Below are 86,323 nucleotides of genomic sequence, written 5' to 3' on the forward strand. Positions count from 1 at the left end.
CGGGCGATCAGTTCATCGCGGTGGAAGGGCTTCGTCAGATAGTCGTCTGCTCCAAAGCCGAACCCTTTGATCTTGTCTTCCGGAGCGTCGGCGCCCGTCAGGATCAGAATGGGTGTGTCCACCTGTTTGCGACGCAGCTGCCGCAGAACCTCATGGCCACTGATATCCGGCAACCCGAGATCAAGCAGGATGATGTCGTAATCATAGAGACGAGCAAGATCGATACCCTCCTCTCCGAGGCTGGTGCAGTAGACATTCAGGTTCGCATGCCCGAGCAGCATCTCGATGCTCTTCGAGGTCGCCAGGTCATCTTCTACCAACAGAACGCGCATCTCAGGCTCCAGTCATCTTTAGACATATCCGAAGCTAATCCGTAAGCATGAATGCGAAGTTAACATCCGCTAACCTGACTTAACGGAATTTACCTTTTTACGCGAGTCCGGCGTAGATGACCCACCTTTAGGGCAGCAGCTCCGTTCTCTGTCAGCCGGTCGATCCAGCTATTCAGTTCTTCTTCGGACAGGTGATAACGCTCCATAGCCTCCTCGCGTTTCAGTAGACCGTGTTCGATCGCACGCACGACGATGGCCTTGCGGCGGGCCACCCAGCGCACACAATCCGCATCCGGCAGATCCGAACGCCGCAACCACGATCCGTCGTCGAGAAGGCAGGCCGTTTGCTTAATTGGTTTATGATCAGACATGTTTTTCCCCTTGTCCCCGGAACGAAGGGTAAACACCATGCTTCTTAAAGTCGGGTAAAGCCGGATCTTGAGAGATGGGGGAATTTGCCTATATAGGCTCCTTCAGGCCGCATCGGAGGCACAGAATGGCACTGGATGCTAACCCCCTAAACTCTCTTGGCTTTGCCAAGCCTCCGTCGGAGACCCGCGTACTGGTTGCCATGTCCGGTGGTGTGGACAGTTCTGTCGTGGCGGCAGAGCTCGCGCGCGAAGGCTATGATGTGATTGGGATCACTTTGCAGCTTTACGATCACGGCGCGGCGCTGGCAAAGAAGGGCGCGTGCTGCGCGGGGCGTGACATTCACGACGCCCGTCGCGTGGCCGAGGAACTTGGCTTTCCCCATTACGTCCTCGACTACGAGAACACCTTTCGGGAAGCTGTGATTGAGGAATTTGCCGACAGCTATCTGGCTGGGGCGACGCCCGTGCCCTGTATTCGCTGCAACGAACGTGTGAAATTCCGCGATCTTCTGGCGACCGCCAAGGATCTCGACGCCGATTGCATGGCCACAGGTCACTATATCCGTCGTGAAATGGGCCTGAGCGGAGCAGAGCTTCACAGGGCTGTCGATCCGAACCGGGACCAGAGCTATTTTCTGTTCTCGACCACGCCAGATCAGCTCGACTATCTTCGGTTTCCTCTCGGCGGTCTCGCGACGAAGGCCGAGACCCGCGCGCTTGCTGCGAAACACGGGCTGGCGGTCGCCGATAAACCTGACAGCCAAGATATCTGCTTCGTACCCGATGGAAATTACGCGGCCGTGATCGAGAAGCTCCGCCCCGGTGCCGCCGATCCAGGTGAAATCGTCGACGTAGACGGCAACGTCTTGGGGACCCATCGCGGGGTGATACACTATACTGTGGGGCAAAGACGCGGTTTGGGGATCGGGGGTCTCGCGGATCCGCTCTATGTGGTGCGCCTTGACGTCGATCAGCGGCGTGTTGTCGTCGGGCCGAAAGAGATGCTCTCGACCCGGATCGTGCCTGTGCGGGAGGTAAACTGGCTGGGGGACACGCCGTTTACCTCGCAGGCCGAGTGGCATCTGGGCGCCAAGGTGCGCTCAACCCGCCCCCCCCGTGATGCGATCATCCGCCCAATCTCGGAAACCGAGGCAGAGGTAGAGCTGATCGTGGCCGAGGAAGGCGTCTCCCCCGGTCAGGCCTGTGTTTTCTATGACATGGAGGGCAGCCGGGTCTTTGGCGGCGGTTGGATCCATAAGGGCTGACATCCCGGCGGGTTAACTGACCTTCATTCCATCAAGGATCGCCCGCGCGGCGCGCAGTCCCGGCGGTTCACCGCCTTTGCCCAGTGCCTCCATGGTCTGAGTCAAAGCCGCAGTCTGACCGTTGGGCGTGTCCAGCAAATCGCCGACCGCGTTTGCAATGGATTTCGCACGGCAGGCGGGGCCGAGAAATTCTGGCACGATCTTCTCTCCGACGATCAGGTTCACCAACGTGACCGTATCCACACGCACCATGCGCGACAGGATCTGCCAGCTTAGCCACGACATGGTGTAGGCGATCACCATGGGCGTCCGAGCCGCAGCCAGCTCCAGCGAGACCGTCCCCGAGGCGGCGAGCGCCGCGTCGGCGGCGGCAAAGGCAGCTTGCTTCTCGCTTATGTCAGACGGAGTGAGTACTGACGTGGCTTGAGGCCAGTCAGCAGTCGCCTCTGCCAACTGATCTGCCCTTCCCGGCGCGGCGATCACCAAGGGGCGCAACTCCGGGTGCGTATCACAGATGTCCCGCAATGCCGCGCCAAAGATCGGAGCGAGCCGCGCGACTTCGGACTGACGCGAGCCTGGCAACACCAGCAGCACCGGAGCGTCACCCAGACCATGGTCTGACCGGAACGCAGCAATGCGCGCGGGCGACACCTCGCTCTGCGTCGCAATCGGATGCCCCACGAAATCGCAGCGCAATCCGGCCGCCTCCATGTAAGGCGGCTCGAACGGCAGAAGCGCCAGCACCTGATCCACATGGCGCGCCATCTTCTGCGCCCTGCCCGCGCGCCAGGCCCAAACCGAAGGCGCGACGTAATGCACCGTGCGAATCATCCGCACTGCGCGCACCCGCTTTGCCACCCGAAGACAGAAATCCGGGCTGTCGATGGTCAACAGGATGTCCGGTTTTTCTGCCAGCACCGCGTCCACAGTCTCGACCATCCGCCGCCGCAAGGCCGGGTAGCGCGGCAGCACCTCAGCCAGCCCCATAACGCTCAGCTCATCCATCGGAAACAAACTGCTGAACCCGCGCGCCGTCATCTCCGCGCCACCCACACCGACAAAACAGACGTCGGGGACCAACTGCCGCAGCCCGTCCATGACCGCCGCCCCGAGCAAGTCCCCCGAGGCTTCTCCCGCAATCACAAAGACCTTCACGCCCGCACCGCGAGGAACAGGCCCAGCCGGTCTGCCTCCGCAATCGTGGCCTCCCGGTCGAGGATCATGACGCCCCCAGCGGCCACTGCGACACCCCTCAGCCCGGCCTCCGCGGCCTGCCATATCGTATCGGGCCCGATAGCGGGCATATCAATTCGACGCTCCTGCCGGGGCTTTGGCGCTTTTACCAGGACGCCGCCATCCGGCAGAGACGCCGCAAGCGGACCACCAGCACGGGCAGCTGCGAGACTGGCCAACATCCACTCCGTCCCCGGCATGGCCTCCATAGCAAGCACCTGGCCCGACGCGACGACGCAGCCTTGCCCAATATCCGCCGGACCGGTCACGGTCAGCACTTCCTCGGCGCGTCCTATGTCCGTCATCGCCCGGTCATCCGGCTCAACTCGCCCCAAAACACCTGCCTCTGGTAACAGTTCGGGCAACAGATCGGTTGCTCCGACCACGACGAACCCAGCCTCTTCGACCATCTCGATCAATGTCCGCAACGCGCCATCGTCGCCCTGCCTGAGCGCCGCCATCAGCCGGGGTACCAGTTGCTGAGTAGCTTCGTCGATCAAGGCCGGATCAACCCCGGGCCGGGTCAGACCGCCCGCAAAGCAAAGCCGCTTGATCTCACGCGTCTTCAACTCCGCGAGAAAGCTTCCCAATGTCTCAAGCCTAAATGTTAGAGATAGAGGCAGATCACCCGGCGTGGCTCCCTCAGGGACCGCGACCAGAACACCCGGTTCCGCGGCGGCAATCAGCTCTGGCAGGCGCCCCGCCCCGGCGATCAGGCACAGATCACTCATGGCGTCAGGAAACCGCGATCGCTGTCCCCAAGAATGAATTCAACGATCTGATCCACATAGGCACTGTCGCTGTCTTCCCCGACGCGTTTTGCGCGCTCTTTGAACGAACCTTCATCTTGACGCAAAACTTGCAAAGCAACACGCAAGGCATTGATATCTTTTCGATCAACTCCGCGCCGCTTCAGCCCAACCAGGTTCAGCCCATCCAGATGTCCGCGCGGACCCTGCACCAGAGCGTATGGCAGAACATCCGCTGTCACCATGGTCAGGCCCCCGATAATCGCACCCTCGCCGATCCGCACCCATTGGTGAGCGCCCGACAGGCCGCCCAGGATCGCATCGTCTCCCACATGGCAATGCCCTGCCAGGGCCGAGTTGTTCACCATGATCACCCGGTTCCCAACCATACAGTCATGGGCCACGTGAGCACCGGCCATAATCAAGCAGTCGTCGCCGACCTTTGTCAGACTGCCGCCGCCTTCGGTGCCTGTATTCAGGGTCGCATGTTCCCGGATGCGACAGCGCGCGCCAATCTCCAACGACGTTTTTTCGCCGCCAAATTTCAGATCCTGAGGAATTTCGCCGATGACGGCAAAGGGGAAGATCACTGTCTCATCGCCAACGGAGGTCTGGCCGGTCACGACCACGTGGCTGCGGATATCCACCCGTTCGCCAAGCACAACCTCCGGGCCGATAATAGAGAACGGGCCGACGGACGTTCCCGCCCCAATTGTAGCACCGGGGTCGACCACCGCTTGTGGATGGATGCGGGCTTCGGGGTGGATGCCGCTCATTTCGGCAGGTCCAGCATGGCGGTGAACTCGGCTTCGCAGGCCAATTCACCGTCCACCTCGCCGCGCCCGGCGAATTTCCAGACCTTGCCGCCACCCCGCTTGGTGGACACATGAAGTTTGAGGACGTCACCCGGTACGACTTTCCGGCGGAACTTGGCGCCGTCGATGCCCATGAAATAGACCTTCGCCCCTTTGTCGACGAGGTCGAGGCCGACCCCGGCCATTACGGCGGCCGTTTGAGCCATCGCCTCGACAATCGTCACACCGGGCATGATCGGCAGTCCGGGGAAGTGTCCCTGAAAGTGAGGCTCATTGAATGTTACGTTCTTGATGCCGGTGGCGGAGTTGGTCCCGTCGATATCCTCAACCCTATCGATGAGCAGAAACGGGTAGCGATGGGGGATCAGCCGCTGGATCAGATGGATATCGGCGGATTTAAGATCAGACATGAGGCCTCCGGGCAATGATTTACCTCCCGGATTACCCCCCACGGTCCTATCAGGCAAGGCACGGTCAGTCCGGGGCGTCATCCGGGTCAGCCGACCCATCCGGCGCAACCTCAGTCTCCGTTCCAAGGGCCAGATCAATTCTGCTGATCGCCCGGTCGGTGATATCAACCCGGGGAACGGCGGCCAGAACCACACGCCGATCCAAGAGAATTTGCGCTCCGACCTCCTGCAACAGCGCGATCAGGGTCGGCCCCGCCCGACGGAAAAACACCTGCCGCGCCTCTTCTTCGCGCTCAGCAAGTGCCCGGGCCTTCGCATCCTGCTCACTGCGCAGCTGCGTCACCTTTTGATCGAACCGTGCGGCACGAGCCCGGAATTCGACCTGACTGAGAGAAGGCCTCAGATCGGTCAATTCGCTCTCCTCCGCGGTCAGAGCCTGCTCGATCCGCCGGTTTTCGAGAGCCAGGGTCCGGCCCTGCGCCTCCAGTTCTGACAGAAGACTGCGCCCGAACTGACTGTCCTGGAATAACTTTTCCTGATCGACAACGACTACGGATGTCTCAACCGAAGTCCCGAAATTCTGCGCGGCAGCAGCGCCGACCAGAGCAAACAGCCCCAGTAGCGCCGCGCCCAGAAGATCAGAACTGCGTCGAAACCGTGACATCGAAATTACGCGTTTTATCGTAATCCTCGGATTTCAGATCCGTGGTCCAGTTAAACCGCAGCGGGCCGAAGGGGCTATCCCAGAACAGTGCGACACCTGCGCTGGCGCGCAGGTTGAAGTCATCATCGACCTCCATCCCGTTCCAACCGTCTGTGTCGTCCAGATCCCAGACCGATCCGGCATCAAGAAAGACACCACCGGTGATCCCATATTCCTCTGGAATAAAAATCGGGAACTGCGCTTCGAGGCGCGCTACAGCGTAGTAATTCCCGCCCAAAGCGTCTTCCTGCGGGGCGTTCAGGTCACGGGGACCCAGACCCAGCGGTTCAAATCCACGGATTTGCCTGCTGTTGAGGAAGAAGCGGTCCGTCACCTTCGACGTGTCGCCGCTGAGCGTGTGGATAGCACCAGCCTCAATTGTCGCGGTCAGCGTCACTTCTTCATCCCAGACCTGTCGCTGATAGGCCGCCAACGCGTTGGTTTCGATGAAAGAAATATCGCCCCCAAGACCCGCGAAATCCTGACTGAAGCGGAAGACAATGCCGCTCGTTGGATCGAGTCCGCTACGTCGATTGTCGAAGCTGTAGGTATAACCCACGCTGGAGACGATCTGGTCGCCCTCCTCGCGCTGAATGATCGGCGACGAGTCGTCCGGCACATCCTCCAGTTCGTTCCGTTCGATCCGGTACCGCAGAGCCAGACGGCCATTGCGGCTGATCGGGAAACTCACCGAGGGGCTGAACCCGACTTCCTTCGTGTTATAGGCCGCATTATCGAAATCGGTCTTGCGGTAGTACAGCTCAACCTGCCCGGTCAAATCGCGTCCGAACAGAGCGGGCTCCCCGAAGGTAAAGCTCGCCGAGTCCGTGCTGGTGCCGGTGGCAACGTTAAACGACAAAAATTGACCGCGCCCGAGGAAGTTCCGCTCGCTGAGGCCAATATTCAGACCAAGACCATTGTCAGTGGCGTAGGCGGCGCCAAGGGAGAGACTACCCGTGGGCTGTTCTTCCACATCCACATCGATGATGACCTGATCGGGAGTCGAGCCCTCGCGCGAATCGACATTGGCTTCGGCGAAATATCCAAGCGCCCGGATACGTTCTGCTGCAGACCGGATCTCTCGCGGATTGAATGGGTCGCCCTCTACCGTGGTAAACTCGCGACGGATCACCCGGTCAAGAGTGTTCGTATTGCCTTCAATATCGATCCGCTCGACGAAAATCCGAGGTCCGCGCTCCAGCCGGAAATTCACGTTTAGCTGAAGATTGCGCGGATCGCGGGTAACTTGTGGCGTCGCACGGACAAAGCTCAAACCGTTCTGGGTCGCCAGACGCTCCATCCGGTCGATCGCGTTGTCGATGGCGGCAGGCGAATAATACCGTCCCGGCTCAATCCGCGACACTGCGAGATAGTCCTCGGCATTCAGCCCGGGAATATCGCTGGACGCGGTGATCCGGCCAAAGCTCCAGCGATTGCCTTCCTGAATGTTGTACTGGACGAAAAAAGCATTCCGCTCGCGGGAGAACTGGTTGCTGACGCTGCGAATACGAAAATCGATGAAGCCGCGGGACTGATAGAAATCAGTCAGCAAGCGTCGGTCGAATTGCTCACGTTCCGCCACAAACGTGTCGCTGCCAATGAACTGACGCAACAGGCCGGCTTGCTTCGTGGCCAGCGCGCGGCGCAGGCGGCGATCCGAGTAGCTGCGGTTGCCAACAAAAGACAAACGCTCGATCTCGACCACACGACCCTCGGCGACTTCGAAGACCACATCGACCTGATCGTTGCCACGCCGGATCAGCCGGGGCGTGACGGCGGCGGCGAGGTTGCCGCGCTGCTCGTAGGCACCCGCCAGCGCGGCGGCATCTTCTTCGACCTGATCGGGATTGAATACGCGGTTCGGTACCGATCCCAGAAGCGGTGTCAGATCCTCATCATCTACGCGCGTGTTCCCCTCGATGGAGATCCGGCGAACGATAGGCCATTCCTTCACCGTCACGACGAGCGTGCTTCCGCGCGGCTCAATCTCTACCTCTTCAAAGAGGCCGGACGCGACCAGACGCTGATAGGCTTCATTCAGCTGACCGGCAGTGACCGCCCCACGCGGCAACGCCAGAAAGGCCGAGACCGTACTGACATCCACACGGCGATTACCGCGCACATCGATGGTGGACACCTGATAAGCCTGCGCCTCAGCTGCGCTTGGGGTCAGAGATACCAGTCCTGTGGGCAGCGGCAACGCCGCAAGGGTACAGAGAAGGGTCGCGCGAACGGCGTTCTGCCGGCGGTGCACCTTTTGAAACGTCATGAAACCGTCCCGTCGAGTAATTTCTCTTCTGTGACTATCGGGGACCTACGGGCTTGTCAAAACGTCCCTCAGCGTCAGGGGCAGAAGAGATCGTTTGTCAGCGCAAAAGCCATTAAGCTCAGCAGTAGCGCCAGACCACCGACCATCAACGCGTTCAACGCCCGCTCCGACGGTGCCCGGCCCGTAATTGCTTCGTAGGCGTAAAATACCAGATGGCCGCCATCGAGAATTGGGATCGGGAAGAGGTTCATCAAACCGATGGCCGTGGACAGCACCGCGATGAACCAGACGAAGCTCAACAAACCTGCGCTGGCGGCGGCACCGGAGGTCTCGGCAATTCCCACCGGCCCTTGCAGGTTGCAGGACGAGATCGCCCCGATGGCCATATGGTACAGACCCGACAGGCTCGATTTCACAATGAAGATCGTCTGATCGACGCCATAACCCAGCGCCGCGAGAGGTCCGGGCGTACTACGCTCCAGCTCAAAGATCGCGCCCGCAGTCACACCGATGAGCCAGCGCGTTTCAAAGCCGCCATCAGCGGTGGGCAGATCCATCCGCTTGGGCGTCAGGGTCACGTCGAACTCTTCACCGCCCTGCTCCGCGCCGGGTCGCCAGACCGAAAAACGCATTGGGCTGCCATCGGAGTTGCCGACGAGGTCCCTCAGCGTTTCGAACGCCACAACCGGCTCGCCATCTACGGCGCGGATCACATCACCCTCGACGAGCCCCGCCTCAGCCGCGGCAGATTTTGGCGTCACGCCGCCCACGATGGCAGGCAGCGGAAACGGGCCCTCGACTATCCGCCGGTCACCGAACCGCCGGATCTCGTAATCGATCCGCTCCTCGACCGGCACCTCTGTCAGCACCGCGCCTAACTCGTCGGCGCCGGTCACCTCCAGGCCCGCAATCGCGATCAGTTCATCGCCCTGCTGAAGTACCGCCTCCGCTCCCGGCAAAGACAATTGACGTTCGATTGTAACCGGATCGCTGGTGACGCCGCGTACGGAAAGCACGATGGCGAAGACGAGGATCGACAGGATAAAGTTGAAAACTGGTCCAGCAGCGACGGTAGCGGTCCGGGCCCATAGCGGAGCACCGGACATGGTCTCGCGCCGCTCCGCCGCAGATTGTGGAGCCGGATCACTGCCAACGCTTGCCGCATTCGCGTCGCCCCGGAACTTCACATAGCCGCCGACCGGGAAGGCCGCGATCTGCCAGCGGGTGCCACGTTTATCGACGCGCGAGGCCAGCACCGGCCCCATGCCGATCGAGAAAACATCAGCCTGAATCCCTGACCATCGGCCGACGATGTAGTGGCCGTATTCGTGGATCGCGACAATAATGCTGAGGGCTGCGATGAACGCGCCGATGGTAAAGATCAACGATCCGAAATCGGGCAGAAAATCGGGCATGAAAGCTCCTCAGGTGGTAATTTTTGGGACCAGCTCATCGGCCAGCGCCCTCGCCGTGCGGTCCGCGCTCATCACGTCATCTAAGCGCATCTCGCCAGATCCAAAGCCCTCTGCACTCACTTTTTCGAGCACCGCTTCGACGAGCTCCGACATCTGCAGGAAACCGATCCGGCCCGCGATGAAATGGTCAAGCGCCCGTTCCTTGGCCGCGTTGAACGTCGCCCCGGCAAGACCTCCCGCCGCCATTACGTCCCGCGCCAGCCGGAGAGCCGGATAGCGGGTCTCGTCGGGCGCAATGAAGTTCATCTGGCCGATCTTCGCGAAATCCAGTCGCTCCACCGGAAGAGCCTGTCGATCCGGCCAATTCAGGGCATACCCGATGGCATGACGCATATCATGCGGGCCCACATGGGCCATGATGCCCCCATCGACGAATCCCACCATCGCATGGATCAGGCTCTCGGGGTGGACCAGCGCTTCGATCCGCTTTGGCTCGATACCGAAAAACTCATGTGTCTCAATGAGTTCAAGCGCCTTGTTGAACATCGACGCCGAATCGATGGTGATCCGCTGGCCCATGTCCCAGTTCGGATGCGTGGCGGCTTCGGCAGGGGTCGCGCGGGCGAGCTTGTCGAGCGGCCAATCCCTGAAAGCCCCACCGCTGGCGGTAATAATCACCCGCTCCACGCGCGACATGTCCTCACCGTTGAGGGCCTGAAAGACCGCCGAGTGCTCGCTATCCACCGGCAAGACGCGGGCTCCGGCATTCCGAGCGGTCCGCATCAGAAGTTCGCCGGCGCAGACGAGGCTCTCCTTGTTGGCGAGCGCGAGCGTGGCTCCCTGCTCCAGCGCCACCAGACCCGGCTCAAGCCCCGCAGAACCCACAATGCCGGACATCACCCAATCCGCTGGCCGGGTCCCGGCTTCGAGCAGAGCGGTGCGCCCGGCGGCGGCTTCGACGCCCGACCCGGCCAGCGCATCGCGCAGGTCCGTCAGGCAGTCTTCATGAGCGGTAACTGCGACTTCGGCGCCCAGCCTTCGCGCTTGTTCGGCCAAGAGCGCGACATTGCGCCCGCCGGTCAGAGCCACAACTTGGTAGGCGTCACGGTCCCGGGAAATGAGGTCAATGGTCGAGCAGCCGATGGAGCCGGTTGCCCCATAAATCGTCACGCGGCGCATAAAATCTTATCCTGCAACGGGAAAAGGAAATCCAATGAGCGGCGTGATGAGGAGCAGCAGTACCGAGGCCCCCAGCATACCGTCAAACCGGTCAAAAAGCCCCCCGTGACCGGGCAGTAACGCAGAGCTGTCCTTGACGCCCGCGCGACGCTTGACCGCAGATTCCGCCACGTCCCCGACTTGCCCTGCCATCGACAAAACAATGGAAATCGGGACCAGTTCGGACGTCACTCCGAGGATGGCCGCGAAAACGCCACCGACCACAGCTGCACCGATCCAGCCCGCGATGGTCCCGGACCATGTCTTGTTCGGTGACACGCGGGTCCACATTTTCGGTCCGCCGATCAGACGGCCGAACACATAGCCGAACACATCCGTCACGATGACGACGAGGGCCAGCCAGAGCATCCATGTGATCCCGTCATCAAGCCGGAGGAAGATCAGTCCGAGACCGGCGAGCTGGATCAGCGTCGCGTAGAGCGCGTAGGTCAGGCGATGCTCATTGATTGTGGCAACGCCGTAAAAGACGGGAACGGCCAGCAACAACAGGGCGTACCCCGTGGGAAGGACCGACTCAGCAGCGAGCGCGAGACCGACCACGATACCCAGACGCATGGCCGGCGCTTCGGGATCGAGCATGCGCACCAGTTCCCAGGTGATCACGGCGCAGATGCCGACGGTCATCGCCGTAAAGAGCCACCCTCCGACCCAGACGCAGATCAGCGCCACGACGGCCATCGCCGCTCCGACGCCGAGGCGTTCGCCTAAATCACCCCAGCGACCGGCGCTGCTCATGCGGGGACCGCACCGTAGCGGCGTTCCCGGGAGCCAAAGCGCGACAGGACCTCCGCGAATTTTTCAACAGTGAAGTCGGGCCAAAGAGTGTTGACGAATTCATATTCGGCATAAGCCGATTGCCAGAGTAGGAAATTCGAGATCCGGGCCTCGCCACTGGTGCGGATCACCAGATCGGGATCGGGCAGGAAGTGGGTGTCGAGGAAACGCGCGAGGGTCGTCTCATCGACCTCTGACGGTGCGAGACGCCCTGCGGCGACTTCGGCGGCCATCCGCTTCGTTGCGCGCCCAATCTCATCCCGCCCACCATAGTTCAGGGCGACCGTCACGTGCACGCGGTCGTTATGGGATGTAAGAAGCTCCAGCTCATCCATCAGCTTCACCAGCTTCGGATCGAGACGCACGCGGTCGCCGATGAACCGGACCCGCGCGCCCTCGGCCAGCAGATCACGGGCCTCGGCCTGAATGTAGCGACGGAACAGCTTCATCAGCCCCGCGACCTCGGTCTGGGTGCGGCGCCAGTTTTCTGTCGAGAACGCAAAGATCGTCAGATATTTGACGCCAAGATCCGGACATGCGCGCACGATCTCCTTGACCCGTCGGGCGCCGGCGTGATGGCCGAAGAGACGGGGCTTGCCGCGCGATTTTGCCCAACGCCCGTTACCGTCCATGATGCATGCCACATGCCGCGGCGATGCATTCTCCGTTTCCTGCCCCATGGCCGTCATCCCTTCGTTCCCGTCATGCCGCGCAAATCACCCACGCTGAGCCGCAGCGCGACCCCTCAAACCTGCATGATTTCCGCTTGCTTATGCTCAAGCGCGTCATCAACCGACTTGATATGGGCGTCGGTCATCTCCTGAATCTCGGTCTGCCACAGCTTCTGATCGTCCTCGCCCATGCCAGCCGATTTCGCCTTTTTCAACTGGTCCATCCCGTCACGACGGACGTTGCGTATCGCAACACGGGCGCTTTCTGCATAGGAGCCGGCCACTTTGGCAAGTTCCCGCCGACGCTCCTCATTCAGTTCGGGGATCGGCAGGCGGATCGTCGTGCCATCGATCACCGGGTTGATGCCCAGACCAGATTCGCGGATCGCTTTCTCGGCCTTCCCAACGAGGCTTTTGTCCCAGATGCTGATCGTCACCATCCGCGGCTCGGGAACGTTTACTGTCCCCACCTGATTGATCGGCGTCATCGCTCCATAGGCATCGACCATAATCGGCTCCACCATCGTCGCCGAAGCCCGACCGGTGCGCAGAGAGGCAAATTCCTGCCGCAGCGCCTGCAAGGCCCCATCCATCCGCCGCTGCAGGTCGTCGGTGTCGATATCGATATCGTCTGACATATCTGTTCTTCCGTAACAGGGTTGGTCTTAACAAAGGGTATGCCGCAATCACAGTGAGAAGGCCAGAAGCCCCCTCATCCTTCCACCACTGTAAAGGTTCCCTCGCCCTGCAAAATCCCGCGAAAGCCGCCGGGTTCATCGAGACTGAACACCACAATGGGCAGATGATTGTCGCGCGCCAGGGCGATGGCGGAGGCATCCATCACGTTCAGGTGCTGCTGGAGCACATCATCATAGGTCACCCGGTCGAACCGCTTGGCGTCATCATGCTTGGCCGGGTCCTTGTCATAGACCCCGTCCACACCGTTCTTGCCCATAAAGATGGCCTCACATGCCATCTCGGACGCGCGCAGTGTTGCGGCGGTGTCGGTGGTGAAATAGGGATTTCCGGTGCCTGCGGCAAAAATACAGACCCGCTTTTTCTCCAAGTGGCGCACAGCACGGCGGCGAATGTAGGGTTCACAGATTTCGTTCATCGTGATCGCCGAGATCACCCGGGTGTGAATCCCCAGCGATTCCAGTGAGCCCTGCATGGCCAGCGCATTCATCACCGTGCCCAGCATCCCCATGTAGTCAGCCGTGGTTCGGTCAACACCGCCCTGTGCAGACCCTTGCAGGCCACGGAAAATATTGCCGCCGCCGATCACCATGCAGATCTCGACGCCCATATCGTGGACAGACTTCACTTCACGGGCAATGCGCTCGACCGTGGGCGGGTGCAGGCCAAAGCCCTGATCCCCCATCAAAGCCTCACCGGAAATTTTCAGCATCACCCGGTCGTAACGACGGTCGGTCTCTGTGTCGGTCATGGTCGCGCCCCGCTTTGCATCCGTTGCCTGTTTGTCGCAAAAGCGTCGCCGGGACAACTGCCGGATGGGGCCTCTCGCCAGATGAATACAGCCGACCTGATCAGAAGGAGCGCTGACAGCCGTCCAGTGCTGATCGCAGGGCCCACGGCCAGTGGCAAATCGGCCCTGGCTCTGGAGATCGCCGAAACTCATGGCGGTGTGATTGTTAATGCCGACGCCTTGCAAGTTTACGACGGGTGGCGCGTTCTTACGGCGCGGCCGCCTGACGAAGATCTCGTCCGTGCACCTCATCACCTCTACGGACATGTGTCCCGCATCACGCCCTACTCAGTCGGCCACTGGCTGCGCGACATCGCACCACTTCTCAATGGCACCCGCCCGATTATTGTCGGCGGCACCGGGCTTTATCTCACGGCACTCACCGAGGGTCTGGCGGAGATTCCCCCGACGCCGCCGGACGTTCGTGCCGAAGCGGATCACCTCGACCGCGAGATGATGCTGGCCGTTCTCGACCCCCGAACCCGCTCCCGGATCGATATTCTCAACCGCATGCGGGTTCAGCGCGCCTGGGAGGTTCAGACGGCGACCGGGCGCGGTCTCGCGGACTGGCAAGATGAAACCCCGGCCCCGCTCCTGCCCCTGAGCGACGCGCTGGCAGTGGTGATCGATGCGCCGCCTGAGCGGCTTAATCGAAGGATCGAACGACGCTTCGATCTGATGCTGGAACACGGAGCGCTTGAAGAGGTCCGATCCAATCTGGCGGATTTCGATCCGACCCGCCCCGGTGACCGGGCCATCGGCGCGCCCGAGTTGGTTGCTTATCTGCGCGGCGAAATGACCCTTACTGAGGCACGCGAACGGAGCGTCATTGCGACGCGCCAATATGCCAAGCGCCAACGAACCTGGTTCCGGTCGCGGATGAGGGACTGGCGGACTCTCTCGATTTAATCGCTATACAAGTAACTTATCGAATGTTCTTGACGCGAACTGTAGAGAGTATCGAGCGGTCATTTGGGAGACGGGCGGGTGACCATCGTACGCAATTTGTGTCGGTTTCTGACTAAATTATGGTCGCTTTTGAGCCGTCAACCTATGCAATCGGGTTGACCCGCCCCCCCAATTCATGTGCAACCTATGCCCAAATCCGCCGTGTAAGCGCTTGATCAGGTTCGACCTGTCCGCATGCAAACGGTAAAGAACACAGGGAGAGCCACGATGAGCTTCGTTAAGACCCGGATCCACCCGGCCGCTGAAATGCACGCGCAGGAACATCTCGACGGTCAGATCGACCGCAGGGAATTTTTGACCCGCGCCACGGCGCTGGGGGTTGGCGCAGCGGCGGCCTATGGGCTGATCGGGGCCACTGCGCCCGGCAAGGCAATGGCGCAGGAGGCTCAGCAGGGTGGGACGCTGCGTATCCAGATGGAACTGCCCGCGCTCAAGGACCCGCGGGTCGCTGACTGGTCCGAGATCGCCAACCAGACCCGGGGTTGGCTCGAATATCTCGTCGAATATCAGCGTGATGGCTCTCTCCGCCCGATGCTGCTCGAAGGCTGGGAGGTCAATGACGACGCGACCGTCTACACCCTGAAAGTCCGGCAAGGCGTGACGTGGAACAATGGTGACGCGTTCACCGCGCAGGACGTGCTCCACAACATCACCCGCTGGTGCGATCAGGAAGTTGAGGGCAACTCCATGGCCGGGCGCCTGAAGACGCTGGTCGATCCGGAGACGAAGCAACTCCTCGATGGCGCCGTCAAGGTGATGGACGATCACACGCTGGAAATCACCCTGCCCCGACCGGACATCACGCTGATCGCCAGCTTTGCCGATTATCCGGCGGCGGTGGTCCATCAGAGCTACGACAATGGCGACCCGGCAGCGAACCCCATCGGCACCGGCCCCTATCTGCCGGTCGAGGTCTCGCCCAACGTCCGCACCGTGATCGAGCGGAATGCGGACCACGAGTGGTGGGGCACCGAGGTCTATGGCGGCCCCTATCTCGACCGGATTGAGTTTACCGATTACGGCACCGACCCCGCCGCGTGGCTGGCCGCGATCGAATCCGAAGAAGTCGATATGCTCTATGAAAGCGTCGGTGAGTTCATTGAGATCATGGACAGCCTCGGCCTTGAAAAGAGCGATGCCGTTACCGCCAACACACTGGTGATCCGGCCCAACCAGGTGGCCGAGGTGAACGGCATGAAGCCCTATGCCGACGCCCGGGTCCGCCGCGCGCTGGCGATGGCCTGTGACAATTCGGTTCTGCTGGAGCTTGGCTATGCCGGTCTCGGTGAAGTGGCCGAAAACCATCATGTCTGCCCGATCCATCCCGAATATGCCAAGATCGACGCGCCGGTTTACGACCCGGAGGGTGCGATGGCTCTGCTCGAAGAGGCCGGCATGGCCGATTACGAGCATGAGCTGATTTGCCTCGACTCCGGTTTCCAGCGCGACACCTCGGACGCCGTTGCCGCCCAGTTGCGGGACGCGGGCATCAACGTAAAGCGCACGATCCTGCCCGGCTCAACTTTCTGGAACGACTGGGCGAAATTCCCCTTCAGCGCCACCGAATGGAACATGCGTCCGCTCGGTGTGCAGGTGCTGGCGCTCGCCTATCGCTCGGGCGAGGCGTGGAACGAATCCGGCTTTGCCAATGAGCAATTCGACAGCCTGCTCGAAGAGGCCATGGCTATCGCCGATGCAGGCCAACGATCTGAGATCATGGCGAAGATCGAAAAGCTCATGCAGGACGAAGGCGTCATCATCCAGCCTTATTGGCGGAGCATCTATCGCCACTACCTGGCCAAGGTTATCGGCGCCGAAGCGCATCCGACCTTCGAGATCCACGTCTACAAGCTCGGCCTCTCTGCCTGAGCCGCGACCTGCCGGGCCGGAGTGACACCGGCCCGGACCTCAAAGCCGAAAGGACCTTATCTTGGCTGGCTTTATCCTGCGGCGCTTCGGGATCATGATCCTGACGGCGCTTTGCCTGACCTTCGTGGTCTTCTTCCTCACCAATCTCGCGCCCAATCTCGAAAAGCTGGCCAAGACCCAGGGCAATGCCCGCATGACTGATGCCGAGGTGACCTCCTGGCTCGCGAACCGGGGCTATGACCAGAATATCTTTGTGAAATACGGAGAATGGCTGGGCGTGGTGCCCGGCTATGTGATCGAGCAGCCGGACGGGACCTATCGAGGGCGGTGCTTCGATCAGGCAGAGGCCATCCCTGACGATGCGCCCCGGTTCTGTGGCGTCGTGCAGGGGGACTGGGGCTATTCCTCGGTGTTTCGCGACGAGGTACTCGGGATCATCGGCCTGCGTCTGGGTCTGACCGGCAAGCTCATGTTCTGGGTCATGATGGTCATGGTCCCGAGTGCGCTGATTCTCGGTGTGCTGGCCGGAATGCGCGAAGGCAGCCGTCTTGACCGGGGGCTGTCCTCGATCTCGATTGTGACGACCGCTACGCCGGAATATGTCTCGGGCGTTATCCTGATCACCGTCTTTGCGTCCTCCGCCGTCGGGCTGAAATGGTTCAAGGGCACCGCAACCTCGGCCATGGAGAACGCAACCTTCGAGAATTTCTTTCTGCCGGTCATCACCATCGCGCTCTACGGCATGGGCTACATCGCACGGATGACGCGCGCCTCCATGGCGGAGGTCATGCAGCAGCAATATATCCGCACTGCGATCCTCAAGGGCGTTCCCTTCCGCCAAGTGGTCCTGAAACACGCGCTCCGCAATGCGTTGATCGCGCCGTTTACGGTGATCATGCTGCAATTCCCGTGGCTCCTGAATGGTGTCGTGATCGTTGAAACCTTGTTCAATTACAAAGGCTTCGGCTGGACGTTGGTGCAGGCGGCCTCGAATAACGACATCGAACTGCTGCTCGGCGTCTCCGTCGTGTCGGTCTTTGTGGTGCTGATCACCCAGCTCATTTCCGACATCGGTTATGTCTATCTGAACCCAAGGATCCGCGTGTCATGAGCCATCCTGTGACCAAGGGAGAAGCCGCATGGAGCCGCTGAGCTGGACCGGCGCGCTCGCGCCCCTCATTACCCCGCTCTGGATCGCCGCCGGGGCCCTGGTCGCGCTCGCGATCCTGCGATTTGTAGTGAGCCTCTTGATCGTTCCGGCGCAAAGCGTGGCGTTGCCCGACGGCACCCTGACGGCCGGGAGCGGTCCGCTGGAGCTGATCGACCGGGCGGTCCGCTGGGCGCTAGGGTCCGTCCTGGCTCTGCTGGCTTTGTTCCTGATCGGCGGGGTGATCCTGGACCTGTCGGCGGGGATCATTGGCGGGATGGCGCGGCGGCTCCTGCCGGTCTGGATCGCCCTCGTGGCTACGCTGGCCCTGTCCTACACCTTTCGCCGGCGGCTGGGCCTCTATGGCAAGCTCTTCGATTCCACCATCGGCACGGTTGGTTTTGCGCTGGTGATGTTCTGGGTCTTTGCCGCTTTTTTCGGCGCCATGGATCTGATCGCGACCTTCGATCCTCTGGCCCAGTCCGGCGCCATGAAAAATGAGCCCCCCGGCACGCCCTTCGACAAGATGATCGGCGACGTGGATGAGGGCGCCTATCCTGTCTACCTGCTGGGTGGCGACAATTTGGGGCGGGACGTGTTCAGCCGCATGGTTTCTGGCGCATGGGTGGTGGTGCAGATCGCCCCGCTGGCGACTGCTTTTGCCTTCATGGTGGGCATCACGCTTGGCCTGCCCGCCGCCTATTTCGGCGGAAAATTCGACACGATCCTGACCTTCCTCGCGAACCTGATCCTCGCCTTCCCGGTCATCCTGCTGTTCTATCTGCTGGTAACACCGGAGATCATTGAGACAGGCATACCGACCTATATGTCTGCAGTGATCTTCCTGTTTCCGATCCTGTTCCTGACGATCCTCCTGAACGCCCGCTACCACACGCGACCCGCGCTAAGGACAGGGCTGCTGGTGGCGGTGATCCTCGGGCTTGGCTGGATCTATCTGTCGCTGATCTCAGAACCCTTCGGCGTTTTGCCGGTGCTGCCCGAAGCGCTCGACCTGTTCGATATTCCAGGCGGTATCCTGACGGTCTTTGTCTCGGTGGTCTTCGTCAACGCGCCCACGGTGTTCCGGATCGTCCGGGGTCTGGCGCTGGACATAAAGACCCGGGACTATGTGGCCGCTGCCCAAACGCGGGGCGAAGGGCCATGGTACATCATGCTTTGGGAGATCCTGCCCAACGCCCGCGGCCCGCTGATCGTCGATTTCTGCCTGCGGGTGGGATATACGACGATCCTGTTGGGAACGCTGGGCTTTTTCGGGCTGGGGCTGCCACCTGAAAGCCCGGACTGGGGATCGACGATCAATGACGGACGACGACTGTTGGCGATTTATCCCCATCCGGCGCTGGCTCCGGCGATCGCCCTGCTGACACTGGTTCTGGGGCTGAACCTGCTGGCGGACGGGCTGCGGGAAGAGTCGCTCAGGGATTGAGAGTGGAATTAGGGGCGCTGCCCCCGCTGTCCTGACGGACAGCTCCCCCGGGGTATTTCGGAACACGAAGAGGTTGGAGCGGAAATGGAGAGCGAGATGGGCGAAGCGCCGATACTGGAGATCGAAGGGCTTTCGATCTCGTTCTTTACCCGCCTGCGGGAAATTCCGGCGGTGATGGACTTTTCCTGCACCGTGCAGCCCGGTGAGGCCATGGGTCTCGTCGGCGAGTCGGGTTGCGGCAAGAGCACCGTGGCGCTGGCTGTGATGCGGTATCTCGGCGGCAACGGGCGGATCACCGCCGGGACGGTGAAGTATCGCGGGCGTGACATGGCCGAGATGTCAGAGGCCGAACTCCGACAGATCCGGGGACGTGATATCGCCATGATCTATCAGGAACCGATGGCCTCCCTGAACCCGGCGATGAAGGTCGGGCGGCAGCTTATGGAGGTGCCGATCCTGCACGATGGCGCGACGAAGGCCGAGGCCCGCGCGCGGGCTCTGGAGGTGGTGCGGGATGTGAAGCTGCCCGACCCTGAGCGCATTCTGGAGGCCTATCCGCATCAGCTTTCGGGCGGGCAGCAGCAGCGGATTGTCATCGCCATGGCGCTAATGGCGAACCCGTCGCTGCTGATCCTTGATGAGCCGACCACGGCGCTGGATGTGACCGTCGAGGCGGCGGTGGTCGAACTGGTTAAGGACCTGCGGGTGAAATACGGGACCTCGATCCTGTTTATCAGCCACAATCTAGGTCTGGTGCTTGAGACCTGCGACCGTCTTTGCGTGATGTATTCGGGCGAAGCCGTGGAGACAGGTGAGATTGGCGAGGTGTTCGACCGGATGCGCCATCCCTATACGCAGGCGCTGTTCCGCTCGATTCCGCTGCCGGGCGCAGACAAACACGCAAAACCGCTGGTGGCGATCCCCGGGAACTTTCCCCTACCCCATGAGCGGCCGCCCGGCTGCAATTTCGGGCCGCGCTGCGACTATTTCGTGGCCGGGCGCTGCGATGCGGGCAAGATGACCATGACGGATCTTCCGGGCGCGGGGCGGCATCAGACCCGCTGTCTTCGCCACGGGGAGATCGACTGGGAGCGCCAGGAGATCGGGGCGGTCGAGACGGAAAGCGCTGAACCCGGTAAGGTCGTGCTCAAGATGGACGATCTGCGCAAGTATTATGAGGTCTCCTCGTCGTCGCTCCTGAAGGGGGGCGAGACGCGGGTAGTGAAAGCTAATGAAAGCCTCAGTTTCGAGGCGCGGGAGAGTGAAACACTGGCCATCGTCGGCGAATCCGGCTGCGGGAAAAGCACCTTTGCCAAGGTGCTGATGGGGCTGGAAACCGCGACCAATGGCGAGATCCTGCTCGACGGACAGGCCATTGGCGACACGCCGATTGAGGCGCGGGACACGCAGACCGTGGCCGACGTGCAGATGGTGTTCCAGAACCCGTTCGACACGCTGAACCCATCCATGACGGTTGGGCGGCAAATCATCCGGGCGCTGGAAATCTTCGGCATTGGCGACAGTGAGGCTGAGCGCGAGGCGCGGATGCTGGAATTGCTCGACCTCGTGAAGCTGCCCCGCGAATTTGCCGGTCGGATGCCCCGGCAACTCTCGGGCGGGCAGAAACAGCGTGTGGGGATCGCGCGCGCCTTTGCCGGGGATGCGCGGATCGTGGTGGCCGATGAGCCGGTTTCGGCGCTTGATGTGAGCGTGCAGGCGGCAGTGGCCGATTTGTTGATGGAGATTCAGCGCGACAAGAAGACGACGCTCCTGTTCATCAGCCACGACCTGTCGATTGTACGGTATCTCTCGGACCGGGTGATGGTCATGTATCTGGGCCATGTGGTGGAAATTGGTGACACGGCGGAGGTCTTCTCGCCGCCCTACCATCCCTATACCGAGGCGCTGCTTTCGGCTGTGCCCATCGCCGACACACGAGTCGAGAAAAAACATATCGTGCTGGAGGGGGACGTACCCTCGGCCATGTCACCGCCACCGGGCTGCCCGTTCCAGACGCGCTGCCGCTGGAAGTCCGACGTGCCGGGGAGCCTGTGCGAAACAGAGGTACCAGAGATGCAGAGCTTCGGCCCCGACGGGGCGCACCAGATCAAGTGTCATCTCACCCGGGAGATCCTTGAGCGGATGGAACCGGTGATCAGCCTCGCAGAGGCAGATTGAGGTTAGAAAAAGGCCCCTGACTGGGGCCTTTGCAGGGTTGCTTTACTGACCGAGGATTGCGGCCACATAGGCTGTGGTCTCGCGATAGGGTGGCACCCCCCCATATTTCTGAACCGCACCGGGACCGGCATTATACGCCGCCAAAGCCAGCCGCCAATCGCGGAACTTTTTGTACTGTTGCGCCAGATATTTGGCTCCGCCTTCGAGGTTTTGCTTCGGATCGTGGGGATTGACGCCGAGGCGGCGGGCGGTTTCGGGCATGAGCTGCGCCAGTCCAATGGCACCTTTGTGTGAAACCGCACCAGCGTTCCAGCCGGATTCGCGCTGCACGAGACGAAGAAACAGATCCTCGGGCACGTTATGGCGCCGCGCCGCACGGCGTGCATCGCTGAGATAGGCGCCCTTATAGTTACCGGTGAAACGCGGCACGATGGCAAGACGGGTCACCTCCGCACTGCGGCGTTCGGGTCCCGCCTTCACCTCTGGTCTCAGGCGATCAGAATTTTGGTACTGGCTGGCCGCCCGACCATCCAGAACGCTCAGCTTGGATTGGAACCGACCCTGCCCTTTGGTGCCGAACAGGGTCTCGGCTTGCGCGCTGAGCGGCAGGAGAAGAAGCGGCAGGAAAAGAAACAATCGCATAATGTCTTCGGCCTCTTTCTAACGCCGCAACGCTAGACAAGAGCGCTTCATAAATCCAGCCCCGAAGCGCTCCTTTGGCAGGTAACGGCTGGTCCACCCGGATTGGGTATGACAGCCTGCAAGGCAAATCCGAATCATGAAGGAGTGAGCACATGGCCGGATCGGTGAACAAGGTCATCCTCATCGGCAATCTGGGACGCGATCCGGAGGTGCGGACCTTCTCCAACGGGGGTAAAGTGTGCAACCTGCGCATCGCCACCTCGGAGACGTGGAAGGACCGCAACACAGGCGAACGCCGCGAGCGCACAGAATGGCACTCGGTTGCGATTTTCTCGGAGCCGCTGGCGCGTGTCGCCGAGCAATATCTGCGCAAAGGCTCTAAGGTGTATATCGAAGGCCAGCTTGAAACCCGGAAGTGGCAGGACCAGAGCGGTCAGGACCGCTACTCCACAGAGGTCGTTCTGCGCCCCTACACCTCGACCCTGACCATGCTGGACGGGCGCGGCGACAACGCCGGGGGTGGTGCCTCAGGCGGCGGATACGAGGATCGCGGTGGCTATAGCGGCGGCTACGGGGATGGTGGCGCCTCGGGCGGTGCGGCTCCGAGCAGCAGCGGCAGTGGTCGCAGCAGCTATTCCGATATGGATGACGACATTCCGTTCTGATCACAAACCCGGACGGCTTTTCCGACACTGGATTATCGGTCCGGGGCGCCCTCAAATCGCGCCGCACGCAACCCCCTGAGAGAGTTGCCCACATAGAGCCTGCGCCCGGAGAGATCTTCGGGCGTGAGGCTGCGGGTTCGGGCGATCCCGCGTGCGATCAGCTCTTCGCGCAGAATTCCAGGTAAAGCGCCATCGTCGACCGGTGGGGTCAGGAGCCCCTCCCCAGTCTCCAAGAATACGCTCGTGATGCTGCCCTCACACAGCCGACCCGCCTCGTTCAGAAACAGCACCTCCTCGCAACCCTCTGGCAGAGCCGCCCGGGCCCGGTCGTAGAGGCCGCGCTCAGTGCTCTTGACCCGGCGCCACCGGTCTGCGGCGGTGACCCGTTCAGATGCCCATGCCACCCGCCAGATCTCCGGCGCAGGGGTCAGCGGAGCGCAGGTCAGATCGAGCCGCCCGTGCAGGTCCAGCGTCAGCCGCGCCCGGAGCGCGCACGACACACGGGCGGCGTCGAGCAGCTGGGCGGCCTCACCAGCGTCAAACGCAATACCCAACTCAGCCGCACTGCGCGCCATCCGCGAAAGATGCCGCGCACCGCGCAGGGGGCCCGACGGCAGTAGCCGCAGGGTCTCAATGAGTTTCAGGTCGGGCGGGAGAGATCCGCAAACCGGGCTTTCCACAGGGCTTCCTCATATTCACCGTCGCCGGTCGAATCGTGGACCACGCCACCGCCTACGTCCAGCCGCACGCGCCCGTCGGGCCAGCAGGTCAGCGTACGGATCGCCACGTTAAACCGCATATCCCCATAGGGCGCGATCCAGCCGATGCCGCCGCAATAGACCCCGCGTGGCCCCTGTTCGAGCTCGCGCAGGATTTCCATGGCGCGGATCTTTGGCGCGCCGGTGACCGAGCCGCAAGGAAACAGCGCCCGCATAATATCGGTCAGCCCAATGCCGGGCAGGAGGATCCCCTCCACGTCCGACACCATCTGGTGGACGGTCGCGTAGGTTTCGACGTGAAAGAGCCGTGGTACCTTCACCGAACCGATGCGGGAAATCCGCGAGATATCGTTGCGCAACAGGTCCACGATCATCAGGTTCTCGGCCTGATTCTTTTCCGATCCCGCCAGATCCCGAACCAGCCGTGCATCCTCATCCGGGGTGGCGCCCCGCGGGGCAGTCCCCTTCATCGGACGAGTGCGGATGCGGCCACCCTCTATGGCAAAGAAGAGCTCGGGGGATCGGCTAAGGATCGACGGACCATCAAGATCCACAAAGGCACCCAGCCGCACGCTCTGCCGGGCCACCAGCGCGTTATACAAATCGCGCGGGGCGCCGGTGGCGCGGGCGTTGATCGGGAAGGTCAGATTGGCTTGATAGATATCCCCCGCAGAGATGTAGTCCTGCACGGTGTCATATGCAGCGCGGTAGGTGGCAGCGTCCCAGACTGGGACGAGATCAAAGAGCGTCGCAGGCCCGGACGTCTGGGGAGCGGGCGTTTGCGGGCCGTCGAAGACGCCGAACAGCAGCAGAGGAACGTCCCGTCCCTCGGGCATCAAGGGTGCGAGCTTGCGCGACAGGGCATAGCCCAACTCGTAGCTGCCGTATCCCGCCAGCCACTGCCCCCTTGCCTGCGCCGCCTCCATGGCCGCGAGCGCGCCGGGGACCTCTTCGGGCGTGTCAGCCCGGATCAGCGCCACGGGCGAGGTGAACTCCGCCGGGGCGCCGCCGGGGCCTTCGTCGAACAGAACGGTTCCGCTCACCGCGCCGACAGAGCCTCCGCCAGCACCGCGCAGATCTGCTCGCGCGGGGCGTCACTGGTGACAAAGGCGGAGCCGATGCCGCGCGCAAGGATCAGCCTCAATTGCCCGTCCACGACCTTTTTATCCTGCGCCATCAGATCCAGCAGCCCGTCAGCGTCCGGCAGATCGCCCGGGATGTCCGCAAGGTCGCGCTTCATCCTCATGGCGGCGAGATGGGCGCGCACGCGGGAGGGATCTTCCTGGCTGCACAGACCCAGACGCGCGGACAGCTCGAAGGCCAGCGCGCAACCAATGGCGACACCTTCACCGTGGAGCAGCCGGTCCGAATAGCCCGTCGCGGCCTCCAGCGCGTGGCAGAAGGTGTGGCCGAGGTTCAAGAGCGCCCGATCCCCGGCCTCGGTCTCGTCCCGCTCGACAATGTCGGCCTTCATCTGAACAGATCGGCGCACGGCCTCGGTCCTGAGTGCCACATCACCGGCCGCGAGCGCGGGGCCATTCGTCTCCAGCCACGCGAAAAAATCCGCATCCCCCAGCAGCCCGTATTTCACCACCTCGCCATAGCCAGCGAGAAAATCGCGCGGGGGCAGCGCGGCAAGCACCTCCACATCGGCCAGCACCATCGCGGGCTGGTGGAAAGACCCGATCAGGTTCTTGCCCGCCGCAGCGTTTACGCCGGTCTTTCCGCCCACGGAGCTGTCCACCTGCGCCAGAAGCGAGGTCGGGATCTGCACAAAGCGCACACCCCGGCGCAGAATTGCGGCGGCAAATCCCGCCAGATCGCCAATCACCCCGCCGCCAAAGGCCACAACGATATCTCGCCGCTCGATCTTTTCGGCCAGCAGCCATTCAACCACTGTGCCAAGTTGGGCCCAGTTCTTGGTAGCCTCCCCCGGCGGCAGCGCCATCGCGGAATGGGCGATCCCGGCGGCGTCGAGCGATGCCTCCAGCGCCGCCAGATGCAGACCGGCCACGGTCTCATCGGTGACGATGGCCACACGCGGGCGCTTCAGGAGCGGCGCAATCCGCGCGCCCGCCTCCGCCAGCAGGCCACTGCCGATTTCCACATCATAAGACCGGTCGCCAAGCGACACATGCACGGTTTCTCGGGTCATAGGGTCTCCAGAACGTCGGGTCGTGTGGCCAGAACACCAATGGATTTCTGCGCCATCTCCTCAATGCTGATGCCCGGCTCGGCATCCACCACCAGATCGGCCAGCGCATAAACAGGATCGCGCTTTTCGATGAACTCCAGGAGCGTCGCTTTCGGGTCCGGGGTCCTGAGCAAGGGGCGCGTGTCCTTGTGACGGACGCGGGTCCACAGCAGTTCCGCATCAGCGCGAATCCAAAGTGCCACGCCGCGCTCGGAGATGGTCTGCCGATTGCGTTCCGACATAAAGGCCCCGCCGCCAGTGGACAGGATCCCCGGCTCTCCGTCGAGCAGCCGTGCGATCACCTCCGCCTCGCGATCCCGGAAAAACGGCTCGCCGTGGCGTTCAAAGATCTCGGGTATCGAAAGAGTTGAGGCCCGTTCGATCTCGTGATCTGAGTCGATAAAGGGCACCCCGAGCGCACGGGCAAGAGCAGTGCCGACCGCGGTCTTACCCGAACCCATCATCCCGATCATGACAACGGTTTTCTTCAAACGGTGCATGGCCTATCGTGTACGGTAATCAAGGTTGCGTTCAGGTCACTGAATGACGTGATCTTGCTCGAATGACCAGCTATAAAGCATGGGACCCACACGAAGATGTGGGACAATGGGGCGTTTTGAAAGGCAGGCAGCGTGATCCGGTTACTTAAACTTGTGGTGTTTCTGGTGATTCTGACCGTGGTCGGTTTGACCGGCTACGCCTATCTCGGCGACATGGACCCTGACCGGAGCGAGCGCGTGGATCCTGTGACGCTTGATGCCCGGTAGGCTCTGGAGCCTTGCGCTTCTCCTCGCGGGAGAGGCCGCGCTGGCGCAGGCCAGCGCTCAGGTGGTGACCGCCGCTTTGCCCGAACCGGACTCTGGCGTCGCCCAAGAGGTCGTGGAAGTCCATCCCGAAGAAGCCTTGCTCGGAGACCGGATAATTGTGACGGCGCTTCCGACGTTGGATCCGGACCGCGTGGGGCTGGCCCAGCCCGCGGCACTCGGCCTGCCTGATGCGCTGTGGAGCCGCTCCAGCGCGGCAATGCTCAGTGCGTTACTGGAAACGGTGCCGCAACCGACCGAGGCCGCCACCATGGCGCTGCTGCGCGATGCCCTGTCCGTCGGGGATACGCCGCCCGATGACAGCGATCAGGCACGCGATCTGTTCCTTGCACGGGTCGATACGCTGGTCCGTTTGGGAGATTTGTCCACCGCCAGCGCACTGCTGAAGACGGCGGGACTTGAGAGCCCCGAACTGTTCATGCGCTGGGCCAATATTGCGCTGATGACCGGTCGGGAAAACGCTGCGTGTCAAAGAATCGGAACCCTGCCACCGTCCACCAGCATCTATCCCGCGCGGGTCTTTTGTCATGCCCGGCAGGGAGACTGGCCTGCGGCTGTCATCACTCTGGAAACCGGCGTGATTTTGGGTGAGATCACGCCGGCTCAGCGGGAACTGATGTTGCGGTTTCTTGACGAGGAGCATGACGGCCTGACGCTGCCTCCGCCGCGTGTACCGACCCCGTTCGAATTCGTCATCTATGAGGCGCTGGGAGAACCTTTGCGTACGGCTGCGCTGCCCATCGCTTTTGCCCATGCGGATTTGCGGGAGATTGAGGCGATGAGTGCCCGAATCGCGGCAGCCGAACGGCTGGCGCGGCATGGCGCGATCCCGCCTGAGCGGCTGATGAAGCTCTACCTGACCGACCTGCCCGCATCAGGCGAAACCGCGCCGCCCACAGCCGAGGCCGTCCAACAGCTCGAAAAGGCGCTCGACACCGGCGACCTGGAGACGATCGAAACCGCCTTGCAAAATGCCGCCACTGTAATGGGCGAGACCGGTCTGCTGCCGTTTCTGGCAGAGAGCTACGGTGCAGCGGTTGCAGCCTTAGGTCTAGAAACGTCCGAGGCGCGGCAGCTTGATGCGCTGGCGACGGGCATCGACCTGCCGCCCCTGCCCGCCCCGTCTCCCCGCGATGCAGCCCTGATCGCTGACGGACGACCGGGCGAGGCATTGCTGCGCGCGGTCACTGATCTGACGGTCAGCGAAGACGCAGACACCGAGGCCCGCGCGCTGTCCACACTTATGGCGCTGGGATTGGAGAACCGGGCCCGTCGCATCTACGCGGAACGGACCCTCCTGCCATGAGCGCCGAGCCATCGCCGCAGCGTCTCATCGCGACCTTCCTCGAAGCTCATGCCGCAGAGGCCGGGGCGGCCCAGAATACGCAACTCGCCTATGCGCGCGATCTGGCGATCTTTTGCGACTGGATGGCGGCCGAGGGCGAAAGCTTTGCAACGATGTCACGGGCCTCAATCGAGCAGTATCTGGCCGATTGCGAGGCCGAGGGGCTCGCTCAGTCCACGCGCGCCCGGCGTCTCTCCTCGCTCAAGAGCTTTTTCCGCTTTGCCTATGAAGAGGGATGGCGGCAGGATAATCCGACTCTGCGGATCAAGGGACCCGGCAGGGCACGACAGCTGCCGAAAACCATCAGTGTCGAGGAGGTCGAGCGCCTGCTGGACGCGGCGACCGAAACGGGCCGCAGCCCCGCTGACCGGGCCCGGAACCGCTGCCTGATGGAGCTGCTATATGCCACCGGGATGCGGGTGACCGAGCTGGTCTCGCTACCCGTCAGCAGCGCACGGGGCGATCCCCAAATGCTGCTCGTGCGCGGCAAGGGGGACAAGGAGCGTATGGTCCCCCTGACCGAATCGGCTCGCATAGCCTTGCGGGAGTGGCTGAAAATCCGCGATGCCGCCGAAGATTCCGCCCATCCAGCGCGTCACCTGTTCCCGTCGCGGAGCGCGTTGGGCCACCTGACCCGGCACCGGTTTTTCCAGATTATCAAGGAGATCTCCGTCGCCGCCGGGGTCGATCCATCCCGCGTCACACCCCATACCATGCGCCACGCTTTCGCAACTCATCTGCTGGCGGGCGGCGCGGATCTCATGACGATTCAGACGCTGCTCGGGCACGCGGATGTAGCCACCACCGAGATTTATACACATGTTCTGGAGGATCGCCTGCATGAGCTTGTGATCCGCCACCATCCGCTGTCTACGGAACAATAACCCACCGACAGACTTAACCGGGCAAGCGCCCCTCACAGGAAACACCCTCAGCCGTCATGTTCGACACCGCATTCTGGACCTCCGCCGCTGCCATTTTCGTCCTGCTGGCCTGCTCCGGCTTTTTCTCCGGCAGCGAAACCGCCTTGACCGCCGCCTCCCGGGGCAAGCTGCGCACGCAGGCCGATAAAGGTAACAAGGGTGCCGCCCGCGCGCTGAAGATCACCGAAGACAGCGAGCGGCTGATCGGCTCCGTGCTGCTGGGCAATAACCTCGTCAACATCCTCGCCACCTCGCTGGCCACCGCGCTGTTCACCCGTCTCTTCGGCGAATCGGGCGTGGCGATGGCGACGCTGATCATGACCTTCCTCGTTCTGATCTTCGCCGAAGTGCTGCCGAAGACCTACGCCATCACAAATGCCGAAACCGCAGCCGCTGGCGTCTCGGGTCCCATTGCGGTGGTTGTCAAACTCTTTTCGCCGATCGTCAGCGCGGTCCGCGCGCTGGTTCGTGCAATCCTGAAACTGTTCGGCGTGCAGACCGACCCGGACAGCCACATCCTCGCTCTGCGGGAAGAAATCGAAGGTGCGCTGAACCTCGGTCATTCCGAAGGCGTGGTGGAGAAGGAGGACCGCGACCGGATCCTCGGCGCGCTGGATCTGGGCGAGCGGACGGTGGACGAGATCATGCTCCACCGCTCGAAAATCGAAATGATCGATGCCGATGATGACCCCGGCAAGATCCTCGAACAGTGCCTGTCGAGCCCGCATACCCGCCTGCCCGTCTATCGCGGGACCTATGAGAACATCATCGGTGTCATCCACGCCAAGGATCTGGCCCGCGCCATGTATGCCCGTAGCGCGGCCAGCGAGATGGCGGGTGGGGATATGTCGACCTTCGACATCACCGAAGTCGCCATGCCCGCCTATTTCATTCCGGAGGTCACGACCCTTGACGACCAGATGCGGGAATTTCTGCGCAAACACACCCATTTCGCACTGGTTGTGGATGAGTATGGCGCACTGCTCGGGCTGATCACTCTCGAAGATATTCTTGAGGAGATCGTGGGAGAGATCGCCGACGAGTTCGACGATCACGAAGCCGATCAATACTCTGTAGAGAAGAATGGCGACTGGATCGTCGATGGCGGGATGACCATTCGCGACTTGAACCGCGCTGCCGACTGGGGCCTCCCGGATGAGGAAGCCAACACCGTCGCGGGTCTGGTGCTCCACGGCGCCCAGATTATCCCGAATGAGGGGCAGGTCTTCTCCTTCTACGGGTATCGGTTCGAGGTCATGCAGAGACTGGACAACCGGATTACAAAGCTACGCATTCGCAGGCTCTGACTCACGCAGCCCGGCACATCTTCGCCGGGTTTGCCAGGGTGCATTGACCTCGCGGGGCCACGACCCAGTTTCCAAATCAGTTCATTCAGCCGGAGGATCTCATGTCGCTACCCGTCTCACCCCAGGGAGACCTGACCGTCGCACTCGCACGCGATCCCTATCGCACATTGTCCCAGACCGCCCTGCGGGTCGGCGCCGATGCATTCCGAGGCAAGCTTCTGCTCAGTGACACTGTCTTCCTGACCGGACGCGACATGGCCGAACAGTTCTACACCGGCGGCTTTGCGACCGTCTCCCCAACGGGTTCGGGCAAAATCCTCGGCTTCATTGGCGGCAACGACACCGACGCGGAGACGCAACAGACCGAGCGCCAGCGCCGTCGTGCGCTCCTGACCGACGCGATTGCGCCGGAAAAGCGTGAGGCCCTGATCGGTAGGGTCGAGGCCGGGCTCAAGGCCCTGTCCGAGCGTGCCCCCAATGAGATCGTCCTGCGCGACGAGATGGTGCGCGTGCTGACCCGCGCAACGCTCGAATGGGCGGGTCTTACGCTGTCCGAGGGCGAGGCCGAGAAGGTCGCCGAAGACCTTATCACCCGTTCCGGCCATGCGATTCCGACGTCCCTGCGCAAGGTGGGTGCGGCACCCAGCCAACAACGTCTCGAAAGCTGGGCCGCGACACTGATTGGCGAGATCCGGGCCAACACCCGCGAAGTCACCCGCGACGGTCTCGCCGATCAGGTGGCCAGCTACTACACCGCTGAGATGCTTCCCCCTGACAGGAAGGAAGCGGGCACGGAGTTCCTCAACCATCTCAACGCGATTACAGGCGTCGCGACGTATTTCACCTTCATGGCTCATGCCTGTGCGACCCGCGAAAATGGTCACCGCGATATGTCCGAGCGGCCCCACTCCTTTGTGCAGGAAGTCCGCCGCTATTATCCGGCGGTGCCCTTCGTCCGGGCGCGGACATCGAAGGACGTGGAAATCGCGGGCGCGACGGTCGAGGCCGGGACACGCGTGGTGCTCGACCTGTACGGCATCAACCACGACGCGCGGCTCTGGGATCACCCGGCCATGTTCCGTCCGTCGCGCTTCGACAACCTCACCATTGATCCCTATGCGCTGCTGGCTCAGGGTGCGGGCGATGAGGTGACTGGCAACCCCTGCCCAGGCCTCGACCTGACCACCGATCTGATGCTGGCATTCGGGGAGTGGTTCAGCGGGCTGACCTACGAGATGCCGCGCCAGAACCTCGATCTTGCGATGAGTGAGATGCCCGCACTGCCGAAGAGCGGCGTGGTGCTGCAAAACCTGCGCGCCGCCTGATCATCGAAGCGACTAAGAAAACAGCCCGGGATCTATCAATTCCGGGCTGTTTTATGGGTCAGAACCCGTAAATTTCGCCGAATTTGGCCTCCAGATAGGAGAGCAGCGGCTCTTCCGAGGGCGCACCTCCGATGGCGTGAATGATGGTCTCACGTGGCGTGCGAAGGGACCCATGGCGCTGGAGCTTCTCCCGCAGCCAGTCGGTTGCCGGGCTCGGGTCCCCGTCGGCCAGCGCAGAATCGAGATCCGGCACATCCCGCCGCAGCGCCTCATTGAGACAGCCCGCATAGACATTGCCGAGCGTGTAGGTCGGGAAGTAGCCGAACAGCCCCACCGACCAATGCACATCCTGCAAGCAGCCCTGTGACGGGCGGTCCGGGCGATACCCGAAATCCGCCTCGAAACGGTCGTTCCACGCGCCTTCGAGCTCGGCCACAGTCAGGGATCCGTCGATAAGCTCCCGTTCCAGATCAAAGCGCAACAGCACGTGCAGGTTGTACTGAACTTCATCGGCTTCGGTGCGAATGAAGCCCTTCTGCAGCCGGTTCACAGTGCCGAAAAACCCGTCCGCATCCATGCCAAGATCACCAAACAGGTCCGTCATTCGACCATGAAGCCAACCGGTGAAGGCGCGCGAGCGACCAAGCTGGTTCTCATAGATCCGGCTTTGGCTCTCATGGACCCCCATAGAGGCGCCGTGACCGAGCGGGGTGAAGGCATAGGCCGGGTCCACCCCCTGCTCGTAACAGCCGTGACCCACTTCGTGAATTGTGGAGTAGAGACAGTTGAACGGATCGGCGGGGTCGGTGCGGGTGGTGATCCGCACGTCGCTGCCCGACCCGGAACTGAACGGATGCACTGCCTTGTCGATCCGGCCGCGCTCGAAATCATAGCCGTACCGCTCCGCCACGTCACGGGCCAGCGCGATCTGGGTGTCTTCGGCGAAGGTCCCCATAAGTGGCTCAGGGTGCTGCTCCGCGCCGAAGATCCTGTCACGCAGAGCCACAAGCCGGGGCCGCAGCGCACCGAACATCGCCGCCAGATCCGCTCCGGTCGCCCCCGGCTCGAACTGGTCGAGCAGCGCGTCATAGGCAGAGCCGTCGGAGAGCGCTGCGGCCTCGTCGCGCTTCAGCGCCACGATCTGCTCCAGCATCGGCGTAAAGGCCGCCACATCATCCGCCGCCCTTGCCGCAGCCCAGACGCCCTGGGCCCGGGAAGTCACCCGCGCCAATTCGGCGGCCAGGTCGGCAGGCACTTTGGTCGCATGGTCCACTTGCCGGCGGATCTCACGCAGATTGGCGCGGCTCACTTCGTCGAGATCAGCGCTTTCGGCCTCGGCCAGCCCGTCTGCCAGAGCCGGATCGCTACGCCGGGCGTGGAGCAATTCCTCCATCGCACCCATCTGCTCGGCCCGCTGATCGGCGGCGCCTTTGGGCATCATCGTCTCCTGGTCCCAGCCCAGCAGCCCGGAGACTCCAGCGAGGATCTGCGTCTGGCGCTGACGCGCCATCACCCGTTCATAGGCTGTGCTCATCATGCGTCCCTCAGCGACTGGCTCTGCGGATAGGCGTTCTGGTGGCGCGCGCGCAGGATCAGCACCCAGAGCGCCACGGCCCCGATCTGGTGCAGGATCGCCAGATACCACGGCGAGGAATGCATCACCGTGACGACGCCCAGCACCATTTGCACCGCCAGCATCGCGATGACCCCGTGATAGGCGGCGCGGGTCTTGCGGTAGGATGACTTACGAGCGCGCAGGAAGACCACCACCGCGACCACCGTCAGCACATAGGCGGACATGCGGTGCAGGAACTGCACCAGCCCGTCATTTTCAAAGAAATTCCGCCAGAGCGGCTCGATCGCGAAGGGATCGGGCGGAAAGAACCCACCCGCCATGAGCGGCCAGTCAATATAGTTGCGGCCCGCGTCGATGCCCGCGACCAGCGCACCCAGCAGGATCTGGAAAAACGCCAGCCCCACGAGAATCCCCGCTGAGCCCATCAACCCGGTCTCCCGGCCCCTCCGGGCGGTCAGGAGTTGCGCTTCGCTACGGGACAGTTGCAGTGCGAACCACGTGATCAGCCCGAGAATCACAAAGGCGAGGCCCAGATGGGTGGCGAGCCGGTAGGAGGCCACGTCAAGCCGGTACGAGTCCACGTCGAGCATGTCTCCCCCGAGGCCCGACGACACCATCCACCAGCCGATTGCCCCCTGGAGACCGCCCAGCGCGCCCAGCGCCAACAGCCGACCCGTCCAGCCACGCGGGATCTGCCGGGTCACGAGGAAACCGACGAAACCCAGCGCCCAGACGAGGCCGATCACGCGCCCCAGTTGCCGGTGCCCCCATTCCCACCAATAGATTGTCTTGAACTCCGACAGGGTCATGTCGGCATTTTGCAACTGGAATTCGGGGATTTCCTGATATTTGGCAAACTCGGCCTGCCAGTCAGCCTCAGACAGGGGAGGCACCGCGCCGGTCACAGGGCGCCATTCGGTGATCGACAGCCCGGAATCGGTCAGGCGGGTCAGGCCACCCACCGCGATCATCACCGCCACGAGGGCAAACAGAACGATTAGCCACACCCGGATCGCCTTACGGGCGCCTTTGGGCCGGGCGTCGATCATGCCGCCTTTGGGTTGCTCTGCCGGGCGCTGCTCGGCGCCCACCTCTTCGAAAATCGCGCGTTTCTGTGCCATGGGGTCTCCGCTTTGGCGTCGCGCGAAAGCTATTCTCCGGGACCCGGCGCTGCAAGGCCGCAGAGTCGATGCCTTGTCAGTCGCGACGTCGCACCAGTTGCCGCAACGCGCCATGCAGGATCTGCGTGTCTGATCGGGTCAGCGGCATCCTCGCCCAGAGATTGCGCAGAGAGCGTTTCATATGAGCCGCCTTGTGGTCGGGGAAGAAGAAGCCCGCCTCCTCCAGCCGGTCTTCGAAATGTCCGGCCCAGCGCTCGACCTCCGGCAGCGTCGCCATGACGGGTCCGTCCTCGGGGACAGCTCCCGTCTCCACCGCCTGACGACGCCATTCATAGCCCATCAGCAACACACATTGGGCAAGGTTCAGGGACGCAAATTGCGGGTTCACCGGGACGGTCACGACGGCCTGCGCCCGGGCAATATCGTCGTTCTCCAAACCTGCCCGCTCGGGTCCGAAGAGAACGCCCACGCGCCGTCCCTGCACGATCGACCTGCGCGCCTCCGCCATGGCCGTCTCAGGCGTGTGAACGGGCAAAGTCATATCGCGGGGCCGCGCGGTGGTGGCAAAAAGTACATCACAGCCCTCCGCGGCGTCGGCAATGCTATCTGCGAGCCGGGCACTCTCCAGCACCGCAGACGCGCCCGACGCGAGCGCCACGGCGCGTTCATTGGGCCAGCCGTCGCGGGGTGAGACCAGCCGCATGTCCGTCAGGCCGAAATTCAGCATGGCGCGCGCGGCGGCACCGATATTCTCGCCCATTTGCGGGCGCACGAGGATGAAGGCGGGCATCTGTTCCATGGCGCCGCTCTTATGTCGCGGCGCAGCGCAGGTCCAGCATGGTCAAACGCCTCGGCGCAGGATAGGACGCATCCAAGACTGACCGGAGGCCCCCATGTCCGAAGATGTGCCGCAACTCTACCTGATCTCCCCGCCGCAGATTGATGCAGGCTTTCCCGATCTGGCCGCCCGGATTCTGGACGCGGCTCCCGTATCTTGCCTGCGGATCGACCTCGCCACACGGGACGAAGACACGCTCCTTCGTGCCTGCGATCTGCTGCGCGCCGTGACCGAGCCGCGCGACGTGGCGCTGGTCATTGCCGATCACTGGAAACTGGCGGAACGCACCGGTCTCGACGGGGTGCATCTGTCCGATGGCGCGCGGCAAGTTCGCAAGGCGCGGGCTGATCTCGGCGCTGACGCCATTGTCGGCGCGTTCTGCGGAGCCTCCAGCCATGACGGCATGACCGCCGGCGAAATGGGTGCCGATTACGTGAGCTTCGGCCCTCTGGGCGGTCCTGATCTGGGCGATGACCCGGCGGAGATCGACCTCTTTGCGTGGTGGTCTGAAATGATCGAGGTTCCGGTCGTGGCCGAGGGTGGGCTCGACCCGGAGCTTCTCGGTCGGCTCGCCTCGGTGACGGATTTCGTCGCGCTGGGCGAAGAGATCTGGCGCAGTGACGATCCGCTGGCCACGCTTACCGCCCTGCGCTCAGCCCTCGTCGTCTGAACCCGCCAGCAGCCCCGCTCTGCGCAAGCCGCCCCGGACGGTCTCTTCGGCCAGCCGGGCCAGGGCTTTCCGGTTAGGGTGGGTTGCGACGGCGATGGGATCATGGCGGCGCACCTCGACCCGGCCATGGCGGGGCGCGGACAGGATCTTGATAAGGTTCTCACCGAACTCCATCTCGCCCCACCAGCCATAGAATCGGGAATCGCCACCATCGGGCGGGTGGTAAAGAACAGAGATCGGCTGAACCTGCATCTCGTCGCGCAGCTCGTCGGTCATGAAGGCGGCAAACAGCGTGGTCTTGAAGGGCAGCACCCGAATGCCATCCGTCGAGGTGCCTTCAGGGAAAAACAAAAGCCGGTGGCGGGCGTGGAGCCGTTCCTCCAGCTCCGCCTGCTGTCGTTTCGCCTCCCGCCGGTCACGGCGGATAAAGAGCGTTCCGGTGGCCTTCGCCAGCAACCCGATGCCGGGCCAGCCCGCCACCTCAGCCTTCGACACGAAATACAGCGGCTCCACGGAGTTCAGCACAAAGATATCCAGCCAGCTCACGTGGTTGGCGACCATCGCGCCCTCGCCCTGCATTTGCGGGCCACTGACCTGATGTTTCAGCCCGATGATCCGGAGCGCGCCGCGGCAGACGGTGACGGTGATCCACGGGGTGACCGGACGGTGATGGCCGCAAATGGGACGCTCGATCAGACGCACCAACATGTGCACCGCCAGCATCCCAAAGACCCAGATCGCCAACGGAACGCCCCGCAGCACCGCACGCAGCCAGCCGGCAACGCCGATGGGACCCTCGTCCGCCGGGGTCTCTTCGGTCCAGATCACGCGCGACCCCGTCCGTAAAGCGCCCGGCCCCGCTCGGTGATACTGGCCGTGTCCATGATCAGGCAAACATCGGTGGTGTTGAATTGCCGATCGATCCAGGCTCCCTCGCCGACCATGCCTCCGAGGCGCAGGTAGCCCTTGATGAGCGATGGCATCGCCCGCATGGCGGCAACGCGGTCGATTTGGTCTTCTGGCAGCAGATCCATCGGATGCGCTTCCGGCAGACGAGCAGTGACGCGCAGTTCGGGTGGGGCCAGATAGCGGTGATGCAGGATCGAAAGCGGACCGGCCAGCGCCTCTGCGTCGGTCCCGTGAAAGGACGCCACGCCAAAGAGGATCTCGGCCCCTTCAGTCGCTACCAGTTCCGCGAGCCCGCCCCAGAGATGCACCATCGCATCGCCGCCGCGGTAGTCGCGATGGAGGCAGGACCGGCCCAATTCCAGCAGCCTGCGCCCCGATTCGCGTAACGGTGTCAGGTCGTACTCAGATTCGCTGTAAAAGCCGCCCGCCTCCTCTGCTGCTGCAGCGGTCATCAGCCGGTACACCCCCACAATGCGGTCGTCCTCGGCCCGTGCGGCATCTTCGAGCAAGAGATGTCGACAGAGCGGATCAAAGCGGTCCGCCTCGATGCGCTGATCGTGGTCCGTCAGTTCACCTGAACCACCGAGTTCTTCGACAAAGACCTCAAACCGCAGACGTTGCGCTGCGCGGAGGTCGTCAGCGGTCTCTGCCAACCGGACCGACAAGTTGGTCGGGCCGCCGGAGCGAGAAGGGTTCGGGATCGTCATGGCGCGGGTTCTAAGCCTGAGGCCCGCTCTCCGCAATACACGTCGCGCCCAGACTGCTACTCAGCGAGGAGCAGCTGAACATGCCGTCCGTCAATAACAACTTTACCTTTCTGCTGAAACATCACCGTAATGGTTCCGGCGATATTTGACTGAACCTGACCTTGCCCCCAATCCGGGGCATCGGGATGGCGCACGATCATACCAGGTTCGAGCAAGGCGTTCATATCTGACATGGCTGAGCCCATCTTTTGAAGACGGAGACGAGTATGACAAACTTCTCACCAGAATTGAACTGGCTCATCGGGTCGCGGATCTGCCACGACATCGCAAACCCATTGGGCGCCATCGGCAATGGCATCGAGCTGGTCCAGATGACCGGGGCCGCCACGGGACCCGAGATCGATCTGGTGATCGGCTCGCACCAAGCGGCTGTCGCGCGATTGAACCTGTTCCGGCTTGCTTTCGGGGCAAGCGCCGCCGATCAGACTGTCACCGGACAGCAATTGGCCGATCTGCGCGCCTCGCTGGCTCAAGGCCGCAACGTCTCGCTCGACTGGGACTCCCCCGGTGATCTGAACCGCGATGACGCTCGGCTCGCCGCACTTCTGCTGATGACCGGAGAAACCATGCTGGCCTACGGCGGAAAGATGGCCCTCTCCTCGCAGATGGGCGGTTTCACGCTCCGGCTGAAAGCAGATCGATTACGGGCCGAGGCGGAAATCATCGACTATCTGACAAACCCGGCCGCCCCCCTTCCACCAGCGTCAGAGGTACACCTGACCTTGACGCGCCTCGCCGCGGAAGCCACCGGGCGGACGATCCGTGTCACGGGGGATACCGCACAATCGATGGCGATCCATGCCTCCCGGTAGTCAGGTCCGCACGGTCCCGCTGCCGCGCACGCGATATTTGAAAGACGTGAGCTGCTCCGCACCCACCGGGCCGCGCGCGTGGAGGCGACCCGTAGCGATGCCAATTTCTGCGCCCATCCCGAACTCGCCGCCATCGGCGAACTGGGTCGAGACGTTCACCATGACAATGGCGCTGTCTACTTCGGTCAGAAAGCGCTCGGCGGTTTCCGGGTTCGCAGTGACGATGCAATCGGTGTGGTCCGAGCCATACCGGGCGATGTGCCCCATCGCGGCGTCCAGATCAGGCACAACCCGGGCGGCGATGATCATATCAAGGAACTCTTTGCCCCAGCTCTCCTCAGACGCGGGAACGGTCCCCTCGATCGCGCCAAGCATCTCATCCGCCTGCACCTCGACGCCCTTCTCAAGAAGCGCCCGAATAACCCCCTGACCGATGGTATTGGCCACGTCCTGGTGGATCAGCAAACATTCCGCCGCGCCGCAAATGCCCGTCCGGCGGGTCTTGGCGTTCAACACGACCTTCAGCGCAACCTCGGGATCTGCATCCTTATCGATGTAGATGTGCACGATGCCTTCCAGATGGGCAAAGACCGGCACCCGTGCCTCACGCTGGACCAAACCCACGAGCCCCTTGCCCCCACGCGGCACGATCACGTCAATGTGGTCGGTCATGGTCAGCATTTCCGACACCGCCGCCCGGTCGCGGGTCGGCACCCGCTGGATGGCGTCGACGGGCAAACCGGCCCGAGTCAAGCCCTCGACGAGACAGGCATGGATGGCGCCTGAACTGTGAAAGCTCTCGGACCCCCCGCGCAGAATCACAGCATTGCCGGATTTCAGGCACAGCGCGCCAGCGTCAGCCGTCACATTGGGCCGACTCTCATAAATCACACCGATGACACCCAGCGGCGTGCGGACGCGCTCGATATGCAGGCCGGAGGGCCTGTCCCATGCGTCCATCACCGCCCCCACGGGATCAGGCTGCGCGGCAATGGCCCTCAGCGCCTCCGCGATGGCGAAGATGCGCGCCTCATCCAGCATAAGGCGGTCGAGCATCGCACCCGACAATCCATTGTCCCGACCAAAAGACAGATCATCCGCGTTCGCTGCGATGATCTCGGGCGTCCGTTCGATCAGCAGATCGGCGGCATGGGTCAGCGCGGCGGATTTGGCTTCCGGCGGGGCGATGGCGATCTCGCGGCTGGCCGCCCGGGCGCGTCGCCCGATATCTTCCATGATTTCCGAGATGTCCGCCTGATCTTTCATGTCGTCCTCACACAACCATATCGTCCCTGTGCACCAGCGCGGCGCGTCCGGGATAGCCAAGGATAGCCTCAATTTCCGAACTGCGACACCCAGCAATGGCGCGCGCTTCATCCGAGGTGTAGCGCGCGAGGCCATTGCCGAGGATCGCACCCTCCGTGGTCTCGATCGCCACCGGATCTCCGCGCTCCCACGCGCCCGAGATCATCGTGACCCCGGCGGGCAGAAGCGATTTACCGCTGGCAAGCGCCTGTCCGGCCCCGGCATCGACCACGATCCGGCCACGCGGTTTCATCGCGGCGATCCAGACCTTGCGTGCGGTTTTGGGGTCCGTCTGAGGCAGAAACCAGGTATGTCTTGCATCATTCTCAAGCTCTGTCAGTGGTTTGAAAAGCAAACCTGATGTGATGCACAAAGCACATCCCGACAGCACAGCCGTCCGCGCCGCCATCACCTTTGTCCGCATTCCACCCTTGGAGAGATGCGACGCCGCCTCACCGGCCATGGCCGAAATCTCTGGTGTGATCTCCTCAACCACCGGCAAATGGCGGGCCTCGGGATGGGTCTGCGGGTTGGCGGTGTAGAGCCCGTCCACGTCGGACAGGAGCACCAGCTGATCTGCACCTACGGTGACGGCGATCTGCGCCGCGAGGCGGTCATTATCGCCAAACCGGATCTCGTCCGTCGCCACAGTATCATTCTCATTGACGATGGGCACCGCCCCGAGGGACAGGAGCGCCCCGAGCGTGGCACGGGCGTTCAGATAGCGGCGGCGGTCGGCGGTGTCCTCCAGCGTAAGGAGCACCTGCGCGGCGGTCAGATCATGGGGCGCCAACATCTCCTCATAGGCGCGAGCAAGCGCGATTTGTCCTGCGGCCGCAGCGGCTTGCGCCTGCTCCAGCGCCAGCGCTCCCGAGCCCAGCCCCAGCCGTCCGCGCCCCAACGCGATGGACCCGGAGGAAACCAGCACCACCTCTGTCCCGCGCGCCCGGATCCGCGCCACATCCTCACAAAGCCCGGCCAGCCAATCCCGCCGCAGCGCTCCGGTGGTGCTGTCAACGAGGAGCGCCGAGCCGATCTTCACCACCAGACGCTTCGCATCCCGGATATTCAGGGTTGCCACGGTCCGCTATCCTCTTCTTCGACCGTTTTGGTCCAGCCACGCGCCGCGGCAATGGTTTTGCGCAGCGCCCGCAGAACTTCGGTCACGCCCTCGCCCGAGACACCGGACATGATCATCACCGGGCCTGCTACCGCCTCCAGCTCCTCTCGGATAAATGCCCGTTCCTCTTCGTCTAGCGCGTCGCACTTGTTCAGAGCCGTAACGCGCGGCTTATCCGCGAGTCCGCCGCCATAGGCCTCAAGCTCCTCGATAACAGTGCGCCAGTCCCCCACCGGGTCGCCAGACGTACCGTCCACGAGATGCAACAGCACCGCACAGCGCTCCACGTGGCCAAGGAACCGATCCCCGATCCCCTTGCCCTCATGAGCGCCCTCGATGAGGCCAGGAATGTCGGCGATCAGGAATTCACTGCCGTCGACGCCCACCACTCCGAGATTGGGGTGCAGCGTGGTGAACGGATAGTCGGCGATCTTGGGCCGGGCGTTGGAGGTTGCCGCGAGGAATGTCGATTTGCCCGCATTCGGCAGGCCCAGCAGCCCTGCATCAGCAATCAGCTTCAGCCGCAGCCAGAGGGTACGCTCGACACCGGGCTGGCCGGGATTGGCGCGGCGGGGGGCCTGATTGGTCGAGGATTTGAAATGCAAATTGCCCCAGCCGCCATTGCCGCCCTCGGCCAGAACCACCCGCTGACCGACTTCGGTCAGGTCCGCGATCACCGTTTCCTCGTCTTCCTCAAGGATTTCGGTCCCCACGGGCACCCGCAGCACAATATCCGCGCCACTGGCGCCGGTGCGTTGGCTGCCCATGCCGTGCTGTCCGTTTTTCGCAAAGAAATGCTGCTGATAGCGGAAATCGATCAGCGTGTTCAGCCCATCGACCGCCTCAGCAATGACATCCCCGCCGCGACCGCCATCACCGCCATCAGGGCCGCCATATTCGATAAACTTCTCACGACGGAAGGAAATCGCCCCGCCGCCGCCCGAGCCGGAGCGGATATGGACCTTTGCAAGGTCGAGGAATTTCATGTCGCCTGCTCCGTTTTCTGTTCTGTGCGAGCGATAGACCACCACCCGCTCCGCCTCAAGCCGCGCTGTTCGCGCCACTCCGCCCGCGTCATCCGGTAGAGGCGGACCGGCGCCTCCTGCCCGAGTGCCCGGAAATGCCGTTCTTCGTCACCGACATGGCGGAACCCCATCTTCTCGATGACCCGTCGCGAGCCTTCATTGCCATGCATATGGGAGATCGAGACCTCCTTGCGGTTCGGATCCGCGAATGCCGCATCGATCACTGCAGCGCAGGCCTCGCTGGCATAGCCCTGTCCCCAATGGGGGCGTGCCAGCCAGAAACCGATTTCACCCGCGATCGAGATGAGGCCCATCAGATCATTAGGCCGGTCCTTCCGACAGATCGCCCAACAGCGCCGCGCCTCCGCGAAGGGCGACGCGACAAACGCCTCCGCGTCCGCCTGAGTGTAGGGGAACGGCACCACGGAAAGCCACCGGGAGACATCGTAATTGCCGACGCCCTCCACCAGCGCCGGACCGTCCGCCGGCGTCAGGGGCCTTAAGTGCAGCCTGTCCGTGTCGATCCACGCAATATCTCCGGGCATGGCGGCCTCCGGTCGGAACACAAAAAAGGGGAGCGGCCCGCGCCGCTCCCCTTTCAAACTCACAGGAACGGATCGCGCCTTACTCGGCGGCTTCCGCTTCCGGCAGCACGGACACAAAGGTCCGGCCCTTCAGGCCCTTGTGGAAGGTCACGCGGCCTTCTTCGGTGGCGAAGATGGTGTGATCCTTGCCAAGGCCAACACCCTGGCCCGGCCACCACTTGGTGCCGCGCTGACGGATGATGATGTTGCCGGGAATGACTTCCTGGCCGCCGAACTTCTTGACGCCAAGACGGCGTCCCGCGGAGTCGCGACCGTTGCGGCTGGAACCGCCTGCCTTTTTATGTGCCATTCGGTGTTACTCCTTTTCAGCGTTGAACTGAGCAGCCTGCTCGATCCAGTTGTCGCGCTCGATGCGACCCTTGAACGACAGCTGGTCATCCATATAGGCGATTTCTTCCGGACCCCAAGCCATGATCTGGTCGAAGTGATACACGCCATTCTCGTGCAGCTTCTTCTCCAGGGCCGGACCCACGCCCGAGATCTTCTTCAGATCGTCGGCCTCGCCGCCGCGGGGGGCGTCGAGCAGGTTCGAGGGCTTCTCAGCGTCAACAGCCTCGGCTGCGGGCGCTTCGGCCTTCGGAGCTTCGGCTTTCTTCGGGGCAGCGGCCTTCTTCGGAGCCGCAGCTTCGGTCATCGCGACACCGGCGGCACCGGCACCAACAGCGGCCTTCACGCCGGACGCCTTGGCGCCGGACTCGAGGATCTCGGTGATGCGCAGCAGGGTCAGTTGCTGACGGTGGCCCTTCGTGCGCTTCGAGCCGTGCTTCCGGCGGCGCTTGACGAAGTTGATGACCTTGTCACCCTTGATCTGGTCAATGATCTCGGCCTGAACGCCGGCATCATCCACCAGCGGCGCACCAACGGTGGAACCCACCATCAGGACGTCGTTGAACTGGACGGTTTCACCGGATTCCGCTGCAAGCTTCTCGACCCGCAGGACGTCGCCTGCCTGAACCCGATACTGCTTGCCGCCAGTCTTCATGACTGCGAACATGTCGTTTACCTTCATTTTCCGCGTCCTGTGGTCCCGCAAGCGGCGTTTTCGGGGTCTTCCCCACCTCGGACAGCGCGCCCCTTTCGGGACAACATTGCAAAAAGACCCGCGCGAACGATCCTGGCGGGTCCGCGCTCTCTGAAGAAACCCACCCCCGAAGTCAAGACCGATATGCTGTCAGAGTGACTGACCCTGCATCCGCTCTGCCGCGGCGTCGCCAAGTTGGCGCGATACCTCCAGATATACCGCATCGAAGCCTTCGAACAGCACCGCATTCAAGGCCTGCCCGGCCTCAGATTCCGAAACCGCGATGTAGGTCTCAAGCGTTTCGTCACTGAGGGGCGAATAGGCCATGGTCAGAAATCCGTAGATCCATCGGCGTGCCTCGTCCCGGATCATATCGATCTGCGCGTAGCTGTCCCGGATCAGATCTTCTTCGGATGTCACACCCGGCAGAGCACCCTTGTCGAAAAGCGCTGTATAGAAGGCCAAATTTGAGTTCAGTGTTCCCGTCACATTCTGCTCGATCAGATCGTTGACCTCCGCGAAGCGGTCAATCTGGTCAAACCGCTCCCCGGGCAGTCCCTGAAACATCTCATAAGCTGTTGTCTGAGCGCTTTCATCAGCCATGACCTCTCGGGCTGACAGTTCGAGGCTGATGATCTCCTGTCCTTCCTCCGATCCAAAAAATGTGATCAACGGCGCGAGATTGGCATTGTCGAGGCCTCTGGCAAAACTGTCCCGGATTTCAGAGCCAAAAAACTCTGCATCATAGATTTCCGAGACCGATGCGGACCAGCCGTCGCTGCTGATCCCCGGGAAAAGATCTTCCTCGATCACCTCACCATAAGCGAGCCCTTCGGCGCGAAGCTGAGTAATCACATCATCGATCCGCAGGAGGTCATAAAGCGTGTCTGATTCCTCAGACGCTACGCCTGGCGCAGCGCAAAGCCCCCAAATCGCCGCAACCATCAGTCCATCGAACCGCATATTCACCTCCTTATCTCTTATGCCAGACGTAATTCCTCCCGTCTGCTCTGCCAAGATGACAGATCCTGGACATTTCGGCCTTGCGTCCCAATGTTGCCCCGGATAAACGCCCGTTGACCCCCGCGGAGAGGTGCCGGAGTGGTCGAACGGGGCGGTCTCGAAAACCGTTGTGGGTGCAAGCCCACCCAGGGTTCGAATCCCTGTCTCTCCGCCAGAAACCTGCCCCAATAAATTTCGGTAAAGCCTTGTTTATAGAGGATATTTCGAGATTTTCAGGTGGCTGAGTTCACCCTGTGTATCTCAAATGCTACACAATATGCTACACATTTTGCTACACATCCGCGCCCTGAGCCTCGCTCTTGCAGCGTGATAATTCTTGCGCCATCCCTGCCCTATGAAGCCTATCATGCGCGGCAAGCTCTATTACATCCGGCGTCGGGTTCCCCGGCGATATGAGGGTGTGGAGAGCCGTCGGGATGTCTGGCTGTCCCTGAAAACGAGGCATGGGAATCGAGGCTGGCCGGTGACACTGCAGATTCGGAACGCCGGTTTGCCGCCGCGCGCCAGCTCGCGCAGGCCCGCGGTTATCGGTTTCTCAAGCCAACAGATGTCCGCAAGCTTCCCGATGATGAACTGCTGCGGCGCTTTGCGGACGCTACTGATCCCAAAGCCAAGCCGCAGGATGGGGATGCGCTTCTCGGACTGAATGCCCCTCCCGTGACGCTGTCCCGCGCCCTGGAGCTCTACTGGCAGTTCGCCGAAGAGGACACGCTCGACAAGAGCGCCGATCAGGTGCGCCGCTGGCGCAACCCCCGCATCAAAGCGTTCCGCAACCTGATCTCCGTTGTCGGTGATCGCCCCCTGACCGATCTCACCCGTGAGGACATGCTGGCCTTCCGCGATTGGTGGATCGAACGGGTCAAATCAGGTCAGGTACAGAAGCAATCCGCGAATAAAGACTTCACCTATGTGTCGGCAGTCCTTCGGCGCGTGAACGATATGATGCGGCTGGGCCTTGATTTGCCGCTGGATCGCTTAGCGTTCCGCTCTGCTGAAAAGAACCGCAGGCCTGCGTTCTCGACCAGCTGGATCACAGACAGGATCTTGGCGCCGGGCGCGCTGGACGGCCTGAACCTCGAAGCCCGGTGTATCCTGCTCGGGATGGTAAACACCGGCTACCGGCTGGGCGAGGCCGAGGCCCTGACGCGCGATCAAATCCGGCTGGATCATGACGTCCCTCATATCTCGATCGAGCCGGTTGAGCGGCAGCTGAAAACCAGACATTCGGTTCGTATTGTCCCGCTGGCCGGTGTCAGCCTTGAAGCGTTCCGATCCTGCCCTGACGGCTTTCCAAGATACCGGCAGGGTGCTGGTGTCTCAAACCTGCTGACGAAGTATTTGCGGAACAACAAGTTGCTAGAAACACCGGAGCATTCGACCTACTCCCTGCGGCATAGTTTTGAGGACCGCTTGCTCGCCGCCGGAGTCGACAACCGGATCCGCTCGGATCTCATGGGGCATGCGTTCAGTCGGCAGAAGTATGGAGCGGGCGCGAGCATTGAGCAGATGTTCGAAGCGATCAAATTGATCTCGTTATGAGCAACAGAGAGGGCGCGACACTACGTGGCAAGAAAGCGCCGATCTTTCGTCATTACGTGATTTTTAATGACAGATTCACCAGAACGTGCGACGCTAAATTGCGTGGGAAACGCCGGATAAACTCATGTTGAGGCGCTGCAAGCAGCCTTGGCGGTTATAGGTACGGTTGTCCTTTGGATGATAGCCTGTCTGGCCTGTAGCAACTTGGGTCCGGGGCCCACGCTCCTTAAAACTGATATCCGTAATGGGTAAATATCAATTTCTGATTGTCAGTTAATTCAGCTTTTTTCACTGACGACGGTTGCAAGACTAAGCCGTAGTCGGCGATCCGTGAACCTTCACGAGCCATTCTCTGCTGAAGGGCTTGAGCTGGTTCGGTCGTCCATCTAGGGCCGCGCGCGTCTGCCGCTTGATAGAATGCGCTTGCGACAATATCAGCCAATTGTAGACCTGCAACTTCATAGTGAGGCGAGTGGTTCACAAGCCCATATCTGAGCACCTCGTAGCAAATTTCTCTTTTGTTTAAGAATGTTGATCGGCCTGCTGCCTGATTTTTCAAGACCTCCCAATAAGCTTTAGTCTGTCCATATGAGTGCCCACCACGAGTGCTGAATATAACTCGAACGCATCTAGGTTCATTAAATTTTTTCACGCTGTCACGCTTACAATAATCAGTAGCGCGCTCCATAAGTAAGCGAACGCAGTAGTTATAAAACCACTGTGTCGACCCCCGTGCCTCGGCTTTATAATTTCGGTGACCGCGCATGTTCTTCTTATTTGAAGCGACCACGAACAGCCTACAGGGATACTCCGCAAGCAGTTCACAAGCCCGCCGTCGCTTGGTCGGGGACAGTTTGCGATAGTGTAACGCCGGTCCTTGAACCGCATTTATATTACTGCGGATGTCTTTAATCCACTGAATTGTAGAAAGCTCGTACTCCGCTCTAACAAGAACTGCGCCTATGCAAAGCCATTCACTGCTACCGTTCTCGTCGATCGGCTTCACTTTCCGAAGGCCGTCGTCTCCGGCCTCATCAATATATAAAACGTACTCATAACTGTCGGAACGCTGGTGCATATCCCATGAAGAGATCTGTCTTACCACAGAGTCAATGCGTTAATGACCCAGTTGTGGTCGGCCCGTGTACTCGACACGAATTAGGGTGCCATTAACGATTGCGCAGCCTTCGCTCTCACCCGCGCCATCACATCACCATTCTGCTCCGCCTCCACACCGTCAATAATCGCCTCCAGCCGCTGAAAGATCGGCGCCCAGGCCGTCATGCGCTGTTCATCTTCGACCATCCAGCCAGCTAGCTTTTCAAGCCGTTGCCGCAGTTCTGCCGCCGGGATCTTGCGGGGGTTTCGATGGCGACGGTTCATTGAGGGAACGCCTCGCGCATGATCCCGGAGGTCACGCATCCGATCAGAACGTTGATGTCAGCAGTGTCGATCATGGCGGGTTCCGGTGATCAGAAAAAAGGCCGACGGGACGCAGGGAGGAGGTCGTCCCGCCGGAGTGAACCGGCGCCGGGAGGAGAGTGGCGCCGGTGTACTTGTGTCAGTCCGTTGACATCACATGATCTGCGCCGGGGCTGTCGGGCTCTGTCAGGATCTGCAGAGGCGTTAGATCGCTGTGGAAAACAGTCGCGGTGTAGAGCACCACCAGAACCACGAGCATGATGCCTGTGGCGCAGAGACCGGCGGCGACCAGTGCGATGCTGTCCCGAAGGTCCTCGAGGCTGGCCTGCCGACTGATATCGACGGCCCAATCATCGGCCATGGGTATGCCTCCTCACAAAGTCGGAGAACGTCTCGGCGCGAGCGATGCAGGCGTTGGCTATTTCGAGGTCCTCGTCGGTCTGCGCCCGCTCTTTCATGAGGTGCGCGTAGCAGAGCGGAACATACGCCATGTGCGGACGCTCATTACCCTCGCATGCGAGCAGGATGTTTGTGAATGCAGCCTGATAGGTCGGGCGATCACCATCGTCCGGCAGCTGATCTAGCACCCGGATCATGCTAGCCGCGATCGTCTGCGCGAGAACTTCAGGGGGCATGAACTCGCGGGGGGCAGCCGTCAGCATGCGGCCCTCCCGCTATGAGATGGCGCTGGCTTGATCGTAAGCGGTCCGGTCGCGAGAACGCCGTGCTGGCGCTGTAAGGCGCTGCGAATGGCCACGCTCAAGCGGCAATGCGGGGTGGCCTTGTCGAGTAGGATCACCAGCTCACCGGGCTTCCCGGTGGGTGTGCGGTATCGGGCAGCGTAGCGCCCGAGATGGGTGACGGGGTTCATTGGTCGCCCTCTACAGCGGAGCGGGCCACCAGACAGAAGTTCCAGTCCTCACCACGCGCACGGGCGCGTTTCTCCAGCGTCTCGGCCTGAGATCGGCTGCCGCCCCAAGCGTAGGCGCTGTTGCCGGTCAGGCCCTCCCCGCTCAGATGGAGAAACTTCCCGGTGATGCGATCGATGAGCCGATAGGTTTTCGGCGTTCCAAGGTGGAAAGGAACGCCGCTGTGGCGCGGACGCACGGGCGGCAATGCGGTATGATCAAAATCCATGACTGTGCTCCCAACTGAACCCCGCGATCTGCCTGAGGCGTCTTCGGCGAGTCCTTGTTTGGTAATGACCGTTTTGGTCACTGTCAACTCAGATAGTTACCATTTTGGTCATTATGGATCCCGTGTATCGATTGAATTTGGCGCCATCCGAGGCGGTTCCACTGGCGTTCGGTGATCGGCGCGACGGCAGACCGATTTGACTGATTTCCGCCAGAGACTAAGTGAATCGTTGGGATTGAACCCGGAGGTACAAATGCTTCTCAGGCTATTAGCGTTCGCATGTTTGGCTGCTGGTGTCGTCTTCGCGATCGCAGCCTTCGTCACGGAATTCTCACCAATTATGCTTGGCTTGGCCGTGCAGGGAGTGCTGGGATATGCGGTGCTGTCGGCACTTGGCGAGATTGTGGATCACCTTGAGAGCATAGCAAAACACACCCATGAGGCAGCGCAAAACACAAAACGGGATCAATCCAGGTAGAACTCATTCGCCGCCACCCCCCCTAGGACACCCCACGTCACGGGGTCCCGCAAGGGTTGACCTAGGTCGGTAAAAATGTTCCATGTTTGTCCATCTTCTCGAGTGGTGCAAGCTATGGATTCTGACCAAAAATGCGGTTTGTTATATGAGTGCGCCATTGAAGCCGCCGAGACCGGAGCCAGCGTAGATCAGCTCTTCTTCGACAGGATTTCGCGCATGCCGTCCGCCATATCGACGGGCAGTTTGTCCCATCTTCCCAGCATCAGGAAATCCAGAGTCACGCCGAACCTTGAGACCAATAATGCAGCTACGGTGTCAGAGACCGGCCTGCGTCCGCGCTCAAACCGAGACCAGTAGGTTCTCGGTATATCCAGTGAATCCGCCATCTCAGACGGTGACTTTCCTAGGTACTCCCGTAAGAGGCCCAATCTGAACCCGATCCGTTCCGGCGCCATCTCTGCGCGCAGGTCAGCGGGTAGGTTATTTTCAACCTGCGTTTCCATAGTTCCTTATCCGCTGTGACCGTTTTGGTCGCAATTTCCGATTTGGATGCTTGACCAATGACCATTTAGGTCATTATTTGGGGTCATGTGCAAAGTGACAGAAATATTGGATAGATGGCCCTCGAGAAGAGAATTGCACACTGACGTTCTGCACACTGATCCCGATCTATCGATCGTCGCAGTTCATCGTTGGCACTCGAGGGGTGCTGTTCCGGCCAAATATTGGAAGAGCTTGATCGACGGAGCGAAAGCACGAGGCATCGGAGTAAGCGCCGATGATTTAGCGTCCGCGCATGATGTGCGCTGCCGGGATACGCACTCATGACCAACCGTCCGGCACCCTCGCATCCTCTCGTCAGCAAAGAAATTGCGAAGTTCGACGCCGCCGCCAAGGCATCCGCCAGGCGCTTTGACGCGGCAATGTTGGAGTTCACAAGGCATCGCGCACCCGCGCCTCAAAGTCATCTGCCCAGTCGATTAGCGCTGAGTGTCCCGGTAGCAGGTCGCCGTCGTTCGGGTCGTATGCTTCGGCGGATTGCCGAATGGCTTCGGAGAGCGCTGCGATGATCAATTCCGGCTCGTCAAACTTCCTTGCACGCTGCGCGGTAAGGAACACTACCAGGTCAGTGAGCGCGTGCACCTTAGCTTCGAGCGCGGTGGTGCGCACATTGGCGACGCGCTTTTCGACTTCGTTCAAATCCATTCTGTTTGCTCCTGTCCGACCTCACAGCTGGGTGGCGCGTGATGTTGTTTGACCATCTTAACCCAGTTCCCTCAGACAAATCTTGTCCAGAGATCGCGCGAAACCCCATGCCTGTTGAAACGGATCAGACAGATTTGTCTGTTGGCCGTGCACCTTGGGTAGATTGGGAATCGTGGCTTTGTCTATTCAATCATTCCGGCAACGCCACCACCTTTGCGTCGCTGGCGCGCCGCTTCAATCCGACCAGGCAACTCGAAGGTGTAGATCAGGAAAAGAGTGGTGAAGTCCCGCAGCGCAGAGGCTTCTTCGTTTGTCACGTCGTCGACGTCGTGGACGGCCTCGTTTCGCAGATAGCGAATTTCGTGTGCAAGTTCGACGAGGGAAGGCGGCAAGCTGTTATTTTCCGCCAGCTTGTCGATACGCTTCTGAAGGGTTCCTTTGCCCTCCGGATCGATAGTTTTCAGGGCCCGCTCCAGTGTGCGTCCATAGCTGACCGCGGCGCTGGTGGGTTTGTCGAGTTGTGCAAAGATCGCTTCGGCTTCCCGCAGTGCGCTTTGCACCTTCTGCGGAAGGTGATCCACAATCCGTGGTTCGGGCAGCGATGGATGAATCTCATCAAGTCTAGATTCCTTAATCAGCTTTGCGGCGTTTTCGGGATCTTCGAGGAGCTTAGCCGCTTTGCCGTCGGGGTCGTCGAAGTATTTGGCAAACTTATACCGCGCGACAACACCATTGCGGCATGCGTTGCATGTCAGGAATGCCCAAAAAGCATACGTATCGACTGCGTAAGCCCCTCGCGGGGTAGCGGCGACTCTCTCTCTTCCACAATGCGGGCAGTGAATGGCGGGCTGGTACATGACTGAACTCTTTCGCTCACGGCTTAGTGTTATGTTTTCCCAATATCAGGACGAGACCAGCCTGTCCCGCGCGATGCTCGAATGTGCGCTCGCGTTGAATGATCGCGAGCGCGATCAATTCCTTGCTGAACTGATCCACGAGGTCTGCTGTCAGCGTCTGACGATCCGGAACATGCGTAGGCAAGCTGCAACGTCGTTGCCTCCTTTAAATATCGGAGGGATCATTTGATGCGGGCACAATTTGGATCATTTGGCGGCGAGTCTGCGCGCGGCGTGATATCCACAAACCCCATGCCTGTTGAAACGGACCAGACAGATCTGTCTGTGAGCCCGTCTGACCTGCAGGAGGTCGCCCGGCTGCGATTCGCCAACATGCTGCGCGCGTTGTTCCCGGAGGCGTCCGATGCCGAGGTCGCGCGGGCCTGTGCTGCGTATCTCGGATGCTCTCCCAAGACCGTCGAGCGCTGGCTGGCACTGGAAACCGGGGCGCCGTTCGAGGCGGTGTTCGCGCTGGGGTGCCGGTTTGGGGTGTTCCGCACCGCCGAGCTGCTGACGCTCGGGCAAAGCCGCCACTCGGTTATGGCGCTGATCGGCAGGAGGGTGTTCCGTGCTCGACGGTAGCGACTTCACCTGGGTGCTCTATTCAGACGTCTCCGATGTGGCGGCTGATGTACTGGTGTCGCGCGGGCGCCTGTGGGTGCTTAACACGCTCCTGCACTTCGCGGGCGGGTTCATCGGGATGATCCTGTCCTTCGGCTTTCCGGTTCTCGTGCGCCCGATGCTGGTGCTTCTGGGCGGCTACGCGGTGCTGCAGATCGTCCAGCTCGTGTACTCGCCCGGTGATATCTGGGTGCTGGTCTCTGACAGTTTTGTCGATCTCCTCGCCCCGCTCTTTGGCATGGCGAGCGCGTGGTCGATCATGATGATGGAGGCGCGGCGCGATGCGTGACCTTCCAGATCCGACCTCCCCGGCAGATCCGGATTGGGTCCGGTACGGCCTGCATCCGGACAACACGCCGGATTGTGTCTGCCCCCAAAAAAGTCGCCGCCATGGGTAAGCGCAGCGCATACCCGCGGCGCAGGCTTGACTGCTATGACACGCCGCCCGAGGCTGTGGCCCCGCTGATCGGCCATCTTGCGCCCGGTGTGCGCTATTGGGAGCCCTGTGCGGGCTCTGGCGCGCTTCTTACTGCTCTGGCAGGGCATGCGATGTGCGTGGGTGCAACTGACATCGAACCGCGTAGCCGTCTTGTGCGTCGCGCGGCGGCGGAGGCGCTGACGGCGCGGCGGATTGCCAAGGCAGGCGCGGAAAGGTTTATCACGAACCCGCCCTACCCCTCGAACGGCTCCAAGGGCGAGCCCACCCTCGGCCTGATCCGCCATCTGGCTGCGATCCGGCCCACATGGATGTTGCTGCCATTCGATTTCACGGCGAACCAGTATTTCGCCAGCGTGGCGTCGATCTGCGTCAAGATCCTGCCGATCGGTCGCGTCTCATGGATGTTCAATGGCGATGGCGGGAAAGAGAACTCCGCCTGGGTACTGTTTGATGCGGCTCATGTCGGGCCGACTCGGTTCTTCGCAAACACCCCGTCAGTCCGGAGGATCGCCGCATGAAACGTCAGAAGACCGCTCAGGAGATCCTCGCTGAACGTGTGCTCGTCGCTGTTTGTGGCCATCTTTGCCTCGAGACGATCCGCAATGAGAACTTCGTCATGTGGCTCGGTGTCCTTGAAAAGGTAGCCCCGCATTGTGCGCGGAGTGATGCAGCGCTCGCGCCACTCCGGTGCGCGGCCAATAACCTGCTGCGCGCACGCCCTGGAAAGGCACGCGATACCGCCCTGTGTCAGCTTCGGTTTCAGGTGGCTCACTACTTCGCCGCCATGGCTGCGAAGCGCCTCGAAGAATGGACTGGCGGAGGGCGGAGCTGATGACACACGCAGATGACCCCCGGCTTGTCGAGGCCAAGGCGATCCCCATGGCCAATGTGGTCGATCGTCTTGGCATCGTTGGGCTGAAGCGCCAGTCGGGGGAATTGATCGGGCCGTGTCCGCTCTGTGGCGGGCGGGATCGCTTCGGGATCAATCTGCGGACCGGTGCCTTCCTGTGCCGCAAATGCGACCTGCGCGGCGGCGATCAGATTGCCCTCGTGCGTGGTGTTCAGGGTGTGGACTTCAAAGCGGCGCTCACATGGCTTTGCGGGAATGCCCCGGCGGAGATCGATGAGGCCGAACGGGCCCGCCGTCGCCGCAAGGCCGCAGAGGCAGAACGAAAGCAGCGGGAAGCGCAGGAGCGCTACCGGCGCAAGGCGATCAGCGACGCGCGCACCATCTGGTCAAAGGCGAGGCCCGGTCATCTTGGGGTCGTTCGCGCCTACCTGCAGTCGCGCGGGTTCACGGAGCAGCTCTTGCCGGAGATCCCGACGGCTCTGCGATTCATCGTGGAACATCCCTATGTGAAGAAGATTGGCCGGGAGCTTGTGACCGTTCATCGGGGGCCGTGCATGATTGCCGGCATCCTCAATCCTGCGGGCGAGTTGACTGCCGTTCATCAGACATGGGTCGATCGGGACCCGCCACATAGCAAGGCCCGCATCCAGTTCGAGGGCGAGGACATGCCCGCGAAGCTTGTACGCGGCTCGAAAAAGGCCGGCGCGATCCGACTGTCGACCCCGCCCGGATCTGAGGCCCTCGTGATGGGCGAAGGGATTGAGACCACGCTGACCGCGATGGTCGTGGGTCATTACCCGAACGCAGCCTACTGGGCCGGTGTGGATCTTGGGAACATGGCCGGGCGCATGAAAAAGGTCGAGGGCCGCCGATACTCTGGCCTGCCGGATATGAGCGACCGGGACGCATTTGTCCCGCCAGATTGGGTCAAGCGTCTTGTTTTCATCATGGATGGCGACAGCGATCCCGTCATGACCCGCGCGAAGCTCGACTGCGGATTGCGGCGCGCGATGGCCGTGCGTCCCGGATTGAAGGCTCAGATCATACACGCGGGTGCCGGTGTCGATCTGAACGATTTGCTGATGGGGAAAGCCGATGGATGATGATCTGGATCGCGTCCGGGCAACGTTCGAAGGCGCCGAAGATGTCGCGCCAGCAGAGGGATTTCCCAGCGATGCCCCCGGAGACACCGGAGGCAATGATGGCGCGCCGCCCCGCACCCCTGATCTGCCCATGCCGGAAATGGATGGGGCTAAGCTGACGCAGAACGATACCGGCAATGCCCTGCGCTTCGCGCTCTATTGCGGCGCTGATGTGCTCTACGTGCCGCGCGTTGGCTGGCATGTCTGGGACGGCCGGCGGTGGAAGCTTGATCCGGATGGAATCGCGGTCCGACGGCATGCTCAGACGATCCATGAGTGGATCGAAAAGGAAATCCTGCACGTTCAGCTCAGTTCATCTGAGCAGGCCCGGGTCGATCGTCTGGAGGCCATCAAGAATGAATTGGTCGATTTCGACAGGATACATGCCGCGCGATCCGAAGATGAACGCTCGGAGAAGCGGAAAGACCTGTTGTCGGAGCGCGACAAGCTGACCGCAGAACTCTGGGGGCGCGGCTCGACCCGACAGCGACACAAGACGTTTGCGCGGTCGTCGGGCAACACCAACGCGATCAAGAACATGTTGTCAGAGGCGGTGACCAGCCTAAGCAAGGATGTCGAAGATCTCGATGCCGACCCTTTGACCGTGAACACCATGTCGGGCGTGTTGCGGTTCAAGGTGACCGATATGCGCGCCGACGGCGCGGGCAAGGTCGCGGAGGTCGATCTCCTGCCGCATGATCGCGAGATCCCCATTGGATCTGCGAACCGGTCTCAGTTCATCACAAAAATGATGCCAGTCGAGTATGACCCATCGGCGGAGTGCCCAAAGTTCCTGGCCTTCCTCGAGCGTGTTCTGCCAGATCCGGCGGAGCGGGCTTTTGTCCAGCGGTGGTTCGGGCTCAGCATGACCGCACTGCCGGTCCAGAAGTTCCTGTATTGCTACGGCATGGGCGCCAACGGGAAGTCGCTCTTGACCGGCCTGATGCGTCGGATGCTGGGCGATTACGCCACGATGGTCCGGATCGAGAGCCTGACCGGCAAGAACCGCAAATCGGGTTCTGACGCGACGCCAGACCTGATGCGTCTGATCGGTGCCCGCGCTGCGATCACGAATGAGCCGGAGGAAGGCGAACGCCTTCAGGAGCAGAAGGTGAAGGAAATGACCGGCGGCGATGAGATGCTGGTCCGCAACCTGCACTCCGACTTCGTGGCCTTCACGCCTTATTTCAAGCTGACCTTCACCGGGAACCACAAGCTCGATATCCGTGGCACGGATGACGGCATCTGGCGGCGCCCGATGCTGCTGTTCTTCGGTGTCCAGATCCCCGAATCCGAGCGCGATGAAAAGCTGGGGGACACCCTCTTCGAGGAAGAGCGTTCTGGCATCCTGAACTGGATGATCGATGGGTTGCTCGACTATCTGGAGCGCGGCTTACAGGAGCCGCTGTCCGTTCAGGAAGCGACCGAGGACTACCGCCGGGACAGCGATCCCGTTGGAGACTTCCTCGCGACCGCTTGCGAGATCGATGGCGGCTCCGACTTCCTGTCGGCCCGCGATCTGGTCGATGCGTGCTACCTGTATCTGCTCGAGAACACCGCACATGCCTGGCAGCCGGGCAACCTGCAGCGCAAGCTGAAGGAACGCTCGGGGAAATACGCCCATCCCATCACCGGCAAGACTTACACGCGCCACAAGCGCAACGGCACCTGGGGATATTCCGGCGTGCGATTGACCGATACCATGCGAGACCGCCTCGATGACGCGCCCCGCGATGCCAAGGGCCTGCCGCAGCTCCGAAAGGAGAGCGGCGGTTACTCCCCGTCTGGTGGATCCGACCCACTATGACGCGCAGGGCGGCATATCCCAGCGCTTCAGCCGCCCGCACCCCGCACCCCATCACCCAAATCCGAGATAATCCGGGGCAGATCGTCCAGTTCTGCCCCGGATCGGGGCGCGTTCTTTCGTTAGCGGCCATCTCGATAATCCCGTTCGTTCGGAGGATTAGACATAAATCGGGGCGCACGGGGCGCTTGGGGCAGAAATCTGCAAGGTACGCACGTGCGCGACCCTTCCGGGGTCTGGGGGTCGGTAGTCTTGCGCATAGGTCAGATATTTGCGCCCTATCTGCCCCGCGTGCCCCGCCACCATGTTTCCCGCCTTTCTTTCATAGGGTTACGGCTGCGTACTTCTCGGACGGGTTCTGCCCCATCATGCGCAGTTCTGCCCCCCCTGCCCCGCATCACTCCCCCCTAAAACAACATCTTGCCCCTCTCTCTTTCGAGGCAACAAAATCAAGTAAATCGAGGTCAGGTATGAGCACCAAAATTCAGAAAGCGCGCGAAACGAGCTGGGCTGAAGAGGCAATCGAGGCCGAACGGGTGAAGCCACCAGAGCGGTTTCGGTATGGAAGTGACGAAGCGGCTCGGATCGATGCTGTTCGGCATGCCGCCCGCAATCCGAAGTCATGCAGCCGCGAGATACCGGTCGCACCGGCGCGCGGTCCGGTCGCGGAGTTCCGTGAGACTGTCAGTCTGCCGAAGGGCGATGGCTTTCAACTGGCTGAGGCACCCTATCGCGCCGGGTGCCCCGGACGGGTGCGCGATGTCTTCGACATCATGACTGAACAAGCGATGCGGCGGCGTGGTGGTCGTGCGCCCTTCACTGCGGGTCAGGTTCAGATCGCGCGGGACTATAGGGCTCTCTTTGAGCGGGTGCAGAGCGCAGGAATGAAGTGCTCAGCTGACCTGAACGCGGTGCGGGGTGGCGATGGTGGCCGCGACTTCATGGACGTGTTCATCGCGGATTCGGAGCGGCTCAGGCGTCTCCAACGGGCCATCGGTGCGGGTGATGCTCTGGCGCCCCGGCGGGATGGAGCGCACAACATGGATCGCGGGACGCGGCGTTCTATCACGGATGCCCGTCTTGTAGAAATGGTGTGCGTTGGGCAAGAGCCGCTGAGCGCCGTTCTAAGGGCCCATGGCTGGGCTTTGGCCGGAAAAAACAGAAAGTGCCTGCACGACGCCCTGTGCGCCAGTCTGGAGCGTATGCGGTGCGGCTAAGAAGGCAGGCTACAAAATGTAGTTGACACTTAGTTCCTCCGAATGCGACAGGATATATATCATCATTAAATGCGCCCGCAGGGATTCCCTGTCGGGCGCTTTTGCATTGGGGAGATCGGAATGCTGATCGGCCACATCGAAGGTGCGACCCGGACAATCGGGAAGTCACAAGGCTATCTGGGCCTCCCAATACGCGACGAAACCTTGGACTGCGTAATCAACGGACAGGGAACGCCTGCCATGGTGACAGCGTGGCATCCGACACCTGATGAACTGCGGGCGCTGGTCAACGGCGCTCCGGTTCACGTTCGACTGCTCGGCCAATCGCACCCACCGATCATGGTGTCTGTTGGTCCGGAGCCGGATCCGGTCTGACCATGCCGCGTCTGACTTCGGTGCCCGCGAGAGTGGCGGGGCAAGCCTCACGCCTCGGCGTTGCGGATCGATCGGAAGCGGAGCGGCACCGGCAGCGCGACCAGATGCAGCCGTGGCGCGGCTGGTACAAGACGGCGCGGTGGCAGAAGCTCCGCAGGAAGGTGATCAAGCGGGACGGTTGCATCTGTCAGGAGACCGGCGTCCTGCTGGTCGGCGTCCATCCTGCACCTGACAGTCCAGTGGTGGACCACATTCGCCCCCATCGCGGCAATGCCAAGCTGTTCTGGGATGAGCGCAACCTGCAGACGGTATCGAAGGCCTACCATGACCGGGAGAAGCAGAGCCTCGAGGCTCGCGGTCTGAGCTGATGGTGGCCGATGAATGCCGGAAAGCGCTGCGAGAAATCAAAGCGAAATTGCGTCAGGCTGACGACCTGGCGGCAGATCTTCGTGACGCCGGGTTCAATGTCGCGATCGATTGGTGCGTGACGATCGGACCTAAGGAGCAACCGAGCAATGGGGGGGTGGGTCCAAACTCAGGCGGTCAGACCGCCTAGACCCGCGCCCCCCGCTTTGGGAGATTTTTTTCTTGCAAGACGAAAATTCGACATCACGTGATCTGTTTGGCAACGTCGTTTACGACGTGCCGCGGACACGCGGGCGGCCTCCGTTTGAGAGAACGGAGGAAAACGCCCATAAAGTCAGCATGTTGCTGGCTATGGGGTGGTCGAATTCGCGCATTGCATCCGTCATCCGCGATCCCCGCACGGGCAAACCCATCTCAGAGCCGACGCTCAAGCGGTATTTTAGATCCGAATTGCGAACTCGGGACGTGGCGCGGGATCAGCTTCGGGCCCGGCAGCTTCAGCAGGCCTACCAGGCTGCCGAGGGTGGGAATGTCGGCGCGATGCGATTCTTTGATCAGCTGGTTGAGAAGAACGACCTGATGCTGGCCGAAGCCCGGGTTGATCGCGCAGCAAACAAGCAGAGCGAACCCGCACCGAAACCCGAGCGTCTCGGCAAGAAGGAGATGGACAAGAAGGCCGCCCAGGCGGCTGAGCAGCGGTTGCTGGAGCAAATACAGGGTGAAGCGGATGCCGCTCGACGCCACTGAGAGCTTGCCTCTCTTCGCCTGCCCGGACTGGTGGGAACGGATCCAGCGCGGCGAGCCACCGATCGCCGACATCCCGATCAATGAGGAACGGGCTGCCAAAGCGCTTGCGTTCTTCAATCGGCTTCGTCTGCCGGATGTCGAAGGCAACCCGCCCTTGTCGGAGGCTTGCGGAGAATGGTTCCGCGACATCGTCGTGGCGTTTCTGGCCAGCGAAGACCCCGAGACGAGAGAGCGGCTGGTCTGGGAGCTGCTATGCTTGGTGCCGAAGAAGAGCTCCAAGTCCACCTACAGCGCCGCCCTCGGGATCACGGCGCTCTACATGGAGGAAACGCCGAACGGGCAGATGCTGTTGATTGGGCCCAGCCAAAACATTTCGGCACGGTGCTTCGACCAGGCGCAGGCCATGATCCGCCTCGACCCGGATCTCGATGACATCTTCCACATCACCGACAATCTGAAGTCGATCAAGCGCCGGAAGACCGGCACGGAACTGCAGGTCAAAACCTTCGATACGGGGATCATCACCGGGGAGATCCCGCTCCTGACGATCATCGACGAGCTGCATGAGCTTGGCAAAAAGCCAAAGGCGCAGAAAGTCATGCAGCAGATCCGAGGTGGCGGCATCACGATGAATGGCGGACAGGTGCTGTTTATCACGACGCAGTCGGACGAGCGTCCGGCGGGCATCTGGCGGGCGGAGTTGGACAAAGCGCGCAAGATCCGGGACGGCAAGGCGGGACCCCGTCCGATCATGTTGCCGGTCCTCTATGAGTTCCCGGTCGAGTTGCAGAAGAACGAAGACTACTGGCGAGATCAGAGGAACTGGCCTCTGGTGCTGCCAAACCTTCACAAGTCGATCTCCCTCGCCCGCCTCGTTGCGGACTATGAGAACAACGGTGCTACCTCGAAAGAGGCCGAACAGATCTGGGTCAGCCAGCATCTGAACATCGAAATCGGTGTCGGTCTGCACAACGACCGCTGGACCGGGGCGGACTTTTGGCAGGCCGCTTCTGAGCCGGGCCTGACACTCGAACGGATGCTAACGGAGTGCGAGGTCATCACGGCGGGCATTGATCCCGGCGGACAGGACGATCTGCTCGCGTTCTCACTGGTGGGCCGCATCACCGGCACCGATCGCTGGCTCAACTGGTCGAAGCTCTGGGCCGACAGGATCGTTCTAGAGCGGCGCAAGTCGATCGCATCTATCCTGGAAGACTTTGAGAAAGCGGGTGATCTGACGATGGTCCATGATCTTGAGGCTGAGGCCTATGCCGAAATTGCAGAGATCTGCACCCGCATTCGCGACCTTGGGCTGTTTCCAAAAACCAAGAAGATCGGGATCGATGCGGCCGGGGGCGGCGCGAACCTTGCTGTGGACGCGCTGGAAGGCGCCGACTTCGACGCAGGGGATGATCTGCAGGCAATCTCTCAGGGCTACAAGCTGAACAACATCGCAGGCACGGTTGCGGTCAAACTGAAAGGGCTGTCCTTCAGGCACGCGGGGCAGGACATCATGGCGTGGTGTGTTGAGAACACGCGCGTCTACCAGCGTGGCAATGCACAATACCCGTCCAAAGAAGAGAGCGGGGCTGGAAAGATCGACGGTCTGATGTCCACTTTGAACGCCTCTGAGCTGATGTCCTGGCATCCAAAGGCAGCAGGCTCAGGCCTCGATGATTTCCTCTCCAACCCGGTGCTGTGCGTATGATCCGGATGTTGCGAGCAGCCGTCCGGGGTGTTCGGGCCGAGTACATGGGGGTCGAGGGCCAATCGTTTCTCTCGGGCTCTGGCCCTTGGCCGCTGGGTGGCATGGTGTCACGCGCCGGGCCAACGGTCAGTGCCAAAACGTCCCTTGAGCATTCGGCTGTTTGGGGATGCGTCCGGAAAACTGCCGAGATGATCTCGACGCTGCCCGTTGATCTATTCCGGAAAAGTGCGAACGGCAGCCGCGACAAGATCGACAGCGATCTGGCGGAAATCATCAAGGAAAATCCGAACGCCGACCAGACCGCGCCCGAGTTCTGGGAAGGCATGGTCGCGCAAACGCTGCTGCAGGGGAACGCCTTCGCGGAGAAGCTCTATATCGGGAACCGCTTCGTCGGCCTGCGCCCAATGCTTGGCTGCAAGCCTGATCGACGGCCAGATCGCGCGTTTCAATACGTGGTCATTGACCGCGGCAAACGGGAGGTGCTTCCCGCCGAGAAGGTGTTCCATCTTCGGGGCTTTGGTGCTGGCGATGGCCTGGGCATGTCGGTTGTGCGATATGGCGCGAATTCGATCGGCGCAGCGCTGGCCGCTGATGAAACCGCCAGTAGCGTGTTTTCTAACAGTGCTATGCCCTCAGGGGTGATCCAGTCGGATCAGACCCTGAACGCTGGCCAGCGTAAGCAACTCGAGGCGATGCTGGCGACCTATTCCGGATCGCAACGCGCTGGCAAGCTGATGACGCTGGAAGCGGGCCTGAAGTTCCAGCAGCTGCAGATGAATCCGGAGGACGCGCAGCTGCTCGATACCCGCCGGTTCAGCGTCGAAGATATCTGCCGCTGGTTCGGAGTTCCACCAATCGTGATCGGCCACGCCTCGGAGGGGCAGACTATGTGGGGCTCCGGGGTCGAGGCGATCCTGCTCTCGTGGCTCACGCTCGGCATCAACCCGTTCCTGATCCGCCTGGAGCAGCGTCTGAAGAAAGATTTGATCCCGGTGCAAACCCGGCGCCGCGACTACTTCGAATACAATCGCGAGGCCATGATCCAGATGGACAGCAAGGCCAAGGGCGATCTGATGCTGAAGCTCGGCATGGGGGGCACGATGACGGCCAATGAGCGCCGGGCGCGTCTCAACCTGCCCCGCCATGACGACGCCAATGCCGACGCGCTGCTGATGCAGACAGCCATGTCCCCCATGGAACTTCTCGGAAAGGACCAATCATGAGCAAGCGTGATCTTCCCGCTGCCGTTGTCTCGACCCGCCCCGGCATCAAGTCGGATATTGCGGATGTCGCCCTGAAACGCTGGAACCCGGACATTCGCGCGGCGGAGGGGGCAGCCGATCAGGCGACCATCTCGATCCTCGAACCCATCGGAGAGGATATCTGGGGCGACGGCGTCAGCGCGCGCCGGATCGCCGCCGCACTGCGTTATATCGGCGAGCGGGACGTCGTGGTGACGATTAACTCGCCCGGCGGCAATTTCTTCGAGGGGCTGGCGATTTATAACCTGCTGGTCGAGCATCCGGGCGCGGTCAGCATCAAGATTGTCGGCCTTGCCGCCTCTGCCGCATCGGTCATCGCCATGGCCGGAGATGACATCCAGATCGCCCGGTCTGCGTTTCTGATGATCCACAACACATGGGTGGCGGCTGCCGGTGACCGCCACGCGCTCCGCGGTGTCGCAGACTGGCTGGAGCCGTTCGATCAGGCTGCTGTGGATGTGTATCACGCGCGATCCGGCGTCGATACGAAGACGATCGCCGCAATGCTCGACAAGGAAACATGGATCGCCGGGACCGATGCCGTCGATCAGGGCTTCGCGGACCGTCTGCTCGGCGATGCGGATGTCGCCAATGCCGCAGGAACCAGCTTGTACCAGACCGCGCAAGCCGCGCAGCAGAAGCTGGACATCTACCTCGCCCGGGGCGGGGCCACACGATCTGAGCGGCGCAAGCTCTGCGCCGCCATGAAAGGGGGCAAGCCGGACGCTGCCCCAACCGGCATGCCGCGCGCTGCCGCTACGGAGCTGGCGCGCAAAGCGCTGGAAACCCTGAACACTCTCTGAGGAGACAGTTATGTCAAAGATTATGATGCCCGTCATTTCGGTGGCGGCACTTGCCGCGGCGTGCCCGAATGCTCTGCGCGGTTCGGTCCGGATGGATGCCGGTGACAATCCCGAAGCCCTGCTGAAGGAGGTCAACCAACAACTTCAGACGCTGAACGGTGAGATCAAGAAGACCGCCGAACAGGCCCTGAAGGAATCGAAGGCCGCTGGTGATCTGTCGGCTGCGACGAAAGCCACCACTGATGAGCTGCTGGCCAGGCAATCCGCGACGATGAAGGCGGTCGATGACCTCAAGGCACTGGTCGAAGGCGTCGAGACAAAGACGCTGGAGATCTCGCAGCAGGTCGCGGCGGGTGGCGGGTCCTCCAAGTCGAGCGTCATGTCCCTCGGGCAGGCGGTGCTGGCCGAAGGCGCCGACCGGATCAAGACCTATAAGGGCGGCACGCTGTCTCTGACGATCCAGAACGCGGTCACGACCGCGTCGGGATCTGGTGGTGGTCTGATCTACCACGAAGAGGAGCGCGAGCCGGTGCGCATGCCCCGCCGTCGCTTGCTCGTGCGCAATCTGCTGATGCCGGGCCGGACCAATTCCGACCAGGTGCATTACCGCAAGCAGGTCCTGCGGACGAGCGGCGCCGGGATGGTCGCCGAGACCACACCCAGCGGGGCGTCCGAGTTCGGCTGGGACAAGGCGGTCGAGCGGGTCAAGAAGATCGCGACCCACACCAATATCAGCGAGGAAGCCCTCGCCGATGCCGACCAGCTGCAGTCCGAGATCGACGGCGAGCTGCGCTACCTGATCGACCTCGAAGAGGAAAAGCAGATCGTCGCCGGAGATGGCGTCGGCGAAAACCTGACCGGATTGCTCACCCAAGCCCCGGCCTTTGTCGCGGCCGCCGGACTGCCCAACGCCAACAGGATCGATCGTCTGCGCCTTGCCCTGTTGCAGGTTACGCTGGAAGACTACATGCCGGCGGAAATCCTGCTGAACCCGACCGACTGGGCGGCAATCGAACTGCAGAAGGTTGGCGGCACCGACGAACGCTATGTTTACGGCGATCCCGGCGCACAGGCGACGCCCCGGCTCTGGGGCAAGGACGTGGTCGAGACGAACACCATGTCTGTGGGCGAATGGTTGGTTGGCGATCTGGCCATGGCCGCAACCTATTACGACCGCTCCGAGACCGAAGTCCTGCTGTCGACCGAGCACGATCAGAACTTCATCGAGGACATGATCACCATGAAGGCGCGCAAGCGCGTGGCCATGGCGATCAAGCGCGCGCTGGCCATGGTGAAGGGCAACTTCACCTTCGTCTGATCAATCTGGCACCTGATGCTGATCTGAGGGCGTGCCTGCGGCGCGCCCTATTCCCATGGGAGTAATAGACATGTTTGTGAAATGCCTCTCGACCCGCCACACGGCGGTCGGCACCTTCCGCTTTGGGGTGGTGTATGAGATCGACCCGAAGGACCATAAGGTTCACAAAGCGATCAAACCCCTCCTCGAAGGCGACAGCCCGGCTCTGGAAGAAGTCTCGAAAGCTGCTGCCGGGAAGGCCCGCGTGACCCAGTTCACGCCGGAGGCTTCATCGCCTCGCCGCAGCCGACCGGCGGCAGATTTGCGCGGTGATGTGGCAAAACTGGAAGCCGCTCTGCAGGATTCGCAGGATAAGGAGGCGGCGGCGACTAAGCGGGCTACTGAGCTGGAAGCCGAGTTGAACGTCGCTCAGGACAAGGAAGCGACGGCCACAGCCCGGTCTGCTGAACTGGAGGCAGAGTTGAACGTCGCCCAGGACAAGGAAGCCGCCGCTGCGGAGCGCCTCGCCGAGTTGGAAGCAGAGCTCACCGCTCTCAAAGCTGCTCCCACCCCTGCCCCTGCCTCTGACGGGAAGGCCAAGGCGTGAGCCAGCTCACCCCCGCAGATCTCAAGCCGCATCTGATGCTGGCCTCGGATTACGCCGGGGATGATGTGCGGCTGCAGAACCTGATCGACGCCGCAGAGGCTCGCGTGAAGCGATACGTGCGGCGCGATCTCGATGCTGAGTACCCGCAAGGCTGGCCTCAGGACATCCTGCATGCCGTGAAGGTTGTTGTGGCGTTTCTCGATCAGAACCGGGAACCCGGTGAAGGCTACCACGCAAAGCACGGCTTGCCCGAAATGGTCGCGGATCTTCTGGCTGATGCGAGGAACCTGGCGGGATGACACGGCAAGCTGTGGCCCGCCTCGATCGGATGCTGACGTTCCAAAAGCGCGGGACCGGGAATGACGGCTATGGCAATCGGCGAACCGAATACGAGGCGCAGTTCGACGAGCCCGCAGCGCTGGCCTGGCGTCGGGGTGGAGAGGTGCAGCTGGCAGCACGCATGCAAGCCCGTCAGCCGGTCATTCTGACGGTTCGTCGCAATGCGCGCACAATGACAATCCGTCCGCATTGGCGCGCGGTTTGGGGAGACCAGAAATTCGACATCCGTGAACAACCCACCATCGCAGCGGACCGTCGCTATCTTGAGATGTTGGCAGAAGCCATGCCGCTGAACGGATGACGGGTCGATGATTGCTCCCGACGTTGCTCTGCAAACCGCGATCGAGTCAGCGGTGACTGCGGATGCAGAACTGATGACCCAGATCGCTTGGATCTATGATGAGGTCCCGGATGACCCGTATGCCGGCAAGACAGCTTATCTGTCGTTCGGCCCGTCCGATCTGCGGGATCAGAGTGCCGAATGCGTCCAGACCGAGGTCCATAATCTGCAGATCGATGTCTGGTCGAAGGCTGTTGGGCGGATCGAAGCTAAAGGCCTCACCCGGCGCGTGATTGACCTGATCCGGGGCGGTAGTCTCATCATGCCAGCACACCGTCTCGGTGAGACGGTGCTCGCCCTCCATCGGATCATCTCCGATCCGGATCCCGGCGTCACTCATGGCGTGGTCCAGTTCGACTTTCACATCGAAGTCGAGGAAGGCTGATGCCGTCGACGGCCACACTCCACCCGCGCATTCGGACTCAGCTGGAGCGCACGCCCGACATCGCGGTCGCGGCAGCTGCCGATGCGATGGAAAGAGGCGCCGAAGAGATCGTCGCCATGATGAAAACGCTTGCGCCGCATGATGACGGCGATCTTCGCGACAGCATCGGATGGACATGGGGCGATGAACCCAAGGGCAGCTTAAAGATCGGCACGATCCGCTCTGGCCGAAACGCAGGGCGTCAATTCGCCACTCTGAAAATCACCTTCTTCGTGGGCGCCTTCTACGCCCACATGGTCGAATTCGGAACGTCGCCGCACGCCCAGCCGAAGATGCGGCGCATCCATCCGGGCACGTCTGCCCAGCCGTTTTTCTACGCCGCCTGGCGGGCGAAAAAGGCCGGCTTCCGCCGCAAGATCCGCACAGCCGTACGCAAGGCCATCCGGGAGGCTCTCCGTGGTTAAAGTCATCATTCATCGCACCTGCAATGCGACCGACCCGAAACGCGGTGTGTCGCTGCGTCTGTCGCCCTCAGAAAAGCCCCAAAGCCTGCCCGCATGGGCAGCTGACCTCGCCGTCAAGTCCGGCGCGGCAGAGCGCATTCCGCTGACCCGTAAATCGCCCGCGAGGGCACAGACCAGGAAAGGTTCGTAATCATGGGAAACCCAACTCTCGCCTATCGGGGGGACATCCTTGTGATGGTCGCCTTCGATCCTGAAATCCCCAACGCATTCGTCAATTTCTGCGGAGCGACGGGGATTTCGCTGGAGATCACCAATGAAATCCTCTCCGAGAAGATTGGCGACTGCGAGGACTGGTCGGCATCGATCCAAACCATCAAGGCCTATGGCGCACAGGATTCGCGCGCTACGTTCAATGGTAAATGGGCGCAGCAGAACCATGGCAAGGTTCTGCGCTGGGTTCTCGATCAGAAAATGCTGCCGGTGCGGGTGCACTTCGTCACAGCGGGTGCGGGCGATGTCGAGTATATCGACGGGATTGCGCTCGCGACCTCGACCGAGCTTGGCGATATCGGCAATGTCGAGGGGAACTCGATCAGCCGGAACCTGTCGCTTGAGTTCAGCGGCAAACTGACCCTCACGGACAAGGCTGCCTGATGCAGCCCGCCGTGGTGACCTGGCCGGGGGGCGTTCACGCCATGTGTCTCCCCCTGGCTCAGCTTGAAGGGCTGCAGAAGAGCCTCGACACTGGCCCTGAATTTCTGCTGCACCGGTTGAGCCGGGGCGAGTGGCGCATTGGTGACCTCCTCGAAATCCTGCGCTGGGGTCTGATTGGCGGCGGCATGCCCCATGTCGAGGCCGATGCACTGATCCAGCGGATCAGCCGACAGCATCCCTATGCAAGTTTCAAAGCGCCCGCATTGGAGGTTTTGGCGCACGCGCTCTACGGGCCTGCTGATGACCCGGTGGGGGAGGATTTACCGGTGACGGCTCCGACACCGGATCAACAAAAAACGGGCGATGGCAATTCAGTGCCTTCTACCAGCTCGGAGGCCGATGCGGTGTCGGTCCCGGAGACGTCGGACGCATGAGCCTCTGGGAATTCTTTGCCTTCCTCGAGGGCGCCGGACCTGAGCACGGTATCAAGCCCTTGTCCGGACCGGGCGGCGCAATGAGCGAACAGCGGCTTCGTGAACTGGGTGTGGAGGGCTTTTGATGGCTGATGACAGCGATATGCTGATCTCAGCGGGGTTCTCGGTTTCCAAAATGGAGGCCGAGACCCGCAAGGTGATCGCGAAATACGAGGAAGCCGGTCGCCGGTCTGCGCAGAAATTCGACAGCGCCATGGCCCGGGTCTCGAAGAATGAGACCTTGAAAGCCACGGCACGGGAGATTGATCGGCTCGCCCGCAAATACGATCCGGCCTATGCCGCCAGTAAGAAATACCAGCGCGGCGTGACGGAGCTGAACCGCGCCCTCGAAATCGGCTCCATCACCACGAAACAATACGAGCAATCTCTTGAACGCCTCGTGATGGATCTGGAGCGCGGTGCGACCGGTTTGGGCAAGTTCGACCGCGCCATGAAGCAAAGCGGCGGCGCCTCCCGTCGCTATGGCGGCACGATGCAGCAGGTTGGCTTTCAGGTCGGGGATTTCGCCACGCAGGTCGGGGGCGGCACCTCGGCGATGATCGCCGCCGGTCAGCAGCTGCCGCAGCTTCTCGGTGCGTTCGGCGCTTTTGGGGCTCTCGCCGGTGCCGGCGTGGCGATTGCCTTTCCACTGATCAACGCGCTCTTGAACATGGGCGATGCGGCAGATGAAGCGGGGGACAAACTCGCCTCCATCGACGGGCTCGACCTGTCCGGCGCGAAAAGTGCGATTTCTGAACTGACCCGCCTGCAGCAGGCCTATCTCGAAGCGCTGAGCCTGTCGAAACGCCTGAGCGCCGAAGCCGCTGACGCTGCCGTCCTTTCCGCCGAACGCGAATACGAGGCACGGCTCGCTATTGTCGAGCTGGAGAAGATCCAGACAGACAACCGGCTGACAGCATTGCGGACGGAACTGGAGGCGCGCCGGGAGCAGATGCAAGCCGTGCAGGAAGAAGCAGGTAACGCCGCACGGCTGGCACAGCTTACTTTGGAGGACTCAAAGGGGATCAACGCAGACCCCCGCAAAGCAGCTCGAGCTGAAGAAGCGGCGGCCCAGGCGATGCTTGAAGCGGCGGATAATGCCTCGGAGTTGCGCGCCGAGATCCAGCAGATGACATCAGAGATCTCAGTCGCGGAACTCGCCTCGGAACAGCTTGGAGAAGCGCTGGCCCGGTCCTCGGATTTTGCAGAACTGACCGCGAGCTACATGCGGGATGGGAGTTTCTCTGCGGAGGCGCTGGCCGAATATACCGGCCTGTCCGCTTATCAGGCGCAATTGCTGGCCGACGCTTTGAACTCTGGCAAGGTCGAGGCCACGACCGTCGCGGCGGCGATGGAGGACGGCGCTATCTCCGCTGATGAACTTGGCTCGATGCTCGGTGTTGCCTTGAGCAACGCAGAAGGCATTGCGTCAACAGACATGGCGGGCATGATCTGGAACAGCGTTGATGCCGCAGCAGCCCTTGCCAGTGAACTTGGTGTCTCGCTGGAACGGGCCCAGGCGATGGCCAGCACCGTCAATGCTGCCACCAGCGGCGCTGTCGGAGGTCCTGATGCGGCCCGCTTCGGGGTAATGGACGCCCAAACGCGCGGTGTCGTATTCCAACGCAACTACGACTCTGCCAGCTCTTCAGGTAAACGGCGGCGCGGATCCGGCGGGTCCCGGCGCCGCCCGACCGGTGGAGGCGGTCGGGGACGTGCTGGCGGGATTGATCGTGAGGCGGCGCAGCGCGCGCGAGAGCTCGAAAAGATTAACGATGCTCTGGAAGAGGCCACGCAGCGATACGAAGATCAGATCGCCGAGCTGGGGAAAACGACATCCGAGATCGCCGCACAACGGGTCGAGCGAACCCTCCTGCGGCAGGCGGTCGAGGCCGGGATCGATGTTGACGCTCGATCGGCGGACGGTCAGCAAACCCTGCGGGAGCGGATCTCGGCAACGGCCTCGGAGGTCGGGCGGCTGGCGCAGGAGTACGAGGAGAGCCGGACCGCATCAAAGGCAACACAGAAGACAATCGACGGTCTCGCAAACAACCTCGCGGATGTCGCGACGGGGGCGCAGAGCCTGCGCGACGTGTTGAAGCAGGTTTGGGCACAGATTGCCCGGGACATCCTTGTCAGCAACGTCCGAAACGCGCTCTCCAGCGTTTTCAGCTTAGCAGGCGGCGTCGCGACGGGCAGTTCGTCTGGTGGAAACATTCTCAACACCTTTCTGGGTGGCCTCCTCGGCGGTGCGCGAGCGGTCGGCGGCCCGGTGGCTGCGGGGGTCCCCTATCTGGTCAACGAGAACACCCCGCGGTCCGAGGTCTTTGTCCCGTCCCGATGCGGCGCGGTGCTGAACGTCTCTCAGGCGCAAGCGGCGCTCGCGCGATCAGCGGGAGGGCGATCAGCCGGACCGGTCAACATCTCCCCTGCGACGACGATCGTGATCGAGGGGAGCGCCGATAAGGAAACGCTGGCGATCATGATGCGGGAGCTGCAGCGCCGCGACCGCGACTTCGCGAGCAATGTGCTCCAGGTGCAAAAATCAGCACAAGAGCGCGCTGGCTGATGGCGGTTGTGTCCTGGCCGAGCGAGCTGCTGCGCCATCTCGATGCGCAGTATTTCCCGCGCTTCTACAACCGGTCGGCAGGTCGGGCGCTGAACGGACGTGAACAGATCATTGGCACGGGCAATGCAATCTGGGATGTCATGCTGTCGATCCCGCGTGACTTCGACAGTCGCCGGGTGAAGCAGTTCGAGGCCGCCGTGGCCTCGATGAATGGCCGGGCTAACGTGACGGATTTCGCGATTTGCAGCCCGGACCGGTTCGATCATTCCGTCTCACCGTTGCAGACGCCGCACAGCGACGGGACATGGTTCGAGGACGGCTTTGGTTATGCGGAGGATAAGGGCGTCCATCCGGTGACCTTTACCGCCGATGCACCGGCAGGCTCCAACGTGTTGACGCAGGATCTGACAGATCCGGTCCGTCCGTCTCTCAGGGTCGGCGACGAATTCAGTCATCAGAAGTTTCTGCACCGGGTCACAGCGCACCTGTCGGGCGGGCGCATCCGGATCGAACCCTCCCTGCGGGTCGGGATTGCCGCCGGTGAGCCCGTCGCGGTCGATCCCCCGGTCATTCGTCTGCGCTTTGCCAGCGATGATGAAGGGCGCCGCACCCGCGAGTATCTCCGATATGGCGCGCCGGTCGATCTGCGCTTCGTCGAGGTGTTTGACCGGTGACCTTTACGCCCGACCAGGTGGCGCTGCTCGACGCGAACCGCGATCACGTCGAAGCGATCCGGCTGTTTGAGCTGGAGTTCGCCTCGGCCTCCTATCGGCTGGCCGAGAGCACCGCCCCTGTGGTGGCCGGTGGTCACACATGGCAGCCCGTGGGCGATTGGATCGAGGCCGCACCGGTGACCTCCAGTGATCCGCTCAAGGTCCGGCAGGCCGAGTATGTTGTCGGATCCTTTACGGACACGCTGATCCACGATGCGTTTCACAACCGGGCGGAATGGTATCAGGCTGATGTGCGGCAATACATGCTCCTGCGGCTGGATGGCGTGAGCGTCGGGGCACCCGTTCTGCTGCACCGTGGCCGGATCATGGATGTCGAGCCGTCGCGGTCCTTCGATCAGGAACGGATCGTCATCCGGGCCGAACCGCTTCTGGCGGAGCGGAACTGGACGCCGCTCGGACGCTATACCGACCGCGACCAGAAGGCGCGATCCGCAGGCGATCGGGGCTGCGAATATGTCGGGCAAATGCAGGACAAGGTGATTACGGGATGGCTGAAGGCCTGACGGAGTTCATCGCCCGGACGATCCATCTGCCGTTCGTCTGGGGTGTGCGCGATTGCACGCTCTGGGCTGCGGATTGGTGCGTCGAGGCGTTCGGGTTTGATCCGGCGGCGGATCTGCGTGGGTTCTATGCGACGGAGGAGGACGTGCAGGATCTAACCGGCGGGGATCTTGCGGGCTTCGTCGCGCCACGGATGGCGCGCCTGACCCGCGTCGATCAGGAGGCCTGCTGCGGCGACGTGGGAATTATCGATGTGTCCGGACAGCAGGTCGCCGCCATCCGGCGGGGCGCGTTCTGGCTGATCAAGACGGAACGCGGCGGGGCCGCGCTGCGGGCGCAGGCTGTCATGGCTTGGGGGTCCCCATGCCTGCGGTAGGTGGGATCATTGCGGGCTTTCTGGCGACGGGCGTTGGGGCAGCGGTCGCCACGACCGCCTTGAGCCTTGCCTTCAATGTGGTTGTCGCCAAACTGACGCAGCCAAAAGGCCCGAAGCCGCGCGATCTCCAGACCGAAGTCCGCCAGTCTGACGCCGATCGGCTGCGCCATTACGGTCGGGTTCGGGTGGCGGGCGTGCTGCACTTCTGGGAATGGCGCTATCGCGAAGATCGGCGCTGGCTTTACAAGCTTCTCGCGATCTCGACGGGCGGGATCGAGGCGGTCGACAAGATCTGGCTGAACAATCAGACCGTGACCCTCGACGGGAACAAGGTCGATGATGGCCCCTATAAGTACATCGCGAAGATCAATGTCCGGAATGGTCGGTCTGGGGCGGAATACGCCGGCGGCCAGCACGCGCAGCTGCTGAGGGATTACCCGGAGAGCTGGACGGCAAATCATCGGCTCGACGGCGTTGCCACGGTGCTGGCGCGCTTCCGGGCGGTGAAGGGCGAAGACATCGCCGAGGTCTATCCCGGCGGCGAGCCAAAGGTGACCGTTCTGGTTCGGGGCAGCCGGTGTTGGGACCCCCGCCTCGGGCCACGCTCGGACAGCACCACCATCTACACCGAGAACGTGGCTCTCCAGATCTGTGACTTCCTGTCGAATACCGGGTTCGGGCGCCTGTCCGTGACCGATCTCGACATCCCCGCGTTCACGCAAGCGGCCAATGACTGCGATGATCCTATCGCGCGCAAGGGCGGCGGGACATCGCCGCGCTTTGCGGGGGGTGGCAGTTACGCTCTGAATGAGCCTTTGAAAGATCCTCTGCAGCGGATGCTCGACGCCTGTGCCGGTCATCTCTACCTGACGCCCGCAGGCAAGATTGGCCTTCGTGTCGGCAAGTGGCGTGATCCGGTCCACACCATCGAAGAAGATCACATCGTCACGATCGAGGGCGGTGCGGGCAGCGGTGAATTCAACCGCGTGACCACGCTCGTTCCGGAATATGTCGAGCCCGGCCTCAATTATCAGACCACCACGGCAGAGGCTTGGGAGGACACCGATCTGATCGGGTTGATTGGCGAGGTGGAGCCGCGGGAACTGGACCTCCCCTGGGTGCAGGACTTTGCCCAGGCCCGGCGGCTGGCCAAAGACAAGCTCGCCCTTCTGAACCCCAAATGGCGGTTCAACATCACGCTTCGCTTCTGGGGTCTTCTGCTGCTCGGAGAGGAAAGCGTCTATCTGAACTATCCGCCCTTCGGGATCGTCAACGAGCCATTCTGGATCGAGAGCTGGTCCTTCTCGCCCGATGATGAGGACGGCGTCTGCCGCGTCACGCTGCGCCACGCAAATCGCGCCGCGCGTGAGGACTGGAACCCGGAGGTGGACGAAGGGAATGGTCCATCGACACCGGCGCCGGTTGCGGCTGGCACGGTCACGGTTCCCACGCCGGTGATCACCTCCGTCACCGTCGAGATGAGAACCATCGGCATCTTCACCAGCAGCGGAGTGATCCGCGCCGTGGCTGTGGTGAACCCCGGTTACTATCTGATCGGAGGCTACCGGCGCACAGGGGCAAGCAACTGGACAGAGCTGCGCGTGGATCAGGAGACCGGCGTGATGGAAACACCGATCCTCGAAGACCGCGCGTCCTATGACCTCCGCATGGGATACGCGACCGGCGGCTTCTTCAGCACCAACTCGATCCTGCCGTCGCTTATCCCGCAGGCCAGCAAGGCTTTCACCGAAGTGCCGGGTGTCGAGGTGAACGTCCCCCGGATGGCGCCTGATAATCCGTCAAATATCAGCTTTGTGGAGGCGGCAACGGATCTGGAGATCACCTTCCGCCCCGGCGTTGGACGGAATTTCTGGCGCACGAATGTGGTCGAAGGCAGCACGGCTGCGACGGGAGCCGTGGTGACGCGCAGCTATTCCACCGCCGAGAGCGTGACGGTCACCGTCCCGAAGACCGCCGGGGCGAGCTACTGGCTCACCTCCGAGTCCCCTGAAAGCCAGATCTCATCCGGGGTCGCTGTCACCACCCTGTGACACCCATCACCATGATTATTCGCAAAGGAGCGCCGCCATGTCCCTGACATCGGACGCCAATCAGACCTATGCGGCGAACGTCCCGCCGAAGAAGACTGATATCCTCAACCTGTTCAGTCAGATCGACACACGGTTCTCGACCGAACGGCAAGATCGCGAGCAAGCAATCAACGCTCTTGCGGCCAATCTGGGCGATGGTCGCATCCAGAGATTGACGACCGCAAATATCGGAGCGGTGACGCCAGCGACCGGGGTCGATGGGCTGATGGTTCTGACCTCCACCGATGCGAGCCTTTGGGCGCCGATGACGGCTGCTCCGGCCGAGCCCGACGACAGCACCAAAACCGATGCAACCGGGAAGTGGTGGAAGCGCGTCTTCTGGGCACAGGAGACGGCCGGAGATATCGCCGCCGAGATCGCAAACCGGATCGCCGAAGACACCGCGCTCGATGGGCAGATCCGGGCGGGGACGGCGCGCGGGCCGGGGCTGGTGCTCGACATCGAGGGCGGTCAGTTGTCGCTGGCGGGGCTGCCGATCAAGTCGGAGAGCTTCACCACCAAAGGCGCCGCGCCCCGGCTGGCGCTGACCGAGGCCACCGGCCTTGTGCCCGCCGAGACCGTGGCCTTTGGGCGCAGCTGGTCCGCCCGGCTGGGCGCCCACGCCCTCTGGCCCGTCTCGCCCGGCACCGCGTGGAACACTGGCGTCGGAGCGCTCACCCCGGCCAAAATGACGATGGCGCCCTCCGCCGCAGCCCCTCTGGCCATTGGGGACACGCCCCATGACCTGACCACCACCACCGGCGAGGACAAAGCCTCGCGCCACCTGACGCTCACGGATGTGGACTTCATTGCCGGGCAATGGGTGCAGATGGACACCGTGGTGACGATGACGGACGCGAAGGCGGTGGGGATGCGCTGCCTGACATCCGGCTTTACCAATCCCGAAGGGACGTCCGTTGACCGGGCCATCGTGATGGTCGATCCGGCCAGTGGCGACTTCGTGTCCGGCCCCCCGGGATTTGCGAGCATCCACATCCAGCCGCAGGTCACGCCGCTGGGCGGGGACAGCTACCACATCCGCTTCGCCTTCCGGGCCATCGGGTCCGGCACGGGGGGCTTTGCCCTGCAATTCGACCGAACCCTGCGGAACGATTATCGCGGCAACTTCCTTCTGGGGCAGACGCCCGCGACCGTGCATCACCTCTCGGTGCAGGTCACGCCCACCCCCTACGGCCCGCCCGTGGGGATTGTCGCCCCCGGCACTGACGTGGAGAGCGTGGACGCCCAGCTCGATCTGTCGGGCCTGAAGCTCGACGGGGATTTTGTCATCTCGGCGCTGCTCGACGTGGCCCCGGGCTTCGCAGCCGCCGATATCGGCAACCGCAACCTGCTGAAGCTCGGCGGCCAGAGCTTCAATCTCGGTACGGGGCTGCAGGTCTCGGGCCGCACGCCGCAGGTGATCGTGAATGACCAGAAGATCACCGTGCCGAACCTCTATTCCGGCCCCATCGATCTGGTGATCCATTATCTGGGCGGCACGCTCTCGATCGTGCTGGGGGGGCGGCTGGTCCACCAGAGCGCCCGGTCGATCCGACTGGCCGGGGATATGGGCACCCTGCGGATCTATCCCGGTGTGGGGCTCTCGCGCCTGCGTCTGGAGCGGACCCCCGCCCATATCGCCGCCTATCAGCGCGGATCCGATGCGCCCGCCGGCGGGCAGGCCGTGGAGGTGTTCGGCAGCGGATCGGGCACCCATATGACGGTGAATGCCGCAGGCGAGATCGGGGGCCGGTTCACCCGCGAGGTGCTGCGCGACATTCTCTGGGCCGAGCGGTTCCGCACCGGCATTCCCGAGAGCGCCATGGCGATCACACCGCGCACCGATGGCGCGGTCGATTTCCTCGACGCCACCTGGAGCGAGATCCACCGCGCCTTCCGCAAGCTGCCGGGCGGTCTGCCCACCATCACCCAGCCCGGGGCGCGGCCCCTCTCCCTGATCCTCGCCCGGGGGCAGTCGCTGGCCTTCGGCTACCCCTATGGCAACCCGGTCTATTGGCCCGCCACGCCCTTCTTCGTCGATATCGACGGCAATGGCGCGAACTCCGTCTTCGGCAACTCCTCCTATGGCGGGATCTCGTCGGGCCTGATCTCTCCCCAGATCAGCCCCGCCCGCATGGGGGTCGCCTATCCCTTCACCCACCGCTACGTGCGCGAGATGGCGCAGATCGACCCGAAGTTCCCGACGGTCATCTCCCGCACCGTGGCCCAGTCCGGGGCGTCGATCGAGGAGCTCTGGGCGAGCTTCATGGCCGACCCCTCGACCAGCATCCAGTGGCAGCACGTTCTCAACACCTTCGAAAGCGCCCGCGCCGCCGCCGACCGCTTCGGCTTCACCCTCGACATGCCCGTCTTCATCTGGATGCAGGGGCATGCGAACCGGTCGGATCTCCCGTCCGCATATCTGGCGAAGCTCGCGCAGGCGCGGAATGTGGATCTGCGCGGGCTGCTCGACACCTATATGGACGATCCCGCCGACCCGCTCTGGGTCATGGTCCAGAGCGGAGGCGCGACCGAGAGCTCGGCTCTGGATATGCACTACCAGGTGAAACTGGCGCAGATCCGCTATGGGACCGAAACGCCCAACACGGTGCTCGCCACGTCGCTGGCCAATCACCGCATCACGCTGGCCGATGACAACGTCCACCCCGACGCGGTCAGCACCACATGGTTCTCGGAGATGTGCGCCGAGGCGGCCCGCGCGGTGCAGCAGGGCGAGAAGTGGAATATCGGCAAACCCGAGGTCACCCTCTCGGGCAATCAGCTGGTGGTCGATTATGACGGCTGGCTCCGCCCGGACGAGCGCCTGATCATTGCCCCCGATCCCTATGGCGGGATCGGCATCAACGAGGGCATGGGCTTTGAGATCGTCCCGATCCTCGACAGCAGCACCGAGCACCTGCCGGCGCGCTACAGCCTGCCCCCCGGCACGGCGCCCGCGCAGGTGACGAATGTTGCCGTCGCGCCTTCGGGCCGGGCCTATATCCTCACCCTCGACCAGCTGCCCACCGGCCCCTTTGCGCTCTTCCACGCCTGGCAGCGCGCCAATCTCAAGGGCACGGCCAGCCCCAACTGGTGCGCCCACCGCACCCGCCTGCGCACCGACTGGCGCAAGCCCTCGATGATCCTGCCGGATGTCGATCTGGAGCGGTGGCTGCCCTCGGACATCATCGACAGCACGGAGTTCCTCACATGATCCGATCCCAACCGACGGCGGCGGAGATGGCAGCGAAGGGCAAAGCCGAAGCCGAAGCCACGCAGCGGGCCGACGCCGCGCGCGATCCCGGGCGCCGGCCGGTCGAGCGGCGGGGGTTTGCGCTCAGGGGGACGCTGGTCTTTGCGGGCCAGTCCTACGCCGCGGGCGACCAGATCCCGCTCGGGCCGGATGATCACGCCTTCCTGCAGTCGATCGGCACGATCGGGGAGGACTGGGACGCGGGCGCGGTGATCTCTGACGCAGAGGAGAGCCAGCCATGACCGCCCTGCGCTTGCCCTACCAGATCAGCAACCCGCTCTCGGGCTCTGCGGATATCCTCGACCGCATCCGCTCCACCTTTGGCGCGGATCTCGATGGCATCTACGCCCCCTCGGGCGCGCTGGCCTCGCAGGATGGCACCCGCCTAAAGCCGCTGATCCGCAAGGTCGACGCGTATGGCAACAGCGCGCCGCTTATCGCCACGGGCGGGACCTTCTTCCCCACCCATTACGATCTGCCGACGCTGAACGACGTCCTGACCATCAACCAGCCCATGGCGAACCTGACCGACTACTCGGTGGGGCTGCTGATCCACTGCTCGGAGGCGTTCCTGCGTCCGCTCGACGAAGACGGCAACATCGATGAGGACGCGCAATACACCTCGTCTGTCATCAACCCGCCCGCCATCAGCCTCTATGTGCGCAAGGGCCTCCACCACATGACGTTCTTCAGCGCCACGCCGTTCTTCTACGAGGACACCCTGACGCTGGCCGAACGGACGCGCCTGCGGATCACCGAAGGCGGCTGGTACACCCTGCAGGCCACCCGCCGCGCCGACGGCACCGCGACGCTGAAGATCAACGACCGCGACCCGGTCAGCTTCTTCATCGGTGATGCGCCGCTCTCCAGCGACCCGATCACCATCAACGCCGCAAACGGGCGCTTCGCAGCCCTCCTGCTGACCGCCGGCGGTCTCGCCGACACCCCCGCCCGCGCCGCGCTCTGGGAGGAATACTGCCAGCACGCCAGAGATTTCCTGCCAGAAGGGTGAGCCTATGCCTGCCGGTGAACTGATCGCGACGTGGATCTCCTCGTCGCTTGTGTCTGTCTCGAAGCTGATCGCGGCTCTGAGTGCGATCTCGGCCTCGCTGTTCCTGATCGCGCGCCCGCATCTTGAAGGGTATCTGGTCGCGGTGATGGAGCGCGCCAATCACGAATTGGCCGAGCGCATCGAGGTGTTGTCGGATCAGGTTGGCGTGCTCGCCGATCGCGTCGAGCAGATGCAGCCCCGGGAGCTGGTGGATTTCCGGGGCAATCCGGTGCTCGCGTTGCCGGGGCCGTTCGCGCCGGGATCATCGGTGCCGTTGGTCTACGTGATGCGGAAGAACGCACCCTGTGACGCGATCGTCACGGCGCAGTTCATCTCCTCACGCACCCTGCGGCTGGACCCCAGCCTGACCTACACGACCCCCGCCCAACGGGCGCCGGTCACGGATGAATTCAGCGCGTTCACCGTCGAGGTTGCTCTTCCCGAGGACATGCGGGCGGGAGATTACAGCTATCTCCCGCAGATCGATCCCGTCGATTGCCCCGGCTTCTCCCGGTTCTCGGTGCCGCCGAGCCCCGTCTTTGAGGTTCGCGCGGAGTAAGCGCCCCGCTGCGCCTCCGCATCTGACCCTCCCTCTTCGCTCTCAACATTGGAGATATCCATGCAGATCGATGCTGCCTTCCTCGCCGCGATCCGGCGATCCAAACCGCCTGCCCATAACACGAGGCCCGTGCTCGCCGCTCTGGCGGCCCATGCCGTGGATATGGGCCTGCGCAAGCCGCGTCGGCTGGCGCACTTCCTGAGCCAGCTGGCGCACGAGTCGCAGGGCTTCATCTACGATCAGGAGATCTGGGGGCCGACGGCAGCGCAGCGCCGCTATGAAGGGCGCCTCGATCTGGGCAACACCCAGCCCGGCGATGGCAAGCGCTTCAAGGGGCGCGGTCCGATCCAGATAACCGGGCGTGGCAACTATCGCCGCTTCACCCTCTGGTGTTCGGCGCTGAACCCTCTGGCGCCTGACTTCGAGCGCGACCCGGATGCGGTGAACAGCGACCCGTGGGAGGGGCTCACGGCGATCTGGTATTGGGACACCGGCAACCCGACCGGGCGTTCGCTGAACCGCTACGCCGATGACAACGACATCGAGATGGTCACGCGCCGGATCAACGGTGGCCTGAATGGCTATGAAGACCGGCTCGAGTGCTATGACCGCACCGCACTCCTGATGCTCGGGTTCCGTGCAGACGACGTGATCGGGTTCCAGCGCCACGCCGGGATCCGGGCGGACGGGCTGAGCGGCCCGCAGACCCGTGGCGCGCTCCATGCTGCGCTGTTGAACGCAGCCGATGTCACCTTCGCAGGCGAGACAACCCCCGAGCCCGATCTCGATCTCGATCTCGATCTCGATCTCGATCTGATCGCCCGGCTGCGCACCGATCTGGCCCAGATGGCCGAGCAGCTCGCCCACATCCGCGCAACCCTGGAGGACGCCGCATGACCCCGAACACCGACCTGCCCATCCTGAACCCGCTCAAAGCCCGCAGCACCGTGGCCGCTCTGGTCACTGTCGGGGCCATCGTCCTGCCCGAAGTCTTCGGCGATATCGATCCGGAGGCCGTAGGAGATACCGCCATGCAGCTGGCAGAGGCCGTCGCCAATATCGTCTCGATCGCGGGCATGGTCTGGTTCTGGTTCGAGCGCCGCGCGCCGCACCGCCGTCTGGGCTTTGGAAAATGACCCGGATCTACATCGCCGCAGGGCTTCTGACCCTGATCGCCGCCCTTGGCCTCACCGCCTACGGCTGGGGGCGGGCCGACAAGGGTGCCGCCATCCAGACCGACCGGGCCGCCCGGCAGATCGACGCCCTCCGGCACGCAAAGGAGATCGAAGATGAAATACGTGATCGCACTGATGATGCTCTTGTGGATGGCCTCCTGCGCCCCAAAGCCCGGCCTGAGTGACGGCGACTTCTGCACGCTGGCAGAGCCACTACAGACCGACAGCGCGGATCTGGCGAGACGGATCGTCGCTGAGGATCGCGCGCTCGCGGTTGGGCTGAACCGGCACAATGGGTTAGTGGAGGGGTGTGGGCAGTAGCAACACCGGGTGAACACGTCCCCGTCTGTTGCTGCATCCCTCGCAAGCGCCGCGAGTGTGCGGTCCGCTCAAGCCACAATTCACCCCTCATATGTAAGTTAGGCAGCAGTCTTTGTCTGGACTGCGGGCATCTCTGCCTGTCGCCGCAGCTTCTCAGTCGTCGCTTCGATCACCCACGCACGAGCAGGAGGGGGCGGGAAGCAGAAGTTCGCTGCAAGTGGAAGCCAATGTCTGCTTGTTCATGTTGCTCTCGTATCCAAGTGCAAAAACCCTGTGGAAACTGAATTCCTTTTTGCCTAGGCTTTCTTCTTGTAGATGACGCTCCCTCAACTTGTTCCAATTCGGAAGAATAAAGATGACTGAAGATGCACTTCTTGAAACGGACATTAATGAGGACTTGGACGATCTAGAGCACGTCGACAACTGGGCGGACGGCGCAGCCCTATGGTCGACTGACTGGACTGCCGAAACTGTGCTATCTCAACTTAACAGAGGCAACATTGATCTTAACCCTTCTTTCCAGCGACGTTCCGCGTGGTCGGAGAACAAGCAGAGCTTGTTCGTGGAATCCTTGATACTTGGGCTCCCCATTCCACAGCTCATTTTGGCCGAGGACAAGCGTAAGAAGGGCTCTTATATTGTAATTGATGGGAAGCAACGGCTTCTCGCAATTCGCAGGTTTGCATCAGAAGGGGATGAAAGCGACTTCAAGCCGCTAAAGCTGAAGGACTTGAATGAACGAAGCGACCTTAACAAAAAAATGTACAAAGATCTTCTCGATGATGAAGATCTTTCCGAGGATCTTGCTGCATTTCAAAATTCAAGCATCAGAACGATCGTCATTCGCAACTGGAAGAGTGAAGCATACCTTTGGGAAGTTTTCCTTCGGATCAATACGGGTAGCGTTCAACTTTCCCCCCAAGAATTGCGTCAGGCCTTGCATCCCGGTCCCTTTTCGAACTTCGTAGACGATGCTTCTGCCGAATCTATCGGTTTGCGGACAGCATTGAAGCTAAAAGAACCAGATTTTCGAATGAGGGATGCAGAAGTACTTCTACGATATTTAGCATACAAAAACTTTGCTTCGGAATACGCTGGAAATTTGAAACTGTTCCTTGACGACACAACTCTGCGATTCAATGAATCTTGGGAGCAAAGTCAACAGATGCTCGAGGAACAAGTCCAAGCGATGGAGGACGCTTTTTCCTTTACTGAGGATGTTTTTGGAGGCGCGAACTACCTTCGAAAATGGAATGGCGAGAAATTTGAGCCACGGAAGAACCGAGCGGTTTTTGACATTATGTTACATTTCTTCGGCGACCCGAAATTGCGTGCTGCCTTGGACGGAAAGAGTGGTGAGATCGTATCTGAGTTCAAACGTCTATGCGAGCAAGACCCAGATTTCTTGGCGTCGATCGAACGAACTACCAAAACCAACGAAGCGAACAACAACCGATTCAATAAATGGGCCGAAGTACTTTCCCAGATTTCTGGATTAAACGTGCCGACAATTGATTTTGGAGTATGATTTGCCCTCAAGAGAATACGGTACGCTCAAGAAGAATATTGGTAGTCTTAGGGGCCAATTCCTCAATTTTCAGAGGCGTTTAGATGGAAGGTACTCGGTCCACGAGCTAACCCAATGCCGTGCATTCATTACGTTCTGCCATGCGGAAGTGGAAATCTACCTTGAATCAATAGCGAGCAAAATTGTTAACTCTGCGGAGAAACACTGGCGTCAGCACGGACGTGTAACCAATGCTGTTGCTGCGATGCTGGCGTACCGGTCTCAAAAACAACCAACCCTACCCGAAAACCCCACTGAGCAATCAAGCAAGAGCAAATTCGAAACTCTTGTGTATAATGCTATCTCCGCTCAACGGTCAGTCATAAAGGGCAATCATGGAATAAAGCCTAAGAACATATCTGATTTATATCTGCCAATTGGAATGGCCCCCAATCAATTCGATGAAGCGCTATTGATCCAGCTGAAAAACCTCGGGGAACGGCGGGGTGACCATGTTCACCAAAATTCCCAAGTATCTTTGCCAAAGGTGCGCGATCCATTTTCTGATGAATTACAAGACATTGAGTTCCTAGTCCGAGAAATTGAAGCGTTCGATCTTTTGGCTTCAGGACTCAAGTGAGCGTTGGGTCTGGGTTCGCCCCGCACGGCGGCTAAGGCATCTCGATCGATCGTCCAACGGTGGGTAATGGGATGTTGCGACGCAGCGGACCGCGCGCATGTGAATGTCTTGAGGGCCGAGTGCAACGCGAGCGACCGACGCTCGCAGCGCGATCACGCCGCGCCACCGCGAAATTCGGCGGTGAGCCCGAAATACCGTTCACGTGCTGCAAAACACGTTGAAAAACGTCTGCAATTTCTCTTTGCCACCGTCAGTCGAAACAGCTGAAATCCCGAGGAACGTCGGTGACTCATCGCAGAACCTGATCTGCACGCCGAAACTCTCTGAAAAAGCTATTGTACGAGCCTCATCCTCCGTAAGTCGCGCGAGTACATTTGTATAATTACCGTTCACTTGGCGCTCGCATCGCTCCGAAATGTCAATTCGGATATCCTCTTCGTTCACAACTATCTCGACCAATCCGAGGTTCGTTAGTTCATGTTCTCTGCCCTGGGACTCGATAAAGGCCCAGAACATGAAGCCTGCTCCTTTTGCGTAGCAGAGCATGACTTTGTGGTGTCCATAAAGCGAGTCACGCTCGCCCCTGACATACATGATGTTATTGCGCGCGTGGACAGTCCATTCGGCTTCGGTGACACCATCGGTGATGACCTTGAGTGCGCGAAGCTTTTCTTCATCCACCGTGTCAATTTCTGTACTGGATGTGGAAGATGAAAGCTCTAGGAAGCCGGTCGACACGCCCATGTCATGAACGTAGCTCGCTATTCTCGCCGAGAGTACTTGTGATCTGGCCACGTCATCTGGTGAGGGATTCCTGAACGAGAATCGGTGTACCCCAAACGTCGATCCATTCGGACGGTAGCGCAGTCGTCCACCGAGGTACACGAGCGTAGCTGCGCTAGCACAAATGCCATTGATGTGCTTGCGAGGTATGATATGAGAATCGCCTTGGTCGTGGTCCAAGACATACGATCCCACAGATGTTGAAAACCAGTGGTCGCGAATAAGGCGACCGATGCCAATTGCCGCTTCAACGTCGCCGCCCGCCGAGTCGATGTACACCGTCAAACGGGGCGGAGGCATGGTCCTAATCAGGAACTCGCGGAACCGAGCATCGTCACCTGCCTCAATTCTTCCGATCGCATTGATGCAACAAAAGCCCCCAAATAGCTGCTCAACGTCAGTCTGAGGCTCCATAAAATGAAAATCCATTCACCGCTCCGCGAGAGTTCCCGAGCTAAAGACAGTATCTAACAAGGGTGGCCGCGCGCAACATCGAGTTCGCTATCATCTCGAAGCGCCAACTGCAGCCATTGGGGCGTCTGCATCGAATTCACACTTTGTCCGGCACGCCCTCAGTTCGCCGCACCCTCGATTTCGCGCCAGCGTCGAATGGCCGGTCTGGTGAAGCTGCACCGCAGCGCTTGACTACTCCGGCAATGGCCGTAATGGGCCGAGACCGACGGTGGGCCGATCGGTGGCCTTGCCCACTATACGTCTTGATTGATGGAAGCAGACAGTTGCTCTATCGTCCACCAAGGTCGTGCCGCGTGGATCATGCGGTGGCAGTTCGCACAGAGCAGGACCAAGTCGCACATTTTTGTTGTTTCACCGGACTTTAGTTCGGAGACTGGTTTGGTGTGATGGCACTCGATAAACCCATCGCCGCGCTCGCCGTAAGTCTTCACAAAGTCAAAACCACATGCTTCACAGCATAAATTCCCATGCATCTTCAAGAAGGACGCTTTCTTCCGTTTGATAATGGCTGTGCTGCGCTCGCGATAGCGGTGCAGTCGCGTAAGTAACTTCCCCTCGCGTGCCTCCATCGTATCATCATCGGTCAGGCCAGGTGTGTCGTCTACCATCCCCGTGCTTGCCACGTTCAAGATGTTCGCGACCACCTTCTTCAGAGTATCTGGGTCGTCCGCGAACTCATCCCAAACGACTTGTTCCAGCTTATTGCCCTGGGGCAGGCCCTTCGTGTGGTGTTGTGGATCGTGTGACCGAAAGTTCAGCAACTTCATCGAGACACCGGAAGAATTCCTGAATGTGTCAGATCCGGTCAGACCCAGAGCCTTGGCGACCCTGCTAATTTTGGAGGCCAGTTCAAGAACGCCTGAACCAGTTGGAGAAAAATAGTCATCCCGATTGTCGAGATAATAGTCTAAAGCTACGAGATGCTCGTCTCGAGTCCAATTGGGATTGCGCTTTTTCTCTTTCATGCCAAAAGGTTTAGCCGGTCAACGCCGCTCCCACCATATATTTCCGTCGAAAGTCCACTCAAAATCATCAGGTAATGGATAAAGGTTGGTCTCCGGATGGCCAATCAAAGCGAATGCCTCGGTTGTGTTCCCCGCCCGTACCAAGCCCTTCTGCTGGTTCGGCGTCTCCAAGTCAGCTGCGATGTAAAATGCCCAAAACATTCTTAGGTTCTCTCACACTGTTGATTAACGACAAATAAATTTATGTATCGTCGAACACGTAAATCTCACCCAAGTTTTGCCCTTTGCAGATCTAATAAGTTGCGGAACGCGCTACATAACTAGGATCCGCGCTCAAGGTTATCTTCCGCTCTCGAGACAATCGGCTGAAAAAAACTGCTGCACACTGGACCGATTGGCTAGAAATGCTCGCGGCTTCGCTGTGCACTAAGGTGACGCTTAGCGCCTCTTTAGGGCCGGGATCGACGGCGCGTCGATTGATGGCCCAGCCCGCACTGCCGAGCCACCACGTAACTCTGGCGCGCAATTGGGAAACGTCTCCCCATCGAAGCCATTTTTCGGGCCGCGCCCTAGGGAAGCTAACTTAGTGTCAAAGCCTTGCGGGCACCTATAGCGTCAAGAATTTGCCCAGCGACATCATCAAATGCGCGTTCGGTCCGAAACAAGTCCTTTATCTCACTTTCGCACTGCTCGCGCTTTGCCAGCTTTGGCAGGTCGCCGAACGCTGCTCCGCCGGTGTTCCACTTTACTTTGGCTGCAACAAACACGTCCTCCGTCTCACCCTCCCCATCGGAAACACCAGGGATGAACCGTATATGGCGACGCATGCTAAGAACGATGTTGCCGTTCGGATTGCGGTGGACGTTGATGAACAGCACGGGCCAATCAGCCTCCTTCATGTCCCAGTAGGCGAAGTAGTCGTAGCCCGATCGGCCAGCGCTCCCATCTTCCGCAGCGCCTCCCTCCCTGTCCAGTTCTTCTTCCATGACCGCCTTGGCGCCCTCCTCGACGGCCTTGGCGACGTCCTCCTTCGAAAAGACGAAGCGGATGCCTTTAAATGCTTCAGGATCGCTGCGAAGAAGTTGCAAAAGCGTCGGAGGCTTTTTGAGAACGACTGCCTGATCTTGTCCGATCGCAGCAGCGCTGAGACCCCCTAAGTGCTCCGGCGCTCTGGCAAAAGCATCGGCGTCCACACTCACGGCTTTGCTGTAACGCGTCTCGAAGGTCGCCTCGGCTTCACGGAACGCTTCGCCTCCGGGGGATAGCCATATCCCATCCTCGATCCTGTTATTGGAAGACAGCGCTGCGCGAGAGGCATTGGCCGAGCAGACGACCGCGCCCCTGTCAGACGCATAGATCTTCGCATGCATTTGCTTATCGGGGAGATGGCGTAGGCTTTCGTTGTTCGGCGCTCCACCGACGCGAAGCGCCGTTTGCACGGTCATGCCCATTCGTAAGTCGCACAGAACGCGCAGATCCTTGGGCGGGACGCCGCCGCCGAACAGTTCCTCTGCCCAGGTTGGACCGAGGAAGGCGACGCACATCCAAGGTTTGTTTCCAGCCATGACCTTGCGGATGCGCTTCGCTAGTCGTTTGCCTGTCAGATACTTAACGCCCATGGCCTACTTCTCTACCCCTTCGGAAGTTGTCTACTATGCATTGGACACGTTTGTGCCCATACATCCGAGTTGTTCAGTTTAACGATAGCCAAGAAAAAACTATATTCATCCCGGCCGCTGCGAAAGCCCACTTTGTCCGCGTAGCCGTCACTCGACCGACCTAAATGCTGTAGCCCGGGTCAAAAGAAATCAAGCGCGGGCTGCGCTATGGTATCTTAACCTGTAGGGATTGGGCGGCTTTGGGTTGAATTTTCCACAACGATTCCCCCCTACATTTGAGATTCAGTTCGATACATGGCTGTGCGGTTTAGGTTCCAAGCTGCCATGCCGCCATGCCGCCACGTGGCGAGGCCCAAAAGATGCCCGTGCTTCCAGCCTTCAGAGGCGACCCTGAGTAGGCCCTCGGATCGGAGCGGGGCAACAGGTTACACTCAGCAAGTTGGCTGTGTCCGCGCATAAGGCAATCTAATGCGGGCTCTGACTTCTAGCCCGAAGAATGCTACACATTTTGCTACACAATTTGCTACACTTTACAAGTCAACTATATGAATCAAAGTGCATATCACATCGTTCTGAATGCCTGTCTCTCCGCCAAAATTCCTGAGAAAACGGCGAGTGTTCCCACATTCGTTCCCACACATTGTGCCCGCTTGAAACGGTCGAATTGGCCTGATCAGTCATCGATGCTTCTTGCTTCCGGTTCCCCGGTCACGATTGCGTGCTGGCGTTCGCGGGTGATCTGACCGTAGCTGCGCAGTGTGGTCAGAACGTCCGTGTGACCGAGGTTTTGAGAGACGGCGACCAGTTCCGCCGGGGTGGTACAGGTTTTCGCGGTGTGCCGGGCGTGCATGTGCCGGAAGGCATGGGGGCCGAAGGCTTGCAGACCAGCGGTCTTGAAGGCACCGTTGACGATCTTTCGGACGGGTTCGGAACTGCGCCATGGGCGGCGGGTGAAGCCTTCGGCGCAAAACCCGGTGCCGGGCTTGGCGCTGAGGGCGGTGGAGGGGAACAGCGGATCATCCGGGCCATAAAGCTCAACCTCGTCCAGATGGGTGAT

At 61.5% G+C, this 86,323-nt stretch carries 97 protein-coding genes, 1 tRNA gene and 1 pseudogene (1 of these 99 cut by a window edge); 55 read left to right on the forward strand and 44 right to left on the reverse strand.

Annotated features, from left to right (window positions below; translation table 11 throughout):
• Both ctrA and FEV53_RS07250 read right to left on the reverse strand, forming a co-directional pair.
• A protein-coding gene (gene ctrA / locus FEV53_RS07245; RefSeq protein ID WP_142834144.1) for a response regulator transcription factor CtrA crosses the window boundary here: on the reverse strand, positions 1-332 show its start. 385 nt of this gene lie to the left of the window's left edge; the window shows 332 of its 717 coding nt (coding positions 1-332); the start codon lies at positions 330-332; the stop codon falls past the left edge of the window.
• Positions 333-421: 89 nt separating this feature from the next.
• The gene (locus FEV53_RS07250; protein WP_142834145.1) at positions 422-703 is read right to left on the reverse strand and encodes a DUF1153 domain-containing protein; all 282 of its coding nucleotides are present in this window, start codon (positions 701-703) and stop codon (positions 422-424) included.
• 125 nt (positions 704-828) lie between these two features.
• Between FEV53_RS07250 and mnmA the strand changes: the two genes are divergently transcribed.
• Entirely contained in the window at positions 829-1,968 is a 1,140-nt protein-coding gene (gene mnmA / locus FEV53_RS07255; RefSeq protein WP_142834146.1) for a tRNA 2-thiouridine(34) synthase MnmA, read from the forward strand.
• Between the two features lie 12 nt (positions 1,969-1,980).
• Here mnmA and lpxB read toward each other — a convergent pair whose 3' ends face one another.
• The 12 genes from lpxB to pyrH form a co-directional block, all read right to left on the reverse strand.
• Positions 1,981-3,123, reverse strand: coding sequence for a lipid-A-disaccharide synthase (gene lpxB / locus FEV53_RS07260; RefSeq protein ID WP_246100750.1), 1,143 nt, complete (start codon positions 3,121-3,123; stop codon positions 1,981-1,983).
• Positions 3,120-3,932: an LpxI family protein gene (locus FEV53_RS21445; protein ID WP_142834148.1), complete on the reverse strand. Its 813-nt coding sequence runs from the start codon at positions 3,930-3,932 to the stop codon at positions 3,120-3,122. Before FEV53_RS21445 ends, lpxB begins: the two co-directional genes overlap by 4 nt.
• The gene (lpxA, locus tag FEV53_RS07270; protein WP_142834149.1) at positions 3,929-4,726 is read right to left on the reverse strand and encodes an acyl-ACP--UDP-N-acetylglucosamine O-acyltransferase; all 798 of its coding nucleotides are present in this window, start codon (positions 4,724-4,726) and stop codon (positions 3,929-3,931) included. The genes FEV53_RS21445 and lpxA overlap by 4 nt, the downstream gene beginning before the upstream one ends.
• Positions 4,723-5,175, reverse strand: a complete 453-nt coding sequence (gene fabZ, locus FEV53_RS07275) for a 3-hydroxyacyl-ACP dehydratase FabZ (protein ID WP_142834150.1) — start codon at positions 5,173-5,175, stop codon at positions 4,723-4,725. The genes lpxA and fabZ overlap by 4 nt, the downstream gene beginning before the upstream one ends.
• 64 nt (positions 5,176-5,239) lie before the next feature.
• Positions 5,240-5,839: an OmpH/Skp family outer membrane protein gene (locus FEV53_RS07280; protein WP_142834151.1), complete on the reverse strand. Its 600-nt coding sequence runs from the start codon at positions 5,837-5,839 to the stop codon at positions 5,240-5,242.
• Entirely contained in the window at positions 5,814-8,147 is a 2,334-nt protein-coding gene (gene bamA, locus FEV53_RS07285; protein ID WP_142834152.1) for an outer membrane protein assembly factor BamA, read from the reverse strand. Before bamA ends, FEV53_RS07280 begins: the two co-directional genes overlap by 26 nt.
• Positions 8,148-8,221: 74 nt before the next feature.
• A complete protein-coding gene (rseP, locus tag FEV53_RS07290; RefSeq protein ID WP_142834153.1) occupies positions 8,222-9,562 on the reverse strand; it encodes an RIP metalloprotease RseP in 1,341 nt (446 codons plus the stop codon).
• Positions 9,563-9,571: 9 nt separating this feature from the next.
• On the reverse strand, positions 9,572-10,741 hold the full coding sequence (gene dxr / locus FEV53_RS07295) for a 1-deoxy-D-xylulose-5-phosphate reductoisomerase (RefSeq protein ID WP_142834154.1): 1,170 nt from the start codon (positions 10,739-10,741) through the stop codon (positions 9,572-9,574).
• A gap of 6 nt (positions 10,742-10,747) precedes the next feature.
• Complete coding sequence (locus FEV53_RS07300) at positions 10,748-11,536, reverse strand: phosphatidate cytidylyltransferase (protein ID WP_142834155.1); 789 nt, start codon at positions 11,534-11,536, stop codon at positions 10,748-10,750.
• Positions 11,533-12,255: a polyprenyl diphosphate synthase gene (gene uppS, locus FEV53_RS07305; protein ID WP_142834156.1), complete on the reverse strand. Its 723-nt coding sequence runs from the start codon at positions 12,253-12,255 to the stop codon at positions 11,533-11,535. Before uppS ends, FEV53_RS07300 begins: the two co-directional genes overlap by 4 nt.
• Before the next feature lie 65 nt (positions 12,256-12,320).
• The gene (frr, locus tag FEV53_RS07310) at positions 12,321-12,884 is read right to left on the reverse strand and encodes a ribosome recycling factor (RefSeq protein ID WP_142834157.1); all 564 of its coding nucleotides are present in this window, start codon (positions 12,882-12,884) and stop codon (positions 12,321-12,323) included.
• 74 nt (positions 12,885-12,958) lie between these two features.
• Complete coding sequence (gene pyrH / locus FEV53_RS07315; protein ID WP_142834158.1) at positions 12,959-13,693, reverse strand: UMP kinase; 735 nt, start codon at positions 13,691-13,693, stop codon at positions 12,959-12,961.
• Positions 13,694-13,774: 81 nt separating this feature from the next.
• Here pyrH and miaA point away from each other — a divergent pair, with 81 nt between their 5' ends.
• The 5 genes from miaA to FEV53_RS07340 all read left to right on the forward strand — a co-directional run bounded on the left by miaA (position 13,775) and on the right by FEV53_RS07340 (position 21,342).
• Positions 13,775-14,641 (forward strand): tRNA (adenosine(37)-N6)-dimethylallyltransferase MiaA, encoded by an 867-nt coding sequence (gene miaA / locus FEV53_RS07320; RefSeq protein ID WP_142834159.1) that lies wholly within the window; start codon positions 13,775-13,777, stop codon positions 14,639-14,641.
• A 267-nt stretch (positions 14,642-14,908) separates the two neighbouring features.
• On the forward strand, positions 14,909-16,570 hold the full coding sequence (locus tag FEV53_RS07325; RefSeq protein ID WP_142834160.1) for an ABC transporter substrate-binding protein: 1,662 nt from the start codon (positions 14,909-14,911) through the stop codon (positions 16,568-16,570).
• Between the two features lie 61 nt (positions 16,571-16,631).
• The gene (locus FEV53_RS07330) at positions 16,632-17,681 is read left to right on the forward strand and encodes an ABC transporter permease (RefSeq protein WP_142834161.1); all 1,050 of its coding nucleotides are present in this window, start codon (positions 16,632-16,634) and stop codon (positions 17,679-17,681) included.
• A gap of 28 nt (positions 17,682-17,709) precedes the next feature.
• Complete coding sequence (locus FEV53_RS07335; RefSeq protein WP_142834162.1) at positions 17,710-19,164, forward strand: ABC transporter permease; 1,455 nt, start codon at positions 17,710-17,712, stop codon at positions 19,162-19,164.
• A 96-nt stretch (positions 19,165-19,260) separates the two neighbouring features.
• A complete protein-coding gene (locus FEV53_RS07340; RefSeq protein WP_246100751.1) occupies positions 19,261-21,342 on the forward strand; it encodes a dipeptide ABC transporter ATP-binding protein in 2,082 nt (693 codons plus the stop codon).
• A 42-nt stretch (positions 21,343-21,384) separates the two neighbouring features.
• Here the strand turns inward: FEV53_RS07340 and FEV53_RS07345 are convergent, their stop codons facing one another.
• Positions 21,385-21,984 (reverse strand): lytic transglycosylase domain-containing protein, encoded by a 600-nt coding sequence (locus FEV53_RS07345; RefSeq protein ID WP_142834164.1) that lies wholly within the window; start codon positions 21,982-21,984, stop codon positions 21,385-21,387.
• Between the two features lie 152 nt (positions 21,985-22,136).
• On the opposite strand from FEV53_RS07345, the gene ssb reads away from it, so the two are divergent.
• Positions 22,137-22,649 carry a single-stranded DNA-binding protein gene (gene ssb, locus FEV53_RS07350; protein ID WP_142834165.1) on the forward strand — a complete coding sequence of 171 codons (513 nt, stop codon included), beginning with the start codon at positions 22,137-22,139 and terminating at the stop codon, positions 22,647-22,649.
• A gap of 32 nt (positions 22,650-22,681) precedes the next feature.
• Here ssb and FEV53_RS07355 read toward each other — a convergent pair whose 3' ends face one another.
• From FEV53_RS07355 to FEV53_RS07370, 4 genes are read right to left on the reverse strand one after another with little or no spacing between them, the layout of a single operon-like run.
• Positions 22,682-23,329, reverse strand: coding sequence for an aminotransferase class IV (locus FEV53_RS07355; protein WP_142834166.1), 648 nt, complete (start codon positions 23,327-23,329; stop codon positions 22,682-22,684).
• Positions 23,290-24,411 carry an aminodeoxychorismate synthase component I gene (locus FEV53_RS07360; RefSeq protein ID WP_142834167.1) on the reverse strand — a complete coding sequence of 374 codons (1,122 nt, stop codon included), beginning with the start codon at positions 24,409-24,411 and terminating at the stop codon, positions 23,290-23,292. The genes FEV53_RS07355 and FEV53_RS07360 overlap by 40 nt, the downstream gene beginning before the upstream one ends.
• Positions 24,408-25,523, reverse strand: coding sequence for a 3-dehydroquinate synthase (gene aroB / locus FEV53_RS07365; protein WP_142834168.1), 1,116 nt, complete (start codon positions 25,521-25,523; stop codon positions 24,408-24,410). Before aroB ends, FEV53_RS07360 begins: the two co-directional genes overlap by 4 nt.
• Entirely contained in the window at positions 25,520-26,062 is a 543-nt protein-coding gene (locus FEV53_RS07370; RefSeq protein ID WP_142834169.1) for a shikimate kinase, read from the reverse strand. Before FEV53_RS07370 ends, aroB begins: the two co-directional genes overlap by 4 nt.
• Before the next feature lie 132 nt (positions 26,063-26,194).
• Here FEV53_RS07370 and FEV53_RS21865 point away from each other — a divergent pair, with 132 nt between their 5' ends.
• The 5 genes from FEV53_RS21865 (at position 26,195) to FEV53_RS07390 (ending at position 31,286) form a co-directional block, all read left to right on the forward strand.
• A complete protein-coding gene (locus FEV53_RS21865) occupies positions 26,195-26,329 on the forward strand; it encodes a hypothetical protein (RefSeq protein WP_281283455.1) in 135 nt (44 codons plus the stop codon).
• A complete protein-coding gene (locus FEV53_RS07375; protein WP_142834170.1) occupies positions 26,319-27,692 on the forward strand; it encodes a hypothetical protein in 1,374 nt (457 codons plus the stop codon). The genes FEV53_RS21865 and FEV53_RS07375 overlap by 11 nt, the downstream gene beginning before the upstream one ends.
• Positions 27,689-28,615 carry a tyrosine recombinase gene (locus FEV53_RS07380; RefSeq protein ID WP_142834171.1) on the forward strand — a complete coding sequence of 309 codons (927 nt, stop codon included), beginning with the start codon at positions 27,689-27,691 and terminating at the stop codon, positions 28,613-28,615. The genes FEV53_RS07375 and FEV53_RS07380 overlap by 4 nt, the downstream gene beginning before the upstream one ends.
• A gap of 56 nt (positions 28,616-28,671) precedes the next feature.
• Positions 28,672-29,961, forward strand: coding sequence for an HlyC/CorC family transporter (locus tag FEV53_RS07385; protein ID WP_142834172.1), 1,290 nt, complete (start codon positions 28,672-28,674; stop codon positions 29,959-29,961).
• A gap of 101 nt (positions 29,962-30,062) precedes the next feature.
• Positions 30,063-31,286: a cytochrome P450 gene (locus FEV53_RS07390; RefSeq protein ID WP_142834173.1), complete on the forward strand. Its 1,224-nt coding sequence runs from the start codon at positions 30,063-30,065 to the stop codon at positions 31,284-31,286.
• 58 nt (positions 31,287-31,344) lie between these two features.
• Here the strand turns inward: FEV53_RS07390 and FEV53_RS07395 are convergent, their stop codons facing one another.
• From FEV53_RS07395 to FEV53_RS07405, 3 genes are all read right to left on the reverse strand, one after another.
• On the reverse strand, positions 31,345-32,820 hold the full coding sequence (locus FEV53_RS07395) for a carboxypeptidase M32 (protein ID WP_142834236.1): 1,476 nt from the start codon (positions 32,818-32,820) through the stop codon (positions 31,345-31,347).
• On the reverse strand, positions 32,820-33,983 hold the full coding sequence (ctaA, locus tag FEV53_RS07400; RefSeq protein ID WP_142834174.1) for a heme A synthase: 1,164 nt from the start codon (positions 33,981-33,983) through the stop codon (positions 32,820-32,822). Before ctaA ends, FEV53_RS07395 begins: the two co-directional genes overlap by 1 nt.
• Positions 33,984-34,059: 76 nt before the next feature.
• Entirely contained in the window at positions 34,060-34,782 is a 723-nt protein-coding gene (locus FEV53_RS07405) for an RNA methyltransferase (protein WP_142834175.1), read from the reverse strand.
• Between the two features lie 94 nt (positions 34,783-34,876).
• Between FEV53_RS07405 and FEV53_RS07410 the strand changes: the two genes are divergently transcribed.
• Positions 34,877-35,491 carry a thiamine phosphate synthase gene (locus FEV53_RS07410; RefSeq protein WP_142834176.1) on the forward strand — a complete coding sequence of 205 codons (615 nt, stop codon included), beginning with the start codon at positions 34,877-34,879 and terminating at the stop codon, positions 35,489-35,491.
• Here the strand turns inward: FEV53_RS07410 and olsA are convergent.
• From olsA to FEV53_RS07425, 3 genes are read right to left on the reverse strand one after another with little or no spacing between them, the layout of a single operon-like run.
• Positions 35,474-36,319 carry a lyso-ornithine lipid O-acyltransferase gene (gene olsA, locus FEV53_RS07415; RefSeq protein ID WP_246100752.1) on the reverse strand — a complete coding sequence of 282 codons (846 nt, stop codon included), beginning with the start codon at positions 36,317-36,319 and terminating at the stop codon, positions 35,474-35,476. The two genes, FEV53_RS07410 and olsA, sit on opposite strands and share 18 nt — an antisense overlap.
• The gene (gene olsB, locus FEV53_RS07420) at positions 36,316-37,107 is read right to left on the reverse strand and encodes an L-ornithine N(alpha)-acyltransferase (protein WP_142834177.1); all 792 of its coding nucleotides are present in this window, start codon (positions 37,105-37,107) and stop codon (positions 36,316-36,318) included. The genes olsA and olsB overlap by 4 nt, the downstream gene beginning before the upstream one ends.
• A gap of 56 nt (positions 37,108-37,163) precedes the next feature.
• The gene (locus tag FEV53_RS07425; protein WP_142834178.1) at positions 37,164-37,340 is read right to left on the reverse strand and encodes a DUF3553 domain-containing protein; all 177 of its coding nucleotides are present in this window, start codon (positions 37,338-37,340) and stop codon (positions 37,164-37,166) included.
• Between the two features lie 33 nt (positions 37,341-37,373).
• On the opposite strand from FEV53_RS07425, the gene FEV53_RS07430 reads away from it, so the two are divergent.
• On the forward strand, positions 37,374-37,979 hold the full coding sequence (locus FEV53_RS07430) for a histidine phosphotransferase family protein (RefSeq protein WP_142834179.1): 606 nt from the start codon (positions 37,374-37,376) through the stop codon (positions 37,977-37,979).
• On the opposite strand, the gene FEV53_RS07435 is transcribed toward FEV53_RS07430, so the two are convergent.
• The 7 genes from FEV53_RS07435 to FEV53_RS07465 all read right to left on the reverse strand — a co-directional run bounded on the left by FEV53_RS07435 (position 37,980) and on the right by FEV53_RS07465 (position 44,018).
• Positions 37,980-39,245 carry a glutamate-5-semialdehyde dehydrogenase gene (locus FEV53_RS07435; protein WP_142834180.1) on the reverse strand — a complete coding sequence of 422 codons (1,266 nt, stop codon included), beginning with the start codon at positions 39,243-39,245 and terminating at the stop codon, positions 37,980-37,982.
• 7 nt (positions 39,246-39,252) lie between these two features.
• A complete protein-coding gene (gene proB, locus FEV53_RS07440) occupies positions 39,253-40,365 on the reverse strand; it encodes a glutamate 5-kinase (RefSeq protein ID WP_142834181.1) in 1,113 nt (370 codons plus the stop codon).
• Positions 40,353-41,390, reverse strand: a complete 1,038-nt coding sequence (gene obgE / locus FEV53_RS07445; protein ID WP_142834182.1) for a GTPase ObgE — start codon at positions 41,388-41,390, stop codon at positions 40,353-40,355. Before obgE ends, proB begins: the two co-directional genes overlap by 13 nt.
• Entirely contained in the window at positions 41,387-41,974 is a 588-nt protein-coding gene (locus FEV53_RS07450; RefSeq protein ID WP_142834183.1) for a GNAT family N-acetyltransferase, read from the reverse strand. Before FEV53_RS07450 ends, obgE begins: the two co-directional genes overlap by 4 nt.
• A 79-nt stretch (positions 41,975-42,053) precedes the next feature.
• Positions 42,054-42,323, reverse strand: a complete 270-nt coding sequence (rpmA, locus tag FEV53_RS07455; protein WP_142834184.1) for a 50S ribosomal protein L27 — start codon at positions 42,321-42,323, stop codon at positions 42,054-42,056.
• Positions 42,324-42,329: 6 nt separating this feature from the next.
• Entirely contained in the window at positions 42,330-43,028 is a 699-nt protein-coding gene (locus FEV53_RS07460) for a 50S ribosomal protein L21 (protein WP_142834238.1), read from the reverse strand.
• Between the two features lie 177 nt (positions 43,029-43,205).
• Complete coding sequence (locus FEV53_RS07465; RefSeq protein WP_142834185.1) at positions 43,206-44,018, reverse strand: hypothetical protein; 813 nt, start codon at positions 44,016-44,018, stop codon at positions 43,206-43,208.
• A gap of 124 nt (positions 44,019-44,142) precedes the next feature.
• Between FEV53_RS07465 and FEV53_RS07470 the strand changes: the two genes are divergently transcribed.
• Together FEV53_RS07470 and FEV53_RS07475 are read left to right on the forward strand one after the other, a co-directional pair.
• Positions 44,143-44,232: transfer RNA gene (locus FEV53_RS07470), tRNA-Ser, on the forward strand.
• 503 nt (positions 44,233-44,735) lie between these two features.
• Entirely contained in the window at positions 44,736-45,617 is an 882-nt protein-coding gene (locus FEV53_RS07475; protein WP_342778284.1) for a tyrosine-type recombinase/integrase, read from the forward strand.
• 226 nt (positions 45,618-45,843) lie between these two features.
• Here FEV53_RS07475 and FEV53_RS07480 read toward each other — a convergent pair whose 3' ends face one another.
• From FEV53_RS07480 to FEV53_RS07500, 5 genes are all read right to left on the reverse strand, one after another.
• Positions 45,844-46,695 (reverse strand): DUF3800 domain-containing protein, encoded by an 852-nt coding sequence (locus tag FEV53_RS07480; protein ID WP_142834186.1) that lies wholly within the window; start codon positions 46,693-46,695, stop codon positions 45,844-45,846.
• Between the two features lie 80 nt (positions 46,696-46,775).
• Positions 46,776-47,000, reverse strand: a complete 225-nt coding sequence (locus FEV53_RS07485; protein WP_142834187.1) for a hypothetical protein — start codon at positions 46,998-47,000, stop codon at positions 46,776-46,778.
• Between the two features lie 178 nt (positions 47,001-47,178).
• Entirely contained in the window at positions 47,179-47,400 is a 222-nt protein-coding gene (locus tag FEV53_RS07490) for a hypothetical protein (RefSeq protein WP_142834188.1), read from the reverse strand.
• Positions 47,390-47,701 (reverse strand): hypothetical protein, encoded by a 312-nt coding sequence (locus tag FEV53_RS07495; protein WP_142834189.1) that lies wholly within the window; start codon positions 47,699-47,701, stop codon positions 47,390-47,392. Before FEV53_RS07495 ends, FEV53_RS07490 begins: the two co-directional genes overlap by 11 nt.
• Before the next feature lie 205 nt (positions 47,702-47,906).
• Positions 47,907-48,176 carry a hypothetical protein gene (locus tag FEV53_RS07500; protein WP_142834190.1) on the reverse strand — a complete coding sequence of 90 codons (270 nt, stop codon included), beginning with the start codon at positions 48,174-48,176 and terminating at the stop codon, positions 47,907-47,909.
• A gap of 196 nt (positions 48,177-48,372) precedes the next feature.
• Between FEV53_RS07500 and FEV53_RS07505 the strand changes: the two genes are divergently transcribed.
• Complete coding sequence (locus tag FEV53_RS07505; RefSeq protein WP_142834191.1) at positions 48,373-48,654, forward strand: hypothetical protein; 282 nt, start codon at positions 48,373-48,375, stop codon at positions 48,652-48,654.
• Between the two features lie 188 nt (positions 48,655-48,842).
• Here the strand turns inward: FEV53_RS07505 and FEV53_RS07510 are convergent, their stop codons facing one another.
• From FEV53_RS07510 to FEV53_RS07520, 3 genes are all read right to left on the reverse strand, one after another.
• Positions 48,843-49,157 (reverse strand): helix-turn-helix domain-containing protein, encoded by a 315-nt coding sequence (locus FEV53_RS07510; protein ID WP_142834192.1) that lies wholly within the window; start codon positions 49,155-49,157, stop codon positions 48,843-48,845.
• A 430-nt stretch (positions 49,158-49,587) separates the two neighbouring features.
• Positions 49,588-49,860, reverse strand: a complete 273-nt coding sequence (locus tag FEV53_RS07515) for a hypothetical protein (RefSeq protein ID WP_142834193.1) — start codon at positions 49,858-49,860, stop codon at positions 49,588-49,590.
• A 182-nt stretch (positions 49,861-50,042) separates the two neighbouring features.
• Positions 50,043-50,717, reverse strand: coding sequence for a DUF4145 domain-containing protein (locus FEV53_RS07520; RefSeq protein WP_142834194.1), 675 nt, complete (start codon positions 50,715-50,717; stop codon positions 50,043-50,045).
• Between FEV53_RS07520 and FEV53_RS07525 the strand changes: the two genes are divergently transcribed.
• The 38 genes from FEV53_RS07525 (at position 50,716) to FEV53_RS07705 (ending at position 81,425) form a co-directional block, all read left to right on the forward strand.
• Entirely contained in the window at positions 50,716-50,946 is a 231-nt protein-coding gene (locus tag FEV53_RS07525; RefSeq protein WP_142834195.1) for a hypothetical protein, read from the forward strand. The genes FEV53_RS07520 and FEV53_RS07525 overlap by 2 nt on opposite strands.
• Before the next feature lie 62 nt (positions 50,947-51,008).
• Positions 51,009-51,338, forward strand: coding sequence for a hypothetical protein (locus FEV53_RS07530; RefSeq protein ID WP_142834196.1), 330 nt, complete (start codon positions 51,009-51,011; stop codon positions 51,336-51,338).
• Complete coding sequence (locus FEV53_RS07535; RefSeq protein WP_142834197.1) at positions 51,325-51,666, forward strand: hypothetical protein; 342 nt, start codon at positions 51,325-51,327, stop codon at positions 51,664-51,666. Before FEV53_RS07530 ends, FEV53_RS07535 begins: the two co-directional genes overlap by 14 nt.
• On the forward strand, positions 51,627-52,334 hold the full coding sequence (locus FEV53_RS07540; protein WP_185962140.1) for a class I SAM-dependent methyltransferase: 708 nt from the start codon (positions 51,627-51,629) through the stop codon (positions 52,332-52,334). Before FEV53_RS07535 ends, FEV53_RS07540 begins: the two co-directional genes overlap by 40 nt.
• A complete protein-coding gene (locus FEV53_RS07545) occupies positions 52,331-52,648 on the forward strand; it encodes a hypothetical protein (protein WP_142834199.1) in 318 nt (105 codons plus the stop codon). The genes FEV53_RS07540 and FEV53_RS07545 overlap by 4 nt, the downstream gene beginning before the upstream one ends.
• Positions 52,648-53,769 (forward strand): DUF7146 domain-containing protein, encoded by a 1,122-nt coding sequence (locus FEV53_RS07550; RefSeq protein ID WP_142834200.1) that lies wholly within the window; start codon positions 52,648-52,650, stop codon positions 53,767-53,769. Before FEV53_RS07545 ends, FEV53_RS07550 begins: the two co-directional genes overlap by 1 nt.
• Complete coding sequence (locus tag FEV53_RS07555; RefSeq protein WP_142834201.1) at positions 53,762-55,615, forward strand: DNA primase family protein; 1,854 nt, start codon at positions 53,762-53,764, stop codon at positions 55,613-55,615. Before FEV53_RS07550 ends, FEV53_RS07555 begins: the two co-directional genes overlap by 8 nt.
• A gap of 467 nt (positions 55,616-56,082) precedes the next feature.
• Positions 56,083-56,829, forward strand: a complete 747-nt coding sequence (locus FEV53_RS07560; protein ID WP_142834202.1) for a hypothetical protein — start codon at positions 56,083-56,085, stop codon at positions 56,827-56,829.
• Positions 56,830-56,949: 120 nt separating this feature from the next.
• The gene (locus tag FEV53_RS07565) at positions 56,950-57,204 is read left to right on the forward strand and encodes a hypothetical protein (RefSeq protein ID WP_142834203.1); all 255 of its coding nucleotides are present in this window, start codon (positions 56,950-56,952) and stop codon (positions 57,202-57,204) included.
• Positions 57,205-57,206: 2 nt separating this feature from the next.
• Positions 57,207-57,572, forward strand: coding sequence for an HNH endonuclease (locus FEV53_RS07570; protein ID WP_142834204.1), 366 nt, complete (start codon positions 57,207-57,209; stop codon positions 57,570-57,572).
• Positions 57,573-58,035: 463 nt separating this feature from the next.
• Positions 58,036-58,317 carry a hypothetical protein gene (locus FEV53_RS07575; protein ID WP_142834205.1) on the forward strand — a complete coding sequence of 94 codons (282 nt, stop codon included), beginning with the start codon at positions 58,036-58,038 and terminating at the stop codon, positions 58,315-58,317.
• Entirely contained in the window at positions 58,298-60,025 is a 1,728-nt protein-coding gene (locus FEV53_RS07580) for a terminase large subunit (protein ID WP_142834206.1), read from the forward strand. The genes FEV53_RS07575 and FEV53_RS07580 overlap by 20 nt, the downstream gene beginning before the upstream one ends.
• Before the next feature lie 44 nt (positions 60,026-60,069).
• Entirely contained in the window at positions 60,070-61,248 is a 1,179-nt protein-coding gene (locus FEV53_RS07585) for a phage portal protein (protein WP_246100755.1), read from the forward strand.
• Positions 61,245-62,090, forward strand: a complete 846-nt coding sequence (locus FEV53_RS07590; protein WP_142834208.1) for a head maturation protease, ClpP-related — start codon at positions 61,245-61,247, stop codon at positions 62,088-62,090. The genes FEV53_RS07585 and FEV53_RS07590 overlap by 4 nt, the downstream gene beginning before the upstream one ends.
• Before the next feature lie 10 nt (positions 62,091-62,100).
• The gene (locus FEV53_RS07595; protein WP_142834209.1) at positions 62,101-63,408 is read left to right on the forward strand and encodes a phage major capsid protein; all 1,308 of its coding nucleotides are present in this window, start codon (positions 62,101-62,103) and stop codon (positions 63,406-63,408) included.
• 70 nt (positions 63,409-63,478) lie between these two features.
• The gene (locus tag FEV53_RS07600) at positions 63,479-63,994 is read left to right on the forward strand and encodes a hypothetical protein (protein ID WP_142834210.1); all 516 of its coding nucleotides are present in this window, start codon (positions 63,479-63,481) and stop codon (positions 63,992-63,994) included.
• The gene (locus FEV53_RS07605) at positions 63,991-64,293 is read left to right on the forward strand and encodes a head-tail connector protein (protein ID WP_142834211.1); all 303 of its coding nucleotides are present in this window, start codon (positions 63,991-63,993) and stop codon (positions 64,291-64,293) included. The genes FEV53_RS07600 and FEV53_RS07605 overlap by 4 nt, the downstream gene beginning before the upstream one ends.
• A complete protein-coding gene (locus tag FEV53_RS07610; RefSeq protein ID WP_142834212.1) occupies positions 64,290-64,634 on the forward strand; it encodes a head-tail adaptor protein in 345 nt (114 codons plus the stop codon). The genes FEV53_RS07605 and FEV53_RS07610 overlap by 4 nt, the downstream gene beginning before the upstream one ends.
• Positions 64,635-64,641: 7 nt before the next feature.
• A complete protein-coding gene (locus FEV53_RS07615; protein ID WP_142834213.1) occupies positions 64,642-65,058 on the forward strand; it encodes a DUF3168 domain-containing protein in 417 nt (138 codons plus the stop codon).
• On the forward strand, positions 65,058-65,522 hold the full coding sequence (locus tag FEV53_RS07620; protein ID WP_142834214.1) for an HK97-gp10 family putative phage morphogenesis protein: 465 nt from the start codon (positions 65,058-65,060) through the stop codon (positions 65,520-65,522). The genes FEV53_RS07615 and FEV53_RS07620 overlap by 1 nt, the downstream gene beginning before the upstream one ends.
• A complete protein-coding gene (locus FEV53_RS07625; RefSeq protein WP_142834215.1) occupies positions 65,515-65,712 on the forward strand; it encodes a hypothetical protein in 198 nt (65 codons plus the stop codon). The genes FEV53_RS07620 and FEV53_RS07625 overlap by 8 nt, the downstream gene beginning before the upstream one ends.
• A gap of 2 nt (positions 65,713-65,714) precedes the next feature.
• Positions 65,715-66,176, forward strand: a complete 462-nt coding sequence (locus tag FEV53_RS07630; RefSeq protein ID WP_142834216.1) for a hypothetical protein — start codon at positions 65,715-65,717, stop codon at positions 66,174-66,176.
• Positions 66,176-66,610 (forward strand): gene transfer agent family protein, encoded by a 435-nt coding sequence (locus FEV53_RS07635; protein WP_142834217.1) that lies wholly within the window; start codon positions 66,176-66,178, stop codon positions 66,608-66,610. The genes FEV53_RS07630 and FEV53_RS07635 overlap by 1 nt, the downstream gene beginning before the upstream one ends.
• Positions 66,607-66,735, forward strand: a complete 129-nt coding sequence (locus tag FEV53_RS21870; RefSeq protein ID WP_281283458.1) for a hypothetical protein — start codon at positions 66,607-66,609, stop codon at positions 66,733-66,735. Before FEV53_RS07635 ends, FEV53_RS21870 begins: the two co-directional genes overlap by 4 nt.
• Complete coding sequence (locus FEV53_RS07640) at positions 66,735-69,218, forward strand: coiled-coil domain-containing protein (protein WP_142834218.1); 2,484 nt, start codon at positions 66,735-66,737, stop codon at positions 69,216-69,218. Before FEV53_RS21870 ends, FEV53_RS07640 begins: the two co-directional genes overlap by 1 nt.
• Positions 69,218-69,892 (forward strand): hypothetical protein, encoded by a 675-nt coding sequence (locus FEV53_RS07645; protein ID WP_142834219.1) that lies wholly within the window; start codon positions 69,218-69,220, stop codon positions 69,890-69,892. The genes FEV53_RS07640 and FEV53_RS07645 overlap by 1 nt, the downstream gene beginning before the upstream one ends.
• On the forward strand, positions 69,889-70,455 hold the full coding sequence (locus FEV53_RS07650; protein ID WP_142834220.1) for a hypothetical protein: 567 nt from the start codon (positions 69,889-69,891) through the stop codon (positions 70,453-70,455). The genes FEV53_RS07645 and FEV53_RS07650 overlap by 4 nt, the downstream gene beginning before the upstream one ends.
• The gene (locus FEV53_RS07655) at positions 70,440-70,829 is read left to right on the forward strand and encodes a DUF6950 family protein (protein WP_142834221.1); all 390 of its coding nucleotides are present in this window, start codon (positions 70,440-70,442) and stop codon (positions 70,827-70,829) included. Before FEV53_RS07650 ends, FEV53_RS07655 begins: the two co-directional genes overlap by 16 nt.
• Positions 70,817-72,880 (forward strand): phage tail protein, encoded by a 2,064-nt coding sequence (locus tag FEV53_RS07660; RefSeq protein WP_142834222.1) that lies wholly within the window; start codon positions 70,817-70,819, stop codon positions 72,878-72,880. Before FEV53_RS07655 ends, FEV53_RS07660 begins: the two co-directional genes overlap by 13 nt.
• A 37-nt stretch (positions 72,881-72,917) precedes the next feature.
• Positions 72,918-76,133 carry a hypothetical protein gene (locus FEV53_RS07665; RefSeq protein ID WP_142834223.1) on the forward strand — a complete coding sequence of 1,072 codons (3,216 nt, stop codon included), beginning with the start codon at positions 72,918-72,920 and terminating at the stop codon, positions 76,131-76,133.
• Positions 76,130-76,414: a hypothetical protein gene (locus FEV53_RS07670; RefSeq protein ID WP_142834224.1), complete on the forward strand. Its 285-nt coding sequence runs from the start codon at positions 76,130-76,132 to the stop codon at positions 76,412-76,414. The genes FEV53_RS07665 and FEV53_RS07670 overlap by 4 nt, the downstream gene beginning before the upstream one ends.
• On the forward strand, positions 76,411-77,184 hold the full coding sequence (locus FEV53_RS07675; RefSeq protein WP_142834225.1) for a hypothetical protein: 774 nt from the start codon (positions 76,411-76,413) through the stop codon (positions 77,182-77,184). The genes FEV53_RS07670 and FEV53_RS07675 overlap by 4 nt, the downstream gene beginning before the upstream one ends.
• A gap of 4 nt (positions 77,185-77,188) precedes the next feature.
• Entirely contained in the window at positions 77,189-77,782 is a 594-nt protein-coding gene (locus FEV53_RS07680) for a hypothetical protein (protein WP_142834226.1), read from the forward strand.
• A gap of 60 nt (positions 77,783-77,842) precedes the next feature.
• Positions 77,843-78,679, forward strand: a complete 837-nt coding sequence (locus tag FEV53_RS07685) for a glycoside hydrolase family 19 protein (RefSeq protein WP_142834227.1) — start codon at positions 77,843-77,845, stop codon at positions 78,677-78,679.
• On the forward strand, positions 78,676-78,918 hold the full coding sequence (locus FEV53_RS07690) for a hypothetical protein (RefSeq protein WP_142834228.1): 243 nt from the start codon (positions 78,676-78,678) through the stop codon (positions 78,916-78,918). The genes FEV53_RS07685 and FEV53_RS07690 overlap by 4 nt, the downstream gene beginning before the upstream one ends.
• Complete coding sequence (locus tag FEV53_RS07695) at positions 78,915-79,142, forward strand: hypothetical protein (protein ID WP_142834229.1); 228 nt, start codon at positions 78,915-78,917, stop codon at positions 79,140-79,142. Before FEV53_RS07690 ends, FEV53_RS07695 begins: the two co-directional genes overlap by 4 nt.
• Positions 79,143-79,633: 491 nt before the next feature.
• Positions 79,634-80,806 carry a DUF262 domain-containing protein gene (locus FEV53_RS07700; RefSeq protein WP_142834230.1) on the forward strand — a complete coding sequence of 391 codons (1,173 nt, stop codon included), beginning with the start codon at positions 79,634-79,636 and terminating at the stop codon, positions 80,804-80,806.
• Position 80,807: 1 nt separating this feature from the next.
• Positions 80,808-81,425, forward strand: coding sequence for a HEPN domain-containing protein (locus tag FEV53_RS07705; protein WP_342778285.1), 618 nt, complete (start codon positions 80,808-80,810; stop codon positions 81,423-81,425).
• A gap of 198 nt (positions 81,426-81,623) precedes the next feature.
• Here FEV53_RS07705 and FEV53_RS07710 read toward each other — a convergent pair whose 3' ends face one another.
• The 4 genes and pseudogenes from FEV53_RS07710 to FEV53_RS07725 all read right to left on the reverse strand — a co-directional run.
• Positions 81,624-82,637 (reverse strand): COG3904 family protein, encoded by a 1,014-nt coding sequence (locus FEV53_RS07710; RefSeq protein ID WP_221931594.1) that lies wholly within the window; start codon positions 82,635-82,637, stop codon positions 81,624-81,626.
• A 278-nt stretch (positions 82,638-82,915) separates the two neighbouring features.
• Positions 82,916-83,647 carry an HNH endonuclease gene (locus tag FEV53_RS21450; RefSeq protein WP_142834232.1) on the reverse strand — a complete coding sequence of 244 codons (732 nt, stop codon included), beginning with the start codon at positions 83,645-83,647 and terminating at the stop codon, positions 82,916-82,918.
• A 578-nt stretch (positions 83,648-84,225) separates the two neighbouring features.
• Entirely contained in the window at positions 84,226-85,266 is a 1,041-nt protein-coding gene (locus tag FEV53_RS07720) for a phospholipase D-like domain-containing protein (RefSeq protein ID WP_142834233.1), read from the reverse strand.
• A 673-nt stretch (positions 85,267-85,939) separates the two neighbouring features.
• Positions 85,940-86,323, reverse strand: a pseudogene (locus FEV53_RS07725) (tyrosine-type recombinase/integrase); the annotation flags it as partial.

The sequence above is a fragment of the Palleronia caenipelagi genome (assembly GCF_007004065.1).
In the GTDB taxonomy this organism is placed as follows: domain Bacteria; phylum Pseudomonadota; class Alphaproteobacteria; order Rhodobacterales; family Rhodobacteraceae; genus Palleronia; species Palleronia caenipelagi.

Excerpts from the sequence above, each read along its gene's own strand:
- FEV53_RS07250 (WP_142834145.1), bottom strand. The coding sequence starts at position 703 with ATGTCTGATCATAAACCAATTAAGCAAACGGCCTGCCTTCTCGACGAC.
- mnmA (WP_142834146.1), top strand. The coding sequence starts at position 829 with ATGGCACTGGATGCTAACCCCCTAAACTCTCTTGGCTTTGCCAAGCCT.
- FEV53_RS21445 (WP_142834148.1), bottom strand. The coding sequence starts at position 3,932 with ATGAGTGATCTGTGCCTGATCGCCGGGGCGGGGCGCCTGCCAGAGCTG.
- lpxA (WP_142834149.1), bottom strand. The coding sequence starts at position 4,726 with ATGAGCGGCATCCACCCCGAAGCCCGCATCCATCCACAAGCGGTGGTC.
- fabZ (WP_142834150.1), bottom strand. The coding sequence starts at position 5,175 with ATGTCTGATCTTAAATCCGCCGATATCCATCTGATCCAGCGGCTGATC.
- FEV53_RS07280 (WP_142834151.1), bottom strand. The coding sequence starts at position 5,839 with ATGTCACGGTTTCGACGCAGTTCTGATCTTCTGGGCGCGGCGCTACTG.
- bamA (WP_142834152.1), bottom strand. The coding sequence starts at position 8,147 with ATGACGTTTCAAAAGGTGCACCGCCGGCAGAACGCCGTTCGCGCGACC.
- rseP (WP_142834153.1), bottom strand. The coding sequence starts at position 9,562 with ATGCCCGATTTTCTGCCCGATTTCGGATCGTTGATCTTTACCATCGGC.
- dxr (WP_142834154.1), bottom strand. The coding sequence starts at position 10,741 with ATGCGCCGCGTGACGATTTATGGGGCAACCGGCTCCATCGGCTGCTCG.
- FEV53_RS07300 (WP_142834155.1), bottom strand. The coding sequence starts at position 11,536 with ATGAGCAGCGCCGGTCGCTGGGGTGATTTAGGCGAACGCCTCGGCGTC.
- uppS (WP_142834156.1), bottom strand. The coding sequence starts at position 12,255 with ATGGGGCAGGAAACGGAGAATGCATCGCCGCGGCATGTGGCATGCATC.
- frr (WP_142834157.1), bottom strand. The coding sequence starts at position 12,884 with ATGTCAGACGATATCGATATCGACACCGACGACCTGCAGCGGCGGATG.
- pyrH (WP_142834158.1), bottom strand. The coding sequence starts at position 13,693 with ATGACCGACACAGAGACCGACCGTCGTTACGACCGGGTGATGCTGAAA.
- miaA (WP_142834159.1), top strand. The coding sequence starts at position 13,775 with ATGAATACAGCCGACCTGATCAGAAGGAGCGCTGACAGCCGTCCAGTG.
- FEV53_RS07325 (WP_142834160.1), top strand. The coding sequence starts at position 14,909 with ATGAGCTTCGTTAAGACCCGGATCCACCCGGCCGCTGAAATGCACGCG.
- FEV53_RS07335 (WP_142834162.1), top strand. The coding sequence starts at position 17,710 with ATGGAGCCGCTGAGCTGGACCGGCGCGCTCGCGCCCCTCATTACCCCG.
- FEV53_RS07340 (WP_246100751.1), top strand. The coding sequence starts at position 19,261 with ATGGGCGAAGCGCCGATACTGGAGATCGAAGGGCTTTCGATCTCGTTC.
- FEV53_RS07345 (WP_142834164.1), bottom strand. The coding sequence starts at position 21,984 with ATGCGATTGTTTCTTTTCCTGCCGCTTCTTCTCCTGCCGCTCAGCGCG.
- ssb (WP_142834165.1), top strand. The coding sequence starts at position 22,137 with ATGGCCGGATCGGTGAACAAGGTCATCCTCATCGGCAATCTGGGACGC.
- aroB (WP_142834168.1), bottom strand. The coding sequence starts at position 25,523 with ATGACCCGAGAAACCGTGCATGTGTCGCTTGGCGACCGGTCTTATGAT.
- FEV53_RS07370 (WP_142834169.1), bottom strand. The coding sequence starts at position 26,062 with ATGCACCGTTTGAAGAAAACCGTTGTCATGATCGGGATGATGGGTTCG.
- FEV53_RS07375 (WP_142834170.1), top strand. The coding sequence starts at position 26,319 with ATGCCCGGTAGGCTCTGGAGCCTTGCGCTTCTCCTCGCGGGAGAGGCC.
- FEV53_RS07380 (WP_142834171.1), top strand. The coding sequence starts at position 27,689 with ATGAGCGCCGAGCCATCGCCGCAGCGTCTCATCGCGACCTTCCTCGAA.
- FEV53_RS07385 (WP_142834172.1), top strand. The coding sequence starts at position 28,672 with ATGTTCGACACCGCATTCTGGACCTCCGCCGCTGCCATTTTCGTCCTG.
- FEV53_RS07390 (WP_142834173.1), top strand. The coding sequence starts at position 30,063 with ATGTCGCTACCCGTCTCACCCCAGGGAGACCTGACCGTCGCACTCGCA.
- FEV53_RS07395 (WP_142834236.1), bottom strand. The coding sequence starts at position 32,820 with ATGAGCACAGCCTATGAACGGGTGATGGCGCGTCAGCGCCAGACGCAG.
- ctaA (WP_142834174.1), bottom strand. The coding sequence starts at position 33,983 with ATGGCACAGAAACGCGCGATTTTCGAAGAGGTGGGCGCCGAGCAGCGC.
- FEV53_RS07405 (WP_142834175.1), bottom strand. The coding sequence starts at position 34,782 with ATGGAACAGATGCCCGCCTTCATCCTCGTGCGCCCGCAAATGGGCGAG.
- FEV53_RS07410 (WP_142834176.1), top strand. The coding sequence starts at position 34,877 with ATGTCCGAAGATGTGCCGCAACTCTACCTGATCTCCCCGCCGCAGATT.
- olsB (WP_142834177.1), bottom strand. The coding sequence starts at position 37,107 with ATGACGATCCCGAACCCTTCTCGCTCCGGCGGCCCGACCAACTTGTCG.
- FEV53_RS07425 (WP_142834178.1), bottom strand. The coding sequence starts at position 37,340 with ATGTCAGATATGAACGCCTTGCTCGAACCTGGTATGATCGTGCGCCAT.
- FEV53_RS07430 (WP_142834179.1), top strand. The coding sequence starts at position 37,374 with ATGACAAACTTCTCACCAGAATTGAACTGGCTCATCGGGTCGCGGATC.
- FEV53_RS07435 (WP_142834180.1), bottom strand. The coding sequence starts at position 39,245 with ATGAAAGATCAGGCGGACATCTCGGAAATCATGGAAGATATCGGGCGA.
- obgE (WP_142834182.1), bottom strand. The coding sequence starts at position 41,390 with ATGAAATTCCTCGACCTTGCAAAGGTCCATATCCGCTCCGGCTCGGGC.
- FEV53_RS07450 (WP_142834183.1), bottom strand. The coding sequence starts at position 41,974 with ATGCCCGGAGATATTGCGTGGATCGACACGGACAGGCTGCACTTAAGG.
- rpmA (WP_142834184.1), bottom strand. The coding sequence starts at position 42,323 with ATGGCACATAAAAAGGCAGGCGGTTCCAGCCGCAACGGTCGCGACTCC.
- FEV53_RS07460 (WP_142834238.1), bottom strand. The coding sequence starts at position 43,028 with ATGTTCGCAGTCATGAAGACTGGCGGCAAGCAGTATCGGGTTCAGGCA.
- FEV53_RS07465 (WP_142834185.1), bottom strand. The coding sequence starts at position 44,018 with ATGCGGTTCGATGGACTGATGGTTGCGGCGATTTGGGGGCTTTGCGCT.
- FEV53_RS07480 (WP_142834186.1), bottom strand. The coding sequence starts at position 46,695 with ATGCACCAGCGTTCCGACAGTTATGAGTACGTTTTATATATTGATGAG.
- FEV53_RS07485 (WP_142834187.1), bottom strand. The coding sequence starts at position 47,000 with ATGAACCGTCGCCATCGAAACCCCCGCAAGATCCCGGCGGCAGAACTG.
- FEV53_RS07490 (WP_142834188.1), bottom strand. The coding sequence starts at position 47,400 with ATGGCCGATGATTGGGCCGTCGATATCAGTCGGCAGGCCAGCCTCGAG.
- FEV53_RS07495 (WP_142834189.1), bottom strand. The coding sequence starts at position 47,701 with ATGCTGACGGCTGCCCCCCGCGAGTTCATGCCCCCTGAAGTTCTCGCG.
- FEV53_RS07500 (WP_142834190.1), bottom strand. The coding sequence starts at position 48,176 with ATGGATTTTGATCATACCGCATTGCCGCCCGTGCGTCCGCGCCACAGC.
- FEV53_RS07510 (WP_142834192.1), bottom strand. The coding sequence starts at position 49,157 with ATGGAAACGCAGGTTGAAAATAACCTACCCGCTGACCTGCGCGCAGAG.
- FEV53_RS07515 (WP_142834193.1), bottom strand. The coding sequence starts at position 49,860 with ATGGATTTGAACGAAGTCGAAAAGCGCGTCGCCAATGTGCGCACCACC.
- FEV53_RS07525 (WP_142834195.1), top strand. The coding sequence starts at position 50,716 with ATGACTGAACTCTTTCGCTCACGGCTTAGTGTTATGTTTTCCCAATAT.
- FEV53_RS07520 (WP_142834194.1), bottom strand. The coding sequence starts at position 50,717 with ATGTACCAGCCCGCCATTCACTGCCCGCATTGTGGAAGAGAGAGAGTC.
- FEV53_RS07530 (WP_142834196.1), top strand. The coding sequence starts at position 51,009 with ATGCCTGTTGAAACGGACCAGACAGATCTGTCTGTGAGCCCGTCTGAC.
- FEV53_RS07545 (WP_142834199.1), top strand. The coding sequence starts at position 52,331 with ATGAAACGTCAGAAGACCGCTCAGGAGATCCTCGCTGAACGTGTGCTC.
- FEV53_RS07550 (WP_142834200.1), top strand. The coding sequence starts at position 52,648 with ATGACACACGCAGATGACCCCCGGCTTGTCGAGGCCAAGGCGATCCCC.
- FEV53_RS07555 (WP_142834201.1), top strand. The coding sequence starts at position 53,762 with ATGGATGATGATCTGGATCGCGTCCGGGCAACGTTCGAAGGCGCCGAA.
- FEV53_RS07560 (WP_142834202.1), top strand. The coding sequence starts at position 56,083 with ATGAGCACCAAAATTCAGAAAGCGCGCGAAACGAGCTGGGCTGAAGAG.
- FEV53_RS07565 (WP_142834203.1), top strand. The coding sequence starts at position 56,950 with ATGCTGATCGGCCACATCGAAGGTGCGACCCGGACAATCGGGAAGTCA.
- FEV53_RS07570 (WP_142834204.1), top strand. The coding sequence starts at position 57,207 with ATGCCGCGTCTGACTTCGGTGCCCGCGAGAGTGGCGGGGCAAGCCTCA.
- FEV53_RS07580 (WP_142834206.1), top strand. The coding sequence starts at position 58,298 with ATGCCGCTCGACGCCACTGAGAGCTTGCCTCTCTTCGCCTGCCCGGAC.
- FEV53_RS07585 (WP_246100755.1), top strand. The coding sequence starts at position 60,070 with ATGGGGGTCGAGGGCCAATCGTTTCTCTCGGGCTCTGGCCCTTGGCCG.
- FEV53_RS07590 (WP_142834208.1), top strand. The coding sequence starts at position 61,245 with ATGAGCAAGCGTGATCTTCCCGCTGCCGTTGTCTCGACCCGCCCCGGC.
- FEV53_RS07595 (WP_142834209.1), top strand. The coding sequence starts at position 62,101 with ATGTCAAAGATTATGATGCCCGTCATTTCGGTGGCGGCACTTGCCGCG.
- FEV53_RS07600 (WP_142834210.1), top strand. The coding sequence starts at position 63,479 with ATGTTTGTGAAATGCCTCTCGACCCGCCACACGGCGGTCGGCACCTTC.
- FEV53_RS07610 (WP_142834212.1), top strand. The coding sequence starts at position 64,290 with ATGACACGGCAAGCTGTGGCCCGCCTCGATCGGATGCTGACGTTCCAA.
- FEV53_RS07615 (WP_142834213.1), top strand. The coding sequence starts at position 64,642 with ATGATTGCTCCCGACGTTGCTCTGCAAACCGCGATCGAGTCAGCGGTG.
- FEV53_RS07620 (WP_142834214.1), top strand. The coding sequence starts at position 65,058 with ATGCCGTCGACGGCCACACTCCACCCGCGCATTCGGACTCAGCTGGAG.
- FEV53_RS07630 (WP_142834216.1), top strand. The coding sequence starts at position 65,715 with ATGGGAAACCCAACTCTCGCCTATCGGGGGGACATCCTTGTGATGGTC.
- FEV53_RS07635 (WP_142834217.1), top strand. The coding sequence starts at position 66,176 with ATGCAGCCCGCCGTGGTGACCTGGCCGGGGGGCGTTCACGCCATGTGT.
- FEV53_RS21870 (WP_281283458.1), top strand. The coding sequence starts at position 66,607 with ATGAGCCTCTGGGAATTCTTTGCCTTCCTCGAGGGCGCCGGACCTGAG.
- FEV53_RS07640 (WP_142834218.1), top strand. The coding sequence starts at position 66,735 with ATGGCTGATGACAGCGATATGCTGATCTCAGCGGGGTTCTCGGTTTCC.
- FEV53_RS07645 (WP_142834219.1), top strand. The coding sequence starts at position 69,218 with ATGGCGGTTGTGTCCTGGCCGAGCGAGCTGCTGCGCCATCTCGATGCG.
- FEV53_RS07655 (WP_142834221.1), top strand. The coding sequence starts at position 70,440 with ATGGCTGAAGGCCTGACGGAGTTCATCGCCCGGACGATCCATCTGCCG.
- FEV53_RS07660 (WP_142834222.1), top strand. The coding sequence starts at position 70,817 with ATGCCTGCGGTAGGTGGGATCATTGCGGGCTTTCTGGCGACGGGCGTT.
- FEV53_RS07665 (WP_142834223.1), top strand. The coding sequence starts at position 72,918 with ATGTCCCTGACATCGGACGCCAATCAGACCTATGCGGCGAACGTCCCG.
- FEV53_RS07670 (WP_142834224.1), top strand. The coding sequence starts at position 76,130 with ATGATCCGATCCCAACCGACGGCGGCGGAGATGGCAGCGAAGGGCAAA.
- FEV53_RS07675 (WP_142834225.1), top strand. The coding sequence starts at position 76,411 with ATGACCGCCCTGCGCTTGCCCTACCAGATCAGCAACCCGCTCTCGGGC.
- FEV53_RS07680 (WP_142834226.1), top strand. The coding sequence starts at position 77,189 with ATGCCTGCCGGTGAACTGATCGCGACGTGGATCTCCTCGTCGCTTGTG.
- FEV53_RS07685 (WP_142834227.1), top strand. The coding sequence starts at position 77,843 with ATGCAGATCGATGCTGCCTTCCTCGCCGCGATCCGGCGATCCAAACCG.
- FEV53_RS07690 (WP_142834228.1), top strand. The coding sequence starts at position 78,676 with ATGACCCCGAACACCGACCTGCCCATCCTGAACCCGCTCAAAGCCCGC.
- FEV53_RS07695 (WP_142834229.1), top strand. The coding sequence starts at position 78,915 with ATGACCCGGATCTACATCGCCGCAGGGCTTCTGACCCTGATCGCCGCC.
- FEV53_RS07700 (WP_142834230.1), top strand. The coding sequence starts at position 79,634 with ATGACTGAAGATGCACTTCTTGAAACGGACATTAATGAGGACTTGGAC.
- FEV53_RS07710 (WP_221931594.1), bottom strand. The coding sequence starts at position 82,637 with ATGGATTTTCATTTTATGGAGCCTCAGACTGACGTTGAGCAGCTATTT.
- FEV53_RS21450 (WP_142834232.1), bottom strand. The coding sequence starts at position 83,647 with ATGAAAGAGAAAAAGCGCAATCCCAATTGGACTCGAGACGAGCATCTC.
- FEV53_RS07720 (WP_142834233.1), bottom strand. The coding sequence starts at position 85,266 with ATGGGCGTTAAGTATCTGACAGGCAAACGACTAGCGAAGCGCATCCGC.